Here is a 113,347-nt window from a genome sequence, read left to right as displayed (position 1 = left end):
TGGTACATGCCGCCCTGGACGATGCCGAACAGCGCCGCGGTGTTGTCGCCGTGGGCGTTCTTCGAGCGCTGGGCCCAGCGCAGCGACAGCTCCATCGAGGTGCGCGCCACGTCGTGCTCGGCCGGGTAAGGCGTGCACTCGTCGAAGATCATCACGATGTCCGAGCCCAGGTCGCGCTGCACCTGCATGGACTCTTCCGGCCCCATGAACACCTTGGAGCCGTCCACTGGCGATGCGAAGGTCACGCCTTCCTCCTTGATCTTGCGCATGGCGCCCAGGCTGAACACCTGGAAACCACCGGAATCAGTGAGGATAGGGCCTTTCCATTGCATGAAATCGTGCAGGCCGTTGTGTTTCTTGATGACCTCGGTGCCCGGGCGCAGCCACAGGTGGAAGGTGTTGCCAAGGATGATCTCGGCGCCGATGGCCTCGATGTCACGCGGCAGCATGCCCTTGACCGTGCCATAGGTGCCCACCGGCATGAAGGCCGGGGTTTCGACCGTGCCACGGGGGAAGGTCAGCCGGCCGCGACGGGCCTTGCCGTCGGTGGCCAGCAGTTCGAACGACATTCGACAGGTGCGACTCATGCTTGATCCTCTGGGCCGCGTGGCGCCGGATTGCGGGTGATGAACATGGCATCACCGTAACTGAAGAAGCGGTAACCGTTCGCGACCGCCGCCGCATAGGCGGCCATGGTCTCCGGGTAACCGGCGAAGGCCGAGACCAGCATCAGCAGCGTGGACTCCGGCAGGTGGAAGTTGGTGACCAGGCAATCGACCACATGGAACGGCCGGCCCGGGAAGATGAAGATGTCGGTGTCGCCGCTGAACGCCTTGAGCTCGCCATCGCGCGCCGCGCTCTCCAGCGAACGCACGCTGGTGGTGCCCACGGCGATCACCCGCCCGCCACGGGCGCGGCAGGCCTGCACGGCATCGACCACATCCTGGCCCACTTCGAGCCACTCTTTATGCATGGTGTGGTCTTCGATCTTGTCGACCCGCACCGGCTGGAAGGTGCCCGCCCCTACGTGCAAGGTGACGAAGGCGCGCTCGACGCCCTTGGCGGCGATCTTTTCCAGCAGCGCCTCGTCGAAGTGCAGGCCGGCGGTGGGCGCGGCCACGGCGCCGGCGCGCTGAGCGTAGACGGTCTGGTAGCGCTCGCGGTCGGCGCCCTCGTCGGGGCGGTCAATGTACGGCGGCAGCGGCATATGGCCGACGCGCTCGAGCAGCGGCAGCACCTCTTCGCTGAAACGCAGCTCGAACAGCGTGTCGTGGCGGGCGACCATCTCGGCCTCGCCACCGCCGTCGATGAGGATCTGCGCGCCTTCTTTAGGCGCCTTGCTGGCACGCACATGGGCCAGCACGCGGTGGCTGTCGAGCACGCGCTCGACCAGCACTTCCAGCTTGCCGCCGGAGGCTTTCTGGCCGAACAGCCGCGCCGGGATCACCCGGGTGTTGTTGAACACCATCAGGTCGCCGGGGCGCAGATAGTCGAGCAGATCGGTGAACTGCTTGTGGGCCAGCTCGCCGCTGGGGCCATCGAGCACCAGCAGGCGGCTGCCATGACGCTCGGCCAGTGGATGGCGGGCAATCAGGGAATCGGGGAGTTCGAAGGAAAAATCGGCGACGCGCATGATGATGTTCGGGTTCGACAGGGCCGGGAAGTTTAGCCCAATGCGTGAAAATTGACCATGAAAGCCGATTGACCGCCTTGGGCGACCTCTCTATACTGCGGCGCCACAAGCCCTGATGGCGGAATTGGTAGACGCGGCGGATTCAAAATCCGTTTTCGAAAGGAGTGGGAGTTCGAGTCTCCCTCGGGGCACCAAGATCCAGAAAAAACCGACCTTATGGTCGGTTTTTTTGTGTCTGTCGTTTTGCTGCCCGTCACACGCATGGGAGCTGGCTTGCCCCGCGCTGAAGCAAACCAGCACCTCATCCAGAAATTTCGGTTAACTCGTGCCAGGTTTCTTCAATCTGCCTTTAGGGTCATCCCTTTCAGGGGCTTTTTGGCGCGTTTTTTTGACCGACCGAGCGCCCGACGAAGGTGTCCAAAATCATTAGGCCAGTTCAAAGTGGGCCTGCCCGTTAGTAGTTGCGTTGATGTCTTTCGAGCCAAGCTGGTGACTGCACAGAAAATCACACATAGTGCAACTTACTGAATAGCCACAGCACCGTTCTACACTAAGTTTCACAAACCGTGACTTTCTGTTGATCAACCCCATGCCTGCCCAGCCGCTCCAGCGCCTCTACAGAGGCCTGCATCACCTCGCCACACCCCAGCGCTATCTGTTCACGCCAGCGGATATGCGTGCCCTGATACCTGGTTTGTCCGACGGTGCCTATCGCTCGATGCTGAGCAGGGCGTCCAGCGACAGCATCCTGATCAGGGTATGCAGGGGGCTTTATCTCTTCACTCCGGCCAAGCCCAACCCTGGGCTCGTGCTCTATCACACCGCAGCCCGCCTGCGAGCTGACAATCTCAACTACATCAGCCTCGAGTGCGCTCTCAGCGATATCGGAGTGATCTCTCAGGTACCACAGAACTGGCTGACTATCATCTCGTCAGGGCGAAGCCAGACCATAAGTTGTGCAGCCTTCGGCACGGTCGAGTTCGTCCATACCACCCGAACCGCTCTCGAACTCAACGGCCAACTCGACTACGACGACCGCTGCCGCCTATGGCGCGCTAATGCCTCCCTGGCCTTGGCCGACATGAAGCGGACCAGACGCAATCTGGAGCTGATCGACTGGAAAACGGCCAATGAACTTGTTTGATCAACTTGTCCAGCACGCCCTGGGCAACACACCCGAGCTCGCTTCACTGGAACAGCCTGCCCAACATTGACATCCCGCTATCAGTTGCACAGGGTTGGTAATTTCTTAACACCGCGGAACATCATCTATGCCACTGAGCCATCGCCCCGCCCTCCCTGCCGACATCGCCACGCTCTGCAACTTCCCTCAGAGCGCGGACGAACTCTTCTATATGTTCCCCAAAGCCAGCTACCCGCTTACCCCCGCGCAACTGAGCGAAGCCATCGCCCAGCGCAGCGGTTCGACTGTGATCGAGACTGATGGCGTGATGGTTGGCTTCGCCAATTTCTACAAAGCCGAACACGGCGGTGTCTGCGCGCTGGGTAATGTGGTGGTGGCGCCCGCTGCGCGGGGTCAGGGGGTGGCACGTTATCTGGTGCAGTGCATGATCGGCCTGGCTCGCGAAGAGTTCGCAGCGCGGGAGATCTGGGTATCGTGTTTCAATCACAACACCGCAGGGCTGCTGCTTTATCCACAGCTCGGTTTTGTGCCGTTCGGGATCGAGGAGCGGCGGGCGCCGGATGGAAGCCGGGTGGCGCTGGTGCAGATGAAGCAGGTGTTGGACTGAAGCTGCGTTGCAGCCATCGCGGGGCAAGCGCGCTCCCGCGCTGACGATGCTCGCAATTCCGCTCACCGTGCGACAGTGCAGTACAAAAGACCGGGTGTAAGGAATCTGGCTGGACTAGCCATCTGTAGTGCGCAAGCGTGCGGCCTGGACATGGGACTGGGCTCGAATGATTTCATCTGCGTCACCTTCGGCCACTACCTGTGACAGGTATCCCTGAATCGCTGCCTCTGAATCCAGTAGATCCGCAATCTTGAATGAGGTCAGTTCACTGGTCGTGCTCGACTTCCTGAAAGTGAATGGGTCATGAACCTAAACCATCGCCGCGAGGGACGTTTTACCTCTTGATGTAGGCATCTTCTTAACTGCCCACCGGAAAAACCACGTTACACCCTGCGACGAATCCCAGCGAACCTTGACCCCTCCCGCGACGTCGGAACCTGCATCCCCCCGCTTCGAGGTTCCCCCAACGTGAAAGCCCTCCTCGCCCGCAAGTACCGCCTGGTGGTCAAGACCTTCGGCTACATCGGCTGGTCGCTGTTCTGGCTGCTGATCTGGGACGTGCTGGTCACCATCGACTTCATGCTGTTCTTCAACAGCAAGTTCAGCCTGCCGCTGATCCCGCTCACCCTGCTGGGCTCGGCGCTGGTGGTGCTGGTGAGCTTTCGCAACAGCAGTGCCTACAACCGCTGGTGGGAAGCACGCACCTTGTGGGGGGCGCTGGTGAACAGTTCACGCAGTTTCGCCCGGCAGGTGCTGACGCTGGTCGACGACCCGGCTGACGGGCCGAACCCGGTGAAGGCGACCTTGCTGCGCCGGCACATCGCCTATGTGAACTGCCTGGCCGCCCACCTCAAGAACGAGAAATGCCCGGACGAGCTGATGGCCTTCATACCGCCCGGCGAGTTCGAACGGCGTAATCGCTCCAACAACTTCGCCAACGACATCCTCAGCGGCTCGGCGGCACTGCTGGCCCAGGAATACCAGGCCGGGCGGCTGGACAGCATTCGTCTGGCGCGCCTGGAGTCGACGCTGGTGGACCTGTCCAACGCCCAGGGCGGGATGGAGCGGATCGCCAATACGCCGCTGCCCTACCCTTATGTGTACTTCCCACGGCTGTTCATCACGCTGTTCTGCCTGATCGTGCCGGTGGGGCTGGTGGAATCGCTGGGCTGGTTCACGCCGCTGGCCTCGACCGTGGTCGGCTTCATGCTGCTGGCGATCGAACGGATCGGCACGGACCTGCAGAGCCCGTTCCGCATCAGCGAGCATCAGATCCCGATGGACACGATCTGCGAGACCATCGAACGCAACCTGGAGTCGATGCAGCGTGAGGCGCAGTGTACAGCCAGCGTGCCTTGAGCCCCCGGCCCCTGCCTACCCCCGCCGTGCGTACTCCCGACACCCTTCCCAACCGATCCCGCTCTGGGCCGTGTGCTGCAACAACCACTCCAGCGCCGGCTGGGCCTTGGGCAAGCCATCACGGAACTGGATCACCCCCTTGCGCCACAGCAGCATCAACGTCAGCACCCGCTGCGCCGAGGCCTCGGCGGTCAGCGGCCCGTCATCCTGGGCGTCGATGTCCCACAGAGAAACCCGCAGTTGCTGGCTGTCCAGGAACGCTTCGCCATCGGCGCGTCGCTGGCCATAGGGCGGACGGAACAACGGTACATACTGTTCGGCCAAGTCGGCCTGCACCCGCGCCTGGCTGCGCCGCAGCGAGTCCTGCCAATCCTGCCACTGGGCATGAGAGCGGTATTCCCAGCCCTGGATACCCACGCACTGGCCGGCATACAGATCGCCCAGCGGGCCGGCATCGCGGCGTTGCTGCAGGCGATTGCCGAGCACGAAGAAAATCCCGTCGAGCTTCTGCCGACGCAGGTAGTCAGCCAGCGCATCGGTGCTACCGCCCTGAGGGGCAGGGCCGCTGACGAAGGTCAGCAGGAACATCCGGTCATTGAGTTCCTCGCCATTGCGCTCACGATCGGAGAGCTTGGCCACTTCGCTGGTGGTCTGCGGGAACAGCGCGGCCTTGCGCAGTTGCTCATCCAGGTAACGGGTATGAAACTGATGACTGGGCTCAACCCACTCGGTGTAGAACGAGCCGACATCATCGGCGAAAACGGCCGCCTGCGTGCGTAGATCCGCCATGGACTCAACCGGGTAGCAGAACGAGGCATCCTGCTCGCAGCTCTGCTGCGCCTGTTGATAACTGGTCCACAGGCGCTGCCACATACGAGCACGCACGGCCCGCACGACGCTCAGGTTGACCTGGCGCAGGCCAAGGCGGCTCTTCAACGCCGGCTCGTCGAGCATCTCGCTTTCATGCAGCACGCGGGCGAACGACAGGATTTCCGCCCGCGACGCCACGTCGAACAGCGCCGGGCTGTTCAGTTGCTCGGGCCACAGGTCACGGTCGAAACTGACGAAATTCGCCGGGGCCGCCTGCGCACCCAGGCTCAGCAGCCCGGCGAACAGGGCAAACGCGATACGCACGATGTGCATTCTCCTTGAAGGCATGCCGCGCACTATAACGCGACGCCCGCCGCTTGCCTGTGGCGATGTTCGCTGACTATCGTCGCCATAGTTTGGCGTTGCGCCGGCAGCCCCGTAGAATTCGCCCGACGATTCCAGGAGCCGACCCGATGCTGACGGTGATTTCCCCCGCCAAGACCCTCGACTACGACACCCCGCCGGTGACCCAGCGCCACACCCTGCCCCAGTACCTGGACGATTCCCAGGAACTGATCGTGCAACTGCGCGAGCTGTCGCCGGCGCAGATCGCCGAGCTGATGCACCTCTCCGACAAGCTCGCCGGCCTCAACGCCGCGCGTTTCGGCAGCTGGACCCCAGACTTCACCCCGGCCAACGCCAAGCAGGCGCTGCTGGCGTTCAAGGGTGACGTCTACACCGGGCTCGATGCCGAAAGCCTGGGCGAGGACGATTTCAGCTATGCCCAGGATCACCTGCGCATGCTCTCGGGCCTGTACGGCCTGCTGCGCCCGCTGGACCTGATGCAACCCTACCGCCTGGAAATGGGTACCAAGCTGGCCAACGCCCGCGGCAAGGACCTGTATGCCTTCTGGGGCACGCGCATCAGCGAGTGGCTGAACCAGGCCCTGGCCGACCAGGGCGACGACGTGCTGCTGAACCTGGCCAGCAACGAGTACTTCAGCGCGGTGAAGAAAAGCGCCCTGAAGGCACGGGTGATCGACGTCGACTTCAAGGACCTGAAGAACGGCCAGTACAAGATCATCAGTTTCTATGCCAAGAAAGCCCGCGGGATGATGAGCCGCTTCGTGATCCAGGAGCGGGTCAACGACCCGGAGCAGCTCAAGCACTTCGATGCGCAGGGCTACTACTACAGCGCGGAGCAGTCCAAACCCGACCACCTGGTATTCCTGCGCGATCACGCTGAGGGCTGATTTTTTCAGCGCCGCTTTGCAGCTCATCGCGGGGCAAGCCCGCGATGAGCCCATCAGCCCTGCAACGGGGCACGCTGCAAAACGCCATCAGCCAAAATTCCAGCGTCAATAAATCATCAGTCACATCCTTATCGCAAAACGCCATAAGACCGTTCGTAGTTTTTTGACGATTTTTGAAAAATATTTTCGCATGCTGGCATATAACCATCCCCCTGGGATTTCGCCCTTTATATACGGGGACGAAACTGTGGCGTGCTATCAGATTGAAAGTATTTTCCTCTGAAAAAATATTTAGAAATCTTTCACCGTGGCGGAACCGCCCCAGGAACTTCTGCTACGCCCAATGGCTCATAGCACCCGTAACGAGTTTCAAGCGCTGAGCGTGAGAAATGACTTACAGATGACAAAGGGCCGCTATTCACAATCGGCCCCACAACTTCAACGGCGGTACAGGAAGTGCCTGAAGCCATTATCCATGCAGGAGAGAAGCGCCCCTAAAATTCGTCCTAGTGGTTGATTTCAAAGGATTTATCCACTTGAAAGAACAAGCACAGCAATTCGCGAATGGCGATTTGCAATAAAGACGGCTGCATTTCAGGGCACGCCTTTTAAATATTGGCCTTTGACTGCCAACTTTGAGTGCATAACTTTTTGCGCTCCGGATTTATTCATGCCTGCGTTCGGTGAAGTGTCAATTCGCCATGGAACCGTGCGCCCGAAAACTGCTGGTCAATCAACCCGGTCGGCTCTTCGCTGAAGGGCTGGCGTGATAAACACACGAGGTGAATGCGATGCGTATCAGCATCTTTGGTTTGGGTTATGTGGGTGCAGTCTGTGCCGGTTGCCTGTCGGCACGAGGCCATGACGTGATTGGGGTGGACGTGTCCAGCACCAAGATCGACCTGATCAACCAGGGCAAGTCGCCCATTGTCGAACCGGGCCTGGAAGCTCTGCTGCAGCAAGGCATCGCCAAAGGCCGCCTGCGTGGCACCACCGACTTCGCCGAAGCCATCCGCGCCAGCGATGTGTCGATGATCTGCGTCGGCACGCCGAGCAAGAAGAACGGCGACCTGGGCCTGGAGTATATCGAGTCGGTGTGCCGCGAGATCGGCTACGTGCTGCGCGACACCGACCGCCGTCACACCATCGTGGTACGCAGCACCGTGCTGCCGGGCACCGTCAAGAACGTGGTGATCCCGATCCTCGAGGACTGCTCGGGCAAGAAGGCCGGTGTCGATTTCGGCGTGGCGGTCAACCCCGAGTTCCTGCGCGAAAGCACCGCGATCAAGGACTACGACCACCCACCAATGACCGTCATCGGCGAACTGGACAGCGCCAGCGGCGATGTCCTGCAAGCCCTGTACGAAGAACTCGATGCCCCGGTGATCCGCAAGCCGATCGAAGTGGCCGAGATGATCAAGTACACCTGCAACGTCTGGCACGCGACCAAGGTCACCTTCGCCAACGAGATCGGCAATATCGCCAAGGCAGTCGGCGTCGATGGTCGCGATGTGATGGACGTGGTCTGCCAGGACAAGGTGCTCAACCTGTCGCAGTACTACATGCGCCCCGGCTTCGCCTTCGGTGGCTCGTGCCTGCCCAAGGACGTGCGCGCCCTCACCTACCGCGCCTCGAGCCTGGACGTGAAGGCGCCGCTGCTCGACTCGCTGATGCGCAGCAACGAGTCCCAGGTGCAGAACGCCTTCGACATCATCGAAAGCCACGACAAGCGCAAGGTCGCCCTGCTCGGCCTGTCGTTCAAGGCCGGTACCGACGACCTGCGCGAAAGCCCACTGGTGGAGCTGGCCGAGCGCCTGATCGGCAAGGGCTACCAGCTGGACATCTACGACCAGAACGTCGAGTACGCCCGGGTGCACGGCGCCAACAAGGAATACATCGAATCGAAGATTCCGCATGTGTCCTCCTTGCTCAACGCCAACTTCGAGCAGGTGGTGAACGACGCCGACATCATCGTGCTGGGCAACCGTGATGAGAAGTTCCGCGCCCTGGCCCAACAGGCACCGGCCGGCAAGCAAGTGATCGACCTGGTCGGCTTCATGAGCAAGCCGACCTGCACCACCAGCCGCACCGAAGGCATCTGCTGGTAAACCCGGTCGGGCGGCGCGTCCCTCCCCAGCGCGCCGCCCTCCCCACCCCGAATTCTCGACGGATGCCGAACATGCAAAGGTTCCAGACAGTGCTGTTGCAGTGCGCCGGCTGGCTGCTCTACATGAGCCTGCTCATGCTGATCGCCCTGGCCCTGCCCAGCGATATCTTCGATTCGCAGTCGAAGCACTTCATCTTCCTGGTCGGCGCTGTCGGCATCTGGCGCTACTCCATGGGCGCCACCCATTTCATCCGCGGCATGATCTTCCTCTACCTGGTCTACCCATACCTACGCCGCAAGGTGCAGAAGCTCGGCAAGGCCGCCGACCCGTCGCATGTGTACCTGATGGTCACCAGCTTTCGCATCGATGCGCTGACCACTGCCCAGGTGTACAGCTCGGTGATCCGCGAGGCGATCGACTGCGGCTTCCCCACCACGGTGGTCTGCTCGCTGGTGGAGAAGTCCGACGAGCTGCTGGTCAAGAGCCTGTGGGCCAAGTACAACCCGCCCGGACACGTCACTCTGGACATCGTGCGCATCGCCGGCACTGGCAAGCGCGATGGCCTGGCCTATGGCTTTCGCGCCATCTCGCGGATGCTCCCGGACGACAACGCCGTGGTGGCGGTGATCGACGGCGACACCGTGCTGGCCGAAGGCGTGGTACGCAAGACCGTGCCGTGGTTCAAGCTCTACCCCAACGTCGGCGGCCTGACCACCAACGAGTTCTGCGAAGTGCGCGGCGGCTACATCATGAGCGAATGGCACAAGCTGCGCTTCGCCCAGCGCCACATCAACATGTGCTCCATGGCCCTGAGCAAGCGCGTGCTGACCATGACCGGACGCATGTCGATGTTTCGCGCCAGCGTGGTGACCAACCCCGAGTTCATCGCCGACGTCGAAAGCGACTCGCTGATGCACTGGCGACTGGGCCGCTTCAAGTTCCTTACCGGCGACGACAAGTCCAGCTGGTTCAGCCTGATGCGCCTGGGCTACGACACCTTCTACGTGCCTGACGCGGCGATCAACACGGTGGAGCACCCGCCGGAGAAAAGCTTCGTCAAGGCCAGCCGCAAGCTGATGTACCGCTGGTACGGCAACAACCTGCGGCAGAACTCCCGCGCCCTGGGCCTGGGCCTCAAGCGCCTGGGGCTGTTCACCAGCATCGTCCTGCTCGACCAGCGCGTGTCGATGTGGACCAGCCTGCTGGGCCTGACCGTGGCGGTGATCGCCAGCTTCAAGTTCGGCCTGCAGTTCCTGCTGGTGTACCTGCTGTGGATCGGCATCACCCGCCTGATCCTCACCATCATGCTGCTGTGCTCGGGCCACAACGTAGGCCCCGCCTACCCGCTGATTCTCTATTACAACCAGATCGTCGGCGCGGTGATGAAGATCTACGTGTTCTTCCGCCTCGACAAGCAGTCCTGGACCCGCCAGCCCACTGCCCTCAAGCGCGACCTCGCAAGTTTTCAACAATGGTTCAACACCTGGTCCTCGCGGACCATGACCTTCTCGGCCGCGAGCATCTTCGTCGCCGTGCTGTTCATGGTCGTGTGAGCCCCCGGATCGGATAACAGGAACGAATATCGCCATGAATACCGCCGTGAACGTCAACGTCGTGCATGAATCCGAAGCGCAGCGCCAGCATGCCCGGGTGCGCATTCCCGCCAAGCTGCGCTACCTGGATGGCAACCGCGAACCGCACGAGGTGAAGGTTGACGACCTGTCCGCCGGGGGCCTGTCCTTCCATGCGCCAAAGCCCCTGGCCGAAGGCGAAGTGCTGCGCGGCCGCCTGCAGTTCGTGGTCGACAACCTCGGCCTGTCGATGGACGTCGAGCTGCTGGTACGCACCAGCAGCCGCGACACCGGCCGCACCGGCACCGAGTTCCAGAACCTGGAGCCACGCGACATCGCCACCCTGCGCCATATCATCACCAGCCACCTGTCCGGCGAGCTGATCAGCGTCGGCGACGTGCTCAGCACCCTGCAGCGCGACAACTTCACCAAGGCGCGCAAGCAGAAGGACGGAGGCTCGGGCTTGTCCGCCTTCGGCCGCCTGCGCGCGGTCACCGTCACCGCCGGGGTGTTCGTGGTCGGCCTGGTGGCCTTCGGTTTCGTCGCCAAGTCGCTGTATGGCCTGTACTTCGTCAGCCATGCCGAGGCCGGCGTGGTCGCGGTGCCCACCACCAACGTCACCATGCCCCGCGACGGCAGCGTGCAGAGCCTGGTGGAAAACGGCGCGAGCGTGGCCAAGGGCGCGCCACTGGCAACCTTCAACACCAGCATGCTCGATTTGCTCAAGGGCCACCTGGACGACTCGCAACTGGAGCCGGCCAAGGTCGAGGAGCTGTTCGGCAAGCAGCTCTCCGGCACCCTTACCAGCCCGTGCGACTGCGTAGTCTCGCGCCAGCTGGTGGATGACGGCCAGTACGCCAGCAAGGGCCAGCCGGTGTTCGCGCTGATCCCGCGTACCAGCACCCCGACCATCGAAGCGCGCTTCAGCTATCGCCAGTTCGACGAAGTGAAACCGGGCACCCGGGTCAACTTCCAGATCGCCGGCGAGGATGAAGTACGCAGCGGCCGCATCACCGGCAGCTCGAGCCTGGACACCGACAACCTGGCCTCCGATATCCGCGTGCAGATCAAGCCCGACGGCGGCCTGCCGGCCGAACTCGCCGGCCGCCCTGCCTCGGTCAACAGCGACCGTGGCCCGTCGTTGAACTGGCTGATCGACAAGGCCGTGGCCCGCGGGCTGTAAGAGGATCGGATAATGACCAGCAGACACCCCGATATCTGTGGGAGCCGGCTTGCCGGCGATCGAGTGCGCAGCACTCGCCCAGCGGATGCAGCGCCTGCACTGGCCTCTCGCCGGCAAGCCGGCTCCCACAGGGACAGCTTGCGCCTGGGGGCATGCGCCCTGGCCGCCGCCATTACCCTGGCCGGCTGCGCCGGCCTGCCCGACCAGCGCCTGGCCAACGAAGCGCTCAAGCGCGGCGACACCGCCACCGCCGAACGCAACTACAAGGCCCTCGCCGACCTTGGCTACAGCGACGCCCAGGTCGGCCTGGCGGACATCCAGGTCGGCACCCGCGACCCGGCCAAGCTCAAGCAAGCCGAAGCCACCTACCGCGCCGCCGCCGCCACCTCGCCCCGTGCCCAGGCGCGCCTCGGCCGCCTGCTGGTGGCCAAGCCCGACAGCACCCAGGCCGAGCGCGAAGAGGCCGAGACCCTGCTCAAGCTCGCGGCGCGACAAGGTGAGACGAACACCCTGATCCCGCTGGCGATGCTCTACCTGCAATACCCGCAGAGCTTCCCCAACGTCAACGCCCAGCAACAGATCGACCAGTGGCGCGCCGCCGGCAACCCCGAAGCCGGCCTGGCCCAGGTGCTGCTGTACCGCACCCAGGGCACCTACGACCAGCATCTGGGCGAGGTGGAGAAGATCTGCAAGGCCGCGCTGTCGACTACCGACATCTGCTACGTGGAACTGGCCACCGTCTACCAGAAACGCGCCCAGCCCGAGCAGCAGGCCGCCTTGCTTGAGCAGCTCAAGGCCGCCCATGCCCGCGGCGCCGTGCCCGCCACCCGGGTCGACAGCGTCGCCCGCGTGCTGGCCGACCGCAGCCTGGGCCAGACCGACGAGAAGACCGCCAAGGACCTGCTCGAGCAGGTCGCACCGGCCAACCCGGCATCCTGGGTGAACCTGGCGCAGCTGCTTTACGACTTCCCCGAACTGGGCGACACCGACCAGTTGCTGGCCTACATCGACAAGGGCCGCGAAGCCGAGCAGCCACGCGCCGAACTGCTGCTGGGCCGCCTGTACTACGAAGGCAAGACCGTGCCGGCCGATGCGGCCAAGGCACAGGAGCACCTGCAGGCTGCCGCCGACGCCGGCGAGGTCAGCGCCGACTACTACCTCGGCCAGCTGTACCGCCGTGGCTACCTGGGCCAGGTCGAACCGCAGAAAGCCGTGGACCACCTGCTCGCCGCCGCCCGCGGAGGCCAGAACAGCGCCGACTACGCCCTGGCCCAGCTGTTCAGCGAAGGCCACGGTATCCGCCCGGCCCCGACCAATGCCTGGGTGTTCGCGCAGCTCTCCCAGGCCAACCCGACCCCACAGTCGGCCGAACTGCTGCAACAGCTCGACCAGCAGCTCACGCCCGACCAGCGCAGCCAGGCGCAAACCCTGCTGGCGCAGGAAAAGCAGGCGCGCGGCAGCATGGCCCAGGGCGCCAACAGCACCCTGGCCATCGAAGCGCTGCAGGACGAGAAAGAAGAAGTAGACGCCGAGGACTCGCTATGACGCTCAACCCCTTCGTGAAAGCCGGCATCGGCCTGGGCTTCGCCTTGTTGTGGTCGATGCCGACCCTGGCCGCCGAGACCGCGCAGAAGAACTTCGGCCTCGACGTGAAGATCACCGGCCAGTCCGAGGACGACCGCGACCTGGGCACCCGCTCCGGCGGCGATGTCAACGGCCTCGGCCTTGACCTGCGTCCCTGGGTGTACGGCGAGCGCGGCAACTGGAGCGCCTTCGCCATGGGCCAGGCGGTGGCCGCCACCGACATCATCGAGACCGACACCCTGCGCCAGAACGACGACGGCACAACCAGCGACAACGGCGACGACAGCCGCAAGCCGGACAAGAGCTACCTGGCCATGCGCGAATTCTGGATCGGCTACAGCGGCCTGACCCCCTACCCCGGCGAGCAGCTGCGCTTCGGCCGCCAGCGCCTGCGCAGCGACGACGGCATGTGGCGCGACACCAATATCGAGGCGCTGAACTGGACCTTCGACACCACCCTGCTCAAGGCCGACCTCGGCGTTGCCCAGCGCTTCAGCGAATACCGCACCGACCTCACCGAGCTGGCCCCCGAAGACAAGGACCGCACCCATGTCTACGGCAACGTTGCCACGCAATGGACACCCGGCCACTGGGTTGGCCTGCGTGCCCACCACAGCCATGACGGCGGCAGCCTGAAGCGCCCCGGCGAAACCGTCGACGCCCTCGACAAGACCCGCACCGGCGACCTCACCTGGCTGGGTCTGGAAGCCAACAGCGACGCCTACAACTGGCGCAACGACCACACCGTCAACTACTGGGGCAGCGTCACCTGGCTGACCGGCGACCGCGACACCCTCAGCAGCCAGGCAGTCGGCAACGATCAGGTCGCCACTGGCAAGCAGAGCGGCGACGTCAACGCCTGGGCCACCGACCTCGGCATCCGCCTGCGCCTCGACCCGCAGTGGCAGGTCGGCGCGGCCTACGCCCGAGGCAGCGGCGGCGGTGGCAGCGACGGCTCGAACAACTTCGAGCAGACCGGCCTTGAGAGCAACCGCTCCAACTTCACCGGCACCCGCTCGCGCGTGCACCGCTTCGGCGAGGCGTTCCGCGGCGAGTTGGGCAACCTGCAGGCGGCCACCCTGTTCGCCTCCTGGCAGCTGCGCGAAGACTACGACGCCAGCTTCATCTACCACAAGTTCTGGCGCGTCGACGGCAAGCAGAACATCGGCTCCAGCGGCATCAACGCGGTGGTCGACGACGGCGGCATCAGCCGCCCGCTGGTGCAGGGCGAGAAAGACCTCGGCCAGGAAATGGACGTGGTCGTGACCAAATACTTCAAGCAGGGCCTGCTGCCGGCCTCGATCAGCCAGTCGATCGACGAACCGTCGGCCCTGGTGCGCCTGCGCGCCGGTGTGTTCAAGCCGGGCGACGCCTACGGCAAAGAAGCCGACTCGTACATGCACCGCGCCTTCGTCGACGTGATCTGGCGCTACTGAGGCCGGGAGAGGATAGCCATGAACCTGCACCCGAACCTTCGCCACAGCCTGCTCGCCAGCGCCCTGCTGCTGGCCGGCGGCCTTGCCCAGGCCGCCGAGCCCGAAATGGCCAAAGGGCTGCAACAGGCCAAGACCTATACCGTCTCCAGCGCGCCGATCGAGCCGCTGAAGATGGACCCGCCCAAGCTGCCCGACCTGTCCGGCTACACCGCACAGGCCGTGCAGCAGAAGATCGACCGCCGGCACAAGGGCAAGGTCAGCGTGCGCCGCATGCTTCAGGAGGACACCCTCAAGGAGTTCATCGGCGGCGACAACAAGGGCGCCGAATGGGTACGCCGCCAGCACGGCATTCCCCAGGCGATCTTCGTCGATGACGGCCACGTCGACCTGGTGGAGCTGAGTAAGAAGGTCCCCAGCCAGTACCTGCGTGAAACCGCACCGGGCGTGTACCTGGCGCGCCTGCCGATCGTGGTCGGGCGCAAGGGCGTGCTGGAGATCGACGGCAAGGTCAAGGAACTGCGCCTGTCCGAGGAAGGCGGTTCGTTCATCGTCAACGACGGCAAGCTGTTCGTCAGCGATACCCAGGTCACTGGATGGCGCGAGCAGGCCAATGGCCCGGCGACCTTCCGCAAGCCCGACGAATTCCGCCCATTCCTGCTCAGCTGGGGCGGCACCGAGACCTACATCGTCAACAGCAAGATGGCCAGCTTCGGCTACGCCAAATCCAAGTCCTATGGCGTGAGCATCTCGCAGTACACGCCGAACATGGCCAAGCAGATGGGCCGCCCGGAACCCACCGGCTGGATCATCGGTTCCGAGTTCAGCGACATGTGGTACGGCTTCTACTGCTATGAGACCCAGGACTTCGTGATCAAGGACTCGACCTACCGCGACAACATCGTCTACGGCATCGACCCCCACGACCGCTCGCACCGCCTGATCATCGCCGGCAACACCGTGTACGGCACCAAGAAGAAGCACGGGATCATCGTCTCCCGTGAGGTCAACGACAGCTGGATCATCAACAACAAGAGCTACGACAACAAGCTCTCGGGGGTGGTGATCGACCGTAACAGCGTCAACAACCTGATCGCCTACAACGAGATCTACCGCAACCACACCGACGGCATCACCCTGTACGAGAGCGGTGACAACCTGATCTGGGGCAACAAGCTGATCAACAACCGCCGCCACGGCATCCGCGTGCGCAACAGCGTGAACATCCGCCTGTACGAGAACGTCGCCATGGCCAACGGCCTGGTGGGCGTGTACGGCCATATCAAGGACCTCTCCGACACCGACCGCGACATTGCCCTCGACCCGTTCGACACCAAGGTGTCGCTGATCGTGGTCGGCGGCGAGCTGGCGGCCAACGGCTCGGGCCCGCTGTCGATCGATTCGCCGCTGTCGGTGGAGTTGTACAAGGTGTCGATGCTGATGCCGCGCAAGGCCAACGGCATCAGCTTCAACGGCGTGCTCGGCGAGCGCCAGGACGAAATCCTCGACCTGCTGGTGCGCCAGCAGAAGGCCGTGCTGATCGACCCGGTCGAACGCCAGACCGAAATGATCGACTAAGGAAGCCCAGACCATGACTCCACACCTGATGAAACTGCTGGGCCTGTCCGCCGCCCTCCTGGCCATCAGCCAGGGCGTGCGCGCCGAAGACGTCAAGGCACCGACCTTCAGCGCCGAACCGTGCTGCCAGCTATGCCCCGAGGCTCACGACGCCAGCCGCTACACCACGCGCTACCAGCAGAACTTCACCACCCTGGTGCAAGCCCAGGGCGACTGGCTGTTCCGTACCCGTGAGGACCTGCGCACCGAGTTCGACACCACCCCGGGCGGCTACAAGCGCCTGCAGCAAGTGCACGACGCGTTCAAGAAGCGTGGTGTCGAGCTGGTGGTGGTGTACCAGCCGACCCGCGGCCTGGTGAACCGCAACATGCTCAACCCCGAAGAGAAGGCCGCCTTCGATTACCAGAAGGCGCTGCGCAACTACCAGGCCATGCTCCAGCGCTTCGCCAGGATGGGCTACAACGTGCCCGACCTGTCGCCGCTGACCAACGAGCAACTGGCCGCCGCCGACCAGGGCAAGGACTTCTACTTCCGCGGCGACCAGCACTGGACGCCCTACGGCGCCGAGCGCGCGGCAAAGATCGTGGCCGACACGGTGCACAAGATGCCGGCCTTCGAAGGCATCCCGCGCAAGGAGTTCGAGACCAGGAAGTCCGGGCGCATGGGCAAGACCGGCACCCTGCACAACGTCGCCGGCCAGCTGTGCGGCACCAGCTATGCGGTGCAGTACATGGACCAGTTCGCCACCGAACCGAAGGGCGCCGCCGGCGGCGACGACCTGTTCGGCGATTCGGGCAACGCGCAGATCACCCTGGTGGGCACCAGCCACAGCGGCAAGAACTACAACTTCTCGGGCTTCCTCGAGCAGTACATCGGCGCCGATGTGCTCAACGTCGCCTTCCCCGGCGGCGGCCTGGAAGGCTCGATGATCCAGTACCTGGGCAGCGAGGAATTCCTGAACAACCCGCCGAAGATCCTGGTCTGGGAGTTCTCGCCGCTGTACCGCCTCGACCAGGAAACCATCTGGCGGCAGATCCTCGGCCTGCTCGACGATGGCTGTGACGATCGCCCGGCACAGATGAGCGCCAGCGCCACCCTCAAGCCCGGCAAGAACGAGCTGATGGTCAATGGCAAGAACGGCGTGATCAAGGACCTGGTCAACCGCAACCACCAGCTCGACATCAAGTTCGAGGACACCTCGGTGAAGGTGTTGCAGGCCACCCTGTGGTACCTCAACGGCCGCCACGAGGACATCAAGATCGAGAAGCCCGAGACCTCCGACACCGACGGGCGCTTCGTCTTCCAGATGCGCGAGGACGAAGACTGGGCAGGCCAGAACCTGCTCGCCCTGGAGGTACAAGGGCCAGAAAGCGGTACGCAGAAAGTCGAAGCCAAACTCTGCAAACGCAACAACTTCGCCAGCCCCGCGCAGCACACCGCGCAAGCTGGCCAGTGAGGCGACCATGACCACCATAAGCAGCAAGACCGCACCCGCCCTGCTCGCCCTCGCCCTGTTCGGCGGCGCGGCGCAGGCCGCGCTGGTGCCGCCCCAGGGTTACTACGAGGGCATCGAGAAGCTCAAGACCGGCGACGGCAATTTCCGCTGCGAAGCCGCGCCCAAGCCCTATACCGGCGCGCTGCAGTTCCGCAGCAAGTACGAAGGTTCGGACAAGGCCCGGGCGACGCTCAATGTCGCCTCGGAAAAAGCCTTCCGCAAATCCACCGAGGACATCACCACCCTCGAGAAAGGCGTGAGCAAGATGGTCGGCCAGTACATGCGCGATGGCCGCCCGGCGCAACTGGACTGCGCCTTGACCTGGCTCGACACCTGGGCACGGGCCGATGCGTTGATGTCCACCGATTACAACCATACCGGCAAGTCCATGCGCAAATGGGCTTTGGGCAGCATGAGCGGCTCGTGGCTGCGCCTGAAGTTCTCCAACTCGCAGCCACTGGCGGCGCACCGCGCCGAGGCCGAGCAGATCGAGAAATGGTTCGTGCGCCTGGCGCGGCAGACCGTGCGCGACTGGAGCGACCTGCCGCTGGAGAAGATCAACAACCACAGCTACTGGGCGGCCTGGTCAGTGATGGCCACCGCCGTGGCCACCGACCAGCAGGAGCTGTTCGACTGGGCGGTGAAGGAATACAAGGTCGGCGTCAACCAGGTCGACGAGCAGGGCTTCCTGCCCAACGAGGTCAAGCGCAAGCAACGCGCCCTGGCCTACCACAACTACGCCCTGCCGCCGCTGGCGATGATCGCCAGCTTCGCCCAGGCCAACGGCGTGGACCTGCGCAAGGAAAACAACTTCGCTCTGCAGCGTCTCGGCGAAGGCGTGCTGGCCGGTGCCCGCGACCCTGTTCATTTCAACACCCGCGCCGGCGTGAAACAGGACCTCAAGGACCTGAAGATCGATAGCAAGTACGCCTGGCTCGAACCGTGGTGCGCGCTGTACCAGTGCGTCGGCGACACCCTCGAGCGCAAACATGACATGCAGCCGTTCAACAGTTTCCGGCTGGGTGGCGATGTGACCCGGGTCTACGACCCGAGCGCGGAACAGAAAAAGTAACGCGATTCCCTCTGGGTGCCGGCAAACCGGCTGCCACAGGGAACTAGGTTGCCTTCCAGCTTTTTGTTGGGGGGTTTGGGGGGCGCTGTGCCCCAGGTGCTGTGCATAACTAGGAGAACCGGGATGGTCTTCTCGTCCAACGTGTTCCTGTTCCTGTTCCTGCCGGTTTTCCTCGGCTTGTACTACGTGAGCGGGAATCGCTATCGCAACCTGCTGCTGCTGGTTGCCAGCTACATCTTCTACGCCTGGTGGCGGGTGGACTTCCTCGCCCTGTTCGCCGGGGTCACCCTGTGGAACTACTGGATCGGCCTGAAAGTCGGCGCCGCCGGCGTGCGCACCAAGCCTGCGCAGCGCTGGCTGCTGCTCGGCGTGGGCGTCGACCTGTGCATCCTCGGCTACTTCAAGTACGCCAATTTCGGGGTCGACAGCCTCAACGCGATCATGACCTCGATGGGGCTGGAGCCGTTTATCCTCACCCACGTGCTGCTGCCGATCGGCATCTCGTTCTACATCTTCGAGTCGATCAGCTACATCATCGACGTGTACCGCGGCGACACCCCGGCCACGCGCAACCTGATCGACTTCGCGGCCTTCGTGGCGATCTTCCCGCACCTGATCGCCGGCCCCGTGCTGCGCTTCAAGGACCTGGTCGACCAGTTCAACAACCGCACCCACACCCTGGACAAGTTCTCCGAAGGCTGCACCCGCTTCATGCAGGGCTTCATCAAGAAAGTGTTCATCGCCGACACCCTGGCGGTGGTCGCCGACCACTGCTTCGCCCTGCAGAACCCCACCACCGGTGATGCCTGGCTCGGCGCCCTGGCCTACACCGCGCAGCTGTACTTCGACTTCTCCGGCTACAGCGACATGGCCATCGGCCTGGGCCTGATGATGGGCTTCCGCTTCATGGAAAACTTCAAGCAGCCCTACATCAGCCAGTCGATCACCGAATTCTGGCGGCGCTGGCACATCAGCCTGTCGACCTGGCTGCGCGACTACCTTTACATCACCCTGGGCGGCAACCGCAAAGGCACCTTCAACACCTACCGCAACCTGTTCCTGACCATGCTGCTGGGCGGGCTGTGGCACGGCGCCAACTTCACCTACATCATCTGGGGCGCCTGGCACGGCCTATGGCTGGCCATCGAGCGCGCGCTGGGGCTGGACACCAATCCACAGCGTTTCAACCCGGTGAAATGGGCCTTCACCTTCCTGCTGGTGGTGGTCGGCTGGGTGATCTTCCGCGCCGAGAACCTGCACGTGGCCGCCCGCATGTACGGCGCCATGTTCAGCTTCGGAGACTGGCAGCTGTCGGAAATCAACAGCGCCCAGCTCACCGGCCTGCAGGTCGCGACGCTGGTCGTCGCCTACCTCAGCCTGGCGTTCTTCGGCCTGCGTGATTTCTACCGCAACGCCAAGCCAACGCCAAAGGCAACGCCCGTGCAAATCAACGCCGACGGGTCGGTGGGGCTGGACTGGACGCGGATCATGACCCGCGCCCTGGTCCTGCTGCTGTTCGTCGCCTCGGTGCTCAAGCTCTCGGCGCAGAGCTACTCCCCGTTCCTGTACTTCCAGTTCTGAGGCCTGAATCATGAACCGGACACTTCGCATCACCTATTCGCTGTCGTTCATGGGCCTGCTGGTCGGGTTGGGCGCATGGTCGGTCGGCGGGCTGGAAAGCTTCAACCGCACCGGGCAGATGACCCTGCTCGACGGCAAGCTGGCCAAGGCCGCCGAAACCCACTACGACGAGCAATTCCCGATCAAGCGCGTCGGCACCAACCTGTGGGCCGCGCTGGACTTCAAGCTGTTCAACGAAGGCCGCCCCGGCGTGGTGCTGGGCCGCGACCAGTGGCTGTTCACCGACGAGGAATTCAACCCCACCGCCGGCGCGCAGCAACAGATGCAGGACAACCTGGCACTGGTGCGTGGGGTGCGTGACACACTGCAACGCCAGGGCGTGCAGCTGGTGCTGGCGATCGTCCCGGCCAAGGCCCGCCTCTATTCCGAATACATCGGCAAGGAGACGCCGGCCAGCCTGCACGACGACCTGTTCAACCAGTTCCACGCCCAGGCGCGCCAGGCCAATGTGTTCGCCCCCGACCTGCTGGCGCCGCTGGAGCAGGCCAAGGCCCGCGGCCAGGTGTTCCTGCGCACCGACACCCACTGGACGCCGATGGGCGCCGAAGTGGTTGCGCAATCGCTGGCCGAAGCCGTCGACCGCCAGCAGCTGCTCACCGGCGAGCCACAGGCGTACATCACCGAGGCCGGCGCCAGCGCGCCGTACAAGGGTGACCTGACCAACTTCCTGCCGTTGGACCCGCTGTTCAGCAACCTGCTGCCCACTCCCGACACCCTGCAACAACGCAAGACCCACCCGGTGCAGGCCGAGGGCGGCGAAGGTGGCGACGCGCTGTTCGACGACAGTCGCATCCCGGTGGCGCTGGTAGGCACCAGCTACAGCGCCAACCCGCACTGGAACTTCCTCGGCGCCCTGCAGCAGGCCCTGCGCAGCGACGTCGCCAACTACGCCGAAGACGGCCACGGGCCGTTGCTGCCAATGCTCAAGTACCTGCAAAGCGAAGCTTTCAAGAACGCCCCGCCACAGGTCGTGGTGTGGGAATTCCCCGAACGGTATCTGCCAATGAAGAACGACCTCAGCGCCTTCGATCCGCAGTGGATCGCGCAGCTGAAGAACTCCCGCAAATCCGAAGAAAACCTGGCCCTGTCGTCCAACCGGACGGACCACTGAAGATAGAGAGGAACACGCACATGACCACCAAGACTTCCATTGCCAAAGCCCTCACCCTCGCCGCCGGCCTGTCCCTGGCCTCGATGCAGGCCTTCGCCGGCGCCGATGCCGCCCTCTATGGCCCGAGCGCGCCGAAGGGCTCGACCTTCGTGCGCCTGTACAACGCCGCCAGCAACCCCACCGCCGCCAGCGTCGGCAACACCCAGATCAAGCAGGTCGGCGCCCAGGCCAGCAGCGACTTCAGCTTCCTGCCCGGCGGCGACTACACCGCCCAGGTCGGCGGCAAGAGCGTGCCGGTCAAGCTGGCCGCCGACAAGTACTACACCCTGGTCAACAACAACGGCGGCAACCCGCAGCTGATCGAGGAGCCACCGTTCAAGAACAAGCAGAAAGCCCTGGTGCGGGTGCAGAACCTCAGCGACCAGCAACTGACCCTGAAGACCGCCGACGGCAAGACCGAAGTGGTCAAGCCGGTGGCCGCCAAGGGCCGTGGCGAACGTGAAATCAACCCGGTCAAGGTCAACCTTGCCCTGTATGCAGGCGACAAGAAGGTCGGCGACGTCAAGCCCGTCGCCCTGGAGCGCGGCGAAGCGGCCGTGCTGTATGTCACCGGTTCCGGCAACAGCCTGTCGCCGGTGTGGGTAACTCGCCCCGTGGCTAGCAACTGATCCCCCTGCCTCTAAACGACTATTGGAGAAACATGATGATCCCGGTAATTCTTTCTGGTGGTAGCGGTTCGCGTCTGTGGCCTCTGTCGCGCAAGCAGTTCCCCAAGCAGTTCCTGGCCCTGACCGGCGAACACACCCTGTTCCAGCAGACCATCGAACGCCTGGTGTTCGATGGCATGGACACCCCCATCGTGGTCTGCAACAAGGACCACAAGTTCATCGTCCAGGAGCAGCTGGCCGCGCTGAAGCTGGAAACCCAGGCCATCCTCATGGAGCCGTTCGGCCGCAACACCGCGCCGGCAGTGGCCATCACCGCGATGAAGCTGGTCAATGAAGGCCGTGACGAGCTGATGCTGGTGCTCCCGGCCGACCACGTGATCGAGGACCAGAAGGCCCTGCAGCGCGCCCTGGCCCTGGCCACCGTGGCCGCCGAGCGCGGCGAGATGGTGCTGTTCGGGGTGCCGGCGACCAAGCCCGAGACCGGCTACGGCTACATCCGTTCCAGCCAGGATTCGCTGCTGCCCGAGGGCGTGGCGCGGGTCGCGCAGTTCGTCGAGAAACCCGACGAGAAACGCGCCAACGAGTTCGTCCGCGCCGGTGGCTACTTCTGGAACAGCGGCATGTTCCTGTTCCGCGCCAGCCGCTTCCTGGAAGAGCTGAAAAAGCACGATGCGGACATCTACGACACCTGCCTGCTGGCCCTGGAGCGCAGCGACGAAGACGCCGATGTGCTGAGCATCGACGAAGCCACCTTCGCCTGCTGCCCGGACAACTCCATCGACTACGCGGTGATGGAGAAGACCCAGCGCGCCTGCGTGGTGCCGCTGTCGGCCGGCTGGAGCGACGTGGGCTGCTGGTCGTCGCTGTGGGATGTGCACGAGAAGGACGACAACGGCAACGTGACGAAGGGCGACGTGGTGGTGCAGGACAGCCACAACTGCATGATTCACGGCAATGGCAAGCTGGTGTCGGTGATTGGCCTGGAGAACATCGTGGTGGTCGAAACCAAGGACGCCATGATGATCGCCCACAAGGACAAGGTCCAAGGCGTCAAGCAACTGGTCAACACCCTCGACGCCCAGGGCCGGACCGAGACCCAGAACCACCTGGAAGTCTACCGCCCCTGGGGCTCGTACGACTCGGTGGACATGGGCGGGCGGTTCCAGGTCAAGCACATCACCGTCAAGCCGGGCGCCAGCCTGTCGCTGCAGATGCACCACCACCGCGCCGAGCACTGGATCGTGGTGTCCGGCACCGCTGAGGTGACCTGCGACGAGAACGTGTTCCTGCTGACCGAGAACCAGTCCACCTATATCCCCATCGCCTCGGTGCACCGCCTGCGCAATCCAGGCAAGATCCCGCTGGAGATCATCGAGGTGCAGTCCGGCAGCTACCTGGGCGAGGATGACATCGAGCGCTTCGAGGATGTGTATGGGCGCACCTCGACGCCGGTGGAGCGTGGGGTTTCGGTGAAGACCATCGCGCAGTAACAGCTGCGAGCTGCAAGAAAAAGCGGGGGCGCGGTGAATCGAAATGCTCGATTCGTCGCGCTCCCGCTTTTTCTTGTGGCTTGCAGCTTGCAGCTTGGCGCTCCAAGATGATCAAACCCCCGCCACCAAGGCCTGCCCCACCATGATCATCGGCGCCCTGCTCATCCTCACCTGGCTGGTCCTGCTGCTGCGTTACCCGGCCAAGGCCCTGCCGATTTCCCTGGCCGCCGTGTGCGGCCTGGGCCTGGTGGCGCTAGGGGTGGTCTGGCAGGACACCCGCGAGGCCTCGCAGCTGGCGCGCCTGGACATTCGCCTGACCTACGCCCCCGACCAGTGCCCCGCCGACCGCGCCCTGCAGGTGCGCATGAAGAACGGCAACAAGGCGCCGCTGACCGAACTGCGCTGGCGCGTGGCCGCCTATGCACCCGGCGATACCGTGAACCTTGCCGAGAATACCTATGCAGCACCCCGCTATCGCGGTCCCGGCGAATTGCAGCCGGGCGTCGAGTGGAGCGACTGCCTGCCGGTGCCGCCGCTGCGCTCGGGGTATCGGCCGCAGACCCTGGAGTTTCGTGCCGAACATCTGCAAGGTACATTCGCCAATTGAGTCCGGCCTCATCGCGGGGCAAGCCCGCTCCCACGCCTGAACTTACAACGTGGGGGCTTGCCCCGCGATGAGGCCGGTAGCCATGACACCCATGTCCAACTGAACACAGGCCCGCCCCATGCCCACCGTCCTCATCACCGGTTGTTCCAGCGGCATCGGCCGCGCCCTGGCCGACGCCTTTCGCGATGCCGGCCACGAAGTCTGGGCCACCGCTCGCAAGCCCGACAACGTCGACGCCCTGCTCGCCGCCGGCTTTGCCGCACGCCAACTGGATGTGAATGACGGCGAGGCACTGACCCGCCTGGCCGACGAGCTGGAAGACCGCCACGGCGGCCTTGATATCCTCATCAACAACGCCGGTTACGGCGCCATGGGCCCGCTGCTTGACGGCGGTGTCGAGGCCATGCGCCAACAGTTCGAAACCAATGTCTTCGCCCTGGTCGGCGTGACCCGCGCGCTGTTCCCGCTGCTGCGCCGCTCGCGTGGGCTGGTGGTGAACATCGGCAGTGTCTCGGGCGTGCTGGTCACCCCGTTCGCCGGTGCGTACTGCGCGTCGAAGGCCGCCGTGCACGGGCTGACCGATGCCTTGCGCCTGGAGCTGGCGCCGTTCGGCATTCGGGTGATGGAAGTGCAGCCGGGGGCGATCGCCTCGCAGTTCGCCAGCAATGCCCAGCAACAGGCCGAGCAGGTACTGGCGAGCGATTCGCCATGGTGGCCGTTGCGCGAACAGGTACAGGCCCGGGCGCGGGCCTCGCAGGACCGACCGACTTCGGCGGCAGTGTTTGCCCAGCGCCTGCTGGCCGCCACGCGCAAGTCGCCCGTGCCGGCGCTGGTGCGTATCGGCAATGGCAGCACGGCGTTGCCGTTGATGGCCCGGGTGCTGCCGCAGAGGCTGTTGGATTGGGTGTTGCGCAAGCGTTTCGGACTTTTGCGACCGCTCTGACGACACAAGGCATCGTGGGAGCGGGCTTGCCCCGCGATGCCTTTCAAACCTGATCGAACGCCTGCCAGCCGCCGCCCAGCGCCTTGTATAGCCCGACCAACGCCTGCGACACCGCCGCCGAACTGTCGATCCACTGTTCCTCACTGGCCAGCAGCGCCGACTGCACCGTCAGCACGTTGAGAAAGTCCACCGCCCCTTCCACGTACTGGCGCTGCGCGGTCTCCAGGGCGATGCGGTTCTGCCGCACCGCCTCGGCCAGGTGATCACGGCGCAGCTGGCTGGCGTTGTACAGGCGCAGCACGTCGTCGATCTCGTGCCAGGCACCGAGCACCACCTTGCGGTAGTTCAGCGCCGCCTCCTGCTGCTGGGCCTCGCGCAGCTCCAGGGTGCCCTTGAGCCGCCCGCCCTCGAAGATCGGCAGCGACAGCTGCGGGCCGAAGGCGAACCGGCGCGAATCCCACCCGCCGAAATCGGACAGTTGCATGGCCTGGAAACCGACACTCCCGGACAAGCGGATGCTCGGGTAGAAGTCCGCCTTGGCCACGCCGATGCTGGCGGTGGCGGCATGCAGGCGGGCCTCGGCCTGGCGAATGTCCGGCCGGCGCTCGGCCAGCTCCGAAGGCACGCCGATGGCGAAGCGCTGCTGCGGCGCTGGCAGCTCGCCACCTTGCAGCAGCTCACGCTGCAGGCTGCGTGGTGGTTCGGCAGCGAGCAAGCCGAGGGCGTTGATCAGGTCGTCGCGACGGGCTTGCAGGGTCGGCAGGCGCGCCTCGATCGAAGCAACCTGGGCGCTGGCCTGGGCTACGTCGAGGCGGGTAGCGACCCCTTCAGCCTGACGACCTTCGGACAACTTCAGGCTGTGGCGGGCAACCTTGAGGTTGTCCTGGGTGATGTCCAGGGTGTGCTGCACGGCACGCAACTGGATGTAGTTGCCGGCGGTTTCCGCAAGCAAGGCCAGCAACACGCCCCGGCGGTCGTTCTCCGCCACCGCCACGCTCGCGTCGGCGGCCTCGACCTGGCGGCGCACACGCCCCCACAGGTCAAGTTCCCAGCCGGCCACCAGGTCGCCTTGCCAGAGGTTGTACGCCGACTTGCCGGACTTGCCGGACGGGTCGTTCAGGCCCTCGGCGCTGTTGCGCGCACGGCTGTACCCGGCGTTCACGTCCACTGCCGGCAGCTCGTCCGCCGCCACGCTGCTGCGCAAGGCGCGGCTTTGCAACAGGCGGGCACTGGCCATGCGCAGGTCGAGGTTGCGTTCGGTGACCTTCTGGATCAGCGCGCTCAGGCGCGGGTCATGGAAGCTGTCCCACCAGCGCAGTTCCAGCGGTTCGGCCACCGGCTGGCTGGCCGCGGCAGCGCCTTGCAGTTCGGCCCAGTCCTTGGGCGCCTCGCTGTCCGGGCGCCGGAAGTCCGGGCCGAGGGTGCAGCCGGCCAGCAGCATGGCCAGCAGCAGAGGGCTCAGGCGTCTCATCGCGCAGTCACCTCTTTGCCGGCCAGCGTGTCGCCGTGGGTATCGATGGTCGCTTCCACCGACATGCCCACGCGCAGGCGCGCCAACAGCGGCTGGCCGTCATCGAAGACGATCTTCACCGGAATGCGCTGCACCACCTTGGTGAAGTTGCCGGTGGCGTTGTCCGGCTTCACGGCGGCGAAGGTCACCCCGGTGGCCGGGGCGATACTCTCGACACGGCCGTGCAGTTGCTCGCCGGAGAAGGTATCGACGCTGATACTCACCGGTTGCCCCGGTTGCACATGGGTCAGTTGGGTCTCCTGGAAGTTGCCGACGATATAGGCGCGCTCCAACGGCACCACCGACAGCAGCCGCGCCCCCGGATTGACGTAGGCCCCGATGCGCAGGGCGCGCTCGCCGACCATACCGTCGACCGGTGCGGTGATGCGGGTGTAGGACAGGTCCAGCCGGGCTTTTTCCAGCCCGGCTTCGGCACGCTTGAGCTGGCCATCGGCGCTGGCCACCTGGGCGCTGAGGATGTCCACCTGCTTGCGCGTGGCCAGCAGCGCCGCCTGGCTGTTGGCCAACCGCGCACGGGCCTGGTCGACGCCGCTGCGCGCCTGCTGGGCATTCTGCACGGTGCCGGCGCCTTGCTCGGCCAGGCGGCTGTAGCGGGTCACCTCGTGGTCGGCGAAGGCCGCCTCGGCCTGGGCCGCCTTCACCGCCGCCTCGGCCTGGGCGATCAACGAGGCCTGGCGTTCGAGGGTGGCGCGGGCATCCAGGCTCTGCGCCCTGGCCACCAACAGCTGGGCCTGGGCGGCGTCGAGCGCGGCCTGGTAGTCGCGCGGGTCGATGGTCGCCAGCAACTGGCCGGCACTCACCTGCTGGTTGTCCTCCACCAGCACCTCCTTGATGAAGCCCGCCACCTTCGGCGCCACTACCGTGTAGTCGGCGGTCACGTAGGCGTCGTTGGTGCGCTGGCGATGATCGCTGCCGAACATCCAGGGGCCGACCAGGGCGGCGAGCACGGCCACGGCGAGTGCCGAGCCGATGAAGAGCGTCTTGCGGTTGTTGGTCATCTTTCTATCTCGAGTTCAGCCCCGGCTTCAGGCCACCGCACGCGGCGGGAAGATCCGGGTAGGCACGAAGGGGATCAGGCAGATCATGGCGACGGCGATACCCGCCATCACCAGGTAGAGGTCGGCCGAGGTCAGCACCAGGGCCTGTTCATGGATGCGCTTGGCCAGGCCAGCGGCGTTGTCGTCGATCAGCGGCGCGTTGCCCAGGCTGTCGACCAGGTGGTTGGAATGAAAATGCCGGCGCAGGGTGCCAAGGGCGTCGAGCAGGCCGCCGGCGATCACCGCGGACAATCCTTTGACCGTGTTGAACCAGGCGGAAGCGAACGGCCCTTCCTGCGGGGTCATGCCATTGGTGGAGAGCATCAGCAAGGGCAGCACCGCCATCGGCTGGCCGAACACCTGCAGCAGGTAGAAGGGGTAGAAGTCGCCGCGAATCCACTGCGAGGTCAGCAGGCTGCTACCCATACACGACGCCGCCAGCATCGCCAGGCCCACGGCCAGCACCCAACGGCAGTCCACCGCGCGGATGTTGCACAGCGCTGCGGTGAGCGGCAGGGCGAGCAACTGCGGCATGGCCACCAGCAGCATCAGCGGGCTGGTTTGCGCCGGGCGGTAGCCCTGGATCTGCGCCAGGTACGCCGAAGGAATGCTGCCCACCCCGGACAACACCACCAGCACACCGGCCAGGGTCACCAGGGCGAAGCTCAGGTTGCGCCGCGAGAGCATGCGCAACTGGAAGAACGGCAATGGCTCAGACCACTCGTTGTACATGAACAGCACCAGCAACAGCACACCGCCACCGAGCAGCCAGCAGATCAGCGGCGAGTCGAACCAGCCCCAGCGGTCGCCCAGCGACAGGCCAAGGACGATGCAACTGATCGCCGGCAGGCCAAGCAGCACCCCGCGCCAGTCCAATTGCCTGAAGCGTTCCAGGCGCAGCGGATCCTGGGGCAGGCCCCAGCCGACACAGGCGATTGCCAGCAGCGACGGCAGGATGATCTGCCAGAACGCCCACTGCCAACCGACGTACTCGGTCCACAGCCCGGCCAGCGGCGTGCCGAGGTTGGGCCCGAAGGTGGCGGTCAGGGCATAGCAGGCCAGGCCATATATCTTGATGCCCGGTGGCAGGAAGCGCAGCGCCACGCTCATCAGCATCGGCGGCAAGGCGCCCGAGGCGAAGCCCTGCAGCACACGCAGCAACATCAGGCTGTGCAGGTTGGGAGCGAAGGGTTGGATCAGGCCTAGCACGGCAAACAGGCCGACGGCGGTCATGGTGAAGCGACGCAGCGAGAAGGTGGTGGCCAGCCACGGCGCGAAGGCCATGGCCGAGACCGAAGCGGCACTGTACACCGCCAGCAGCCAGGCGCCTTCGTCGGCACCGATGCCCATGGCGCCACGGATGTCGCTCAGGGAAATCTTGGTCACCGCCTCGTTGAGCCCGGCGCACAGCACCGCCAGCAACACGCCGAACAGCCCGACCACCACCCGCAGGCCGAACGCCGTCTGCGCAGGGGCGGCCGCCAGCGCGGCGGAAGGCGCGGTCAGGGAACTCATGGATAGACATCTCCAGCAACATTTTAAGGGCTGGGGGAAGTCTAAGAAGGTCGAATGCTGACGAAAACTGACTTGTCGGCAGCTTTATGTTGCGCCAGACGCAATCCAGATTGATTTGCCGGCTATGGAACGTAAACGTTTGCCGATCAAGGATCGATGCTGCCGCAAGCCTTCAACGTCTGCCGCAACCAGCGGTGCGCCGGGTCATTGTCGAAGCGCGGATGCCAGGCCTGCATCACGTTGACCTTCTCCAGCGGCACCGGGATCTCGAACGAACGCAAGGGCAGCTTCAAGCGCTGCACGCTGTTGAGGATATTGGCCGGTATCGGCAGGATCAGGTCCGAATCCGGCAGCGAAAACATCGCCGAATGGAAGCTGGTGGTGATCAGCGCCACTCGCCGCTCCACCTTGCAGTTGGCCAGCGACACGTCGATCGGCCCGTTGGCGCGACCACGCCGGGACACGCTGATCTGCGGGTAGGCGGCAAAACGCTCGGGAGTGATCACGGCATCGAAGATCGGGTGATCCTCACGGGCCAGGCCGACGAAGTAGGTGTTGAACAGGCTCTGCACCTTGATCTCCGGCCCCAGCTCGATGGCCGAGCTGATGATCAGGTCGATCTGCCCGTTGCGCAGCACCGCATCGTCATCGCCACTGCCCTCGGGCACGAAACGCAGCACCGTGCGCGGCGCCTGGGCCAGCATCATGCGCAGCAACTGTGCGCCATACAGGGCAATGAACAGGTCGTTGGTGCGGATGTTGAAGGCGCGGTCGAGGTTGACCAGGTCGACGGCATCGCGGCTGCGAAACACCAGGCCAGCCTGCTCCACCAAGCCATGCACCTGTTCGCGCAGGGCCAACGCTCGCGGGGTCGGCACCAGGCCACGGCCGGCACGCACCAGGATCGGGTCGCCCATGGCCTCGCGGATTCGCCCGAGGGTCCGGCTCATCGCCGCCGGGCTCAGGTTCATGCGCTGGGCGGCGCCCACCACACTGCCTTCGTCGAGCAGCACATCGAGGGCGACGAGCAGGTTCATGTCCGGGAGTTGCATGGCCGTTTTCCGTGACAGCTGTGGGAAACGCGATGGTAACAGGTTGGCCGATTGCGTCTGACGCAATGGCGCCGTGCGTGGGGGACCATTTATCCGTAGAGGTTATTGAATCGACAATGGTGTGGCCTCACCGCCGGTAAGCCGCGGCGGCGAACCGCAGCGCCTACAGGCAGCGCATCTCCCTGTGGGCGCCGCGGTTCGCCGTTGCCACTTGCCGGCGATGAGCGCAGCACTGCCATCCATTCTCCAAAGGATTGCCCATGCCCCACCCGGTTCTGATCGCCATCGACGCCTCCCCGGCAGCCACCAGCCTGCTCACCCTCGCCCAGCGCTACTGCCGCCCCGGCGAGCACACCCTGCATGTGCTGCTGGCCATCGACTCGACCTTCGCCGTGCACGACAACCGCACCGCCTACACCGAGCAGGAGCTGGAGGAATACCCCGCCGCCTGCGACGAACAGCAACTGGCCGAGCACGCCGTGAACAGCGCCGTGTGCATGCTGCGCGAAGCCGGCTTCGACAGCCTGGGCTGCATGGTCGCCGGCCAGCCGGTGGAGGCGATCGTCGCCAAAGCCCGGGAGCTGGAATGCGAACTGGTCATCATCGGCCACCGCCACCTGTCACGGCTAGGCAGGCTGCTGGATCCGTCGATCAGCGCCAAGGTGATCGACCGGGTGAAGGTGCCCGTGCTGGTCGGGGCAGCCTGAGCCAGGAAAACCGTTGATCAGCCAGTACACACGAGGTAATGCAACTGCATTGACCAGGTAATGCACTCGCATTACCGTGGCCGATATTACCCCTCGCGGACTGACGACCATGGCTACTACCTTCGAAGCGGAATCGACCCTGACCGAGCGCTACCAGACAACGGTCCCCGAAACCGTTCGCCGCGCGTTGGGCCTGAAAAAGCGTGACAAGATTCACTACTCGATCCGCCCTGACGGAGCAGTGATACTCACCCGCGCAGAGACAGCCGAGGAAGACCCTGCCGTGGGGCAGTTCCTCGAATTCCTGGAACGGGATATCGCCACCAACCCGCAACGTTTGAAGGTTGTCGATGCAGAGTTTGTCGCTCGCCTGAAGGCACTGGTTGGCGATGAAGAACTCGATTTGGATCAACCTCTTTCGGCGGATGATGAATGACAGATGCTGACCTCCCCCCCCGTTTCTTCAACTGGCTGGACGGTGTTCGCACACCCCATGTTCCTCGATAAGCTGGACCAGCTGAAAAACGAACTGGAGGTCCTGAAGCGCAAGGCCCCCGATAGCTACACCAGGAAGAATGCCTGGAAACGGCTGACTGCAATTATTCGCCTGGCTTTTGATGGCATCGCGCAGGATCCAACCAAAACCGAGTATCGCCAGGGCAACACCCTGGGAGATGCCCACCGGCACTGGTTCCGGGCGAAGTTCTTCCAGCAATATCGTTTGTTTTTCCGTTATCACGCGTCGAGCAAGATAATCGTCCTGGTTTGGGTAAACGATGACGACTGCAAACGCGCTTACGAAAGCAGTGACGATGCCTACAAAGTGTTCCGTCGCATGCTGGGCACCGGATACCCGCCTGATGACTGGAATCAGCTGTTACAGGAAGCGACTGCGGCAACAGCCCGATTCAACGCCACCCTCAAGCGCTGACACCTGCCTGCCAATGCATCGATGGCGTCAGCGCGAGGACTGGATCAACCCTCGCTCGGCTTGACCACCACGGTACACGTAGTCCCCGCCGCCAGCAGGAACCCTTCCGGCACTTCATCGATATGGATCCGCACCGGCACCCGCTGCGCCAGGCGCACCCAGTTGAAGGTCGGGTTCACATCGGCGATCAGCTCGCGGCTCTGCGGGTTGTCGCGGTCGTAGATCCCCCGGGCGATGCTCTCCACATGCCCTTTGATACGCTCGCCGCTCATCATCTGCAGTTCGGCCACGTCCCCTACCTTGACGTGGGGCAGCTTGGTTTCCTCGAAGAAGCCGTACACCCAGAACGACTGCTCATCCACCACCGCCATCACTGCCTCGCCGGTGCGGGCGTAATCGCCCTTGTGGATGTTCAGGTTGGTCACATAGCCATCGACGGTGGCAACGATCTGCGTGCGCTTGAGGTTCAGTTCGGCGGCGGCCAACTGGGCCTGGGCGTGCTGGTAGTCGGCCAGGGCGGAGCTGGCGATGTTGCTGGCGTCGTCGCGGTTCTCTTTCGAGATGACCAGGTTGTCCATGTCGGCGCGGCGCCTGGCGTTGACCTTGCGCATTTCCCAGGTGGCCTTGCGCGAGGCCACCAACGCCTTGGCCTGGTCCAGCGCCAACTGATAGTGCTCGGGATCGATGCGGATCAGCACGTCGCCCTTCTTCACCCGCTGGTTATCCTTGACCGGCACATCCACCACATAGCCCGGCACGTCGGCGGCAACGTTGATGATATCGGCGCGCACCCGGCCGTCGCGGGTCCACGGCGTGGTCATGTAGTGCAGCCACAACTGGCGGCCGATCACCACGGCAGCGGTCAGCACCAGCAGGGTGGCGATCAGGCTGAAGAACTTTTTCATTGCAGGATTCTCACCAGTAGAGCGACAGCGCCAGGGCGCCGAACAGGCAGACGAACAGGCTCAGGCGCAGCAGCGCCGGGTGCCAGAAGAAGCGATAGCCATCATGGCTGGCGATGAACCGGTCCAGGCCCCAGGCCAGGCCCAGGGCGAACAGGAACATCAAGGTCATGGTGGGCATGTACACGCCATGGAAGGCGATCTCGCGGGGCATGGTTTCACGGAGCATCGTGCAGTCCTTTCGCCGGTGCCAGCGGCGACTGTGGGTCGAGCAGGGAAGAACGGATGAAATGCAGGTAGCTCTGCGCCCGGCGCAGCACCGAGGTGTCGAAGTGCCGGGCGAAGGGTTCGTCGGTGGCCTGCACGCGGCTGATGGCATGGTCCACTGCCACCAGGGCGCGTTCGTGGTTGCTGGCGCTGGGTTGCAGGAACAACCGCGCCAGGGCCCGGCCCATGACACGGATGGCCTGGCGCCACGGCTGCGACTCGGCGTAGGCCGGGTGCACCGGGGCGCGAGCCTGCTCCTTGCGCAGCTCGATAATGGCGTGGCCGATCTCCAGCACCGTGAACATCCAGCCCATCAGCTGGCTCTGCACCTGCGGCTTGCCGGCGGCCAGGCCGTAGGCCTGGTGCAGCAGGTCGCGGGTACGGCTCTCGAAAGCCGAGCCCAGCCCGCGCAGGCGCCCGCTGATGGCGAACAGCACCTGCTCGCGCAGCTCCAGCTCCAGGCGGCTCCACAACCAGCGGCTGTTGGGCGGCAGGATGATCGCCCCGGCCGCGGCGCAGACGAACATGCCGATGACCATGCCGATGTAGTCATTGATGAAGGTGTAGGGGTTGTAGATCGTCAGGTTGTTGGGCACCGAACCGATGGCAAAGAACACCAGCAGGCCCAGGCCGTAACCGGCATAGGCCGGGCGCGAGGCGAGGAACGCACCGAGCACGAACACCGGCGCCAGGACCATGCACAACAGCGCGAAGCCGTCGATCCAGGGGAACACGAAGAACGTTTCGAAGAAGCCGACGAAGGCGCCGATCGCCGTGCCGCAGGCCATCTGGAACGCCATGCGCTTGGGGTTCGGCGATGCCGCCGACAGGCCCACGGTGACCGTGGCGATCAGGGTCATCATGCCGCCACTGGGCCAATCGCTGAGCAGCCAGTAGCTGCCCAGCAGCAACAGCACCGCCGAGGCGCGCACCCCAGCGGCCAGCGATACCAGCCAGCTGGTCTGGGCCACATAGGGTTCGTCCCACTGTTCGCGTTCGTGCTTGTGCACGGCCAGCGAGGCGTGGGTCTCGGCGTAGCTGTACATCTCGTCGACGAAGCGGTACAGCAGCTCGAAGGCGGTGTGGAAGTCGAGCAGGTCGGCCTCGCTGGGGCGGGTCTGCAGATACTCGGCGCGCAGACCACGCACCTGGGCCTGCAGGCCTTCCTTGTAGGTGCCCAGCTCCAGGGCCAGGCGCAAGGCGTCGGCGTCGGTCAGTGCCCGGCCGACGTAGGGCTGCAGCAGCTCGGCCAGGGTGGCCAGCCCGGGTTCGATGGCGCCGACGATCTGCAACGGGCCACGGGCGCGCAGGCGCTCGAGCAACCGGTGCAGGGCGTTGAAACGCGTGGTGATGGCCATGAACTCGCTGTTCATGCGTACCAGCCGACCTGAGCGCCGGCGCATGTGCGGGTCTTCGAAGGCGGTGACGTTGCGCAGGCTCTCCAGGCCCACCGCCTCGGCGACAAAGCGCACGTTGCTGGTCTCGAAGCGGTCGCGCTGGCTGTCGCCGCGCAGGGCCTCGACCACCACCCCGGCGAATACACCGAAGCGCTGGTAGAGGGCGTTGCGCATGGCGGCACTGGCCGATTGCGGCAGGATCGCAGCGCTGACGAAAGTCGAAACTAGAATCCCCAGGGCAATCTCCAGCACCCGCCACACCGCCGCCATGAACGCCTGGTCGGGGTGCTGCAGCACCGGCAGGCCGATCATCGCCGCGGTGTAGCCGGCCAGCACGAAACCATAGGCGCGGAAGGTGCGATAGCGCATGGCGCCCGCCGAGCACAGGCCGACCCACAGGGCCAGGCTGGGCAGGAACAGCTCGGTGTTCTGCGGGAAGATCGCGATCAGCGCGACCATCATCGCCGAGCCGGCCAGGGTGCCGAGCACCCGGTAGAAACTCTTGGCGAACACATGGCCGCTCTGCGGCTGCATGACGATGAACACAGTGATCATCGCCGTGCGCGGCTGCGGCAGCTCCAGGCGCATGGCCAGCCACAAGGTGATGAAGGCGGCGGCCAGGACTTTGAAGATGTAGACCCAGGTGACGCCGTCGGTCCGCGCCCAGGCAAAGAAACCCCGGCGCCATTCCAGGCTCCGCAGCCAGCGCAAGGGCAAGCTCGATGTGCTCATTCGGCGTAATCCGGCGTGTCGAAGATGGCCAGGGTGGCCGGCGTTTTCGGTGCGGCCTGGCGCTCTTCGTCCGGCACGTCCTTGCCCGCCTCCAGCCCGCCGCCCAGGGCCGTGACCAGTTCGGCATGGGCCACCAAACGTGCGGCCTGTACCTGCTGCTGCACCTGCTGCTGGCGGAACAGCAAGGTCTGGGCGTTGAGCACGTTGAGGTAGTCGGTGAGCCCGCGCTGGAAGGCGACGGTGGCGATGTCGTAGGTCTTCTGCGCGGCGGCCACGGATTCGGCGGCGAAATGCGCCTGCTCCTTCATCGACTCACGGCGGATCAGTTGGTCGGAGATGTTCTTCAACGCGCCGATCACCGTCTGGTTGTAGTGCGCCACGGCCACGTCATAGCCCGCCGAGGCCACGCCCAGCTGCGAGCGTAGGCGCCCACCATCGAAGATCGGCAGGCTGATGGCCGGCCCGACGTTGTAGTTGAATTTACGCCCGGTGATAAATTCCAGCGGGCCGCCCCCGGTGGCCATGAAGCCCAGGCCGCCGACCAGGTCGACATTGGGGAAGAACCCGGCGTGGGCCACGTCGATGCCACGGGCCTGGGCCGCCACCTGCCAGCGGCTGGCAACCACGTCGGGGCGCTGGCCGACCAGCTCGGCGGGCAGGTTCGAGGGCAGTTTCAGCGGCGCGCCGAGGGTCAGGGTCGGGCGTTGCAGTGTCGCGCCCTCCCCCGGCCCCTTGCCGGCCAGGGCTGCCAGCTGGTTGCGGGTCAGGGCGATCTCTTCGTTGAGGCTGTCGATCTGGCGGTGGGTTTCCGGCAGCGGCGCCTCGGCCTGGCTGACTTCGAAATGGGTACCGATGCCACCGTCCAGGCGGCGCTTGGCCAGGGCGACGATCTGCTCCTGCTGCGCAAGCTCGGCCAGCACGATATCGCGCCGGGCGTAATGCAGGCTGAGCTGGATGTAGGCGCGCACCACGTTGTTCTCCAGCTCCAGCTGGGCCTGGCGCGCCTCGGCGACGCTCATGTGCGCCTGGTCCACGGCCTGCTCGCTGGCATTGCGCTCACGGCCCCACAGGTCCAGCGCGTAGCTCAAGCCGATGGCGGCGTTGTTGTCCCAGGTGTTGGCGCCGGACAACGCGCCAGGGCCGTAGAACTGATCCTCCGGCCAGTTATGGCGCTTGAGCGTGGCAGTGCCGTTGACCTGCAGCTTTTCCGCCGACTCGACCACGCCCGCCATGGCCTTGGCTTGGCGCACGCGTGCAGCGGCCATCGCCAGGCTCGGGCTGCCGGCCACGGCCTGGATGATCCAGGCGTCGAGTTGCGGGTCGCCATAGGCGCGCCACCATTGCTGGGCCGGCCAGTGGGCGTCACGCGCAGCCTCACGGATGGCGTCGTCAGTGGTCAGTTGGTTGGCTTGGAGTGTCTTGCTTTGCGGGGCGATGCCCCAGGTTCCGATACAGCCGCTCAAGGTGAGACAAAGGGCACAGGCACTGAGCGCGCTAAGCGCTCTGATGTTGCGACGCGGCACAGCGGCGATTTCCCGAGGAAGAGGTGGAGGGGCCGGGCAATTCTAGGGGCGGGTTTCATTGGCGATAAGCGTATATTCCTGCGAATCTTTGTTACCAAAACAGCGATAATCCGGCTTTAGTCGGAAGCGAAATAGCGTTACTTCATGTCACAATTTTGTCCTCTAAACCGAGAGTGACCCATGGACACCCTGCAAAACATGCGTGCTTTCAGTTGCGTGGCCCAGCTCGGCAGCTTCACCGCTGCCGCGGCGCAACTGGACACGACCACCGCGAACGTGTCGCGGGCGGTCTCCAACCTGGAAGCCCATCTGCAAACCCGCCTGCTCAACCGCACCACCCGGCGCATCGCGCTGACCGAGGCCGGCAAGCGCTACCTGATGCGCTGTGAACAGATTCTTACCTACGTCGAAGAAGCCGAGGCCGAGGCCAGCGATGCCCATGCCCGTCCCGCCGGGCAGCTGAAGGTGCATTCGATGACCGGTGTCGGCCAGCATTTCGTGGTCGACGCCATCGCCCGCTACCGCGAGTCGCACCCAGACGTGACCTTCGACCTGACCATGGCCAACCGCGTGCCCGACCTGCTTGATGAGGGCTACGACGTGTCGATCGTGCTGGCCAGCGAGCTGCCCGACTCGGGGTTCGTCTCCCAGCGCCTGGGCATCACCTACAGCATCGTCTGCGCCGCGCCCGACTACGTGGCGCGCCACGGGTTCGCGCACAAGCCCGCCGACCTGCTCAAGCATGCCTGCCTGCGCATGGTCAGCCCGGTGATCCCGCTGGAGAAATGGCTGTTCGACGGTCCCGAGGGACAGGAGGTGGTCAATATCACCACCTCACCGTTCCAGGTGAACTCCGCCGATGCGATGAAGACCGCGATCCGCAGCGGCATGGGCGTGGGCGTGCTGCCGATCTACACCGCCATCGATGGCCTGCGTGACGGCAGCCTGGTGCGGATCCTGCCGCAGTACCGCCTGCAGGAGCTGAACCTGTATGCGATCTACCCGTCGCGCCAGTACCTCGATGCGAAGATCAAGACCTGGGTCGAGTACCTGCGCAACTCGCTGCCGGAAATCCTCGCCGCCCACGAGGCCGACCTGAAAACCCACGAGCTGCTGATCGCCAACTGAAAAAGCCGGTGCATTCGGGCGGGGGACAATGGTAGGTTGCTAAGCAACGACACCGCCCCTACCCGCCTTGCAGAGAAGCAGCCCGATGAAAAAGACCGTCCTGGCCTTCAGCCGCATCACCCCGGCCATGGCCGAGCGCCTGCAACACGACTTCAACGTGATCGTGCCCAACCCCAAGCTGGGCGACATCGCCGCCCAGTTCAACGAAGCGCTGCCCGAGGCCCACGGCCTGATCGGCGTTGGCCGCAAGCTGGGCCGGGCGCAGCTCGAAGGCGCGGGCAAGCTGGAGGTGGTGTCCAGCGTCTCGGTCGGCTACGACAACTACGACCTGGACTACTTCAACGAGCGCGGCATCGCCCTGACCAACACCCCCGACGTGCTCACCGAAAGCACCGCCGACCTGGGCTTCGCCCTGATCATGGGTTGTGCCCGGCGCACCGCCGAGCTGGACGCCTGGACCAAGGCCGGCCACTGGCAGGCCACCGTCGGCCCGGCGCAGTTCGGCAGCGATGTGCACGGCAAGAAACTGGGCATCGTCGGCCTGGGCAACATCGGCGCGGCCATCGCCCGGCGTGGCCGTTTCGGTTTCAACATGCGGGTGATGTACACCGGCAACAGCCGCAAGGCCGCGCTGGAACAGGAGTTGGGCGCGCAATTCCGCAGCCTGGATGAGCTGTTGGCAGAAGCCGATTTCGTCTGCCTGGTGGTGCCGCTGTCCGACGCCACCCGCAAGCTGATCGGCGCCCGCGAGCTGAAGCTGATGAAACCCAGCGCGTTCCTGGTCAACATCGCCCGTGGGCCGGTGGTGGACGAAGCGGCACTGGTCGAGGCACTGCAGGAAGGGACCATTCGCGGCGCCGGCCTGGACGTGTACGAGAAAGAACCGCTCGGCGATTCGCCGCTGTTCAAGCTGCCCAACGCCCTGACCCTGCCGCACATCGGCTCGGCCACTGCCGAGACTCGCGAAGCCATGGCCAACCGGGCCATCGACAACCTGCGCTCGGCCTTGCTGGGCGAGCGGCCACAGGACCTGGTGAATCCGCAGGTGTGGAAAGGCTGAGCCGTTCCGCCCGAGCTACCGGCCCTGTCGCAGCCCGCTCCCACTGCAGACTGCGACAGGGCGCCATTACTTGACTGCCAGCTCCCCTTCCACAGGCCTGGGCTTCGGCTTGCGAAACACCAGCACATTCCCCGCCATCACCGCCACCAGCCCCAGCAACGCCGGCGCTGTCCACTGATAACCCTCGGCGAACGCCGACACATTCAACGCCACCAACGGGAACAGCACGGTGCAGTAGGCGGCCCGCTCCGGCCCCATGCGCCCGACCAGGGTGAGGTAGGCGGTAAAGCCGATCACCGAGCCCGGGATCACCAGATACAGCAGCGAGCCTATGTAACGCGTGTTCCACTCCATATCGAAGGGGATCCCCCTGAGCAGGCAATACCCCGCCAGCATCGACGCGCCATAAACCATGCCCCAGGCATTGGTGGTCATGGGTTTGAGCCCGGCCTTCTGCTGCACGCTGGAGAGCATGTTGCCTGCGGAGAAACACAACGTGCCAAGCAGCGCCAAGCCCAGGCCATAAAGGGTTTCGCGGCTGGCGGCATGATGGGAAAGCTCCGGCCAGAACAGCAGCCCCAAGCCCAGCAGCCCCATGGCCCCGCCGCCAAGCACATTGGCGGCGATCTTCTGGCCGAAGAAGATCCGTGCATTAATCGCGTTCCACAGGGTGGCGGTGGAGAACACCACGGCGATCAGGCCGCTGGCGACCCACTGGCTGGCGGTGAGGAAACACATGAAGTTGACGCAGAACAGGCACAGCCCCTGGGCCAGGCACACCAGATGGCCCCGGCGGTTCATCGGCTGCAGGCGGCGGGTGAGCAGCAGCAAGACGAACAGGATCAACCCGGCCAGGGCGAAGCGGTAGACAATCGACACCGGGATGGCGACTACCCCCAGTTGCAATTTCAGGGCGATCCAGGTGGTGCCCCAGATCAGGACGGTGAGCAGGTAGAGCGACAGGTTCATGGCGACTTCCTCGAACAGGCTTTCGGCCCATCGCGGGGCAAGCCCGCTCCCACGTTTTGGCCACCCTGGCGGGCTGGCGTGGGAGCGGGCTTGCCCCGCGATGGCCGTCACAGGCAAACAGTGTCTTCCCGAGCTTCACGCCTGCGCTTGCATAAACTTGCGCTTTTCCTCTTCGGCCAGCTGCCTTCCCGCCCGCGCCGCAGTACGATGGCCTTCAGAGGAGTCTCCCATGCCCGCACTCGACCACCTGCAAGTCTTCAACGCCATGCATGCCTCGCCCCACGCCCGGCTGGAGCTGAGCGCGCACCTGGGCGACGGGCTGGCGGCGGCGTTGTGGAGCAACCGCGACGACGCCCGCGACTACCAGGCGCCCAGCCACCACACGTTGTCGTGCTACATCGCCGACGGCACCGGTACCTTCCGCCGCCAACGCCCGGCCGACAAGGGCGCGCCGGGCAAGCTATGCATCATGCCGGCCGGCCATGAGTCCAACTGGGTGGTCAACGGCACGATCCGCCTGGCCCACCTGTACATCAGCGAACAGCAGTTCGCCCTTGGCTGCACCCGCCTGCTGGACCGCGAGCCGCGTGAAATGCAGCTGCACGAGGCGACCTTCCTCGACGACCCGCAACAGGCTGCACGCTTTCGCCAGCTGATCGGCCTGGACTGGGCCGAACCCGGCGAGCGCCTGCTGGCCAGCAGCCTGGCCCATGACATCATCGACCACGCCGTGCTCAATCAGGCCGGCCTGCGCCAGGGGCTCAAACTCAAGGGCGGCTTGGCGCCGCACCAGCGCCGGCAACTGGTGGACTATATTGAGGCCCACCTCGACCAGGCGCTGACGCTGGGCGAGCTGGCACTGCGCTGCAACCTGTCCGAATACCACTTCGCGCGGATGTTCCGCGCAAGCTTCGGTCTGCCGCCGCATCAGTACCTGCTGGCCCGACGGCTGCAAAAGGCGTGTCACCTGCTGCGCATGGGCACGCTGCCCCTGGGCGAAGTGGCACTGCTGTGCGGGTTTGCCAGTGCCAGTCACTTCAGCAACCGGTTTCGCCAGGCGTTGGGAGCGACGCCGGGGGAGTATCGGGCGGCGTTCTGCGCCTGACTGCCGGGCGCTATCGCGGGACCAGCCCACGCCGCCCATCATCGGTTGGCGTCAGAACTCGAAGGTGCTCGACAGGCTGACTTGCCGCGCATCCCCCACGGCGACGAAGTAACGGTTCACCGCCGAGCTGTAGTACACCTTGTCGAACAGGTTCTTCACGTTCAACTGCAGGCGCACCTTGTGCTCGTCCAGCTTGGTTTCGTAGCTGGCGAAGGCATCGGCCACGGTGTAGGCCGGCATGTCGAAGTCGTTTGTCGCGTTGCCCGCACGCTCACCCACGTAGCGCGCACCTGCCCCCAGGCGCAGGCGATCACCGCCGAACAGGCTGCCGTAGTCGTATACCGCCGACAGCGAACCACTGTGGCGGGCGACGTTCTGCAGGCGGTTGCCCTTGAGCTGCGGGTCCTTGGTGACCTCGGCGTCGGTGAAGGCATAGGCGCCGATCAGGCTCCAGCGCTCGCTGAGTTGGCCGGTCAGGTCCAGCTCGACACCCCGTGAGCGGACTTCGCCTGCGTTGCTGTAGAGAATGGTCCCCGGCTGGGTGTCGCCATCGGCCACCAGCACGTTGCGCTTGGTGATGTCGAACAGCGCCAGGGTACCGCTCACCGCGCCCGGCACGTCGAGCTTGGCCCCCAGCTCCCAGGACTTGCCCTCCTCCGGCGCGACGCCAGAGTCCAGGGTCAGGGTGCGACCACCGCCGATGCTCAGCGGGGCGATGGTCGAGTTGGGCTTGAACGACTCGCTGTAGCTGCCATAGAACGACAACCGCTCATCGACCTTGTACACCACGCCCGCATGGGGCACCCAGGTCTGGTCGCGGGTGTCGGTATTGACGTTGAACGGTCGGCCACGGCCGGCGTACTGGTCGTACTGCTGGAAACGCCCGCCGGCCACCAGGATCCAGTGCTCGTCCAGGTGCCAGGCGTCCTGCAGGAACAGCGAATCGGTGCGCAGCTTGTCGGTCTGGTCGCTGTCGCTGGCGCGCACGCTGGTGCCTTCCACTTCGCGGCCATAGACCGGGTTCAGGTAGCTGAAGGTCGAGCGGCTGTTCTGGCGGATCAGGTCGGCGCGGTAGACTTTGCGGTCCTCGTGATCGACACCGACCACCAGGTCGTGGCGCATGCCCGCCAGCTCGACGCTGCCGTTGAGGCTGAAGGTGGCGAACTGGTCGCGGCTCAGGGCGCCCCGGGTGCCGTCGATGCTGCGCGACAACGTGCCCTGGCTTTCATCCACGCCGGTCACGCGCACCTGGCTGGCGTCGTAGGTCTCGCGGTTGAAGCTGTAGCCGACGTGCAGCTTCCACGCATCGTCCAACTGATGATCGACCTCCAGGCGGTACAGGTCAGAGCGGCCCTCCATGTCGTTGAACGGCTCGTCCAGGCGGCGGGTGGCAGGAGTATTCAGAGGATGGCCGTCGCTGCCGAAGGCGGTACCGCGGTCGAACGGGTAGCGAAACTCGCGGTGCTCATAGGCCAGCACCACCTGGGTGTCCTCGCCGTACCAGGCCAGCGACGGCGCCACCAGCGATTCGCGGTGCACGCCGAAGTTGCGCCAGTAGTCTTCATCCTCGTGATCGACGATCAGGCGATAGGCCAGGTTGCTCTCCCCCAGCGCACCGGTGCTGTCCAGGCCGCCGCCGCTGCCGTTCTTGCCGCTGCCGTAGGTCGAGCCGCGCAGGGTCAGGGCGTTGTACTGCGCAAGTTGCGGGCGCTTGCTGACCACGTTGATCACCCCGCCCGGGTCCTGGATGCCGTACAACAGCGAGGCCGGGCCCTTGAGCACCTCGACCCGTTCGGTACTGGCATTGAGCGCGCGGCCCTGCACGATCGGCATGCCGTCGCGCATGATCGAGCCGTCACGGTTGTCGCCGAAGCCACGCTTCATCACGGTGTCGGCGGTACCGCCGAAGTTGTTGCCCTGGGTGATGCCGCTGACGTTGTACAGGGCATCGTCCAAATTGCGCGGCGCCTGGTCGCGGATCACCTGGGCCGGGACCACGTTCACGGCCTGCGGGATATCCAGGGTCGCGCCCTGGCCGCGCATGATCGAGGCGCTGGCCGGCGGCTGGTAGCTGTAGTCGTCCAGCTGCGAGTTGATGGTGGTGGCCTGCAGGTTCAGCGCGCCGGAGGTGTCGACCGGCTCCAGGGTCAGGGTGCGGGCGTCGAGGCGGCGCCAGGCCAGGCCCGAGTTGCCGAGCAACTGCTGCAGCGCCTGCTCGGCGTCGAAGGTGCCGTTCAGCGCCGGGGCCCGCAGGTCCGGTAGCGTCAGGGTATAGACCACGCTCTGCCCGGTGGTACGGCTGAAGGCGTTGAGTGCCTGGGCCAGCGGCTGGCTGGGCTGGGCGAAGGCATAGACCTGGCTCTGCTGGGCGGCCACGGCAGGGGGCACGACGGCCATGGCGGACAAGCTGCAGAGGCCGAACCAGAGCGAGACGCAACGCGGGGTGAACTTCATGGACGCGGACCTGTGGGCGGGATGATCGTATGCGAATGAATCGCACTTCCACTCACTACACGGATGCCGGCGTGGGGTACCTCATCACCTGATGGAAATATTTTGCTGTTCCGACGCTATCGCGGGGCAAGCCCGCTCCCACGCAATGGCTTATGGGAACGGACTCGTGGGAGCGGGCTTGCCCCGCAATGACGTCGGCTCAGGTCAACGCAAAATGGTCAACCGGCCCAGCAGCGTCTGCCGCTCGAACCCCATCACCTTGCCCAGCGAATCCAGCGCGGCCAGCGGTTCCGCCACCGGGAAACTGCCACTGACCTTGCGCTGCGCCAGCTCACCGTCGAGCAGCAGGATCCGCCCCGGGTAGTAACGCCCCAGGTCCTCGAGCACCTGCGCCAACGGCACCTGGTAGTAGTTCAGCCAACCCTGGCGCCAGGCCAGGCGGCTGTCGCTGTCCACCGCCTCGACTCCTCCGGCCACACCGTCGGCATAGACCAGTTGCTGGCTGGCTGTCAGTTCGCGGGCAGGCTGCCCTTCGGCCGCCGTCACCGCCACCCGTCCGCTGCGCACCGTGACCTGCGCGCCGTCACCCTGCCCGCGCACCTCGAACTGGGTCCCCAGCACCCGCACTTCGCCGCCCTGCGCATCCACCAGGAACGGTTCGCCGGTATGGGTCACCTCGAAGAATGCGGCGCCGCGCAGCAACCGCACGCGCCGCTGCCCATGGGCGAAGTCCACCGCCACGGCGGTGCCGGCATCCAGGGTCAGTTGCGAACGATCGGCCAGGGTCACCTGGCGCACCTGCGCCCCGCTGGTGTAGTCGGCACGCAGGTCCTGCAGCCAGAATTGTGGCTGCCAGCCTGCCGCGAATCCCAGCGCCAGTACCAGGCTCGCCGCCACCGCCAGGCCGCGCCACGGCCGCTTGCGCTCGGGCCGGCGCATGGCATCCAGGTACGCTTGCAGACCTTGGTGCTCCTCGGCCGCCAGCCGCGCCGCCGGCGCCTCGCTCAGGCGCCAAAGCGCCTGGGCCTCGGCATAGGCCTGGCGATGGGCGGGGCTCTCCAGTAACCAGCGCTTGAACGCCGCGCCCTCGGCCTGCGCCGGCTGCTGCTGGATGCGCCCCAGCCAACGCAGGGCGGCCTGGGACTGGGCGGCAGTGATCGGCTGTTCAACACTCATCGACGGGCGCTCCCTGGCCGGCGCAATGGGGACGCGGGTTCGGCAACACTCGCCTTGCACGCTTCGAGGGCGCGCATCATATGCTTTTCCACCGCGCTCTGGGACAGTTGCATGGCCTTGGCGATCTCGCCGTAGGTGCAACCATGGATGCGGCTGAGCAGGAAGATCTGCCGGGTGCGTTCGGGCAGGGCCCGCAGGGCCGCCTCGATGCGCTGCAGGTCGTGGTCGACCTCCAGGGCCTGCTCGGGCGCCTGGGCGCAGTGCGCTTCGTCGGGGTCGTGCAACCCCTCGGCAGCGCGGTCGCGGCTGCCCTCGCTGCGCAGGTAGTCAATGGCCAGGTTGCTGGCGCTGCGCAGCAGGTAGGTGTCGAGCGCCTCGACCTTCACCTCGGGGCGCCGCCAGAAGCGCAGGAACAAGTCCTGCACCAGGTCCGACGCCGTGGCGCGGCAGCCGACGCGCCGGCTGACCAGCGCCTCCATGCGCGCGCGCTGGGCGAGGAACACCTGGAGGAAGCGTGCCCGCCCGCCGCCGGCCTCGGAGTCGCTCAAGGGCCTAGACCGCCAGCACGGCCAGCAGCGGCCCGAGCACCAGGCTGGCGGCGGCCAGGCCGAGCAGCAGGCGCGGCACGTAGGGCAAGCCGAATACCCACAGCGTCACGCCGGCCATCAGCACGGCGATCCACTCCACCAGGCCCAAGGCCCAACCGCGCAGTTGCACGGCGAGGGCCAACGACAACAGCAGCAATGCCCAGCCCCCGACGCGCATGGCACGCTGCTGGCTGGCCGTGGGCTTGCGCCCGAGCAGGTCGTTGAAGTGCTTTTCCATGGCCAGGCACAGGCCGGCGAAACCGGCGAAGCCCATCAGCGCAACTCCCAGCATCAGCTCGCCTCCACGGTCTTGGCGGCGCGGGGCGCACGCTTGGCGGCCGGCTTGGGCGCGCGCAGCATCTTGCCGGCGGCCCAGGCCAGGAACAGGCCGGTGGCCAGGGCTGTCAGGTCGAAACCGGCCATGGCCCAGTCACCGGCGGCGATGGAGTGATCCAGCCCCTTGTCGGAGGTCAGCGCGTTGAGCAACGGCAGCAAGGCGAACGCCAGCGCGCCCAGCGTCAGTTGCTCGCCCCAGGCGCGGCGCCCGCTCCTCAGCATGGCGTGGAGCAATGACGCGCCCCAGGCCAGGAAGAAACCGTTGATTTCCCAGTCGGCCCGCCCTTCCAGCGTTGCCGGCAGCAGGCGATTGGCCCAGAAGAACGCCGCCACGCCCAGCAACAGGCCGCTCATGCTGGCGATGTTCAGCACTTCGACCAGGCGCAGCTCGCCGGGCATGCGTGCGCTCTTGGCATGCTTGAGCTGGCGCTTGCCCAGCCACATCACCAGCCCGGTGCCGATCACCGCGGTGCCGGCCACGCCGAAGGCGAAGTACAGCCAGCGCAGCCAAGGCCCGGCGAAGTTGCCCATGTGCAGGCCGACGAAGGTGAACGAGGTGGTCATCGCCGCGCTTTCCGGCGCGCCGCGGCGCAGCAGCTCACCACTGACGCCATCGAAGGTCCAGATGGCGCTGCGCTGGTAGGCGACACTGTCGGCCGAGGCGCGGGTAAAGGTGACCCGGGCGTTGCGGTCACCGGGGTTGTGCACCTGGATGTAGCCCATGCGCGCCCCGGGCGCCTGTTCCTGGACCTTGGCATACAGGTCGCTCAACGGCGCCAGCGGCGCGGCCTGGGCAACCGCCTCGGGCACCTCGTCGCGGCCGAACACATCGTTGAAGTAGCCGCTGCTGTCGCCGTAGCTGGCCAGGATGCTGGCCGGCATGACCATGTACATGAAGATCACCAGGCTGCTGTAACTGATCATCAGGTGGAACGGCAGCACCAGCACACCGATGGCGTTGTGGCCGTCGAGCCAGGACCGCTGGCCCTTGCCCGGGCGGAAGGTGAAGAACTCCTTGAAGATCTTCTTGTGGGTGATGATCCCGGTGACCAACCCCAGCAACATGATGAAGGCGCAGAAGGTCGACAGCCATCGCCCCCAGGGGTGCGGCATCTGCAGTTGGAAGTGGAAGCGGTAGAAGAACTCGCCACCACGGCTGTCGCGGGCTTCGACCGCCTCGCCGGTGCGCGCGTCGAGCTCCTTGTCGGTGAAGCCACGGCGCCCACCGCCGTTCGGGTCGCGCCAGCTGACGCTCAGCGCCGCCTCGCGCTCGCTGGGCAAACGGATGAGCCAGGTGCTGGCGTGCCCGGCATTGGTTTCGAGGTAACGCTGGGCCAGGCCGAGACTGGTTACCGGGTCGAGCGGATGGCTCTGCACCTCAGGCTGGGTCCAGTGGCTGATCTCGTCCTTGAAGTACGACAGCGTCCCGGTGAGGAAGATGGCGAACAGCAGCCAGCCGAAGATCAGGCCGGTCCAGGTGTGCAGCCAGGCCATGGCCTGGCGGAAGCCTTCTTTCATGGCAGGTTCATCCAGTAGGCCAGTGCGTTGATCAGCCCCAGCACCAGGCTCGGCAGCAGCATGCCCAGCCAGGCGCGCCAGGCGCTGCGACAGGCGAAGCACCAGATGAAGGCGATCAGGTAGAAGACGAATGACAGCATCATCCCGGTCATCGTCGCGTCGGCCTGGGTCATCGGCGCAAGCAGGGTGATGCAGACACTGGCCATCGACGCCAGCAGGTAGCCACCCAGCAGCGCGGCCAGGCTGCGTGAGGTCACGGCCAGGCGGTAGCTCAGGGGAAGGCCGGCGGCTTTGCTCTTCATGGCGAGGGTCCGGGAATTGGGGCTGCAATACTAATGATTTCAATTCTCATAAGCAAAGCATGGCGGCGCGAGCGGTCGCATGCCTTGCGTCGGCAGCGATTGCCGAACACCAGCGGCATGAATACAATGCGAACAATTCTTACTTCCAGTTGCGCTATCCGGCGCCGGAGTCGCATCGGTGCCCAGCGCCCTCTCTTCCACCGTCGAAGGCCTCTACCTCGCCCACCACAGTTGGCTGACCGGTTGGCTGCGACGGCGCCTGGGCTGCCCGCAGAGTGCCGCCGACCTGGCACAGGACACCTACGTGCGACTGCTCCAGGCCCGCGAAGCGCCGCAACTGATCGAGCCCCGTGCGTTCCTCACCACCGTGGCCAAGCGTGTGCTGTGCAACCATTTCCGCCGCCAGGAACTGGAGCGCGCCTACCTTGAGGCCCTGGCCCAGGTGCCCGAACAGGTGGCACCGAGCGAGGAAGACAAAGCCCTTATCTTCGATACCCTGCTGGCGCTCGACCGCCTGCTGGACGGCCTGCCGGCGCTGGTCAAGCGCGCCTTCCTGCTGGCCCAGGTCGATGGCCTGGGCCAGGGCGAGATCGCCCACGAGCTGGGCATTTCCCTGGCCACGGTCAAACGCTACCTGCACAAGGCAGCCCTGCGCTGCTACTTCGCCCTGTGAACGGCACGTTCTCGGCGCAGATCGCCGAACAGGCGGTGCAGTGGCTGATCGAGTCGCAGAGTGCCGATTTCGACCAGCATCAGGCCCTGCAGCATTGGCTGCAGGCAGACAGCGAGCATCAGCGCGCCTGGGCGCATATCCAGCAGGTCAACCAGCGCCTGCGCGGCGTGACCGCGCCAGTGGTCCACGCCACCCTGCAGGCACCACCCTCACCCGCCCGGCGCCGCGCCCTCAAGGTCTTGCTGCTGGCCGGCGTGGCCAGTGCCGCCGGGCTGGGCCTGCAGCAGCACAATCCGCTGCCTGGGCTGATGGCCGACTACCGCAGCCCGGTCGGCCAGCGCCGTCGCCTGACCCTCGACGACGGCAGCCAGCTGCACCTGAACACCCGCAGCGCCGCCGATGTGCGTTTCGACGGCCAGCAGCGTCGGGTGCGATTGCAGGAGGGCGAGTTGTTGCTCGAGGTGCAAAACGATCCCCGTCCACTGCGCCTGGCCACGGCCCAGGGCGAACTGCGCCTGGAAAGCGGGCGCTTCGATGTGCGCCAGTTCGACGGTTTCAGCCTGGTCTCGGTGTTCAGCGGCAGCGCCAGCGTGGCCGGCACACCGCTGCTGGCCGGCCACCAGGCGCGGTTTGCCGTGGGCGGCTGGGAGGCCATCGCGCCGCTCGACCCCAACCGCGCGGCCTGGGTAGACGGCATGCTGGTGGTGTCGCAGATGCGCCTGGGCGATTTTCTCGCCGAGCTTGGGCGTTATCGGCTCGGGCAACTGGGTTGCAGCGAAAGCGTCGCCGAGCTGCGGATTTCCGGGTCGTATCCACTGGCCGACAGTGAACGGATCCTGGAAATGCTGGAGGTGACACTCCCGGTGAAGGTGCGACGGTTCACCCGGTACTGGGTGTCGCTCGAGGCGGCGTCAACCGGCTGAGAGACAAGCGAGCGGCAACACATGGCCATCGCGGGGCAAGCCCGCTCCCACGAAGAGCGGTGCCAGCGCACATTTATTTCATATCCGTTGAGCCATTTCGCGAACCTCGCGTGACAGAGAAGGCAGAACCCCTTGTCACAGGACCTCCGTCACATGCCCCTGCGCCTCAGTCCCCTCGCCTACGCCCTGATCCTCGCCGCCCCGTTCGCCCTGGCCGGCGAGCCCCGCGACTACCATATCGCGCCCGGCACGTTGGAACAGGCCCTGAACCAGTTCGGTCGCGAAAGCGGCGCGCTGATCTCGTTCAACCCCGGCCTCACCCAAGGCCTGAAAAGCCCTGGCCTGGAAGGCCAGTACGAGGTCGGCCAGGGCTTGGACGCCCTGCTGCGCGGCAGTGGCCTGCAGGCGCGTAAGGAGGTCGACAATGCCTATAGCCTGCAACCGCTGCCGGCCACGGGCGGCAATGCACCGGTCGAACTGGGCGCCTCGACCGTGGTCGGCGATTGGCTGGCGGAGGCCCGCCAGGACAACGTCTTCGAGCACCCTGGTGCACGCGACGTGGTGCGTCGCGATGAATTCGAACGCAGCGGCGCCAGCAGTGCCCGCGAAGTGCTCAACCGCATCCCCGGCGTCAACGCCCCGGAAAACAACGGCACCGGCAGCCACGACCTGGCGCTGAACTTCGGCATCCGCGGCCTCAATCCGCGCCTGGCCTCGCGCTCCACCGTGCTGATGGACGGCATCCCGGTGCCCTTCGCCCCCTACGGCCAGCCGCAGCTGTCGCTGGCGCCGATCAGCCTGGGCAACATGGACGCCGTGGACGTGGTGCGCGGCGGCGGCGCGGTACGCTACGGGCCGCAGAACGTCGGCGGCATCGTCAACTTCGTCACCCGCGCCATTCCCGAAGAGGCCACCTTCAAGGCGGCGATGCAGAACCAGCTCAGCCCGTCGTCCAGCCAGGATGGCCTGAAGAACAGCGCCAACCTGCTGATCGGCGGCACCAACGCCAACGGCCTGGGCGGCGCCCTGCTCTACTCCGGCACCCGTGGCAGTGACTGGCGCGAGCACAGCGACACGCAGATCGACGACCTGATGCTCAAGGGCAAGCTGCAACTGGACGACGCCAACAGCCTGCACGCCATGGCCCAGTACTACGACGGCGAGGCCGAGATGCCCGGCGGCCTCAGCAGCGCCGACTTCGACGCCGACCCGTACCAGTCGACTCGCCTGAAGGACAAGTTCTGGGGCCGTCGCACCCTGTTCAACTTCGGTTACGACTACAAGCAGGACGACCGCCAGTTCAGCGTCAACAGCTTCTTCACCAAGACCCTGCGCAGCGGCTACCTGGACCAGGGCAGCTTCGTCTCGCTGTCGCCGCGCGAGTACTGGGTGCGTGGCATCGAAACGCGTTTCTCGCAGGGCCTGGCCCTGGGCGACAGCTGGCACGAGCTGGGCGTCGGCTACCGCTACGTCAACGAAGCCGGCCATGAACTGCGTTACCGCGAGCCGGTCAACGGCGCCCTGCCGACCACGGCCAGCCGCAATGACCGCGACACCCGTGGCAGCACCGAAGCCCACGCGATCTATCTGGACGACCGTATCGACATCGGCCGCTGGACCATCACCCCGGGCATCCGCTACGAGATGATCGACTCGCGGCAGAGCAACAAGCTCAACGGCCAGCAGTACCAGGGCAGCTACAACACCGCCTTGCCCGCACTGAACGTGATGTACCACCTCACCGACCACTGGAACCTGTACGCCAACACCGAAGGTTCGTTCGGCAGCGTGCAGTACAGCCAGATGCCCAACCGGGTCAGCAGTGGCGAGGTGAAACCGGAGAAGGCGCGCACCTGGGAAGTCGGCACCCGCTACGACAATGGCGACCTGCAGGCGGAGATCGGCGCGTTCCTGATCAATTTCGACAACCAGTACGAAAGCAACCAGACCAACGACTCGGTGATCGCCCGTGGCGAAACCCGCCACCAGGGCATCGAGACCAGCGTGCGCTACGCCCTCGACGGCCTGAGCCCGGCCCTGGCCGGTTTCGATGTGCATGCCGGCTACGCCTTCGTCGACGCCACCATCCGTGAAGACGGCCCGAACAAGGGCAACCAGGTGCCGTTCTCGTCGCGCCACAAGGGCACGCTGGGCATCGGCTATACCGAAGGCCCGTGGCAGTTGAACCTGGACAGCAGCTTCCAGAGCAGCCAGTACGCCGACAACGCCAACACCGCCAGCGAGAGTGCCGACGGCAGCACCGGGCGCATCCCCGGCTACATGCTGGTCAGCACCCGCGCCGGCTATGACTTCGGGCCTGCGCTTTCGAACCTGAAGGTGGCGGTGGGGGTGAAGAACCTGTTCAACCGCGAGTACTACACCCGCTCGTTCGACGACAACAACAAGGGCAAGTACGTGGGTGAACCGCGCACGCTGTACGTGCAGACGTCCGTGGCGTTCTAGGTTGCCCGGGGCTGTGTTGCCCAGCGCCGGCGGGCCGGCGCTGGGCAACCCGTGATCAGGCCAGCGCTTTCTCGATCGCCTGCACCACGGTCGGGTCGTCTGGCGCGGTACGCGGGGCGAAACGTGCCAGCACCCGGCCATCCTTGCCGACCAGGAACTTCTCGAAGTTCCAGGTGATGTCACCGGGGAACTCGGCGCCTTCGCCCGCCAGCAGGCGATACAGCGAATGACGTTGCGCGCCGTTGACCTCGAGCTTGGCCCCCAGCGGGAAGCTCACGCCGTAGTTGAGGCTGCAGAAGTCCTGGATTTCCTTGTCGCTGCCAGGCTCCTGGCCTGCGAACTGGTTGCACGGCAGGCCGAGCACGTTGAAACCCTGGCCCTTGTACTGCTGGTGCAGCTTTTCCAGCGAAGCGTATTGCGGCGTCAGGCCGCACTTGGAGGCGACATTGACCACCAGCACCACCTGGCCCTTGAACGGTGCAAGGGGCAGGTCCTCGCCGTTCAGCGCCTTCAACGTCAGGTCGTGAAATGCACTCATGATGAAATCCCCTCTCAGGTTCCGATTGCCGCAGGGGCGAATCCCGCCCACGAAAAAGGCGCGCGGCCAAACCGTCCACCCTCCCGAGGAGGGCAAGTCCGGCTTGCCCGAGCGCCTGGCGACTCTCTGAGCTTAGCGCAGAAAATCAGTGGTGATGGCCACCTTCACCGTGGATGTGACGGTGAGCGATTTCTTCTTCGCTGGCGTCACGCACGTCGACAACCTTGACCTTGAAGTTCAGGCGCTGGCCAGCCAGCGGGTGGTTGCCGTCGACGGTCACGTCGTCGCCGTCGATGTCGCGGATGGTGACGATCTGCATCTGGCCGTCCGGCGCCGAGGCGTGGAACTGCATGCCGACTTCCAGTTGGTCGACGCCTTCGAACATCTTGCTGCTCAGGGTGCTGACCAGCTCGGCGGAGTATTCGCCGTAGGCTTCTTCGGGTTCGATGGCAACGGTCAGTTCGTCACCGGCCTGCTTGCCTTCCAGGGCTTTTTCCAGGCCCGGGATGATGTTGCCGGCACCGTGCAGGTAGACCAGCGGCGCACCACCGGCGGAGCTGTCGATGACCTCACCTGCGTCGTTGGTGAGGGTATAGTCGATGGAGACAGCCTTGTTGGCGGCGATCAGCATGGGGCAAGACCTTTTGCAAAAGAATATAGAACGAGCAAGTGTAACCAACGCATCGGCCGATTGCGAACCCGGCGCGGACCAACAGCAGCCCATCAGTCGGATCACGGGCTTTCACCTCGACGAAGAGCGGCACTGGGTGGTCGAGCTGTCCTGCGGCCACACCCAGCATCTGCGCCACCAGCCGCCGTGGCAGGCCCGGCCCTGGGTGCTCGATGCCAACGAACGCGCCCGGCGCATCGGCCAGACATTCGCCTGCGGCTGGTGCGCTCGAGGTGCCGTTAGCGCTACCCTTGGCCGCTGAACTCCTTGCACCGCTTATTCCGAGAAGCACGCATGCAGACATTTTTCATCGCGCCGACCGACTTTGGTGTCGGCCTGACCTCCATCAGCCTGGGCCTGGTGCGCACCCTGGAGCGCGCCGGGCTCAAGGTCGGCTTCTTCAAGCCGATCGCCCAGCCGCACCCCGGCGACACCGGCCCGGAGCGCTCCAGCGAACTGGTCGCCCGCACCCATGGCATCAAGCCGCCGACGCCCCTGAGCCTGGGCCATGTCGAGCGCATGCTTGGTGACGGCCAGCTCGACGAACTGCTCGAACAGATCATCCGCCTGTACCAGCAGGCCTGCGTCGGCAAGGACGTGGTGGTGGTCGAGGGCATGGTGCCGACCCGTCACGCCAGCTATGCCGCACGGGTCAACCTGCACCTGGCCAAGAGCCTGGACGCCGAGGTGATCCTGGTGTCGGCGCCGGAAAACGAGGTGCTCAGCGAGCTGTCCGGCCGCGTCGAACTGCAGGCCCAGCTGTTCGGCGGCCCGCGCGACCCGAAGGTGCTGGGGGTGATCCTCAACAAGGTGCGCACCGACGAAAGCATGGCCGATTTCGCCACGCGCCTGCGCGAGCATTCGCCGCTGCTGCGCGGCAACGACTTCCGCCTGCTCGGCTGCATCCCCTACCAGGCCGAGCTCAACGCCCCGCGCACCCGCGACGTGGCCGAGCTGCTCGGCGCCCAGGTGCTCAACCCCGGCGACTATGACCAGCGGCGCATGAGCAAGATCATCATCTGCGCGCGCACCGTGGCCAACACCGTGCCGCTGCTGACCTCCGGCACCCTGGTGGTGACGCCGGGCGACCGCGACGACATCATCCTCGCCGTGTGCATGGCGGCGATCAACGGCGTGCCCCTGGCCGGCCTGCTGCTGACCAGCGACAGCAAGCCCGACCCGCGCATCCTCGAGTTGTGCCGCGGCGCCCTGCAGGCCGGCCTGCCGATCCTGTCGGTGAGCAGCGGCTCCTACGACACCGCCAACCAGCTCAACTCGCTGAACCGCGAGATCCCGGTGGACGACCGCGAGCGCGCCGAGTTCATCACCGACTTCGTCGCCAGCCACCTGGACGCCGCCTGGCTGCACCAGCGCTGCGGCACGCCACGCGAGCTGCGCCTGTCACCGGCGGTGTTCCGCTACCAGTTGATCCAGCGTGCCCAGCAGGCCAACAAGCGCATCGTTTTGCCCGAGGGCGCCGAGCCCTTGCTGGTGCAGGCCGCGGCCTTGTGCCAGGCCCGGGGCATCGCCCGTTGCGTGCTGCTGGCCAAGCCCGAGGAAGTGCAGGCCGTGGCCCGCGCCCAGGGCATCAGCCTGCCGCCGGACCTGGAGGTGCTCGACCCCGAGGTGATCCGTGGCCGCTATGTCGAACCCATGGTGAACCTGCGCAAGAGCAAGAACCTCAACGCGCCAATGGCCGAGCAGCAACTGGAAGACCCGGTGGTGATCGGCACCATGATGCTGGCGCTCGGTGAAGTCGACGGCCTGGTCTCAGGCCTGGTGCATTCCACCGCCAACACCATCCGGCCAGCCTTGCAACTGATCAAGACCGCGCCGGGCAGCAGCCTGGTGTCCTCGGTGTTCTTCATGCTGTTCCCCGACCAGGTGCTGGTGTATGGCGACTGCGTGATGAACCCGCACCCCAGCGCCGCAGAGCTGGCCGAGATCGCCCGGCAGAGCGCCGAGTCGGCCGAATCGTTCGGCATCGCGCCACGGGTGGCGATGCTCAGCTACTCCAGCGACTCGGCGGCCAGCGACGAGGAGGTGGAGAAGGTCCGCGAGGCCACGCGCCTGGCGCAGCAGGCCGAGCACGACCTGCTGATCGACGGCCCGTTGCAGTACGACGCCGCCGCCAACCCCGAGATCGCCCGACAGCTGGCGCCCGCCAGCCCGGTAGCCGGGCGCGCCACGGTGTTCGTGTTCCCCGACCTGAACACCGGCAACACCACGCACAAGGCGGTGCAGCGCAGCGCCGACTGCGTCAGCCTCGGGCCGATGCTGCAAGGGCTGCGCAAGCCGGTCAACGACCTGCCGCGCGGGGCGCAGGTGGACGACATCGTGCACACCATCGCCTTGACCGCGATCCAGGCCAGCACCGTGCGCTGAACGGCAAAGGGCCGCCATGCGGCCCCAGGCTCACGGGAGCGGCCAAACCTGGCCCTGACCGAATGAAGGCATGCCGCGACCCCGATCATTCATTTGAATTTCGGATCAATGGCAAAGAAAAACAAACTTCTCAAATAAGCCCCGGGCGCGGATGCTGTGACGATCACGCTCGTATCCTGGAGAACAACAATGAACGAAGTCGTCATCGTCGCCGCCACCCGCACTGCCATCGGCAGCTTCCAGGGGGCCCTGGCCAACGTGTCCGCCGTGGAACTGGGCGCCGCGGTGATCCGCCAGCTGTTGGCCCAGACCCAGCTGGACCCGGCCCAGGTCGACGAAGTGATCCTCGGCCAGGTGCTCACCGCCGGCGCCGGTCAGAACCCCGCCCGCCAGGCCGCCGTGAAGGCCGGCCTGCCCTACGAAGTACCTGCCCTGACCCTGAACAAGGTCTGCGGCTCGGGCCTCAAGGCCCTGCACCTGGCCGCCCAGGCCATCCGCTGCGGCGATGCCGAGGTGGTGATCGCCGGTGGCCAGGAGAGCATGAGCCTGGCGCCCTATGTGATGCCCTCGGCACGCACCGGCCAGCGCATGGGCCACGGCCAGCTGGTCGACAGCATGATCAGCGACGGCCTGTGGGATGCCTTCAACGATTACCACATGGGCATCACCGCCGAGAACCTGGTGGACAAGTACGGCCTGACCCGCGAGGAGCAGGATGCCTTCGCCGCCGAGTCGCAGCGCAAGGCCGTGGCCGCCATCGAGGCCGGCCGCTTCAAGGCCGAGATCACCCCGATCCACATCCCGCAGAAAAAAGGCGAGCCGCTGGTGTTCGACACCGACGAGCAGCCACGCCCCGGCACCACCGCCGAGTCCCTGGGCAAACTGCGCGCCGCGTTCAAGAAGGACGGTAGCGTCACCGCCGGCAACGCCTCCAGCCTCAACGACGGCGCCGCCGCCGTGCTGCTGATGAGCGCCGCCAAGGCCAAGGCCCTGGGCCTTCCGGTACTGGCCAAGGTCGCCGCCTACGCCAGCGCGGGCGTGGACCCGGCGATCATGGGCATCGGCCCGGTGTCGGCAACCCAGCGCTGCCTGGACAAGGCCGGCTGGCAGCTCGCCGACCTGGACCTGATCGAAGCCAACGAAGCCTTCGCCGCCCAGGCGCTGGCCGTGGGCAAGCAGCTGGAATGGGATGCGGCGAAGGTCAACGTCAATGGCGGCGCCATTGCCCTGGGCCACCCGATCGGCGCGTCGGGCTGCCGGGTGCTGGTGACCCTGCTGCACGAGATGATCAAGCGCGATGCGAAGAAAGGGTTGGCGACGCTATGCATCGGCGGCGGCCAAGGTGTGGCCCTGGCAATAGAGCGCTGACCTGACGGCTTTTGGGGCTGCTTTGCAGCCCATCGTCGGCAAGCCGACTCCCACCCCGTTCGCACTGCCCAATAGCCATGCGCTGTTGCGGTGGGAGCCGGCCCGCTGGCGATGGACCGCAGAAGCGGCCCCGAAGACCTGTTGCCCACCCTGAACAATCGCCATCCAGAAGCACTAGTTGTAATTAATAGTGCAGCTTTAAAGAGCTCATAAAAGAAACAAACATATTCAAATGAACACTTAACGTCTCATCAACTTAACCCCTCACGATAAGCAGCTGCGCCATTAATTCGAATACTCTCGCCAGCGCCCCCTACTTTCCGACTGCCAACAAAACAGCACTTTGACACTTTCAAGGCGCCCTCTAACCTGTGTCAGGCACTCCCTGAACTGCTTAAGTTCAAACGCAATCGACCCTATAAATAAATCTGCTAAAGGGATTTGACATGCACGCTCCAGGAGCAATTCCATCGGAAAAAGAAAGTGCCCACGCCTGGCTGACGGAAACCAAGGCGAATGCAAAATCCACCGCGCTGCGCGGCAACATTTTCGCGCAGGACTACAACCGCCAACTGCTCACGGCGACTGGCCAATCCATGCGCAGCGGCGCGGATGCCATCAACCCCTTCTTCAGCCCGGCCAAGGGCACGGCGACCGGCAGCTATGCCAAGGATGCGGACGCCAACGTCAGCCCCGGCAGCGCACCAGTGAGCATCTACGAAGGCCTGCAGACGGCCATCGACATTGCCCGCCGACGCTCCGGCTACAACCCACTGGACCAGCCGACCGACCAGAAGCCGAAGTCCGCCGGTGACCGTGAGCACTTCATCGCCTTCACCCAGCAGATCGCGGAAATCCCGTTCCTTTCCCTGCTGGCAGCGCAAGTCACGCAGATCCAGCAAAAAAGCCATGACGCCAACGCGCTGGTCGACTCATTCGTCAAAGGCTTCATCGGCCTGAAGAACCAGGATGTCGAGCAGATCAAACAGTCCCTGAGCAGCCTGGTGAATGCGGCACTGTCCTATTCCGAGCAGACCGAGCGCCAGTCGAACTTCAACCAGAACATCCTGCAAACCGGCGACAGCGGCTCGGTGAACTTCATGCTGTACGCCAGCGAATTCACCATCAAGGCGTCCAGTCACAAGGGCACCATCACCTTCCAATCGTCTTACACCTTGTCCCAGGCGATCTACCAGCTGTCGGTGGAAAGCTGGAACAACGTCAAAGACGTGTTCTCCAAACAGCAGAAGACCGATACCCAGCAATGGCTCGGCGATACCACCACGCAAGTGCGCGAAGGCTCAAAACTGCGGGCGATCTGTCTGGTCAGCTGAGACCTTCGCCCAGGCCCGACGGGTTCTCCTGTCGGGCCTTTTCAGCATCAGTGCGCGCCCTCGCAGCTCAGAAGCGCTCGTCGCGCAGCGCCGGCAAGGTGATGTCGCGCACATAGCTGGCCGACGACAGGCTCAGCATCATCCGGCACACCTGCACCACATCGTGCAGCGGGATCAGCGCGCCCTCGCCCCGCCGTTCGGCCTCGGCCAGCGGCACGTCCAGGCCATCCTCGGTGTTCAGGTAGCCCAGGTTCAGGCAACTCACCCCCAGGCCCTGTTCGCGGAAACCTTCGCGCAGGCTTTCGGCGATGCCGCGCAAGCCGAACTTGCTGGCGCCGAAGGTCACCTCCGGGCGACCACTGCCCGGCAGGCCGGAGGTGGAACCGGTGAGGATGATCCGTGGTCGGGCACTCTGCAGCAGCAGCGGCAGCAGGCGCTTGATCAGCAGCAGCGGCGCGGTGATGTTGGTGTCGACCATGCGCTCGATCTGCGCCTCGTCATCATCGAGGAAGCTGTAGCCTTCCTCGAAGGCCCGCGCCTCCCAGATGCCGACGTTGTACACCAGCACGTCCAGCCCACCGTCTGCCACCGCCTCATGGATGATCGCCGCGGCCTGGCGCGGCTGGCCGAGGTCGGCCTCGATCCACTGCGCCGCGCCCGGCAACGCCACAGGCCTGCTGCGCGACACACCGATCAGCGTATCGCCATGCCCACCCAGGCCCTGCACCAGCGCCTGGCCCAATCCCTTGCTTGCACCGACCACCAGAATTCTCATCGAATCACTCCCTATGGACTGCGCCGGATAGTACCCTGCCTGTCCCAGTAATCCAGTCGGAAATGCCAGGCCGCCCGTGGACAGAGCGCAACTCGAGCAAAACCAGATCCCCCTCTACTTCATCGCCGTAGCGCTGGCCGCCGTGCTCGGCCTGCTCGCACCCGGCGTCGCCGGCGCGCTCGAAGCGCTGGTGACCCCGGCCATCGCCGTGCTGATGTACGCGATGTTCCTGCAGATCCCGTTCCTCGACCTGCGCGCGGGGCTTGGCAATCGGCGCTTCATGGGCGCGCTGCTGCTGGCCAACTTCGTGCTGGTGCCGCTGCTGGTCTGGGCTGGAACCCGCGGGCTGGTCGAGCACCCCGCCGTGCTGGTCGGCGCCCTGCTGGTGCTGCTGACACCGTGCATCGACTATGTGGTGGTGTTCACCCACCTCGGCAAGGGCGACGCGCGCCTGACCCTGGCCGCCACGCCGGTGCTGTTGCTGGTGCAACTGGCGCTGCTGCCGCTGTACCTGGCGTTGATGCTGGGTGGCGCCGGCCATGTGGAGATTTCCGTGGCGCCATTCGTCGAAGCCTTCGTGCTGCTGATCGCGCTGCCCCTGCTGCTGGCCGTCGCCACCAGCGCCGGGGCGCGGCGCTCTGCGCTGATTTCGAAGTGGAACGATGCCTGGGCCTGGCTGCCGGTGCCGGCCATGGCCCTGGTGCTGATCGCGGTGATCGGCTCGCAGATCGGCGTGGTCGCCAGCCGGCTGGACGACCTGCTGCCGGTGGTGCCGGTGTATGTCGGCTTCGCTTTGCTGGCGCCGCTGCTTGGGTGGTTTGCGGCGCGGCTGTTCAAGTTGTCCACAGGCGAGGCCCGGGCGGTGACCTTCAGCGCCGCCACGCGTAATTCGCTGGTGGTGCTGCCGCTGGCGTTGGCGCTGCCTGAGTCGATCCGGGCGTTGGCGGCAGCGGCGGTGATTACCCAGACGCTGGTGGAGTTGGTCAGCGAGTTGGCCTACGTTCGTGTTGTGCCGAGTTTGGTACGAGCCGATCATTCAAGCTGATGTCGTCGGGGCCGCTTCGCGCCCCTTTCGCCGGCAAGCCGGCTCCCACCCCGACCGCTCTGCTCTCACGCCAAGTGCCATCCCTGTGGGAGCCGGCTTGCCGGCGAATGGGGCGCGGAGCGGCCCCACAATGCTCAGCCCAGTCGCACCCGCCACTGACCGTAATGGCTGAAACGCACATTGGCCAGGGGCTGCACATCTATGCGGTGGAAGGATTGCAGAGGCGCGCCCAGCGCATGCAGCATTGCGGCGCGGATGACGAAGGGGTGGGTGACGGCGGTCCATTCGCCCTCGCCCAGGGCGCTGTCCATCCAACGGGCAACACGCTCGCACAGGGCGGCCAGCGATTCGCCACCGTGAGGCGTGGCATGGGGGTCACTCAGCCACGCCTGCAACGCGGCCTCATCCAGATGCTTGAGCGGCTGACCTTTCCAGGTGCCCAAGTCGCAGTCGCGCAGCCCCTCATCAACCGTCGCCCTCAGGCCCTCGGCCGTCTGCCGGGCGCGCAGCTCCGGTGCGCTGAGGTAGCGCACCGCCGGTTCAGGCACAAGCGAGGGCAACTCCAGCAACGGCTCACTATCCAGAGCGAAACGCCCCACCCTTTGCGCCGCGGTGCGGGCGTGGCAGATCAGGGTGAGGTGGATGGGCTTCATGGCAGGGCTTCGGCAGGGATGTCCGGGCACTCTAGCCGAAGTCCGGGGAACATGCGCGGGCCCCGCGATGGGATCAGGCCGAAGCGCGCAACTCGCGGGCAGCGGCGACCATGTTCACCAAAGCTGCCTCGGTCTCCGGCCAGCCACGGGTCTTCAAGCCGCAATCCGGGTTCACCCACAACCGGTCAGCCGGGATCCGCTGGGCGGCCTTGCGCAGCAGCTTGACCATCTCCTCCTTGCTCGGCACCCGCGGCGAGTGGATGTCGTACACCCCCGGGCCGATCTCGTTCGGGTAGGCGAAACGCTCGAACGCCTCCAGCAACTCCATGTCGGAGCGCGAGGTTTCGATGGTGATCACATCCGCATCCATCGCCGCGATCGACTCGATCACATCGTTGAACTCGCTGTAGCACATATGGGTGTGGATCTGCGTCTCGTCCCGCACGCCCGAGGCACACAGGCGGAACGCCTCGGTGGCCCATTCCAGGTAGCTCGGCCAGGCGCTGCGACGCAGCGGCAGGCCCTCGCGGAAAGCGGCTTCGTCGATCTGCACGATCTTGATGCCGGCGGCTTCCAGATCAACCACTTCGTCACGAATGACCAGCGCCAGCTGGCGTGCCTGCACCTCGCGGCTCACGTCCTCGCGCGGGAACGACCACATCAGCATGGTCACCGGGCCCGTCAGCATGCCCTTCATCACCTTGCGGGTCAGGCCCTGGGCGTAGGTGATCCAGGCCAAGGTCATCGCCTTCGGGCGGCTCAGGTCACCGAAGATCACCGCTGGCTTCACGCAGCGCGAACCGTAGCTCTGCACCCAGCCGAACCGGGTGAACGCGTAGCCGTCCAGCTGTTCGGCGAAGTACTCGACCATGTCGTTGCGCTCGGCCTCGCCGTGCACCAGTACGTCCAGGCCGAGGTTCTCCTGGATCTGCACCGCATGACGGATCTCGCTGTGCATGGCCTCGATGTAGTCGGCCTCGGTCAGCTTGCCCTGCTTGAACGCCTGGCGCGCCAGGCGGATGGCCGCGGTCTGCGGGAACGACCCGATGGTGGTGGTCGGAAACGCCGGCAGGTTGAGCCCGGCGCGCTGCTTGGCGATGCGCTGCTCGAAAGCGCTGGCGCGCTGGCTGTCGGTTGGCTTGATCGCGGCGACACGGGCCTGCACCGCCGGCTTGTGAATCCGTGGCGAGGTGGCGCGGCTGTGCTGCACGGCGCGGCTCTGCGCCAGCGCCGCCAGCACCGCGTCGGCCTCGGGCTGGTTCAGTGCCTTGGCCAGCACCGCCACTTCCTGGCACTTCTGTACGGCGAACGCCAGCCAGCTTTTCAGTTCGTCATCGAGCTGGTCTTCACGGGCCAGGTCCACCGGGCTGTGCAGCAGCGAGCACGACGGCGCCACCCACAGGCGGTCGCCCAGGCGCTCATGGGCATGGCACAGCACCTCCAGCGCCTTGTCCAGGTCGCAGCGCCAGACGTTGCGGCCGTTGACCACGCCCAGCGACAGCACCTTGTAGGCCGGCAGGCGGTCGAGGATGGTCGGGTACTGGTCCGGGGCACGCACCAGGTCGATGTGCAGGCCATCGACCGGCAGGTTGGCGGCCAGGCCGAGGTTGTCTTCGAGGCCGCCGAAGTAGGTGGCGATCAGTTTTTTCAGCGGCGCGCGCTGGAGGATGTTGTAGACCCGCTCGTAGGCGTTCTTCCAGTCCTGCGGCAGGTCGAGGGCGAGGATCGGCTCGTCGATCTGCACCCACTCCACGCCCTGCACCGCCAGGCGGTTGAAGATCTGGTCATACAGCGGCAGCAGGCGGTCGAGCAGGTCGAGCTTGTCGAAGTCGGCGCCCTTGGCCTTGCCCAGCCACAGGTAGGTCAGCGGGCCGATCACCACCGGCTTGACCGCATGGCCCAGGGCCCTGGCCTCCTCGACCTCCTCGAACAGCTGCTCCCAGCTCAGGGCGAATTGCTGGTCGGCGCTGAACTCGGGGACCAGGTAGTGGTAGTTGGTGTCGAACCACTTGGTCATCTCCTGGGCGTGGGCACCACCGCAGCAGCTATCGCTTCGGTCCGTCGCCACGGCGCCTCGGGCCATGGCGAACAGGGTCTGCAGGGTCGGCTTGGCAGCGTCCTTGGCACGGAAGCGCTCGGGGATCACGCCAAAGGTCAGCGAGTGGGTCAGCACCTGGTCGTACCAGGCGAAGTCACCGACCGGCAGCAGGTCGATGCCGGCGTCCTTCTGCACCTGCCAGTGAGTGGCACGCAGCTCACGGCCCACGGCGCGCAAGCCGGCTTCGTTCAGCTCGCCCTTCCAGAACGCTTCCTGGGCTTTCTTCAACTCACGGTCGCGGCCGATACGTGGGAAACCCAGGTTGTGTGCCAGTGCCATGTCGTGGTCCCTCGATCTTTTTAAAATGAATGAGGGCAATTCTGGGCTGCGGTTTAATGTGAGACAAACTCATTAAATTTGAGATGAACTCAAGATTTGTTCATAGTGCCTTAGCCATGCCGTCGGCCCAGGCATCCCAAATGTCTCAATCAACATACTCCCCCGCGCAATCAGACATGCCCCAGCCGCCCACCTGTCGCACACTGCCACCCTGCCCCAACCCGGTAGCCCGCACCCCATGAGCCTGCTGAAAACGACCCTGGACGCCAACGCCTTCGCCTGTATCCTGGAGTTCGTGCCCAAGCCCGGCGCCGAGCGTTTCGCCACCCTCGACACCCTCATGGCCCGCACCCAGCTGTGCGGCTGGCCGCTGACCGTGGCCATCGGCGACCGCGTCTGCAGCGCCCTGGACATGTCGCCGCTGGACGCCTTCAATAGCCTGGCCGAGCCCGTGCCCGCGCTGCTGCACTTTTCAGGCAAGGACCGCGAACGCCGCGACCTGCTCGCCCAATTGCAACGCATGGACGCCGCCGGCCTCGACCAACTCCTGCTGCTCACCGGCGACCGCCTGCCCGGCCACATCCCGGGCGAGCGCCCGGTGCGCTACCTCGAATCCGTCGCCGCCCTGCAGATCGTTCGCCAGGCCCGCCCGCACTGGCTGCTGGCCGCCGCGCTCAACCCGTTCAAGTACCAGGAGGCCGAAGGCGGCGCGCAGTACTGCAAGGCCGAAAAGAAACTCGCCGCCGGGGCCGACCTGTTCATCCTGCAGCTGGGTTTCGATATCGACAAACACCAGGAAGCCTTCGACTGGATGCAGCGCCAGCCCCGCCCCAAGCCGCTGATGGCCTGCATCATGGCGCTGACCGAAGGCCGTGCCGGGATGCTCGAGCATGTCGCCGGGGTGACCGTCACGCCATCGATGCGCGCACTGCTGGCCGCCGAGGCTGCGGTTTCCAAGACCTACGCCAAGCAGCGCGCCAACCAGCGCCTGGCCTTGCAGGTGATCGGCCTGAAATTGATGGGTTATGCCGGCGTGCACTTGTCCGGCATCCATGAAGTGGCGCAGTTCGAAGCGCTGGAGCAGGCCATCAGCGCGCTGCAACCGCAGTTCACCTCACTGGAAGACTGGACCCCGGCCTGGGAAGCGGCCTGGCAGGAAGCGGACCTTGAGCCGGTCACCTTCCATCCACCCGGGCACGCCTGGCGCCTTGGGCAGCGGCAGATCACCGCCTCCAACAAGGAAAAGGTTCGCTATCACCTGCTGTCGGCGATGCACCACCAGCTGTTCAGCCGCACCACCGCCTTGAGCAAGGCCTTCGGCTGGGCCGTGACCCGGCCACTGTGGGCCAACCCCACGGCGGCGCAGTGGCTGCATCAGCTGGAGCGGCGTATCAAACGGCCGATGGTGGGCTGCGATACCTGTGGCAGTTGCCGGCTGGAGGACACGCTGTATATCTGCCCCGAGACCTGCCCCAAGGGGCTGGCCAACGGGCCGTGCGGCGGCACCCGCCTGGACCGTTGCGAGTTTGGCGATCGGGAATGCGTGCACAGCGCCAAGTACCGGCTGGCGGTGAGCGTGGGCAGGACCGAGGTGCTGCGTGAGCGGCTGATTCCCTGTGTGCAGGTGGAGAACCGGCAGCGCAGTTCGTGGCCGGTGTGGTTCGAAGCGGCCACCTCGAAATCGCCCTCCCGGCAGCCCGACGTCGCTGCGGAGTTCAACGAGTAATACGCCTATAGCCATGCGCATTGTCCGTCGGAAAAATCACTGACCGAGCAGCAAACGAAGTACTGGCATTCCTCGCCCGCTCCCGGCTCGAACCCTGCGTTTTACCCAAGGTATACTCCCGGCCCGTCGCGCCCAGAGTGGCGCGTAGCCTTCATGCGCAGGATGCCTTATGTCAGTTCAGCAACACGTTACCGCCGCCGATACCCTCCTTACCGCCACACCCGAGCCGCTCAGCCGCGCCCTTGAACAGGTGCGGCAGGCCGAGGCCAGCCTGCACCAGCGCCGGCGCCAGGTCACCCTGGCATTCATGGGCGTGCAAGCCGCCTACTGCGCCTATCTGATGCTCAAGTGGATCTGGCAGGGCCATTACATCGGCGGGCCGATCTATGCCGTGTTGCTCTGGTGCCTGTTGTGGCTGCTGTACTACCCGGTGTCGGTACTGTGGTACCCCCGCCAACGCGCGCTGGACAAGGCCTGGCGCACACTCGATGCGGCGCGCATGGAGCATGGCAAGGCATTCCTGGCCAGCCAGGCCCTGGGGCCATACCGCTGGGTGTGCCGCGGCGGGCGCATGCTGGCGGTGTTCCCCGACAGCCACGCGCTGTATGTGCTGGCCCCGGAAACCGGCGAGTGCCACGCATTGATGGATGCGCCACGGGTGGTCAAGCAAGTGCGCGTGGACGAACAGGCTGTCACCCGCAGCACTACCAAGACCACCACCAAGCACGGCTGGCGCAACGTCTACGCGTTCAACAACCATTTCGGCATGATCGGCGGCGGCAAGTCCCGCTCCACTTCGACCACCACCCACAACACCGTGCGCACCTTCACCCTGCACGTGCAGTTGCAGAGCGCTGGCCAGCATCCCTACTGGCTTCAGCTGCCCTTTGCCGCCGACTGGCAAGAGGCGCGCAACTGGCAGTTGCTCATCGAGCAAGCGACCGGGCGCTGAGCGTGCCTATGCCGCCCCACCTGCCGGGGCGGCCTTGTGCCGCGCCTGATGGCATTGGCAGAGCGTCATGCCCGGCTGCCGCGCCAACACCACGATGACCGTCAGCCGACGCAGCGATGATGAACCGCCGCTCAAAGGCCACGGCAGATCGATGCCGTTGAAACCTTTTAACAATCATTAGCAAGGTTCATAAAGTTGGCCAACTGCCGCGATTGCTACGGTGCGCACCCATTCGAAGCTCCGCCACTTGGGCCTCCCGCCCCAAGCGGACGCACCTTGGAGACACCCTGCAGCCGAGCAGCCACTTTCGCGGCATGGTCGCATCTGTCGGGGTGATATAGAACGGCTACCTGAGCGTCGCGTATGAAGAGTATTGCTCCTGTAGGCTTTTCACTGCAGGGCAGAGCAAAAGCTCGGCATCGTGTGATCGCCCGCTGATTCATCTGCATCTCAAAAGAATGTATAAAGCGTCAGCGCCCTGCGACCCCGACGTCCGCACAAGGAAAACCCCTCCATGCTTCGGCTCACCCTGCCGGCCCTGCTCCTGGCTGTAGCCGGCTGTGCCACCAAGCCTCCCGCCAACCCCGACAACCTCTGCGAGATCTTCCGCGAGAAGCCGAAATGGCACGAGGCGGCGTTGAAGATGCAGGCGCGCTGGGGCGCCCCGGTGCAGGTGCCGATGGCGATGATGTACCAGGAGTCCTCGTTCAAGCACGACGCCCTGCCGCCGCGCTATTACTTCCTCGGCTTCATCCCCTGGGGCCGGGTGAGCACCGCCTACGGCTACGCCCAGGCCAAGGACGAGACCTGGGCCGACTACAAGCGCGAAGCCGGCGGCTGGGGCGCCGCCCGCGACGACTTCGCCGACGCCCTCGACTTCATGGGCTGGTACATGCAGAAGAGCCAGCGGGTGAATGGCGTGTCCAAGTGGGACGCCTATGGCCAGTACCTGAATTACCACGAAGGCTGGGGCGGCTACCGCAACCGCAGCTACGACGCCAAGCCGTGGCTGAAGAACGTGTCGCAGAAGGTTCAGGCGCGAGCTTCGGTGTTTGGGGCGCAGTATCGGAGTTGTGAGCAGGAACTGGCTCGGGGTGGGTGGTTCTGGTAGGCGCTGGTTCGGGGGTGATGGAACACCGGGCGAGCAATGCGTTGCCGACCGGGCACGCTCTTGCAAGACGCGATGGTTCAAGTGGAGTCCGCGCAGGACACGCCCCGCAATAGGGCCGCAAAGCGGCCCCGATGATGCGCAGCATCAGCCTGTAGAACCACCCTCTTCTTTCATCACCTCCAGCTTGCCGAACTGCTCGCTGGCCAAGCGGCTGATGATCCGGATCGCCTGGTGAATACCCGCCGTGTTGCGAAAGCTCAGTTGCGGGTTGTGCTCGCACTCGAGCACCTCGTCATGCTGGACCAGCGCCTCGCCTAGCAGTTCTAGGGTCCAGACGTAGCTTTGCAGGGTAGACATGCGGTCACGGTCAGTCATGGGACACCTCGCGGTTGGCGCGGTCGGCGAGGGACTGGCTGTCGATTGGGTAGAAGGTTGGGGATGGGGTGGCCGCACGGGTGGGGCGGCGGAGAGCGGATGCGAGGATCCTGTACAGATTTGCGATGAGCATGCATGAGGTCCTTTTCGGTTAAAGCACCACACCATCGTCGCCAAACGAATAGGGTGGCAGCTGTACGCAGGTTGGCGAACCGAGGAAAAGGAACCCGGCAGACCCGAAGGTCTCCCACGCACAGCCGCCATTACACGGACAGCGGACACAAAAAAAGCGCCTGCAATCGTGATCGGGGCGCCGTTGCGCCTTTTTCGGTCGGGTCGCCAAACCCGGTCGCGGAATTGGCCGCGACGGAGGGAATTTATTCCTTGGGGACTGCTAATGCAAGCTTAGGACGACTGGGAAAAGGCAATGGATGCTGCGGGAAATTGCCTACATCGTAGAGAATGGGCAGTGGGCCTGTCACGAGGCAGGTCCAGCCTCACCATATGAAGCTGAATTGGACAGAGGTGAACAGTGCGGAGACAGGAATCGAATGATGGCTGCTTGGCCCTGTATTTACTGGAAAAAGCCGCCATCAATGCCAGCGCGTATCCCTAAACGTATCCCAAAAAAGAAAAGTACCCAAACTAGTCGTTTGTTGGATACGTGATTGTGGCCAGCAGCCCACAAATCAAACGATGATCGTCCACATGGAAAACTGAAGGGTCTTCTTCGTCCTGGCGCCCGAGGAAGAAAACGTAGGGCCGATCCTTGCTACCGCTTTTCTTGGCATCTATGCCCTCTTGGCGAACGACATCCAGTTCGGTAGTGACCGTGGTGCGCTTTGCCTTGGACCAAGCTGCCCAAGACACTTGGACCGTGTATGGGCGCACGTACTTGTTAGCCTCCTTCCCCCACTCCCCCGCAGAGAGAGTAATCAGAAGGTTGTCCTCGTTAGCTTCAGCCCGACCCCAGCTGAGTTCCCCATAGAAGATTCTCAGGGATGGCATTACCTCTATCCCCTTCCCTCGGAGCTTTTTGAACACGAGCTGGTAAGTCGTGACATCGACTCCCGGTACCTCCAGGGAAAGCGCCCGGTCGTACGGAAAGTTGATGAAAGCACGGCAGATGCGTCGGATGCTTTGCGCGGATCTACGCCCTTGAGGCCGGGCCTCTCCGTTTCCTGAAGAGCCAGGCCGTGCGGTTCGGGTCCCCCCTGATGGTGAAGGTTCGGCCGTGGGGTCAACAATGGGCCGTTCATTCCGAAGTACCAACCTCGCGGGCGACAAACCAGGACTTGTCTGTAGCTCGTTCCGAACAGAGCCTTTTCTCCCACTCGCGACAGTTTTTTCCTCACCCTCGATGTCGCAGCCCTGCAGATGCTGCTGGCCGCGAGGTGTTCGAAAATGTGGGCGCTGCAAATTCGACTTTAGATAGGACGCCGGATACACCGTCAGATCGCATCCCCGACAGATGTAGCCGTGCTTATCGACCTCCACCAAAAGCCACAGATCTTCAGCATCTACGGGCTCCAACGTCACCCTATCCCTCGCAGACTCCATTACCTCTCCTTGCAATCATTTTCCGATCAACGCCCAGGCATCCCGCGACACCTGTGGTAGCTAGACGAAAATGAACACATCAATGCCCGATACGTCCAGTGTCCAAGATGATGCACAGTTCACTCGTGTTCACCTGGTTCACCAGTTCACTAAGCTGGCGACGCAGCCGCTAACAAAAAGCCGCGGGTTTCCTGCCCCGTATCCAGTCTAAATCGCCAGGGTCCCTGGCCAACCCTGACGATTGAGAATATGTGCATAGGCTACATAGCCGGCACTCAATCAGCGCCTACAATGAATCAGGCCGTCGTAAAAAAAGACAGCGCTCGGGTATCCTTTAAGCGTAAACCCTAAAGCACTTAATCGACAAAGCATGCGGCTTTTGGGCGGACTTGTACCCAGACACTAAGTCGTCTCAACCCAGGTCGGATCGCTGGAGGCTCCACTCAGGCCGGGGCCGGGGTTTGAGAGTGTTTCAGGTGTAACAGTGTCACAAACAAAGCAACTGATTGTTTTTAAAGGGAATTTACTAAAACCGGTAGGTCTAGTAGCAGATGAAACTACGTTTGCTGATCGTGTAACGGTGTTACCAGACCGCTGTACTCAATGTTGGCCGCTGCGTCAGTGTTCGGCGAACTCACCTTCCGAACTCCAGCATTAAGGAGATAGCTGGCCGGCGAGATCGATGAACATGTCCACGCCTTCCTTATTCGCCCTCTGGAAGGCGACTGGCCTTACCGGTGGATCGACGCCACTTACGTCAAGGTGCGGGAAGCCGGGCGCATCGTCTCGGTCGCCGTGATAATTGCCGTGGCCGTGAACACTAACGGCGGGCGCGACGTATTGGGTATGCGGGTTGTACCTTCCGAAGCTGAGCCGTTCTGGACAGACTTCCTGCGAAGCCTTACTCGACGCAGCCTGCGTGGCGTGAAGCTGGTCATGTCTGACGCCCACGAAGGGCTCAAGGCCGCTGTTTCCAAGGTCTTCAACGCGACCTGGCAGCGCTGCCGCGTCCACTTGATGCGCAACGCCATGGCCTACGTCGGCAAAGGTCAGCGCACCATGGTGGCTGCGCTGCTGCGCACAGGATAGCCGTGCCGAATGCCATCAACAATGGCGCTTAGTTGCTGACCAACTGCGCGAAAAGTACCCCAAGATCGCAACGCTTATGGACGGCTGCGAGGATGAAGTGTTGGCACAGATGGCGTTTCCCAAAGCGCATCGACAGCATTTGCACAGCACCAATCCACTGGAGCGGCTCAACACGGAGATCAAACGCCGCACCAACGTCGTGGGCATCTTTCCCAACGATCCTGCAATCACACGGCTGGTAGGGGCGATGCTGCTGGAGCAGAACGACGAGCCTGCAAAGACGCTACATGCAATTGGAGGCTTTCGGGGCGGTCAGCGATAATCCTCAAGCCAAGCTGTCGGCCGTGATCAACTAAACGGCGAACTCAGTGGCCAGAACCATGATGAGTTACACCACTTCCCGGGAAACGATCGGCAACCGCGCCGGGGTGGCAATTGCTCGCTCGTCCTTGGTCCAGTAGGTCGGTCAAACCGGCGTGCAACTGCGGCCGCTGGTCGATGCAGTGCGGGATTTGGTGTTAAACCAAGGCGTGACTCACGCCGATGAAACACCGGAGCAGATGCTTGCGCCAGGCGAGAAGAAAAACCACCGTGCCTATGTCTGGGCCTAAATGGACAGCTGCGATTACGAGCCTGATCCAATCGGCGCGCATGAATGGAAATGATCCGTACGCCTATCTCAAAGATGTGCTAACGCGCATGCCGACGCAACGGGCCAGTGAGAATGAGCAACTGCTGCCGCATCAGTGCGTGCCGGTCCGACTTACGGAAGGTGAGTTCGCCGGACGCGTACGCTGCTTCGCCACGCTTCCACGCAGGCCCTACACAGCCTTGCCGAGCCTTGCTAGGCCCCCCCGAAGTGACGAGGCTCTTCTCGCCATTAGCAAGCCCTAAGATGATGGACAAATGCCATCATAAGGAGATAGCGTCGATACCGAGATGATCGCTCCGCATGCCATCAGCCCAGCTCCCATGAGGGAGAGATGGTATAAAAGACAATCTAAAATGCCAATTGAGCTCTGCGACCAAGGACTGCACTGATGGACGAGTTGACATTACGCGAATATCTGAGTTACGGCGAAAGAGACTGGCTTGATTTCAAAAGAGATGCTTATGGCGATTTGAAGTCAGCCCAATCTAGAAATGAATTAATCAAAGATATATTGGCGATGGCCAACACTCCGCGAGATCGCAGCGCAGTTCTGATACTTGGCGTTTCCTGGACGGCAGAAAACGGAAGTGAAATAATTGGGCTTGAACGCCACTTAGATGATCAACAGTTCCAAACATCCTTCGGCACCGACAGAGCTCAGCCTATTCCGCGCTTCACCTACACCCCATTTAATTTAGATGGCAAAAATATCGGAGCCATTGAGATACTGCTGGACGACAGAGGACCGTTCACCCCTATCAAAGACTTTGATGGACTTCAAGCTGGCGCTATTTATTTTAGGCGCGGAACTACTAGCGAACGCGCTGTAGGCGATGAGATCTCAATGATAGTCAGATGGTTTCAGAATGGTGAAAATCATATGTCGCCATCCTTACCGACTGATAACTGGAGGCCATTCCTAGAGGCAGTTAGAAATTTCTCACCGACCACTGCATATATATTAATAACCGACAGGACCGATGAAAAACTTGCAGGAATTGCACACGCTATAGGTGCCGCACCATGGCGCGCAGTTATTGACTTTGATCCACTCAGCGATATTGATGGGCTCTTGAAAATATGCTCTGGAGTTCTTGAAAAGAACAGAACAGTACATCGGGCCGTCCGGGGAGACTACGTAATAAGACCTGAGCCCGGATTACATTGGTTTTTTGCAAGAGGCATTCAAGGCAGGAATGAAACAATTTCCAACGCCGATCACAGAGGTTGGTTAAAGCAGTACAAAACGGAGATAAGTAGACAACTGCAAAGTATTGCTTCTGCAGTGTCACCCACCCCGGTAATTGCAGTAGTCATTTGGGAGGATACTGAGCTCAAGAAGCACCTACGCACGATTCTCGAGGACATGAGCGGTGCTTTCGGGGAGTTTCTTGAAACGGTATTTGTCTCGAATGATAAAGCAGGCTTGGAGAGCATAAGTGACGATGCAGGAGCGACCTTCATCAAAATGAGTAGGAGGAGCCTTTCGTCCAGTTTAGCAGTTCACTTTGCAGACAAAGAAAACTCTCAAAATGATGAAAGGTTTGTGCTCGACACACCAAGCGGGGCGTTAATTGAACTAAGTTTGCCTGATCAACTTTGGCTGTGCGAAGATCTTGAAATCCTTCATCGCAATACAGGTATGTCAGGTGAAGACGAACCTGAAAACTTTCGTCGTGGCGCAGATGTTTCTTGGAGAGATTTGAACCTCCACCACGATTGTGATCGCGATTGTTTGCCGCAGATCAGGGCTCAAGTCGAAGACGATCTACGTCGGAGACAGACGGTGCGAATAAATCTCTACCACGCACCAGGTGGAGGAGGCTCTACGATAGGTCGCCGAATCGCCTGGGATCTTCATCGCATCTATCCCACATGCATCCTTAAAACTTCAGCCGCCCGTGAAACCTCAGAAAAAATAGCCAAACTATCAGCTCTTACTGAATGCACCATATTGGTAGTAATTGACGGCGGCCAACACTCGGAGAGGGACATAGACGAGTTGTACGGCTATCTCAAGGCTTCGCAAACCCCTGCGGTTTTACTGCAAGTGCTACGACGTTTCAACTCGCAGCAACCTGCAAAGCGCCGTTTTTGGCTAAATGATCAGCTGAGCAACCAAGAGTCAGACCGCTTCAAGTCAGCGTACATCAGGGCTGCCCCAACAAGATCGACTGAAATCCAAAGGCTAGCATCAAGCAGAAATGAGCGAGAAAGAACAGCATTCTTCTTTGGCCTAACAGCTTTCGAAAAAGACTTTAGAGGATTGACCCCGTACGTTTCTATTCGCATAGAGCATCTCAATCCAGAGCAAAGCAAGATACTAGGATTTTTGGCAATAGCTAACTATTACGGGCAACAAGCAGTACCTGCCCATGCATTCGCAAAATCACTCGGGCTACCACAATCAAAGCCCGTCGATATCAGAAGCATATTCACCGGTGAGAATCAGAAAACACTAGACTTGCTAATCGAAGCACAACCAGGCCACTGGAGAACAAGCCACCCGCTTATATCACTTGAGGTTATGAGGCTAATGCTATCGCCCCCTCAGGGTGGAACTCAAGAAGGCATATGGCGCCAAAATCTATCCAAATGGAGTAAAGACCTAGCGGACTTATGCAGTGGTGACGGCGACACCCCCAGCGATATTTTGTTGGAATTGGCTAGAAGAGTGTTCATTTATCGAGACAACGTCGAAGTGTTAGGCACAGAGCGCTCAGGATCTAGGGGCTTCTCGCAACTCATAGATGACATCCCATCGGATGCCGGTCGAGTGGAGGTCCTTCGTCATCTCACTGAATGCTTCCCCATGGAAGCACATATGCACGCTCACTTAGGACGTTTCCTTGGGGCTAAAGGTGATTTTGACCAATCCATTCATGAAATCGACTATGCCATTTCGCTGCAAAATGATGATCATGTTCTCCATCACATGCGTGGCATGGTTCTGAGACAAAAAATGAAGAGCTTCGCAGAGCGCGGAGCATCTATAGATGAGTTAGTAGAGTTATCAATAGACTCCAGTTCGTCATTTGAACGCACCAGAGATATTGCCCCAGAACTGGAGCACGGATACATAGGCGAGATCCAGCTTCTTCTTGAGTTAGTTGACAGAGCAAAAATATCAAGCATAACAAGCGCATCAAGCCACCCATATCTTAGAGAGGCGCTTGATCGAGCTGAGGACATCCTTGATAGACTCCAGTATTTATATGCCGGCGAAGAACCAAGCAGATATGCATTAGACTGCCAAGCTAAGCTATCAAGGCTGCATGGCGACTTCAGTAAATCCCTGCAAGGTTGGGACAACTTATTATCTAGACCTGAAATATCAAAGCCTCCAGTTCGCCGACAGATCGTATGGACCATATTGCGAAAATATCAAGGAAGATGGGAAAACCTATCATCCAAAGAGATTAACCGAGTCAAGACCTTACTCGAAGAAAACCTTGAGGAAAACTCCAACGACTCGACTAGTCTTCGCCTTTGGCTGAGGGCTGTCCGCTACTCAGCGAGCCCGCCTTCACTGGACGCGCTTACTGAAAAAGTAGGATATTGGAAGGTAAACACCGGCACACTAGACTCAGCGTTCTACTTATATACGATACATTTCTTACGGATTTTGCAAGGTTCTTCTCAAGCCGTAATCGATACGGAAAGAGCATTAGAGGAATGTCGATCTTTAACTAGGTTCAGGCGTGATCGCACACGGAGCTTTGAGTGGATCGGAGAAAAAAATGGCATCCAGGGTCTTATTCATCAGAGCCAACTTGGTGATTGGAAAGGAGAATTCTTCGAATCAACTGACTTACTGAGACGAGTTTCAGGCCGAATTAAAACCATTGACGGACCACAAAAAGGACTCATCGAAATTAGCGGTGGGATAGAAGCATTTTTTGTTCCCGCAAAATCTGACATACACGCAGGAAAAGATGAAAACGCGCTGGTCACATTCTATTTAGGATTGAGCTACGACGGTCCTAGAGCATGGGATGTAACACTCGGCTAAATAGATGATTTCGGGCGCGGCCAAAGTCTTAGCGTAACTGGCAGCGCCCTCTTTATAACTAAAAAGTTGAAATTATCAGCCTATAAAACGGATGGAATTAGCTCCACTTTAGTCCAAAGCAGGAACATCAATAACTTGCGCGATGGAATATTGATAGCTCATCACCGCCAAATCGCTGTCGCTCCAGTGAGTGTGGCTTTCCAATTGGCTACTTACATGGAATCGATGAAATGCCATCCCCTCGCGTCCCATATAGCGTTTCGCTGCGTAAAGCCTTGCCCCGAGATCAAGAAGCTCTTTCAGCGATGCATCCCACTGCTCTTCCAAACGCTCAAGAGCCACTACCACTGCAAAGCGTTCCGCCTTAAGAATTTCCTCAGCCGCTTCCTCGATGTGCGTGTCGATAGTTTCAATTTCTTGCACCATGGCAGCGATCATCAAGCCTTGCCGGCGCTGATTTTCCATCGCCGAGTTCAAAGCCTTCGCCGCTTTCTGTGCGCCATCGGCAGCTTTTTTCTCGCCGTCTACATCGCTCCAAGCAACCGCTTGGGCGTAGGCCCGCGCGGCCTCCTCCTCAGCCTGGCGAGCATCAGCAACCATCTTCTCGGACTGGCTCTTGGTTTCTGCTAACCGCGCGCTCAGCACTTTGCGCTTGCCTTCCAGGTCGGCCTTATCAGCTGCCCAGTTGTTCATGGTTTCTTTGTACTCTGCCATCAGCTCAGAGCTTTTAGTCTTTCGGTTCCACCATGCAATGTCCCGATCAATCATGGAGACTTTGTGCTCGACGGTTCCGACTTTCGATCTCAATTCACGAAGGCGGATCTGAAGCTCGTTACCTGCTGGCGTTTCAGGATAGTTTGGATCAATCAGGTGCTCTTCGTATTGGGCGATCTGCCCATTGAGTTCCTCGAGCTCAGCTTGGTGCTGGGTGCGTTCGATGTTCAATTGTTCAAGGCTTCGCATTGCTTCGTCATCCATAGGAGGGAGTTGATAGTTGAGTGGCTGGCGAGGCCGAACGCGCCGGCGTATGCCTCATGTGGACTGGCTACCTTTAGGCCGCCACAACTTCAGCCAGCGGCGCCTCGGTATTGGGTTCGCTCAGCACCACGTAACAGCGCTGCATGCCCATGCCGGGCAGGCGTACTGTGCTCGACGCTTTTCCGTCCTTGCCGCTCTGTAGAACGCCTCGCTCTATCAACTCACGGTTCACGGCGGTGATGTTCATTCCACGGAACACCTCCGATCGCCATGCTTCCGGGAGTACGTAGTAGGTGATGGTGGTGTGCATGGTGTCACCCATGCCGTGCTCCATGGTTTTGCGGAACCCCAATCGATCAATCGTGCGTGGGCCATGTTCATCGATCTTCGCGGCGGTGGACTCCCACCGCGTGAATCGGCTTTCACCAAAGCGCTCAATGACCTGGCGCAAGCGCGCCATGATGGCTTCCCCCTCCATATTTCCTGCACCGCCGCGCTCAGCCAGCCAGGCATGCAGACAGACGCGAGCTGCCGTGAGCGCAGCGCCGTCAGGCCAGCCGGTCACGCCCAAGGCAGTGGCGAGCTCGCCCGCTGCGCCGACCAGGCCAAAGCGCAGAGCAGCACGCTGGACCTGCCCACTTGCTGACGCTGGGAGATTCTTTGCGATGAACTGCTCGACAGTACGACGCATGATGGTCACCAGACCGGGAAGCTTGCCGGGAGCGCACAAGGCGTCTAGGAACGCCGTGAGCGGCGTACCGTAGAACTTGCTTACCCGCAGCTTGAGCGCATCTGAGAGCGATGCGGCATCTTCAAATCCACACAGGGCGTCGAACATCCCTAACCCTTTGCTGGCGTTCGCCGGTACCGCCAGCATACGAACCTCCATGCCAGCCTTGAGCTCTTTGTTGGCTTCAGCCATATGCTGCGCCAGCGTCTTTTCACCGGTCGAAAGAAACAGCAGGCGCCATTCCTGTACGGTACGGCCTGCTTGTCCTCGATCATTCGCCCGGGCTTTGCCGGTGCCGTTGCCGAGCATGTAGACGGTCTCGCCGATAATGCGGGCGTCGCACATGCCGATTTCATCCAAGATCAACAGTCCATCAGAGTGCGCCGCAGCGATTGACTCAAGCGCGTTGTCGGTCGACCGCCATGACCGCACCAAACGTGGTCCGCCGTACACTGAGGCGGCTACCTGCAAGTGCGTGGTCTTCCCGCCGGAACTGTCACCGTAAAGGTGAAAACCGCCGGACTCGTGTCCCAGCAAATGAAGCATAGGGCCGGCAAAAGCCGTGCTGACCACAAACGCCAAGCGGTGATTACCGACACAAAGAGCGCCGATCTGGCTCTGCCACTGCTTTAGGGTGCCAGCCTCGTTGATTGGCGGGAGCTGGGCTCCAGCATCGTAGAAATGCAGGTGTTCGCCATGCTGACCAATCTGACGATCAGGCAGCAGGAATGCGTTGTTGTGCCAGCCCAAACGGGTTACTAGTCGTGCGCGCTGAGAGCTATCAAAACCCTGCAGGTAGCTCTGCAGGTCGTTACGCGCATGCCTGCCTGACCTAGAGCCGGCCAGGCGTAGTCCCATGTCGACCAGTGGACCCAATACGTCTTTGCCGAAATCGCCGGTCATCGTCCGCGCCGGAATGTTCCAACGTTTCTTTTCACCGTCGGGATCATCGAACTCGACCAGCAGCCCCCAGTTGTGACCCTTCTCGTCGCGAGTACGCGCGAGAATTTCAAGGGACGAACATACGGGGCGTGCCTCACCATCTTCGGTGGCGTAGAACACGCCTTCTTCTGTCAGGCGGAAGCCAGTCGGTAGTAGATCCCGACTGGGGCGAGCCTTCCCTTTCTCCGCCTTGCTTGGCTTCGCATCAACCACCTCAACAACCGATGGAGCGCTCTGGTTCGAGCTTCCACACAGCTCACCGGTGCCAGCTAGCAACGCGAAATGCGCAGCAGTCCACCCTTTCTCCAGCGCATCGGCGGCGTCATCACCATCGCTCCAACGTCCGCCTTTGGTAAAGCTCGGTATTTCGCCCTTGTGCACAGGCTTGCGATTGAACACTGCTAGCTCGATGGTTTGAACTGCACAACCAATTTCCGCCAGTTTGGAGGCTATCGCCTGCATGCACTTGGCGCCGCTGTCGTCGTTATCGGGCCACAAGAGCACCTCACGTCCCTGCAACGGGGTGAAGTCCGCCTTGTGCCAAGAGTTTGAGCCGTTTGGCCAGCAGGTGGCCACGTGACTTGGCAGAAGCACCTGCGCTGCATCAGCGGCCTTCTCGCCCTCGCAAAGAATCACTGGAGCGTCTGGCTTCTTATCCAGCTCGTCCAGGCGTAACAATGGTCGTGGCTCAGCTAGCCCCTGCCAGCGCCATTGAGCCGGACCCTGCGCGCCACGCATGCACCACGTCAGCGGCGCAAATACCTTCTTGGCGGGTTCGTCCGGACTACCGGCGACATCGAATCGATAGAGAACCATCAAGGGCTCGCCTTGGGCATTGCGGTAACACCAAACTTTCGACGGAGCCCCATGCTGTCGGTGCTTGCTTGGGCATTTGGTCATCGCCTCAGCGGGGATCGGTAATACCGCCTGCCATTCAGTAGTTGCTGGCTTTTTAGCCGGCTGAGCCTGGATCGCGGTACGAGGATCAATACGCAGAAACTCAACCAGCTTCTGGCATGCATCAACGTCAGACGAGCTACCGAGATAGCGCACCAGGTCGATCAGATCGCCGCCTTTTTCACCCGTTGCAAAGTCAGCCCACGTGCCCTTGGTCAGGCTGATCTTCAGAGAGCCGGCGTGCTTGTCATTTCGGGTAGGGTTTGGTGCGGTGTATTCCTTGCCACCGTCTACACGCTTTCCGTTCGGCAGCCAGTGAGAGAGCACCCGATCAATCTGACACAGCGCCTCAGCTTTGACCTGCGCAAAGGTGGGGCGACGGCTGTTGACTTTGGTTCCGCTCATGCGCCACCGCCTTGGGCAACTTGAAGCCCTGTGGCGACGTCATCAATGAGGGCTTTAGCCATTTCCCCGAGGTAATGAGCTGCCCAAACTACGGTTCCATTCTCATTTTCCATCCCGCCCCGCAGAGTGAGCTTATTGATGCAGTCCATCAGAAGCGAAGCTTGCTCAAGCGCTTCCTCACAAGAAATGCCGGCATTAACACGGAACAGCGGTGAACCCTGCGAGTTGTAATTGGCAAAGGTGGCGCCGCCGGCGGTGTTTATCACCAAAGAGGCCTTCATTGCGCACCTCCAGATACCGAGCGACGGCTAGATTCGTCAGCATGAATCACCAGCGTGCGAATCAGCCCCAGCGTCCCGCGTACGTCCCACAGAGCAGCGGCGATCACGCGGTTCGCCAAGCGAGGGGTATCACACTCGAACTGATCTTCTAGCAGGAGGAGAACAGCGTTCGCACGCTCTACTGCGCAAGTGATGGCATCGACTGGAATACCGGCATCGGTGTGTTTAGGAACAGCGAGGATATCTTCGGGAAGGGCCATATTCAGAGAAGTGATCATTGCGCACCCCCTGTATTTTCCAGGGCGCGGGCTTTGGCCATATGGTCGTTGTAACGGGCAAGGCGAGTACGAAGGCTGGAGTCGGCGTGGAGAGCGGCGAGAGCCAATGCCCGATGGGCAGCGGCACGAATTTTGGACGGAAGGCGGGCGTGCATTGGGTGTTGCTCCTTGAGTTGAGGAGCCATCACCGCTTGCGGCCAAGCAAGGAATGGTGACGGCTGTACGCGGGTTGGCCGACCGGGACTCAAGGCACCCGGCACACCCGAAGGTGTCCCACGCACAGCCGCCATAACACGAAACTGCGGGCACAAAAAAAGCGCCTGCAATCGTATGGTGGGCGCTTGTGCGCCTTGAGTTGTTCGACCGGCCAAGGTCGGTCACTGAATTTGCAGCGACGATCACAGAGTAATCGCGAGCGAGCAGAAGCGCAACAGGTGCGCATACTTGCACAAGCAATAATGGAGGTTTAGATTGAGCAGGCATGAAGAATTACCTCAACGCCCTCGGTAGCCGCCGGGGGCGTTTTCGTTTGAGCAGTGCGGGTCGGTGCTGTCAGTTGCCAGAGGTCGGTGGGTGCGCTTCGCCTTTCAACCAGGCAAATATCCTCGCGTCTTCCCTGCACCGGCGGCGGTACTCCTCAGCGAGCCACTCTTCACGTTTTGCAACGCTCTCAGCCACGAAGGTATCCAGGTCTGTTTGATCTCGTCCAAACGCATGACTCTGTTCGCTGGTGGCCTGCTCTTCCTCCAGATCGTTCGCTACCCAGCTAGCCCAAACCTCAGCGTCATTCGAAAAGAGATAACTCTCATCGGTGAACCAGTAGGTTACCCATTCAGCCAATTGAATTGCTGTGAGGCCCAAACGCCGCTGTTTGTCCATTGCGAACGGCCCTTCTCCCACGATGGTAGAGAACTCGCGGCGGATTCCATGCTTCCGCATGAACGCGGGCATTTCCCACGGGTTTGCGCGGAGTGGAATGGCTAGGCCATCTGGGTTGAAAAAGAATGCCTCTTGGGACTGGCCGTTCCAACTCACCCCTGCAATGATCCTGTGTCGCCAGTTGATATCCCCAGACTTGTAGAGGCAGAACGCTGCGCCATAGGGATCATGGAATGGGCCAGTGAAGTGATAGCGACGCACGCTCATGCCGCCACCCGGTCACGAGCCTGAATGCGGCTACGCGTCCATGCTTGAACCTCGGAAAGAACCCAGGCTACCGGGGCGCCCCGGGCGGTACTGTTGCTCAGCTTCACGGGCAGCGGGAAGCCACTCTCGGCCTGCTGCATCAGCTTGTAGATCGTGGGACGGGCCAACCCTACGATAGCCATCACTTCAGTGATGCGTATCAGAGTGGTCTGAGGGTCGCGCCCAGAGTGGAGGGTGGTTGCTGCGGAGAAAGTGGTCATAGTCATGCCTGTATCTAAAGAGACAGGCACAGACTAAAAACTCAATAACGAATCAACACGGTCCGCTCGTTTTTCTTTTTTTTCTAGGGCCGTACTCTCCCAGCTCTCTGAGATTTTCCCTAATCGTGTCCCGTGTTCCGATTCCCTCTACACCGACCAGCCTGGACAGCAGTGCCTTAGGTTCAATTTCAGGATAGGACCTCTTGATACGCTCAACGGCGGCCCGGGTGAGCTCCCGCTTCTTCACCTTTCCATCTTGAGTAGCGGTACCTGGCCGACTGTTCCCCTTGCCTGCCCAGCGAGCCCTCTCGGAGCTTTTCACGGTGTAGATTTTGTCGATCATCGTCGGAAAAAAACTACCTGGCTGAAGCGTCCCAGAGCTCAACGCGACTTCAGACTGGCGATAAAGGTCAGCAAGCATCAACACCTTTTCCGACTCAGCCACCCACTGAGCAAAGGTCTCTCTCACCTCAGCTTCCCTGCCCGGTTGGGTACGACGTTGGCGCTCAACCATGGTGTGAAAAAACTCGGGATCATTCAGCCTTAGGAATTCGGCTAAGTCAGGGTTGATGTCGTACACATTGAGCTCAACATTCCCCAACCAGTCAGCCAGCACCTGAACAGCGTCCAGCGCTTGCGCGAAGGCGTAGCTCGCCGCCATTCGAGAGCTAGAAATAGCTTCAACTTGACCTAGCACCTGACGCACTACATCCGGCAGCGAAAACGACTGGGCATAGCACAATCGCTCGTAAATGAGATCTCGCTGCCTGAACGTCTCATGGATTACCCGCCTTGCTTGACTGGAATACCCCAACCCTTCCTCGAGCCAATAAGAAGCTGCCTCGTTTATCACATCAAATGCCTGGCGAAAGTGCTCACGGAACTCAGGGAAAAGTGCAACTTCCGCTACAGCATCCTCCATCATCTGGATCTCATCGAGCAGGCTACTGATGTCAGTATTCGCAAGCTCGAACGTGAATTGCTCCACCTCATTTTCGGACCAGATCACACCCCACGCCCCCTTGATCGAAAAATGAGCCTGCGCGATAGATGATCGCTAAGCTGCCGACAGGGCCGACAGGCAACAGTGGTGCGAAACACCATATAGCGTTGATACACCTGCTTGTCCGCGTGGGCCAGCGATGCGTTACCAGTCCGGAGGCTAGGATTTTCAACGGTTCCACCTGCCCCGAAACACGAGTTGCACATGAAACACCCCAATTGGTGGCTACGATCCACGAGCATTGACGACCGTAACGTATCGCTAGCTCTCGATGCCTCATGCGTTGCTTGAAATCTCAAATGTCGCTCGCGACAGCATCTCGGTGGGCAAAGTCGTACGGGGTGATCGCTTCCATTCGATTGGCGTCTAAATAATCTGCCCACCACTGCACCATGAGCCTTCGCTCCTGAATGTGTTCTGCTTTGTGGATATACGCTGCGCGCACCGTGTTTCGCTCCTGATGGCTCATCTGTCGTTCGACAGCGTCTTTACTCCACAACCCAGACTCAACTAGTGCTGAACAAGCCATTGTCCTGAAACCGTGGCCGCACACCTCTGACTTCGTGTCATACCCCATGCGTCGAAGGGCCTTGTTGACGGTGTTTTCGCTCATGGGTTTCCAGTGATGGTGATCACCTACAAATACCAAGTCGAATCGGCCGGTGAGATCGCGGATTCGCTCCAAGACACTAACTGACTGGCGACTGAGCGGAACCAAGTGTGGTGTGCTCATCTTCGAGCCGCGATGGGAGTTCTTTACGCCCTCGATAGGCGCTCGCTCACCAGGGATTTCCCACATCAACTTTCCCATGTCGATCTCACCCCAGCGAGCGAATCGGAGCTCACTAGAGCGGATAAACACCAGCAAGGTCAGTTGCACCGCGAGCTTGGTCAGGCCGCGCCCGCTGTCGGCATCTATCCGCTGGAGGAGCTCAGGTAAGCGCTCAAATGGCAAAGCAGGCCGGTGCGCTGTTTTGCGGGTAGCCGTGGCGCCTTGCAGATCTATCGCAGGGTTGAAATCCAGATGGCCATGCTGAACCGCCATGCGGAGGATGCCTGTCATGTACTGCCGTAGGCGTGCAGCCGTATCCAAGGTATCCCGCTTTTCCGCCGCCTTCAGTGGAACCAGCAGATCCCGTGTTTTGAGTTCCGCGACCGGGCGATCACCGAGAGTGGGCAACAAGTGGGATTCAATGCGTCTCCACACGGTGGAGGCATGACCAGGTGTCCACTTACGAGCGCAGGCCGCGTGCCATTCCTGAGCAAGCAAACGGAATGTATTCGCCCGGGCGTTAGCCGCTTCCTGTTTGTCCAAGCGCGCCTGCTCGATGGGGTCTTTCCCAGCAGCAAGGAGTTCAAGCGCCTGGGCGCGTCGCTCCCTGGCCGCTTTCAAGCCGAGCGCCGGATAGTTGCCAAACGTTGCTAAACCATCACGGCCATCAGGTTTGGTGTACTTCATACGCCAAGTCTTGACGCCTGACGGCTTCACCAGCAGGTAGAGGCCTTTGCCATCGAACAGCTTGTAGTCCTTCTCCCGAGGCTTGGCCGCATCACATTTGGGATCGGTGAGAGGAACCACTGTGCGCGCCATAAGGATACGTTTCCTTGCCGAACCGAAATATCCCTAACCATATCCCTAAATCGCGTAGATGCCCAGAGACAAAACGAGACAGGCAGAAACAACAAAGCCCGCGCTAGGCGGGCTTTGTTGGGTGTTTCGTAGACAGTCATAGACTTCTGGAAACTGGTCTCTGGTGCCGGAGACAGGAATCGAACCTGCGACCTTCGCGTTACGAGTGCGCTGCTCTACCGACTGAGCTACACCGGCGTGTTGCGCAACGTACCACTGCCGTGTCGGTTACGCAAACCCCTGTTTCACCTCACTTTCACTGCGCCTTGCAGCCGTTGGGCGCGAGGTCTTCCTCCACCGTGGTCACGCAGGTCCAGCCTGCCTGGGTACGCGCCAGGGTCACGGTCTTGCCCAGCACATTGGCCGGTGCGTCGGCCAGGGTGCAGGCGATGCTGGCGGTGCCGTCGGCGGCCTTGCCACTGGCGGTGATCGCGCAATGGGCGGTGGCGGGCTGGCCGCCGAGGCTGGCGACGTCTGGTACGTCCTTGCCGTCGTTCAGGCGCACGTCCATCGGTGTCTTCAGCGCGGAGATTTCCAGCAACGCGGCGGTAGCCTTGGCGTGGGCCTGGTGGTTGGTGTACAGGGGGATGGCGATGGTCGCCAGGATGCCGATGATCGCGACGACGATCATCAGTTCGATCAGGGTGATACCTCGTTGCCCTTTCATGAACGGTCTTCCTTCGTGATACGTGGAGGCGCGGCGGGCGCTTTCATCGTGGCGCGCCCCGGCCGGCAGGCGCGCAGTAGGCCTGAACCGACACCTTTTGTCACCCCTGCGCGGCGGGGCGTCATCTTCGCTGGACTACTCTAGTGAGCCACAGGGAAACGCGCCCGGCAGCAGGCCGGGCAAGCTGTTACCGGGCTTTTCGCCCCAGCGCAAAAGGACTCTCGCCATGCCTGCTTCCACCCGTCTATACGCCTGGGAAGGCGTCGATGCCAGCGGCGCGCCGCAACAGGGCCAGCACACTGGGCGCAGCCCGGCGTTCGTGCAGGCGTGGTTGCGCCAGCAGGGGATTCGCGCGACGCGGGTGCGGCTGGCGGGTGGGCTGCGCTGGCGCTGGCCGCAACGGGCGGGCAAGGTGGATGCGCCGGGGTTCAGCCGGCAGCTGGCGACCTTGCTCACGGCGGGGGTGCCGCTGTTACAGGCGTTCGAGGTGATGGCGCGCAGCACGGTGAACAGCGCCATGGCGGCGCTGCTGGTGCGGTTGCAACAGGATGTGGCGGCGGGGTTGGGCTTGGCGGATGCCTTGCAGCGCCATCCGGGGTGGTTCGATGCGCTGTACTGCAACCTGGTGCGGGTGGGCGAGCAGTCGGGCACGCTGGACCGGCAGCTGGAGCAGATGGCGACCATGCTGGAGAAGCGCCAGGCGCTGCGGCAGAAGGTGCGCAAGGCGATGCTGTATCCGGCGCTGTTGCTGCTGACGGGGCTGGGGGTGGCGGCGTTGTTGCTGCTGGAGGTGGTGCCGCGGTTCCAGGGGTTGTTCGCCAGTTTCGACAAGGCACTGCCGGCGTTCACCCAGTGGGTGATCGATTTATCCACAGGGCTGGGCAATCACGTCGGGTGGTTGGTGCTGTTGATAACTGCACTGGGGTTTGGGGTGCAGGCGTTGTATCGGCGGCATCTGCCGGCGCGCCTGTGGATATTGCGCGGGGTGTTGCGGGTGCCGGTGGTGGGCACCTTGCTCGGGCAGGCGGCGTTGGCGCGCTTTGCCCGTAGCCTGGCGACCTCGTATGCCGCCGGGGTGGCGTTGCTGGATGCGCTGGCCACGGTGGCGCCGGTGAGTGGCGATAGCCTGCACGAGCGGGCGATCCTCAAGTTGCGCCAGGACGTGGCCGGCGGCATGGGGCTGCAGCAGGCAATGGAGGCGGATGCGCTGTTCCCGCCGCTGTTGCGCCAGCTGGTGGCGGTGGGCGAAGCCAGCGGTACCCTCGACCGGATGCTGGACAGGGCCGCGCTGCATTACGAAGAACAGGTGAGCCAGGCGCTGGAGCAGTTGACCACGCTGCTTGAGCCGGCCATCGTGCTGATCCTCGGGCTGCTGGTGGGGGGCCTCGTCGTGGCGATGTATTTGCCGATCTTCCAGTTGGGTAGCCTGATCTGAACATGAATGCCTGGACCGTAATCGTCGATCATCCGCCGTTTTTCTACGCCCTGGCCGCGGTGCTGGGGTTGCTGGTGGGCAGTTTTCTCAATGTGCTGGCGTACAGGCTGCCGATCATGCTCGAGCGCCAGTGGCAGCGGGAGGCGCAGGAGGTGCTGGGGCTGCCGCAGGCCGAGCATGAGCGTTTCGACCTGTGCCTGCCGGCTTCGCGCTGCCCGCACTGCCAGCGCCAGATCCGCGCGTGGGAAAACATTCCTGTGCTGAGTTACCTGGCCTTGCGTGGGCGTTGCTCGGGGTGCAAGGCACGGATCAGTGCGCGTTATCCACTCGTGGAGCTGGCCACCGCGCTGCTGTCGCTGTTGGTCGCTTGGCATTTCGGGCCAGGCGTGGAGGCGCTGGCAGTGATGCTGCTGACCTGGGGATTGATCGCCTTGAGCCTGATCGATGCCGAGCACCAGTTGCTGCCGGATGTGCTGGTGCTGCCGCTGTTGTGGCTGGGGTTGATCGGCAACGCCTTCGGGCTGCTGGTGCCGCTGAGCGATGCGCTGTGGGGCGCGGTGGCGGGTTACCTGAGTTTGTGGTCGGTGTACTGGGTGTTCAAGGTGGTGACCGGCAAGGAGGGCATGGGCTTCGGTGACTTCAAGCTGCTGGCCATGCTCGGTGCCTGGGGCGGTTGGCAGATCCTGCCGCTGACCTTGATGCTGGCGTCCTTGGTAGGGGCGCTGATCGGGCTGACGCTGGTGCGTTTCAAGCGCACGCAAATGGGCGCGGCATTGCCTTTCGGGCCTTATCTGGCCATTGCGGGGTGGATCGCATTGCTCTGGGGTGATGAAATAGTCGCCTCATACCTGCAACTGCTTGGAACCTGATGAGCACAGCGCCCTTCACACCCTGGATTCTTGGCCTTACCGGCGGCATCGGCAGCGGCAAGAGCGCCGCCGCCGAACGTTTCGTCGAACTGGGCGTGCACCTGGTCGATGCCGACCAGGCTGCGCGCTGGGTCGTCGAGCCGGGGCGCCCTGCCCTGGCCAGCATCGTCGAGCGCTTTGGCGCCGGCGTGCTGCAGGCGGACGGCCAGCTCGACCGTGGCGCCCTGCGCCAACTCATCTTCGCCGACCCGAGCCAACGGCAATGGTTGGAACAACTGCTGCACCCGCTGATCGGCCAGGAGATCTTCAGCTACCTGGCCAAGGCCGAGACGCCCTATGCGGTGTACGTTTCGCCGCTGTTGATCGAGTCGGGGCAGCACCAGAAGACCCAGCGCATCCTGGTGATCGATGCGCCGACCGAGTTGCAGGTGCAACGCACCTTGGCCCGCGACAACACCAGCGCGGAACAGGTGCAGGCGATTCTCAAGGCCCAGCTGGCCCGGGAAGAGCGCCTGCGCCATGCCGATGACGTGGTGGTCAACGATCGTGACCTGCAATCGCTGCACGACGAGATCGACCGCCTGCACCACTTTTACCTGACTTTACGAGGAGGCCAGCCATGAGCCAGCCGATGACCGTTGATTGCCCGACCTGCGGGGCACCCGTGGAATGGGGCGAGCAGAGCCCGTTCCGGCCGTTCTGCTCGGACCGCTGCAAGTTGATCGACCTGGGCGCCTGGGCGGCCGAGGAGCACAAGATCGCCGGGGCGGAGGAGTCCGAGGATGAGTTGTATTCGGGGGATCTGGAGCCGCGGCACTAAACGGATCGCGCAGCCTTAACAACAGCTGCTGCTTGAATCCTGGGGCCGCGTTGCGGCCCATCGCTGGCAAGCCAGCTCCCACAGGGACGGCGCTTGGCTTTAGGTTTACGCGGTCGGTGTGGGAGCCGGCTTGCCGGCGAGAGGCCGGTACAGGCCACTCGATAACGCTTTAGCGCTCGTCATCCTTCCACGGCGCTTGCAGATAGCGGCTGCGGTTGAAGGTCTCCAGCCACTCCGGGCAGAACACCACCAGCGCACTGATCACCGTGCCATTGATGAACGCCTCGGGGAACATCATCAGCCATAGGTAGCCAACAAAATCGCTTAGCCATTCCGGCATGGCGAAACGCTCGTCCATCCACAGCACCCCCAACCCCGCCGCCAGGCACAGCAACACCGTCAACGCTGCCGGGAAAAACCCGCAACAGAAGATATAAACGAACAGGTTACGCGGCTGGGCGCGCTCGACCAGGATCGCGCACACCTCGGTGACCAGCACCGGCAGGCCGACGATCAGCAGGCCGTTGACGCCGATGGCGGCAAGGTCCTGGCGGCCCATCAGCAACAGGCCAAGCTGGGCGAGAAAGCCGCCGAGCACGGCCAATGGCCAGTCCAGCAGCAGGGTGACGGCGGTCATGCCGATAAAGTGGTACGACACCCCGGTATCGAAGTCGCGGCGCACCAGCCAGAGTATGAACAGGCAGAACACCGTGCCGAACAGCAGGTGCTGGCGGCGGGTGTCAGTGAACAGCTCGACCCAGCGGGTGCGGCTGGCGGCCCAGATCAGCAGGGGCACGTAACCTATCCAGCCAAGGGTAAGGCTGGTGCTGGACAAGACTTGTGCGCTGATCACCTGAACAATATCCCTGTCGGCCATGTGGACAAGCCTGAGTCTACACCCATTCTCCCTTTCAGCCGGTTGCTATAGGCTGGCACCTCATTTCGATGCAGGACGCGTCCGCCATGCCTGAAGGACTTAACCTGCCGCTGCTGCTCGGCGCGGCGTTCAGCGCCATCGCCGGCGTGCTGCACCTGGCGGTGATCGCCGTTGGCCCGCGTTGGTACCGCTTGTTCGGCGCTGGCGAGCGCATGGCCAGGGCGGCGGAGCAAGGGCGCGTCTACCCGGCCCTGGTCACTGCGGCGATCGCGGCGGTGCTGCTCGTCTGGTCGGCCTATGCCTTGTCAGCGGCTGGGCTGATGCGCCCGTTGCCCTTGCTGTTGCCGGTGATCTGCCTGATCACCCTGGTGTACCTGGCGCGGGGCCTGCTGGGGCCGCTGGTGCTGGCCGGCACCGGGCGAAGCCGGCGGTTTATCGCGGTCAGTTCGGCCATTTGCCTGGGCGGCGGGCTGCTGCATCTGCTGGGGGTGGTGCAGCAGTGGCTGGTGCTGGGCTGATTCCTACGCACAAACAGCATCTTACCGTCATCAATTAGCGACTAAGCTTGTCCCCATGGATGACTCAGACTACCTGCGCCTGCTTACCATCCAGGCCGAGCAAGCCAATGCGTTCCTGTCCAATGCCCGCAAATGGGAGCGCGAGCGTTGGGTCTGCCAGCGCCTGCTGCAAGGGCTGAACATCCCCTACCGCAGCGAGGATTTCACCCCGGCCGGGCAAGAGCCACCGGACGTGCTGTTCCGCGACGCGGCGTTCGAGGTGTTCTTCGTGCTCGACGAGGGCCGCCGGCTCAACGATGAATGGCGCGAGGAGCTGCAACGGCGGCGCAGCGCCTTCTCCCTGGCCCAGCTGGTGCGCCGCGAGCAGCGGCCCCGGCGCATCAGCGCCCAGGAGCTGCTGGCGCGCCTGGCGCCGACCCTGCGCAAGAAGTCGCACAACTACCGCGAGCGCGGGCTGGACCTGAGCGAGCTGGACATCATCGCCTTCGCCAGCCTCAAGCGCGAAGTGCTCGACCTCAATAGCCATTTCCCGCCGCCCACCGAGTACCTGCGCCAGGGCTGGCGGTCGCTGTCGCTGGTGGGGCCGACTTTCGCCCGGGTGCTGTTCGCCCACCCGGACGCGCCGGATTTCCTGCGCGGCAACCTGGGGCGCAGCATCGTGTTCGACGTAGGCATCAGTCTTTGATCCAGTGCCGGGTGTCTTTGCGATCACGTACACTCGGCGCCAGGGATAGAAAGCATTATCATTCGACCCATGCGTTTGCGTGAGCGCTGTGGCGTGCACGCAGTCACGAACGTCTATCTGACGAGGCCCACCATGACCAGCCGCCTGAATCCTGAAGATCAGCGTCGCGTCGATGAGTATCTGAGCGCCCCCCAGCATCAAGTCGAGCGCCGGCCCTTCCGGCCGTGGCTGCTCCTGCTGCTGGTGGTGGCCGTGACCATCGGTCTGGGCCTGTTGAGCCGCCTGCTGAGTGGACTGGTGCTATGAGCTGCCTCGCGCTCGCCCGCCTCTCATGCCGGATGCGGCCGGACCTTGTGTCCACGAATTCCGTAAAACTTGTGAGATATCCCCATGACTCATCGCATCGTGATTGTCGGCGGCGGCGCCGGCGGCCTGGAACTGGCGACCCGCCTGGGTAAAAGCCTGGGCAAGCGCAAACAGGCCGAGATCACCCTGGTTGATGCCAACCTGACGCACATCTGGAAGCCACTGCTGCACGAAGTGGCGGCCGGCTCGCTGAACTCCTCGGAAGACGAACTGAACTACGTGGCCCAGGCCAAGTGGAACCACTTCAACTTCCAGATGGGGCGCATGAGCGGCCTGGACCGCGAAAGTAAACTGATCCAGCTGGCCGCGACCCTCGACGACGAGGGCCGTGAGCTGCTGCCTGCGCGCACCATCGGCTACGACACCCTGGTGATCGCCGTGGGCAGCAACACCAACGACTTCGGCACCCTGGGCGCGGCGCAGCACTGCCTGTTCCTCGACAGCCGCAAGCAGGCCGAGCGCTTCCACCAGCAACTGCTCAACCACTACCTGCGCGCCCACGCGGGTGATGTGGCCAGCGAGCAGATCAGCGTGGCCATCGTCGGCGCCGGTGCCACCGGCGTGGAGCTGGCGGCCGAGCTGCACAACGCCGCCCACGAGCTGGCAGCCTATGGCCTGGACAAGATCCAGCCCAAAGACATGCACATCACCCTCATCGAAGCGGGCCCACGGGTGTTGCCGGCGCTGCCGGAGCGCATCAGCGTGCCGGTGCACAAGACCCTGGAAAAACTCGGGGTGACGGTGATGACCAATGCCGCGGTCAGCGAAGTGACCGAGGATGGCCTGAAGACAGCGGCCGGCGAAGTGATCCAGGCCAGCTTGAAGGTCTGGGCGGCGGGCATTCGCGCGCCGGGCTTCCTCAAGGACATCGACGGCCTGGAGACCAACCGCATCAACCAACTGGTGGTGCGCCCGACCCTGCAGACCACCCTGGACGACAACATCTTCGCCTTCGGCGACTGCGCCGCCTGCCCGCAGCCGGGCACCGACCGCAACGTGCCGCCACGGGCCCAGGCCGCGCACCAGCAGGCCTCGCTGCTGGCCAAGAGCCTCAAGCTGCGCCTGGAGAACAAACCGCTGCCGACCTACGAGTACAAGGACTACGGCTCGCTGGTATCGCTGTCGCGCTTCTCGGCGGTGGGTAACTTGATGGGTAACCTGATGGGCAGCGTGAAGCTGGAGGGCTGGTTGGCGCGAATGTTCTATGTGTCGCTGTACCGGATGCACCAGATGGCGCTGTACGGGATGTTCCGCACCTTGATGCTGATGCTGGGCAGCAAGATTGGGCGCGGGACTGAGCCGCGCCTGAAGCTGCACTGATAGCCGGTCGCCTGCTCTCCCGGTGGGAGCGGCGATGCAGCGACCCGACTTGCCCCGCGATGGCGTTGGCCGCCACAACCTGGCTGCCTGTGCAGACGCCATCGCGGGGCAAGCCCGCTCCCACGGTTCAACGCACTATGCGATACGTGCTCTGCACGAACCCACTCTCGTAACTGGTCGTCTTCATGTGCTGCAACAGCACATCCTTCGCCAACTCGCCGAACAACGGTATCCCCTGCCCCAGCAGCACGGGGATGCGGGTGATGGTCAGCTCATCCACCAGCCCCTCGCGCAAGAACCCTTGAATCAGCTTGCCGCCATCCAGGTAGAGGCTCTTTGCGCCCGTGGCCTGCAGGTGCTCGAGCAACGCCGGGATCGGCCCAGGATGCAACTCGACGCGCCCTGACACACCCCTGGGCAGTGCCTCGAGCGTACTGCTGACCACCACCACTCGCGTATCAGGGTACGGCCACTCACCAAAGGTCATGACCTTGTCGAAGGTGCCGCGCCCCATTACCAACGTATCGACGCCCGCCATGAAACCGGCATAGCCATGGTCGTCGCTGGACTGAGTCGCCCCCATCAACCAATCGAGGCCGCCGTCTTCGCGGGCGATAAAGCCATCCAGGCTGGAGGCAATGAAAACACTGGCTTTGAGTGGCATGCGCGGGCGCTCCTGCGGGCGAAGGCCACAGGGTAGCAAAGGGCGGGGATATAAATCGCGGACAAAAGAAAAAGGGCATCTCATTCGAGATGCCCTTTTTACATGGTGGGTCGTGTAGGATTCGAACCTACGACCAATTGGTTAAAAGCCAACTGCTCTACCAACTGAGCTAACGACCCGGAAAATGGTCGGGGTGAGGGGATTCGAACTCCTGACATCCTGCTCCCAAAGCAGGCGCGCTACCGGACTGCGCTACACCCCGAGATTGGCTCCGCGACCTGGACTCGAACCAGGGACCCAATGATTAACAGTCATTTGCTCTACCGACTGAGCTATCGCGGAACTGAACTTCGGTACATCTTTACTGCTTCGAAGCCTGTGTTAGCTTCGATCTCTTTGGCTATCCGCTTTCGCGTTGTCGCTGCTGAGGCCGGCTATTCTACATTCTTCGTTTTGCTTGTCAACCACTTTTTTTCGTTCAACTTACTGATTTGTAAGTTGTTTTCAGATCGTCGGTGTTGCTGGCGATCTGCTCAGTGCCTGACAGCGGGGCGAATATTAGGGGCACTCTGTTTTTTGTGCAAGCACTTTTTTCAAAATTTTCAGCAAGTTAGCTGGGAAGCCGGAAAATCAGGGGTTTGCGCTGCCTGCACTGGCCTTATCGCGGGGCATGCCCGCTCCCACGCATTGGGTATCTTCTGGCACAGATCGGCGTGGGAGCAGGGGCTTGCCCCGCGATAAGGCCGGACAGCACACATAAAAAAGCCCCGCTGACGCGGGGCTCTTCGTTTACTGCGGGTCAGCCAAAGACGATCTCGTCGCCCTCCACCTTCGCGGTGATCGCCGCACCCGGCAGGAACTCGCCCGCCAGGATCAGCTGCGCCAGCGGGTTCTCGATCCAGCGCTGGATCGCACGCTTCAATGGCCGTGCGCCATACACCGGGTCGTAACCGACGGCGATCAGCTTGTCCAACGCCTCCGGGCTCAGGCTCAGCGACAGCTCGCGCTCGGCCAGGCGACCACGCAGGCGGCCAAGCTGGATCTCGGTGATACCGGCGATCTGCTCGCGGCCCAGCGGTTCGAACACCACCACTTCGTCGATGCGGTTGATGAACTCCGGGCGGAAGTGCGCGCCCACCGCGTCCATCACTGCCGCACGCTGCGCTTCGCGGTCACCGGCCAGTTCCTGGATCTGCGCCGAGCCCAGGTTGGAGGTCATCACGATCACGGTGTTGCGGAAGTCCACGGTACGGCCGTGGCTGTCGGTCAGGCGACCATCCTCCAGCACCTGCAGCAGCACGTTGAACACATCCGGGTGGGCTTTCTCCACCTCGTCGAGCAGCACCACCGAGTACGGCTTGCGGCGCACGGCTTCGGTCAGGTAACCGCCCTCTTCATAGCCCACATACCCTGGCGGGGCACCGATCAACCGCGCCACGGAGTGTTTCTCCATGAACTCGGACATGTCGATGCGCACCATGGCCTCTTCGGTGTCGAAGAGGAACTCGGCCAGCGCCTTGCACAGCTCGGTCTTGCCCACCCCGGTGGGCCCAAGGAACAGGAACGAACCACTCGGGCGGTTGGGGTCGGACAGCCCGGCGCGGGAACGGCGCACGGCGTTGGCCACGGCGGTCACCGCCTCGTCCTGGCCGATCACCCGTTCGTGCAGCAGGCTTTCCATCTTCAGCAGCTTCTCGCGCTCGCCTTCGAGCATCTTCGCCACCGGGATGCCGGTCCACTTGGACACCACTTCGGCAATCTCTTCCTCGGTGACCTTGTTGCGCAGCAGCTGGTTGTCGGTCTTGCCGTGCTGGTCGACCATCTGCAGGCTGCGCTCCAGGTCCGGGATCACCCCGTACTGCAGCTCGGCCATGCGGCTGAGGTCGCCCTTGCGGCGGGCGGCTTCCAGTTCCTGGCGGGCCTGCTCGATCTTCTGCTGGATCTGCGCCGAACCTTGCACCTCGGCCTTTTCCGAGGCCCAGATTTCTTCGAGGTCGGAATACTCGCGCTCCAGACGCTCGATTTCCTCGGTCAGTTTTTCCAGGCGTTTCTTCGCCGCTTCGTCTTCTTCCTTCTTCAGCGCCTGGGATTCCACCTTCAGCTGGATCAGGCGACGGTCGAGGCGGTCGAGCACCTCCGGCTTGGAGTCGATCTCCATGCGGATGCGGCTGGCGGCTTCGTCGATCAGGTCGATGGCCTTGTCCGGCAGCTGACGGTCGGTGATGTAGCGGTGGCTGAGCTTGGCCGCGGCAATGATTGCGCCGTCGGTGATGGCCACCTTGTGGTGCACTTCATAGCGCTCTTTCAGGCCGCGCAGGATGGCGATGGTGTCTTCCTCGCTCGGCTCTTCGACCAGCACCTTCTGGAAACGGCGCTCGAGGGCTGCGTCCTTCTCGATGAACTGGCGGTACTCGTTGAGCGTGGTGGCGCCTACGCAGTGCAGTTCGCCACGGGCCAGGGCCGGCTTGAGCATGTTGCCGGCGTCCATGGCGCCCTCGCCTTTACCAGCGCCGACCATGGTGTGCAGCTCGTCGATAAACAGGATGATCTGGCCTTCCTGCTTGCTCAGTTCGTTGAGCAGGCCTTTGAGGCGCTCTTCGAACTCGCCGCGGTACTTGGCGCCGGCGATCAGCGCGCCCATGTCCAGCGCCAGCAGGCGCTTGCCCTTGAGGCCATCGGGCACTTCGCCGTTGATGATGCGCTGGGCCAGGCCTTCGGCGATGGCGGTCTTGCCCACACCGGGCTCACCGATCAACACCGGGTTGTTCTTGGTACGGCGTTGCAGCACCTGGATGGTGCGGCGGATCTCGTCGTCACGGCCGATTACCGGGTCGAGCTTGCCTTCCTCGGCGCGCTTGGTCAGGTCGACGGTGTACTTGTCCAGGGCCTGGCGCGATTCCTCGGCGTTGGCGTCGTTCACTGCCGCGCCGCCGCGCAGGTTGTTGATGGCGTTTTCCAGGGCCTTCTTGCTCACGCCCTGGCCGAGCAGCAACTTGCCGACCTTGCTGTTCTCGTCCATGGCGGCGAGCAGCACCAGCTCGCTGGAGATGAACTGGTCACCCTTCTGCTGGGCCAGGCGGTCCGCCTGGTTGAGCAGGCGCGCCAGGTCCTGGGACATGTTCACGTCGCCGGTGGGGTTCTGGATTTTCGGCAGCTGGTCGAGCTCTTTGGTCAGCGCCTTGCGCAGGCTGTTGACGTCGAAGCCGACCTGCATCAGCAGCGGCTTGATCGAGCCGCCCTGCTGGTCGATCAGCGCCTGCAGCAGGTGCAGGGGCTCGATGGCCGGGTGGTCCATGCCCACGGCCAGGGATTGGGAATCGGATAACGCGAGTTGCAGCTTGCTGGTCAGTCGGTCTATTCGCATGGGGGATACCTTCCTTTAAAGGGCAGGCGGAGCGATGGACAGCACCTGTAATGATGAACCTGCCTGAGATGACCAATAGATAAGGGTGATTCTGGAAGATTCAAGCGTAGCGGGGTTGACGGAGGTCAGCAGGGTGGTGGTGGGATTGATATTGCCGGGGCTGCTGCGCAGCCCAATCGCCGGCAAGCCGGCTCCCACAGGGGCAGTACAGACTTTGGCATGTGGGAGCTGGCTTGCCAGCGATTGGGCCGCGAAGCGGCCCCAGGCTCAGCGAGGGCTGAGCCACACCAGTGAAGCAAACCGCCCCCCCTGAGGGGTGCGGCGGTAGGAGAAAAAGCGCGGATCACTGACAGTGCAGAACCCACCGCCATACACGGCAGTAACACCGCATGCCGCCAGGCGAATTCGCGCCAGCTGGTAGATATCGGCCATCAGCTTGCCCGGCCGCTCGCCGTCGACGAACGCCACGGCTGCCTCTGGATGCACGGCGGTAAAGGCATCGCGCACCTCCATGCCCACCTCGAACGCCTGCGGTCCGATGGCCGGGCCCAGCCACACCAGCACCTCTTCAGGTGGCAGGGCCAGGCGGTCGAGGGTGGCTTCCAGCACGCCACCGGCCAACCCGCGCCAGCCGGCATGGGCGGCGGCCACGCGGGTGCCGGCGCGGTCGCAGAACAGGGCCGGCAGGCAATCGGCGGTCATCACGGTGCAGGCGATGCCCGGCTGGTCGCTCCAGCTGGCGTCGGCCTCGGCGACCACGGCGGGATCGGCATCGGCCACCACCAGCCCGTGCACCTGCTTGAGCCAGGCGGGCTGGATGGCGAATTCGTCGCTCAGGCGACGACGGTTCTCGGCAACCGCAGCGGGGTCATCGCCCACATGATCGCCAAGATTGAAGGATTCATAGGGCGGCAGGCTGACGCCGCCCTCGCGGGTGGTGACACAGGCGCGTACCGAGGCCGGGGCCGGCCAGTCGGGAATGATCAGCGCCTGCGTCAGGCCACTCATCCGATGAAGCTCTCGCGGTCGTCGTTGAGCAGCGACAGCAGCCAGAGGAAGTCGTCCGGCAGCGGCGAGGCCCATTCCATGCGCTCACCGGTGGTCGGGTGATCCAGGGCCAGGAAGCGGGCGTGCAGGGCCTGGCGCGGGAAGTTCTTCACCGCCTCGACCATGGCCACGCTGGCGGCCGGCGGAATGCGGAAGCGCACGCCGTAGGTCTGGTCGCCGACCAGCGGATAGCCCACATGCGCCATGTGCACACGGATCTGGTGGGTACGGCCGGTCTCCAGCTTGACCCGCACATGGGTGTGTGAGCGGAAGCGCTTGAGCACGCGGTAGTGGCTGACGGCTGGCTTGCCGCCATCGGTGACCGCCATGCGCTGGCGCTCGCCGCCGTGGCGGCCGATCGGGGCGTCGATCTTGCCACCGGCGATCACCACGCCGACCACGATGCACTCGTAGATGCGGCTGACCGAGCGCTTCTGCAGCTGGTCGACCAGGTTGGTCTGCGCCTGCAGGGTCTTGGCCACCACCATCAGGCCCGTGGTGTCCTTGTCCAGGCGGTGCACGATACCGGCGCGCGGTACGTTGACGATGTCCGGCACATGGTGCAGCAGGGCATTGAGCAGGGTGCCATCGGGGTGCCCCGCCGCCGGGTGGACCACCAGCCCGGCCGGCTTGTTGATCACCAGGATCTGGTCATCTTCATAGACGATGTCCAGCTCGATGTCCTGAGCCACCCATTCGCCCTGGGCCTCCTGCTCGGCCTCGAGGGCCAGGATGGAGCCGGTGTGGACGGTGTCGCGCGGCCGCAGCACCGCGCCATCGACGGTCAGGCGGCCATCTTTGATCCACGAGGACAGGCGCGAACGCGAGTACTCGGCGAACAATTGGGCGGCGACCTGGTCGAGGCGTTGGCCGCCCAGTTCGGACGGGACCTCTGCGCTAAGTTGAATGATCTCGGACATGCTCGAATCGACGGGCGTTCAGCCTTTGGTTTCGGCTGCGCGCTTGTGGTTAAATACGGCTTCTTTTGCCCCGGGGTTTGGCCGGGGGCGCTCATCATAACAGGACGGCACCGCCCAAGACAGCGGCCGTCAAAGGGACGCAAGCCGCCATGCAAGTGAAACACCTGCTGCTGATCGCCATCCTCGGGCTCACCGCTGCCTGTTCCTCGAACAAGGAAGTCATTGACGAGAACCTCAGCGAGGCCGAGCTGTACCAGCAGGCGCAGGCCGACCTGGACAACTCCAGCTATACCAGCGCCGTGAACAAGCTCAAGGCCCTGGAGTCGCGCTACCCGTTCGGCCGCTACGCCGACCAGGCCCAGCTCGAGCTGATCTACGCCAACTACAAGAACTCCGAGCCCGAGGCCGCCAAGTCCGCCGCCGAGCGCTTCATCCGCCTGCACCCGCAGCACCCGAACGTCGACTACGCCTACTACCTCAAGGGCCTGACCTCGTTCGACCAGGACCGCGGCCTGCTGGCGCGCTTCCTGCCGCTGGACATGACCAAGCGTGACCCGGGCGCCGCCCGCGACTCGTACAACGAATTCGCCCAGCTGACCAGCCGCTTCCCCAACAGCCGCTACGCCCCGGACGCCAAGCAGCGCATGATCTACCTGCGCAACCTGCTGGCCTCCTACGAAATCCACGTGGCCAACTACTACCTGAGCCGCGAGGCCTATGTGGCCGCCGCCAACCGTGGCCGCTATGTGGTGGAGAACTTCCAGGAAACCCCGTCGGTGGGTGACGGCCTGGCGGTGATGGTCGAGTCGTACCAGCGCATGCACCTGGACGAACTGGCCGCCACCAGCCTCGAGACCCTCAAGCTCAACTACCCGGACCACCCGAGCCTGGTCGATGGCCAGTTCGTCACCAAGGTCGACGAAAACGGCAACCGCTCGTGGCTGTCCAAGGCCACCCTGGGCCTGATCGAGACCAAAACCCCGCTGCCGCCGGGCGAGACCCGCGCCAACCAGGACGTGGTCAAGCAGTTCCAGGACGCCCGCTCCGAGATGCCCGAGGAGCTGCTGCCCAAGGACGAGAACGGCGACCCGATCCTGCCGGAAGGTCCGAAGGAAGCCGAGAAGGACCGCAGCTGGTTCAGCTACATGACCTTCGGTCTGTTCGACTGATACGTCGCATGCGAAGAAAGGGAGGCCCGAGGCCTCCCTTTTTTATTGGCCGCGTCCTAGACTGTCGCCTTCTTCATTCGACAAGCTGGACACCATGGTTCGCCTACTTTTCTGGATCGCCCTGATCGCCGCCGCGTTCTGGCTGTGGCGCAAGTTCAAGACCAGTCAGCAATCGCCTGCCGAACCGCGCCTGCAGGACCCGCTGCAGATGGTGCGTTGCGCCCATTGCGGCGTGCACCTGCCCAATGACCGGGCGTTGCAGTTGGGCAAGGAGTGGTATTGCAGCCAGCAACATCTGGAGCAAGGGCCGGGGCAACAGCGCTAAGCAAGGCGGCAGGGCGGGCACGACGAACTTACCCCAGCCGCCCTTTAGGCGCATACGGCGCCGGATCGATGATCGGCGCACGCCCCAGCAGCAGGTCGCTGAACAGTTGGCACGACGCCGGCGCCAGCACCAGCCCGTTGCGGTAATGCCCGCAGTTCAGCCATAGCCCCTCATGCCCCGGCACCGCGCCAATGTAAGGGATGCCTTCCGGCGACCCAGGGCGCAGGCCAGCCCAGTGCCCCACCAACTCGGCATCTGCCAGCGCCGGCAGCAGCTCCACCGCAGAAGCCTTCAGACTCTCAAGTGCATCCGCGGTCGGGGTCTTGTCGTAACCGGCATGCTCCAGGGTGCTGCCGACCAGGATATGCCCGTCGCGACGCGGGATCGCGTAGCGGCCCTTGGCCAGGACCATGCTCGGCAGAAAGTCCTCGGCGCACTTGAACAGGATCATCTGCCCTTTCACCGGCTCCACCGGCAGGCTCAGGCCCAAAGTCTGCAGCAGATCGCCGCTCCAGGCACCGGCACTGAGCACCACCTCGTCGGCAGCCAGCACACCCTGCTCGGTACGTACCCCGGCGACACGCCCGCCTTCATGGACAAAACCGCTGATCTGGCAATGCTCGCGCAGGGTCACGTTGGGCAGCGCCAGCAGCGCCGCCTTGAGCGACTTCACCAGCCGCGGGTTGCGCACGTTGGCCACACCCGCCATGTACACGGCGCGGCGGTAGCCCGCTCCCAGCACGGGCACCGCGTCATAAGCAGCCGAGATATCCACGGCGCTGAGCGGCCGTTGCTCACGCGCCGCCCAGGCCAGCGCCTCGGCTTCGTCGTCCAGGTCCAGCCAGTACAGCCCGGTGGTGTGGACCTCCGGGTCGATGCCGGTGCTGGCGAACAGACGCTCGCCCAGCTGTGGATAAAAATCCTGCGACCAATGCGCCAGCGCCGTCACCGCCGGGCTATAACGCCAGGGGTACAACGGCGAGACGATGCCGCCACCGGCCCAGGACGACTCACGCCCTACTTCGCCCTGGTCGCACACCACCACCCGGTCGACATCCGCCGCCAGGTTCAACGCCGTCAGCAGGCCGATGACGCCACCGCCGACAATCACTACTTGCTTGCTCATCGTTCGATCCAACACCTGAAGTAATTCCACGGTGCGCGGGCACCTTTTGATCTTCAGCTTCCCCAGCATGTCTGCTCGTCTTCGCTGCCGCCTGGGTTGTCACGCACGCCAGCGTGATCGAGGCGGAAGTCGCCACAGCGGTCGCCTGCCATGAACGTCTCCGTCACACGGCGGGCAAGCAAAGTGAAAGCGTCTTCGTCGCGCTGAGCCTGCAGGCGGTAGTAGCGGCTGCCAGCCGACAACACCGTGACGAGTTGCTCGGTGTCGGCGTAGCCGCCGACATACGCGCGATGCTGTTCCAGGCGCAGCGCCGCTTCCTGCAGCAGCCCGACCACCTCGCCGCGCGCGGCACGCCGTAGCTGGTCGCTGTAACTGGGGTAGGCAATGGCTGCCAGCATGCCGATCAGCGCCACGACAATCAATAATTCGATCAGACCAAGGCCCCGTTGCATGTCAGCCCTCCTCCAGGCGCTGCCGCCAGCTGATGCGTCCGATACTGCCCTGCCCGTCCACGGCATAGACCGCTTCCAGGAATTGTCGGCCACGCACCTGGCGGCTCAGCGCCGTGATCCGTACCAGGTCGACCCGCTCGTCCTGTGGCAGGCCGACAGCACGGAGTGTTTGCCCCAGGTGCTGGAGCAGCACGTAGCCACTGTCGGTGGTTCGCCACGGCGCGACAGGCGATGCCCTCGGCAGCTCAGGCGGCAGGCAGTCAAGACACAACGCAGGCAACCCGCCTTGCAGCAACGCGGCCCCTTCCACCAGGCTGGCTTCGGCCTGTTCGAAGGCCTGCGCCCTGCGCCATTGTTCGCCGACCTGCCGCGCCTGCAGCAAGGCCTCGCGCATGCCCAGCGCGGTCAGCAGGCCAAGCAGCAGGCTGAGGCTCAGGGCCAGCAAGAGCACCACGCCACGCTGGCGAATCATGCGCCAGCCCCAGGATTGCGCACGGCCACACTCAGGAAATGGCGCTGCTCCAGCCGGTGATCACGGTCCTGCATGAGCAACTCGATGTCGACGCGACCGTCGCCCTGACGCACCCGCAGGGCCCGGACATTATCGACCAGGCTGGCGTGCTGGGCGTTGCTGGTGAACAACAGGCTGCCATTGCGCACCCGGTAGGTAACCCGGCGCACCGGCAAGGCCAGCTGGGCATCGCCAGGTACATGCTGCCCACGCTGGACCCGCGCCCAACTGCGACAGTCGGTAAGCACGGTCCAGTCCCGCGCGCCGAGCAATCCCGGCAGCTCGGCGCCTACCAGCGTGAGGCTGTCAGCGTTGACCTCGATCGGCCTGGCGAACGCTAGCGCAGCCTGCGGATCGGCGAAGTCCGCCGCCTCAAGGCGCAGGCAGCCGAACATGCCCGCCATGCGGATATCCTCGGCCAGGCGCTGCAGGACCAGGCGCGCATCGTCCTGCAGCCTCGCCACCGCGCCTTGCAGCCGCCAGGCCTGATAGGCCTGGCCGAACAACTGGCCCGCCGCCACCAGCAACAATGACCCCAGGGCCACGGCCAGCAACACCTCGACCAGCCCGGCGCCCGCTTGCCCGCGTTTCATGGCAGTACCTTGCCCTGCAACTGCAAGGCCGGGCGGCCCTCTGCCTGGGCCGGCCAGTTCACCTGCAGCTCCAACATGCCGGCGTGGCGCCTGATCCGCCCCTGTGCCGAGGCGCCAAGCACCTGGGTGACCCGCGAGCGCCAGGCACTCTCCTCCCCCGCTTCGAGCGTGCCGCTGGCCCTCACCCGCTCGAGCATGCCCTGAGCCAGTTGCAACGCCTGACCGTCGCGCCGGGCGCTCTCGGCCGCCTGCATGCCACGCACCTGCATGGCCGCTGCGGCGAACACCCCAAGCGCCAGCACCGTCATCGCCAGCAGCACCTCCAGCAGCGTCATCCCGCCGTCCTTCGCTCGCATCGTCGCCCTCCTGGGATCTTTCCTCGCCGTCTGCCCGAACCGGCTGACTGGCGCCTCGCGTGGCCAGGCCGGAAGCTACAGCGAAGCACTTCCAGGGAGGAATGCACGGTGAAGCAACAAGGCGTAACACTGCTACAAATGATGTGCGCATTGACGATTGGCAGCCTACTGACACACCTGGGGGCAACGTCCTACGCCAGGCTCGGCGAAACCCTGCAACTGGCCGCCGTCGCCCGGGAACTGGCGCAGGCACTGCGCGCTGCGCGCAACCAAGCCGCGCTGCAACAACTGGCGCTGAAGATTCATCCATTGGAAGGTGACTGGGGCAAGGGTTGGCGTGTGTCGCAGGAGCACGACGGCCAGGTGTTGCGCGAACATCGCCTGGCCAAGCCGGTAAAGGTAGTAGCCAGTTCTGCGCGGGAGGTGCGCTTCAGCAGGCGGGGCGCACCGATAGGGGAAGGCTTTGTCGGCATCACGCTGGACATCTGCCAGCGCAGCGGGCCTGGCAGCCAGCATCAGGTGGTGCTGAGCCCCAGTGGCCGGGTCAGCCTGCGCAGCGACGAGGACCGCCGCTGTGCAGGTGACTAAGTCAGATCAGCGAGCGAACCCGCAGTTCCTTGGGCATCGAGAAGGTGATGTTCTCTTCGCGGCCGTCGAGCTCTTCGGCGCCGGTGGCGCCCCAGGCCTTGAGCTGCTCGATCACGCCACGCACCAGCACTTCGGGCGCAGAGGCACCGGCGGTGATGCCGATGCGCTGGACACCGTCGAACCAGCTGCGTTGCAGGTCCTCGGCACCGTCGATCAGGTAGGCCGGGGTGCTCATGCGCTCGGCCAACTCGCGCAGGCGGTTGGAGTTGGAGCTGTTGGGGCTGCCGACCACCAGCACCACGTCACACTCGTCGGCCAGTTGCTTGACGGCGTCCTGGCGGTTTTGCGTGGCGTAGCAGATGTCGTCCTTGCGCGGGCCACCGATGTTCGGGAAGCGTGCGCGCAGGGCGTCGATCACCCGGCTGGTGTCGTCCATCGACAACGTGGTCTGGGTGACGAAGGCCAGGTGGTCGGGGTCGTTCACCTGCAGCCTGGCAACATCGTCCTCATCCTCGACGAGGTAGATGGCACCGCCGTTGCTGGCGTCGTACTGGCCCATGGTGCCTTCGACTTCCGGGTGCCCTTCGTGGCCGATGAGAATGGTCTCACGGCCATCACGGCTGTACTTGGCCACCTCGATATGCACCTTGGTCACCAGCGGGCAGGTGGCATCGAACACCTTCAGGCCACGGCCCGCGGCTTCCTGGCGCACGGCCTGGGAAACACCATGGGCGCTGAAGATGACGATGACGTCGTCCGGCACCTGGTCCAGCTCTTCGACGAACACCGCGCCACGGTTACGCAGGTCTTCGACCACGAACTTGTTGTGCACCACTTCGTGGCGCACGTAGATCGGCGGGCCGAAGACTTCCAGGGCGCGGTTGACGATCTCGATCGCCCGGTCGACCCCCGCACAGAAGCCGCGCGGGTTGGCGAGTTTGATTTGCATGCTCGGCTCCAGGCTCACACGGCCTTCACGTCGAGGATCTGCACCTCGAAGTTCAGGGTCTTGCCAGCCAGTGGATGGTTGAAATCGATGGTCACCTGGTTATCGTCGAACGCTTTTACCACACCTGGCAGTTCGGTGTTGGCGGCATCGTTGAAGATCACCAGCAGCCCTTCGGACAGCTCCATGCCTTCGAACTGCGAGCGCGGCATCACCTGCACGTTCTGCGGGTTGTGCTGGCCGAAGGCGTTCTCCGGGGCGATGCTCAGCTTGCGCTGGTCACCGGCCTTGAAGCCGAACAGGGCGTTCTCGAAGCCCGGCAGCAGGTTGCCGTCGCCGACCTTGAACGTGGCCGGGGCCTTGTCGAAGGTGCTGTCGACGGTGTCGCCGTTTTCCAGGTGCAGCGCGAAGTGCAGGGTGACTTCGGTGTTCTGGCCGATACGGGTCTCAGTCATGGACGGCTTCCTCGGACTTCTTGCTCTTGAACATATCCAGCGCCAGCATCACCGCGCCCACGGTAATGGCGCTGTCGGCCAGGTTGAAGGCCGGGAAATAGTGGCGGTTCTGCCAGTGCACCAGGATGAAGTCGACCACATGGCCGAGCACCACGCGGTCGTACAGGTTGCCCAATGCACCGCCCAGCACCAGGGCCAGGGCCACGGCCAGCCAGGTCTCGTTACGCCCCAGACGCTTGAGCCAGACCACCAGCACGGCGCTGACCACCACGGCGATCACGGCGAACAGCCAGCGCTGCCAGCCGGAGCTGTCGGCCAGGAAGCTGAACGCCGCGCCGGTGTTGTAGGCCAGTGTCCAGCTGAAGTAGTCAGGGATGACCACAATCTGCTGGTACAGGCTCAGCGCGCCCTCGAAGTAGACCTTGGTGGCCTGGTCGAGGACCAGCACCACCAGGCTCAGCCAGAGCCAGGCAAGGCGCCCGAAACGCCCCGCGGACGCATTAGGCATAGTGGCGCACCTCGCCCGAACCGCTCAGGTTGTCGACGCAACGGGCGCAGATTTCCGGATGCTCCGGGTGGCTGCCCACATCGGCGCGGAAGTGCCAGCAACGGCCGCATTTGACATGGCCGGACTTGACCACCTTCAGCTTGAGACCTTCCACTTCGGTTGCCACGGCATCGGCCGGGGCCTGGACGAACGGCACCACGCTGGCGGCCGAGGTGATCAGCACGAAGCGCAGCTCGTCGCCGAGCTTGTTCAGGTCGGCGGTCAGGCCCTCTTCGGCGAACAGGGTGACTTCGGCCTGCAGGTTGCCACCGATGACCTTGGCGGTGCGCTGGTTCTCCAGCTCCTTGTTGACCGCGGCCTTGACCGCCATCACGCGGTCCCAGTAGGCGCGGTCCAGCTCGGCGTCGGCCGGCAGTTCCGTCAGGCCCTGGTACCAGGTGTTGAGCATCACCGACTCGTTGCGCTCGCCCGGCAGGTACTGCCAGATCTCGTCGGCGGTGAACGCCAGGATCGGCGCGATCCAGCGCACCAGCGCCTCGCTGATGTGGTACAGCGCGGTCTGGCAGGAGCGGCGGGCGACACTGTTGGCGCCGGTGGTGTACTGGCGGTCCTTGATGATGTCGAGATAGAAGCCACCGAGCTCCTGCACGCAGAAGTTGTGGATCTTCGAGTAGACGTTCCAGAAACGGTACTCGCCGTAGTGCTCTTCCAGCTCGCGCTGCAGCAGCAGGGTGCGGTCGACCGCCCAACGATCCAGGGCCAGCATGTCCTCGGCCGGCAGCAGGTCGCGGGCCGGGTCGAAGCCGGACAGGTTGGAGAGCAGGAAGCGCGCGGTGTTGCGGATGCGGCGGTAGGCGTCGGCGCTGCGCTGCAGGATCTGCTCGGAAACGGCCATCTCACCGGAGTAGTCGGTGGCGGAGACCCACAGGCGCAGGATGTCGGCACCCAGGGTGTTGTTGACCTTTTCCGGCTCGATGGTGTTGCCCAGCGACTTGGACATCTTGCGGCCGTTCTCGTCCACGGTGAAGCCGTGGGTCAGCAGCTCGCGGTACGGCGCGTGGCCGTCGATGGCACAGCCGGTCAGCAAGGAAGAGTGGAACCAGCCGCGGTGCTGGTCGGAGCCTTCCAGGTACAGGTCGGCGCGCGGGCCGGTGGCGTGGCCGATATCGTGGGAGCCGCGCAGCACGTGCCAGTGGGTGGTGCCGGAGTCGAACCAGACGTCGAGGGTGTCGGAAATCTTGTCGTACTCGCCGGCTTCATCGCCCAGCAGTTCGGCGGCATCCAGCTTGAACCAGGCCTCGATGCCTTGCTGCTCGACGCGCTTGGCCACTTCTTCCATCAGCTCGACGGTACGTGGGTGCAGTTCACCGGTCTGCTTGTCCAGGAAGAACGGGATCGGCACGCCCCAGTTGCGCTGACGCGAGATGCACCAGTCCGGACGGTTGGCGATCATCGAGTGCAGGCGCGCCTGGCCCCAGGCCGGAACGAACTTGGTCTCTTCGATGGCCTTGAGCGAGCGCTCGCGCAGGTTGTCGCCGCTGGTGGGCTGCTTGTCCATGCCGACGAACCACTGCGCGGTGGCGCGGTAGATCAGCGGGGTCTTGTGGCGCCAGCAGTGCATGTAGCTGTGGCTGATGGTTTCGGTGTGCATCAACGCGCCGACTTCGCTGAGCTTGTCGACGATGGCCGGGTTGGCCTTCCAGATGAACTGGCCGCCGAAGAACGGCAGCGACTCGACGTACACGCCGTTGCTCTGCACCGGGGTGAGGATGTCGTCGTTGACCATGCCGTAGCGCTTGCAGGTGACGAAGTCATCTTCACCGTAGGCGGGCGAGGAATGCACCACGCCGGTACCGGCGCCCAGCTCGACGTATTCGGCCAGGTAGATCGGCGACAGGCGGTCGTAGAACGGGTGACGGAAGTTGATCAGCTCGAGGGCCGAACCCGGGGCGGTGGCGATGACCGAACCTTCCAGGGCATAGCGCTTGAGGCACGACTCGACCAGCTCTTCGGCCAGCACCAGCAGGCGCTCGCCGGTATCGACCAGGGCGTAGGTGAAGTCCGGGTGGATGTTCAGCGCCTGGTTGGCCGGGATGGTCCACGGGGTGGTGGTCCAGATCACGATGGCGGCGGGCTTGGCCAGCGCGGCCAGGCCGAAGGCAGCGGCCAGCTTGGCCTCGTCGGCGACCGGGAAGGCGACGTCAATGGTCTGGGATTTCTTGTCGGCGTACTCGACTTCGGCTTCGGCCAGGGCCGAACCGCAATCGAAGCACCAGTTCACAGGCTTCAGGCCTTTGAACACGAAGCCTTGCTTGACCATCTCGGCCAGGGCGCGGATCTCCCCGGCCTCGTTGGCGAAGTTCATGGTCTTGTACGGGTTGTCCCAGTCACCCAGCACGCCCAGGCGGATGAACTCGGTCTTCTGCCCTTCGATCTGCTCGGCTGCGTACTCGCGGCACAGCTCGCGGGTGCGGTCGGCGGAGAGGTGCTTGCCGTGAGTGACCTCGACCTTGTGTTCGATCGGCAGGCCGTGGCAGTCCCAGCCCGGTACGTACGGGGCGTCGAAGCCCGACAGGGTCTTGGAGCGGACGATCATGTCCTTGAGAATCTTGTTCAGCGCATGACCGATATGGATCTTGCCGTTGGCATAGGGCGGGCCGTCGTGCAGGACGAACTTCGGACGATCCTTGCCAATTTCGCGCAGCTTCTGGTACAGGCCAATGCTGTCCCAGCGCTGCAGGATCTGCGGTTCGCGCTGAGGCAGGCCGGCCTTCATGGGGAAGGCGGTGTCCGGAAGGTTAAGCGTGGCTTTGTAGTCGGTCATTTCAGGCTCTTCGTTAGCGGTTGAGCGTGCCAGTGGGCACGTGCGGCGGCGATGTCCGCGTCGATCGCCGACTTCAGCGCCTCCAGGGAGGCGAAACGCTGCTCTTCACGCAGCTTGTGGTGGAATTCCACCGTCAGGCGCCGGCCATAGAGGTCACCGGCGTAGTCCAGGAGATGAATCTCCAGGTGAGGACGCCCGTCACCGGCAACGGTGGGGCGTACTCCGATATTACCGACACCCGGCCACTGCTGGCCGTCGATTTCGATGCTGGCCAGGTAGACCCCGGACAGCGGCACGCGACGGCGCTTGAGCTGGATGTTGGCGGTAGGGGTGCCGAGCTGGCGGGCCAGCTTCTGGCCATGCAACACGCGGCCGGTAATGCGGTACGGGCGGCCCAGCAGGTATTCGGCCAGCTCGAAGTTGCCATCGGCCAGGGCCTTGCGCACTTCGGTGCTGCTGACCCGCAGGCCGTCCTGGATGACTGTGTTGGCTGCCTCGACGCTGAAGCCATGGCGCTTGCCGGCTTCGGTGAGGAAGGCGAAATCACCGGCGCGGTCGCAGCCGAAGCGGAAGTCGTCGCCCACTTCGAGGTGGCGCACGCCCAGGCCATCGACCAGCACCGCCTTGACGAACTGCTCGGCGCTGAGCTGGCTCAGGCGCTGGTTGAACGACAGGCACAGCACCCGGTCGATGCCCTCGCCGGCCAGCAGCTCGACCTTGTCACGCAGGCGCGCCAGGCGGGCCGGCGCGGTATCCGGGGCAAAATACTCGCGAGGCTGTGGCTCGAAGATCACCACGCAGGTGGGCAGGCCGAGTTCCTGGCCACGTTCGCGCAGGCGCGCGAGGATCGCCTGGTGGCCGCGGTGGACCCCGTCGAAGTTGCCAATGGTGGCGACACAGCCCCGGTGCTCGGGGCGCAGGTTGTGAAGACCTCGAACCAGCTGCATAACGCGCTTCTTGCTCATAAAGTGGCCGATTATAACCACACCCGGGCGCTGGTGACAGGCAGCAGCGCCACCACGGGGTATGGAATGCGAAAAACCGACGCCTGACCCTTTTCGCGCCTCAGTGCAGCGCCTTGCGGGCGAAATGCCGCGGGCGGAAACCACACAGGTACAGGCAACCGAAATAGGTCACCACACCGGCGACGATCAGACCGCTCAGGCGCACGAAGCGCTCGAGCATGTTGCCCTGCTCCCAGGCCGGCATGTAGTGCATGCCCAGCAACAGCACGCCCGACATCAACGCCACTGCCAGCACCAGCTTGAGCAGGAACATCGCCCAGCCCGGTTGCGGCTGGAACAGTTGCTGGCTGCGCAGCTTCCAGTACAGCAGGCCGGCGTTCAGGCAGGCGCCCAGGCTGATCGCCAGGGCCAGCCCGGCATGGGCCAGCGGGCCGACAAGGGCCAGGTTGAGCAACTGCGTGCACACCAGCGTGAACACGGCGATCTTCACCGGTGTGCGGATATTCTGCTGCGCATAGAAGCCAGGTGCCAGCACCTTGACCAGGATGATCGCCATCAGCCCCACCGAATATGCGACCAGCGCCCGCTGGGTCATGGCTGCGTCGAAGGCGGTGAACTTGCCGTACTGGAACAACGCCACGGTCAGCGGTTCGGCGAGAATGCCCAGGGCCAGGGTGCAGGGCAGCACCAGCAGGAAGCACAGGCGCAGGCCCCAGTCGAGGATCCTTGAATACTCCTCACGGTCCTGGTTGGCGTAGGTCTTGGCCAGGGTCGGCAGCAAGATGGTGCCCAGGGCCACGCCCAGCACGCCGGAGGGCAGCTCCATGAGGCGGTCGGCGTAGTACATCCAGGACACCGAGCCGGCCACCAGGAAGGAGGCGAAGATGGTGTTGATGATCAGCGAGATCTGGCTCACCGACACCCCGAGTATGGCCGGCAGCATCTGCTTGAGCACGCGCCACACGCCGGTATCGCGCAGGTTCAGGCGCGGCAGCACGAGCATGCCGATCTTCTTCAGCGCCGGCAGCTGGTACAGCAGTTGCGCCAGGCCACCGGCCAGCACGCCCCAGGCCAGGGCCATGATCGGTGGGTCGAAGTAGGGGGTGAGCAGCACGGCGAAGGCAATCATCGCCACGTTGAGCAGCGTGGGGGTGAACGCCGGCACGCTGAAGCGGTTCCAGGTGTTGAGGATCGCACCGACCAGCGACGACAGCGAGATCAGCAATATATAAGGAAAGGTCACCCGCAGCAGCGCGGTGGTCAGCTCGTACTTCTCGGTGCTGTCGACAAACCCAGGTGCCGTGACCCAGACCACCCAGGGCGCGGCGAGGATGCCGATGACGGTGACCACGGCCAGGATCAGGGTCAGCAGGCCACTGACATAGGCGACGAAGGTACGGGTGGCCTCCTCGCCCTGCTGGGTCTTGTACTCGGCAAGGATCGGCACGAAGGCCTGGGAGAACGCGCCTTCGGCGAAGATCCGCCGCAGCAGGTTGGGCAATTTGAAGGCGATGAAGAAGGCATCGGTAGCGATGCCGGCGCCGAACACCCGCGCCAGGATGGTATCGCGCACGAAGCCGAGCACCCGGGAAATCATGGTGATGGAGCTGACCGCGGCCAGGGATTTGAGCAGGTTCATCGAAAAGTTTCACGCCAGGGGCAGAGGACGCTGCCAGACAGCGTCCGAATGTGCGATACTCCCGCGCCTTCGCAGGGGAGCCAAAAATTCCCGAGTTTACAGGTCGTGCGACAGAAAGGAATATTTCCCTCCTGTTGGCTCACCACTCGGCGGAACCTTGCAGGTGGCCTTGACATCCGATCGACTCATCGGCATGATTCGCGGCCTATTTTGTTTGCTATTTACCTAAAGTCTTTCGAGGAGCTCGACGGTGGCCAACTCACCTTCCGCCAAGAAACGTGCAAAACAGGCTGAGAAGCGTCGCAGCCACAACGCCAGCCTGCGTTCCATGGTCCGTACCTACATCAAGAATGTAGTCAAGGCCATCGACGCAAAAGACGCCGAAAAAGCGCAAGCCGCTTACGTTCTGGCTGTACCTGTAATCGACCGTATGGCCGACAAGGGTATCATCCACAAGAACAAAGCTGCTCGCCACAAAGGCCGTCTGAATGGCCACATCAAGGCACTGAAAGAAGCTGCAGCTGCCTAAGCGACGTTCTTGTCGAAAAAGCCGACCCTAGGGTCGGTTTTTTTATGCCTGTGATTTTTCTCGTTACTCGCCAAAACTGCATTAGCGTCGATGCCTTCGAGGCAACCTGCAAGCCGGCTGCCACAGAATATCGAATGGCCCAAGGCCAACGCGGTCGGCGTGGGAGCCGGCTTGTCGTGACGAAGAACCGCGGCGAAAGGGCCGCATAGCGGCCCATCCCATCATTACTTGCCGATCTGGATCTTCGGCGCCCACTGCATCCACTCATCCTCCGGCTTGTCGAACAGCGCAAAGGTCTGCTGCGGTCGCGCCGGGTTGCCCATCTGCTCGCCATCGGGCGTGGCGAAGGCAATCCCACCCTCGATCAAGGTCTCCACCGACTCGGTACGTACCGTGGCGCCCTTGAACAGCCCCCAATCGAAGCCGAACCCGCTGCTGTTCCAGAAGCGGCTGCCGCCACGCACCAATCCGGCGTAGCGAGGCTCGATAAGGATGTGGATAAGTACCCGGTCGGCGGTCTGGCCCAGTTCGAAGCCGGTGACCTTACCCACTGCGATCTCACGGTAGGTGACCGGCACGCCCGGCTTGATCGAGCCACGACGCGCCGCGCTCAAGGTCAGCGGCAGGCCGACCTCCTCGCCTTTCACCTCGGGGGCATCGCCCAGGGCGATGAAGTCACGCTGCGGCCCTTTATCCTTGAGCGCTGGCAGCACCTCCAGGTATTGGCCGCCGATCAGCGTGTCGAGATTCTGGGTACGCACCAGCCCCAAGGCAGGCTTGACCACCCAGAACTGCGTACCCACGCGGGCGATACGCTCAGCCGCCTGAGTAATCCGCGCACGGAGCAGGACCGCCTGCAGGTCGCCGGTCAGGTCGACGCTCTCTACGCTGCCCACGTCCAACCCGCGGAAGCGGATCGGCGTGCCCGGCTTCAGGCCATCGGCGCGGTCCACGCGAATGGTGATCAGGGTACCGGCACGGTTGGCCGCGTCCTGGCTTTCATGCAGGCGGAAACGCGGGATATGCCGTTTGAGTGGTACATCCGGTTTCGGCGTGTCGAAGGCGATACCGCCGGCCATGAGCGTCTGCAGCGACTCGCTCTTGACCTGGATACCCGACAGGCCACCGGTCAGGGTGATGCCACTGGCATTCCAGAAGCGCGTGGAACCGTTGACCAGGTTGGCGTATTCCTTCTCGATGTGCACGCCAATCAGGATGCGCTTGCTGTTGCGAGCGAACTGGTAGCTCTGCACGCTGCCCACGCGCACCTGGCGGTACATCACCGGGCTGCCCACTTCCAGCGAGCCCAGGGTGTCGGCGAACAGCACCATGTGCAGGCCGGGCGCCTTCAGGTCCAGTGGTGGCGCCTTGGCACGCGCCTCGAACTCGCGCAGGGGCTTGGCGCCTGGCTCGCCCGGGCGGACCGCAATGTAGTTACCCTTCACCAATGCCTCGAGGCCGGTGATACCGGCAAGCGAGATCGACGGCTTGACCACCCAGAACTGCGTGCCTTCGACCAGGTAGTCCTCGGCCAGTGGGTCGAGGGTCAGCTCGGCCGTTGCACTGGCAAGGTCATTTTCGACCTTGAGATCCTTGAGCGTGCCCACCTGGATGCCCTTGTACAGCACCGGTGTACGCCCCTTCTGCAAACCTTCGAAATCACTGAGCTTGACCTTGACGCGGATGCCGGCCTGGGCTGCGTCGAAGTCCTCGTACAAGCGGAACGGCAGGCTTGGATCGGTGGGCGGGCTGTCCTTGCGGTTCTCCGGCGTTGCAAAGGCGATGCCCCCGGCCACTATGCTCGACAGCGATTCAGTGCGCACCTTTACCCCGGACAGGTCGGCATCGATGCTGACCCCGCTGGCGTTCCAGAAACGTGTGTGCTTGCGCACCAGGCTGGCATAGGCTGGCGCGATGAACACCTTGATCTCTACCGTGCCCTGATCTTCAGACAGCCGATAGCTCTTCACCCGACCGACCTGGATTTGCTTGTAGAAGATCGGACTGTCGCGGTTGAGCGAGCCCAGTCGCTCGGCCTTGAGGGTCAGGTGCAAGCCAGGCTCGGCATCGGACAGTGGCGGAGCTTCCTTGAGCGCGGTGAAGCGCTTGGTAGGCTCCCCCTCCCCCGGATCGACGGCAATGTAGTTACCTGAAACCAGTGTCTCCAGGCCCGAGATACCTGCCAGGCTGACGCTCGGCTTGACCAGCCAGAAGCGCGTGCCCTTGGTCAGGTGCGGGCCTGCCTCCTTGCGCATCTCGACGGTGGCGACGACGCCACGGCTGTCCCCTTTGTCATCCAGCACCAGGGCGACCACCTTGCCCACCGACATGCCTTTATAGATGACCTCGGTCTTGTTGGCGACGATGCCCTCGCCACTCTCGAAGCGCACCTGGATCTCGATGCCGGCATCCTTGTAGGCTTGCCATGCCAGCCAGCCGCCGATCGCCAAGGCAATCAGCGGCAGGATCCAGATGGCCGACCAGTTCGAAGCTGGGCGGGTTTTAGCCGTAGGCAAGTCACTCATGGTCGTCATCCGACTCCGTGTTGTCCCAGATCAGTCGGGGATCGAAAGTTAAAGCGGCGAGCATCGTCAGGATCACCACAGTGGCGAAGGCGACAGCGCCCAGGTTGGCTTCGACACTGGCGATGCGGCCGAAATTCACCACGGCCACGAGAATGGCGATGACGAAGATGTCCAGCATCGACCAGCGGCCGATGAATTCGATGAAGCGGTACATCAGGATGCGCTGCCGTGCGGACAGGGGCTGGTGGCGTTGCACCGAATAGAGCAGCAGGGCGATACCCACCAGCTTGAAGGTGGGCACCAGGATGCTTGCGATGAACACCACGGCGGCGATCGGCAACATGCCGTGCTTCATCAGCGTGATGACGCCAGACATGATGGTGTCCGGGCTGCCCTGCCCCAGGGCACTGACGGTCATGATCGGCAGCACGTTGGCCGGGATATAGAGAATCATCGCCGTGACCAGCAGCGCCCAGGTACGCACGATACTGTTGGGCCGCCGAGCGTGCACCACCGCCCCGCAACGGGTGCAGGCCTGCGAGGTGCTGCCAGGCTCATGGCGGTTCAGCTCATGGCATTCATTGCAGACCAGGATGCCTGCATCAATCGCCCGCATGGACATCCTCCCCCGACAAGGCCACCCAGATCTGGTGCGGCGACATGACCACCTCGAGCCAGACCTGCACCAGCAGCAGGCTGATGAAGCAGAACAGGCCCAGGCCGATGCTCAGCTCGGCCAGGTCGACCAGCTTGACGATGGCCACCAGCACGCCCATGAAGTAGACCTCGAGCATCCCCCACTCACGCAGGTGGTGGTAGATACGATAGATCAGCAGGCCATAGCTGCGACCGAAGTCGAAACGGATGCTCAACAGCACCGCCAGCTGGCACAGCAGCTTCAGCAGCGGGATGGCCATGCTGCACAGGAACACCACCACGGCGATGCCGCGCATCTCTGAGTTGTACAGGCCGAGCACGCCACTCCAGACCGTATCGTCGGAGGTCTGACCGAGCAGGTGTAGTTGCATGATCGGCAGGAAGTTGGCCGGCACGTACAACAGCAGGGCCGTCAGCACCAGGGCGAGGCTTCGGTTGACCAGGTTGTGGCGATGGGCATAGAGCTCATAGCCGCAGCGTGGGCACAGGGCCTTCTCGTCATGCTGCAGGGTTGGCTTGCGCATCAGCAGGTCGCACTCGTGGCAGGCCACCAGTTCATCCAGCCGCAGCTGCGCGAGCGCTTCGGGTTCGACAGGGTTAGGCATAAAGGGGTTCTGAATGGATGCGTCGGCTCTATTCTAGTGTTCCGACTCGAATTGTGGGAGATGGCCATATGAGGAACTGTATCGGTGTTCGAGTCACACTTTCCATGAGCGTGGGCCCAGGGAGCGGCTGACGCGGCGCATCGCCGGCGAGCCGGCTCCTACAGTTTTTCCAGGCACAAAGACAAAACCCCTACCTGCTCGCGCAGATAGGGGTTTTGCGAAATGAATCTTGACGATGACCTACTCTCACATGGGGAAACCCCACACTACCA

At 63.6% G+C, this 113,347-nt stretch carries 102 protein-coding genes, 5 tRNA genes and 3 pseudogenes (1 of these 110 cut by a window edge); 52 read left to right on the top strand and 58 right to left on the bottom strand.

Annotated elements, in window-relative coordinates; translation table 11 throughout:
* A protein-coding gene (gene tgt / locus DFS21_RS07685) for a tRNA guanosine(34) transglycosylase Tgt (protein WP_023629281.1) crosses the window boundary here: on the bottom strand, positions 1–569 show its 5' portion. It extends 547 nt beyond the left edge of the window; 569 of the gene's 1,116 nt are visible here — the first part of the coding sequence; it begins with the start codon at positions 567–569; its stop codon lies off the left edge, out of view.
* Between the two features lie 14 nt (positions 570–583).
* Complete coding sequence (queA, locus tag DFS21_RS07680) at positions 584–1,633, bottom strand: tRNA preQ1(34) S-adenosylmethionine ribosyltransferase-isomerase QueA (protein ID WP_102682086.1); 1,050 nt, start codon at positions 1,631–1,633, stop codon at positions 584–586.
* A gap of 109 nt (positions 1,634–1,742) precedes the next feature.
* On the opposite strand from queA, the gene DFS21_RS07675 reads away from it, so the two are divergent.
* The 3 genes from DFS21_RS07675 (at position 1,743) to DFS21_RS07665 (ending at position 3,384) form a co-directional block, all read left to right on the top strand.
* Positions 1,743–1,827 (top strand) — tRNA-Leu (locus DFS21_RS07675).
* 395 nt (positions 1,828–2,222) lie between these two features.
* Positions 2,223–2,777 carry a type IV toxin-antitoxin system AbiEi family antitoxin gene (abiEi, locus tag DFS21_RS07670; protein WP_111532088.1) on the top strand — a complete coding sequence of 185 codons (555 nt, stop codon included), beginning with the start codon at positions 2,223–2,225 and terminating at the stop codon, positions 2,775–2,777.
* A 127-nt stretch (positions 2,778–2,904) separates the two neighbouring features.
* On the top strand, positions 2,905–3,384 hold the full coding sequence (locus DFS21_RS07665) for an N-acetyltransferase (RefSeq protein ID WP_111532087.1): 480 nt from the start codon (positions 2,905–2,907) through the stop codon (positions 3,382–3,384).
* Between the two features lie 114 nt (positions 3,385–3,498).
* On the opposite strand, the gene DFS21_RS27225 is transcribed toward DFS21_RS07665, so the two are convergent.
* Positions 3,499–3,648, bottom strand: coding sequence for a hypothetical protein (locus DFS21_RS27225; protein ID WP_371926803.1), 150 nt, complete (start codon positions 3,646–3,648; stop codon positions 3,499–3,501).
* Between the two features lie 204 nt (positions 3,649–3,852).
* Between DFS21_RS27225 and DFS21_RS07660 the strand changes: the two genes are divergently transcribed.
* Positions 3,853–4,743 carry a bestrophin family protein gene (locus tag DFS21_RS07660; RefSeq protein WP_111532086.1) on the top strand — a complete coding sequence of 297 codons (891 nt, stop codon included), beginning with the start codon at positions 3,853–3,855 and terminating at the stop codon, positions 4,741–4,743.
* 15 nt (positions 4,744–4,758) lie between these two features.
* Here DFS21_RS07660 and DFS21_RS07655 read toward each other — a convergent pair whose 3' ends face one another.
* Complete coding sequence (locus DFS21_RS07655; RefSeq protein ID WP_111532167.1) at positions 4,759–5,877, bottom strand: polysaccharide deacetylase family protein; 1,119 nt, start codon at positions 5,875–5,877, stop codon at positions 4,759–4,761.
* A gap of 149 nt (positions 5,878–6,026) precedes the next feature.
* On the opposite strand from DFS21_RS07655, the gene yaaA reads away from it, so the two are divergent.
* The 15 genes from yaaA (at position 6,027) to DFS21_RS07580 (ending at position 25,290) form a co-directional block, all read left to right on the top strand.
* Positions 6,027–6,806, top strand: a complete 780-nt coding sequence (gene yaaA, locus DFS21_RS07650) for a peroxide stress protein YaaA (protein WP_110699963.1) — start codon at positions 6,027–6,029, stop codon at positions 6,804–6,806.
* A 791-nt stretch (positions 6,807–7,597) separates the two neighbouring features.
* Positions 7,598–8,914: a nucleotide sugar dehydrogenase gene (locus DFS21_RS07645; protein ID WP_102682091.1), complete on the top strand. Its 1,317-nt coding sequence runs from the start codon at positions 7,598–7,600 to the stop codon at positions 8,912–8,914.
* Positions 8,915–8,985: 71 nt separating this feature from the next.
* Positions 8,986–10,467: a glycosyltransferase family 2 protein gene (locus tag DFS21_RS07640; protein ID WP_173862416.1), complete on the top strand. Its 1,482-nt coding sequence runs from the start codon at positions 8,986–8,988 to the stop codon at positions 10,465–10,467.
* Between the two features lie 34 nt (positions 10,468–10,501).
* Positions 10,502–11,668: an alginate biosynthesis protein Alg44 gene (locus DFS21_RS07635; RefSeq protein WP_110699968.1), complete on the top strand. Its 1,167-nt coding sequence runs from the start codon at positions 10,502–10,504 to the stop codon at positions 11,666–11,668.
* 12 nt (positions 11,669–11,680) lie between these two features.
* Complete coding sequence (gene algK / locus DFS21_RS07630) at positions 11,681–13,213, top strand: alginate biosynthesis TPR repeat lipoprotein AlgK (RefSeq protein ID WP_256591268.1); 1,533 nt, start codon at positions 11,681–11,683, stop codon at positions 13,211–13,213.
* Positions 13,210–14,688, top strand: a complete 1,479-nt coding sequence (locus DFS21_RS07625; RefSeq protein WP_110699972.1) for an alginate export family protein — start codon at positions 13,210–13,212, stop codon at positions 14,686–14,688. Before algK ends, DFS21_RS07625 begins: the two co-directional genes overlap by 4 nt.
* Before the next feature lie 18 nt (positions 14,689–14,706).
* Positions 14,707–16,263 carry a mannuronan 5-epimerase AlgG gene (algG, locus tag DFS21_RS07620; protein WP_110699974.1) on the top strand — a complete coding sequence of 519 codons (1,557 nt, stop codon included), beginning with the start codon at positions 14,707–14,709 and terminating at the stop codon, positions 16,261–16,263.
* 13 nt (positions 16,264–16,276) lie between these two features.
* Positions 16,277–17,719 (top strand): alginate O-acetyltransferase, encoded by a 1,443-nt coding sequence (locus DFS21_RS07615; protein ID WP_111532084.1) that lies wholly within the window; start codon positions 16,277–16,279, stop codon positions 17,717–17,719.
* 7 nt (positions 17,720–17,726) lie between these two features.
* Positions 17,727–18,830, top strand: coding sequence for a mannuronate-specific alginate lyase (locus tag DFS21_RS07610; protein WP_111532083.1), 1,104 nt, complete (start codon positions 17,727–17,729; stop codon positions 18,828–18,830).
* A gap of 123 nt (positions 18,831–18,953) precedes the next feature.
* Positions 18,954–20,411, top strand: a complete 1,458-nt coding sequence (locus tag DFS21_RS07605; protein ID WP_102682099.1) for an MBOAT family protein — start codon at positions 18,954–18,956, stop codon at positions 20,409–20,411.
* 10 nt (positions 20,412–20,421) lie between these two features.
* Positions 20,422–21,582 carry an alginate O-acetyltransferase gene (locus DFS21_RS07600; RefSeq protein WP_111532082.1) on the top strand — a complete coding sequence of 387 codons (1,161 nt, stop codon included), beginning with the start codon at positions 20,422–20,424 and terminating at the stop codon, positions 21,580–21,582.
* 20 nt (positions 21,583–21,602) lie between these two features.
* Positions 21,603–22,250, top strand: coding sequence for an alginate O-acetyltransferase AlgF (locus DFS21_RS07595; protein ID WP_111532081.1), 648 nt, complete (start codon positions 21,603–21,605; stop codon positions 22,248–22,250).
* Positions 22,251–22,285: 35 nt separating this feature from the next.
* Complete coding sequence (locus tag DFS21_RS07590) at positions 22,286–23,740, top strand: mannose-1-phosphate guanylyltransferase/mannose-6-phosphate isomerase (RefSeq protein ID WP_111532080.1); 1,455 nt, start codon at positions 22,286–22,288, stop codon at positions 23,738–23,740.
* A gap of 142 nt (positions 23,741–23,882) precedes the next feature.
* Positions 23,883–24,347: a multidrug transporter gene (locus DFS21_RS07585; RefSeq protein WP_102682166.1), complete on the top strand. Its 465-nt coding sequence runs from the start codon at positions 23,883–23,885 to the stop codon at positions 24,345–24,347.
* Between the two features lie 118 nt (positions 24,348–24,465).
* Positions 24,466–25,290 carry an SDR family oxidoreductase gene (locus DFS21_RS07580; protein ID WP_111532079.1) on the top strand — a complete coding sequence of 275 codons (825 nt, stop codon included), beginning with the start codon at positions 24,466–24,468 and terminating at the stop codon, positions 25,288–25,290.
* A 43-nt stretch (positions 25,291–25,333) separates the two neighbouring features.
* Here the strand turns inward: DFS21_RS07580 and DFS21_RS07575 are convergent, their stop codons facing one another.
* From DFS21_RS07575 to DFS21_RS07560, 4 genes are all read right to left on the bottom strand, one after another.
* Positions 25,334–26,761: an efflux transporter outer membrane subunit gene (locus DFS21_RS07575; protein WP_110699984.1), complete on the bottom strand. Its 1,428-nt coding sequence runs from the start codon at positions 26,759–26,761 to the stop codon at positions 25,334–25,336.
* Positions 26,758–27,819 carry an HlyD family secretion protein gene (locus DFS21_RS07570; protein WP_102682104.1) on the bottom strand — a complete coding sequence of 354 codons (1,062 nt, stop codon included), beginning with the start codon at positions 27,817–27,819 and terminating at the stop codon, positions 26,758–26,760. Before DFS21_RS07570 ends, DFS21_RS07575 begins: the two co-directional genes overlap by 4 nt.
* Positions 27,820–27,846: 27 nt before the next feature.
* Positions 27,847–29,373 carry an MFS transporter gene (locus DFS21_RS07565; RefSeq protein WP_111532078.1) on the bottom strand — a complete coding sequence of 509 codons (1,527 nt, stop codon included), beginning with the start codon at positions 29,371–29,373 and terminating at the stop codon, positions 27,847–27,849.
* A 146-nt stretch (positions 29,374–29,519) separates the two neighbouring features.
* Positions 29,520–30,425: a LysR family transcriptional regulator gene (locus DFS21_RS07560; protein WP_102682106.1), complete on the bottom strand. Its 906-nt coding sequence runs from the start codon at positions 30,423–30,425 to the stop codon at positions 29,520–29,522.
* A gap of 260 nt (positions 30,426–30,685) precedes the next feature.
* Between DFS21_RS07560 and DFS21_RS07555 the strand changes: the two genes are divergently transcribed.
* The 3 genes from DFS21_RS07555 to DFS21_RS07545 all read left to right on the top strand — a co-directional run bounded on the left by DFS21_RS07555 (position 30,686) and on the right by DFS21_RS07545 (position 32,063).
* Positions 30,686–31,132: a universal stress protein gene (locus tag DFS21_RS07555; RefSeq protein ID WP_111532077.1), complete on the top strand. Its 447-nt coding sequence runs from the start codon at positions 30,686–30,688 to the stop codon at positions 31,130–31,132.
* Positions 31,133–31,241: 109 nt separating this feature from the next.
* A complete protein-coding gene (locus tag DFS21_RS07550) occupies positions 31,242–31,568 on the top strand; it encodes a type II toxin-antitoxin system PrlF family antitoxin (protein ID WP_102682108.1) in 327 nt (108 codons plus the stop codon).
* 3 nt (positions 31,569–31,571) lie between these two features.
* Positions 31,572–32,063 carry a type II toxin-antitoxin system YhaV family toxin gene (locus DFS21_RS07545; protein ID WP_111532076.1) on the top strand — a complete coding sequence of 164 codons (492 nt, stop codon included), beginning with the start codon at positions 31,572–31,574 and terminating at the stop codon, positions 32,061–32,063.
* Positions 32,064–32,107: 44 nt separating this feature from the next.
* Here DFS21_RS07545 and DFS21_RS07540 read toward each other — a convergent pair whose 3' ends face one another.
* From DFS21_RS07540 to DFS21_RS07525, 4 genes are read right to left on the bottom strand one after another with little or no spacing between them, the layout of a single operon-like run.
* Positions 32,108–32,968 carry an HlyD family secretion protein gene (locus DFS21_RS07540; RefSeq protein WP_102682110.1) on the bottom strand — a complete coding sequence of 287 codons (861 nt, stop codon included), beginning with the start codon at positions 32,966–32,968 and terminating at the stop codon, positions 32,108–32,110.
* Between the two features lie 10 nt (positions 32,969–32,978).
* The gene (locus tag DFS21_RS07535; RefSeq protein ID WP_008097766.1) at positions 32,979–33,179 is read right to left on the bottom strand and encodes a DUF1656 domain-containing protein; all 201 of its coding nucleotides are present in this window, start codon (positions 33,177–33,179) and stop codon (positions 32,979–32,981) included.
* 4 nt (positions 33,180–33,183) lie between these two features.
* Positions 33,184–35,361, bottom strand: coding sequence for an FUSC family protein (locus DFS21_RS07530; protein ID WP_111532075.1), 2,178 nt, complete (start codon positions 35,359–35,361; stop codon positions 33,184–33,186).
* Complete coding sequence (locus tag DFS21_RS07525) at positions 35,358–36,884, bottom strand: efflux transporter outer membrane subunit (protein ID WP_102682112.1); 1,527 nt, start codon at positions 36,882–36,884, stop codon at positions 35,358–35,360. The genes DFS21_RS07530 and DFS21_RS07525 overlap by 4 nt, the downstream gene beginning before the upstream one ends.
* Positions 36,885–37,064: 180 nt before the next feature.
* Between DFS21_RS07525 and DFS21_RS07520 the strand changes: the two genes are divergently transcribed.
* Complete coding sequence (locus tag DFS21_RS07520) at positions 37,065–38,012, top strand: LysR family transcriptional regulator (protein ID WP_046854215.1); 948 nt, start codon at positions 37,065–37,067, stop codon at positions 38,010–38,012.
* Positions 38,013–38,097: 85 nt separating this feature from the next.
* The gene (locus tag DFS21_RS07515; protein WP_111532074.1) at positions 38,098–39,072 is read left to right on the top strand and encodes a D-glycerate dehydrogenase; all 975 of its coding nucleotides are present in this window, start codon (positions 38,098–38,100) and stop codon (positions 39,070–39,072) included.
* Positions 39,073–39,138: 66 nt separating this feature from the next.
* On the opposite strand, the gene DFS21_RS07510 is transcribed toward DFS21_RS07515, so the two are convergent.
* Positions 39,139–40,041: a DMT family transporter gene (locus tag DFS21_RS07510; protein WP_111532073.1), complete on the bottom strand. Its 903-nt coding sequence runs from the start codon at positions 40,039–40,041 to the stop codon at positions 39,139–39,141.
* Between the two features lie 229 nt (positions 40,042–40,270).
* Between DFS21_RS07510 and DFS21_RS07505 the strand changes: the two genes are divergently transcribed.
* Positions 40,271–41,146: a helix-turn-helix domain-containing protein gene (locus DFS21_RS07505; protein ID WP_102682118.1), complete on the top strand. Its 876-nt coding sequence runs from the start codon at positions 40,271–40,273 to the stop codon at positions 41,144–41,146.
* Positions 41,147–41,197: 51 nt separating this feature from the next.
* Here DFS21_RS07505 and DFS21_RS07500 read toward each other — a convergent pair whose 3' ends face one another.
* The 6 genes from DFS21_RS07500 to DFS21_RS07475 all read right to left on the bottom strand — a co-directional run bounded on the left by DFS21_RS07500 (position 41,198) and on the right by DFS21_RS07475 (position 47,519).
* Positions 41,198–43,600 (bottom strand): TonB-dependent receptor, encoded by a 2,403-nt coding sequence (locus DFS21_RS07500; protein WP_111532072.1) that lies wholly within the window; start codon positions 43,598–43,600, stop codon positions 41,198–41,200.
* 204 nt (positions 43,601–43,804) lie between these two features.
* Entirely contained in the window at positions 43,805–44,776 is a 972-nt protein-coding gene (locus tag DFS21_RS07495; protein ID WP_111532071.1) for a FecR family protein, read from the bottom strand.
* A complete protein-coding gene (locus tag DFS21_RS07490) occupies positions 44,773–45,324 on the bottom strand; it encodes an RNA polymerase sigma factor (RefSeq protein ID WP_250888375.1) in 552 nt (183 codons plus the stop codon). The genes DFS21_RS07495 and DFS21_RS07490 overlap by 4 nt, the downstream gene beginning before the upstream one ends.
* Before the next feature lie 4 nt (positions 45,325–45,328).
* Positions 45,329–45,655: a DUF3325 domain-containing protein gene (locus DFS21_RS07485; RefSeq protein ID WP_110700007.1), complete on the bottom strand. Its 327-nt coding sequence runs from the start codon at positions 45,653–45,655 to the stop codon at positions 45,329–45,331.
* The gene (locus DFS21_RS07480) at positions 45,655–47,217 is read right to left on the bottom strand and encodes a PepSY domain-containing protein (RefSeq protein ID WP_111532070.1); all 1,563 of its coding nucleotides are present in this window, start codon (positions 47,215–47,217) and stop codon (positions 45,655–45,657) included. Before DFS21_RS07480 ends, DFS21_RS07485 begins: the two co-directional genes overlap by 1 nt.
* Positions 47,214–47,519 carry a DUF3649 domain-containing protein gene (locus tag DFS21_RS07475; protein WP_094011745.1) on the bottom strand — a complete coding sequence of 102 codons (306 nt, stop codon included), beginning with the start codon at positions 47,517–47,519 and terminating at the stop codon, positions 47,214–47,216. The genes DFS21_RS07480 and DFS21_RS07475 overlap by 4 nt, the downstream gene beginning before the upstream one ends.
* 178 nt (positions 47,520–47,697) lie before the next feature.
* Between DFS21_RS07475 and DFS21_RS07470 the strand changes: the two genes are divergently transcribed.
* The 3 genes from DFS21_RS07470 to fecA all read left to right on the top strand — a co-directional run bounded on the left by DFS21_RS07470 (position 47,698) and on the right by fecA (position 51,578).
* Positions 47,698–48,192 (top strand): sigma-70 family RNA polymerase sigma factor, encoded by a 495-nt coding sequence (locus DFS21_RS07470; protein WP_111532069.1) that lies wholly within the window; start codon positions 47,698–47,700, stop codon positions 48,190–48,192.
* Positions 48,189–49,115: a FecR domain-containing protein gene (locus tag DFS21_RS07465; RefSeq protein ID WP_111532068.1), complete on the top strand. Its 927-nt coding sequence runs from the start codon at positions 48,189–48,191 to the stop codon at positions 49,113–49,115. The genes DFS21_RS07470 and DFS21_RS07465 overlap by 4 nt, the downstream gene beginning before the upstream one ends.
* A 153-nt stretch (positions 49,116–49,268) precedes the next feature.
* Entirely contained in the window at positions 49,269–51,578 is a 2,310-nt protein-coding gene (fecA, locus tag DFS21_RS07460) for a TonB-dependent Fe(3+) dicitrate receptor FecA (protein WP_111532067.1), read from the top strand.
* A gap of 55 nt (positions 51,579–51,633) precedes the next feature.
* Here the strand turns inward: fecA and DFS21_RS07455 are convergent, their stop codons facing one another.
* Positions 51,634–52,116, bottom strand: a complete 483-nt coding sequence (locus tag DFS21_RS07455; RefSeq protein WP_102682126.1) for a glutathione peroxidase — start codon at positions 52,114–52,116, stop codon at positions 51,634–51,636.
* A 145-nt stretch (positions 52,117–52,261) separates the two neighbouring features.
* Complete coding sequence (locus tag DFS21_RS07450) at positions 52,262–52,747, bottom strand: peptidylprolyl isomerase (RefSeq protein ID WP_023630340.1); 486 nt, start codon at positions 52,745–52,747, stop codon at positions 52,262–52,264.
* On the opposite strand from DFS21_RS07450, the gene DFS21_RS07445 reads away from it, so the two are divergent.
* From DFS21_RS07445 to DFS21_RS07430, 4 genes are all read left to right on the top strand, one after another.
* The gene (locus DFS21_RS07445; RefSeq protein WP_111532066.1) at positions 52,746–53,048 is read left to right on the top strand and encodes a DUF3565 domain-containing protein; all 303 of its coding nucleotides are present in this window, start codon (positions 52,746–52,748) and stop codon (positions 53,046–53,048) included. The genes DFS21_RS07450 and DFS21_RS07445 overlap by 2 nt on opposite strands.
* A gap of 32 nt (positions 53,049–53,080) precedes the next feature.
* On the top strand, positions 53,081–55,171 hold the full coding sequence (gene pta / locus DFS21_RS07440) for a phosphate acetyltransferase (protein WP_110700017.1): 2,091 nt from the start codon (positions 53,081–53,083) through the stop codon (positions 55,169–55,171).
* 189 nt (positions 55,172–55,360) lie between these two features.
* Complete coding sequence (locus DFS21_RS07435) at positions 55,361–56,539, top strand: acetyl-CoA C-acetyltransferase (protein ID WP_111532065.1); 1,179 nt, start codon at positions 55,361–55,363, stop codon at positions 56,537–56,539.
* Between the two features lie 446 nt (positions 56,540–56,985).
* Positions 56,986–57,873, top strand: a complete 888-nt coding sequence (locus DFS21_RS07430) for a hypothetical protein (protein WP_023631032.1) — start codon at positions 56,986–56,988, stop codon at positions 57,871–57,873.
* A 67-nt stretch (positions 57,874–57,940) separates the two neighbouring features.
* On the opposite strand, the gene DFS21_RS07425 is transcribed toward DFS21_RS07430, so the two are convergent.
* Complete coding sequence (locus DFS21_RS07425; RefSeq protein ID WP_111532064.1) at positions 57,941–58,648, bottom strand: SDR family oxidoreductase; 708 nt, start codon at positions 58,646–58,648, stop codon at positions 57,941–57,943.
* 76 nt (positions 58,649–58,724) lie between these two features.
* On the opposite strand from DFS21_RS07425, the gene DFS21_RS07420 reads away from it, so the two are divergent.
* On the top strand, positions 58,725–59,693 hold the full coding sequence (locus tag DFS21_RS07420; RefSeq protein ID WP_111532063.1) for a bile acid:sodium symporter: 969 nt from the start codon (positions 58,725–58,727) through the stop codon (positions 59,691–59,693).
* A 134-nt stretch (positions 59,694–59,827) separates the two neighbouring features.
* On the opposite strand, the gene DFS21_RS07415 is transcribed toward DFS21_RS07420, so the two are convergent.
* The gene (locus DFS21_RS07415) at positions 59,828–60,346 is read right to left on the bottom strand and encodes a histidine phosphatase family protein (protein WP_111532062.1); all 519 of its coding nucleotides are present in this window, start codon (positions 60,344–60,346) and stop codon (positions 59,828–59,830) included.
* A gap of 73 nt (positions 60,347–60,419) precedes the next feature.
* Positions 60,420–62,723, bottom strand: coding sequence for a 5-methyltetrahydropteroyltriglutamate--homocysteine S-methyltransferase (gene metE / locus DFS21_RS07410; protein ID WP_111532061.1), 2,304 nt, complete (start codon positions 62,721–62,723; stop codon positions 60,420–60,422).
* Between the two features lie 238 nt (positions 62,724–62,961).
* On the opposite strand from metE, the gene DFS21_RS07405 reads away from it, so the two are divergent.
* The 3 genes from DFS21_RS07405 (at position 62,962) to DFS21_RS07395 (ending at position 66,512) form a co-directional block, all read left to right on the top strand.
* Positions 62,962–64,449, top strand: coding sequence for a methylenetetrahydrofolate reductase C-terminal domain-containing protein (locus DFS21_RS07405; protein WP_111532060.1), 1,488 nt, complete (start codon positions 62,962–62,964; stop codon positions 64,447–64,449).
* 169 nt (positions 64,450–64,618) lie between these two features.
* Positions 64,619–65,401 (top strand): hypothetical protein, encoded by a 783-nt coding sequence (locus DFS21_RS07400; protein WP_111532059.1) that lies wholly within the window; start codon positions 64,619–64,621, stop codon positions 65,399–65,401.
* Between the two features lie 514 nt (positions 65,402–65,915).
* The gene (locus tag DFS21_RS07395) at positions 65,916–66,512 is read left to right on the top strand and encodes a hypothetical protein (protein ID WP_111532058.1); all 597 of its coding nucleotides are present in this window, start codon (positions 65,916–65,918) and stop codon (positions 66,510–66,512) included.
* Between the two features lie 144 nt (positions 66,513–66,656).
* Here DFS21_RS07395 and DFS21_RS07390 read toward each other — a convergent pair whose 3' ends face one another.
* Complete coding sequence (locus DFS21_RS07390; protein ID WP_111532057.1) at positions 66,657–66,887, bottom strand: hypothetical protein; 231 nt, start codon at positions 66,885–66,887, stop codon at positions 66,657–66,659.
* A complete protein-coding gene (locus DFS21_RS26610) occupies positions 66,880–67,020 on the bottom strand; it encodes a hypothetical protein (protein ID WP_158539546.1) in 141 nt (46 codons plus the stop codon). Before DFS21_RS26610 ends, DFS21_RS07390 begins: the two co-directional genes overlap by 8 nt.
* 2,093 nt (positions 67,021–69,113) lie before the next feature.
* On the opposite strand from DFS21_RS26610, the pseudogene DFS21_RS07380 reads away from it, so the two are divergent.
* From DFS21_RS07380 to DFS21_RS07370, 4 genes and pseudogenes are all read left to right on the top strand, one after another.
* Positions 69,114–69,892, top strand: a pseudogene (locus tag DFS21_RS07380) (IS256 family transposase); the annotation flags it as partial.
* Between the two features lie 45 nt (positions 69,893–69,937).
* Positions 69,938–70,144 (top strand): annotated as a pseudogene (locus DFS21_RS27220) (transposase); the annotation flags it as partial.
* Position 70,145: 1 nt separating this feature from the next.
* Positions 70,146–70,295 (top strand): annotated as a pseudogene (locus tag DFS21_RS27215) (transposase domain-containing protein); the annotation flags it as partial.
* Positions 70,296–70,576: 281 nt separating this feature from the next.
* Positions 70,577–74,200, top strand: coding sequence for an ATP-binding protein (locus DFS21_RS07370; RefSeq protein WP_111532055.1), 3,624 nt, complete (start codon positions 70,577–70,579; stop codon positions 74,198–74,200).
* Between the two features lie 108 nt (positions 74,201–74,308).
* On the opposite strand, the gene DFS21_RS07365 is transcribed toward DFS21_RS07370, so the two are convergent.
* The 10 genes from DFS21_RS07365 to DFS21_RS07320 form a co-directional block, all read right to left on the bottom strand.
* Positions 74,309–75,163: a hypothetical protein gene (locus DFS21_RS07365; protein ID WP_111532054.1), complete on the bottom strand. Its 855-nt coding sequence runs from the start codon at positions 75,161–75,163 to the stop codon at positions 74,309–74,311.
* 88 nt (positions 75,164–75,251) lie between these two features.
* The gene (locus tag DFS21_RS07360; RefSeq protein WP_111532053.1) at positions 75,252–78,152 is read right to left on the bottom strand and encodes a DUF927 domain-containing protein; all 2,901 of its coding nucleotides are present in this window, start codon (positions 78,150–78,152) and stop codon (positions 75,252–75,254) included.
* A complete protein-coding gene (locus DFS21_RS07355) occupies positions 78,149–78,433 on the bottom strand; it encodes a DUF3077 domain-containing protein (RefSeq protein WP_111532052.1) in 285 nt (94 codons plus the stop codon). Before DFS21_RS07355 ends, DFS21_RS07360 begins: the two co-directional genes overlap by 4 nt.
* Positions 78,430–78,711, bottom strand: coding sequence for a hypothetical protein (locus tag DFS21_RS07350; RefSeq protein WP_256591262.1), 282 nt, complete (start codon positions 78,709–78,711; stop codon positions 78,430–78,432). Before DFS21_RS07350 ends, DFS21_RS07355 begins: the two co-directional genes overlap by 4 nt.
* A gap of 552 nt (positions 78,712–79,263) precedes the next feature.
* Entirely contained in the window at positions 79,264–79,857 is a 594-nt protein-coding gene (locus DFS21_RS07345; protein ID WP_111532051.1) for a hypothetical protein, read from the bottom strand.
* The gene (locus DFS21_RS07340) at positions 79,854–80,123 is read right to left on the bottom strand and encodes a helix-turn-helix transcriptional regulator (RefSeq protein WP_371926790.1); all 270 of its coding nucleotides are present in this window, start codon (positions 80,121–80,123) and stop codon (positions 79,854–79,856) included. The genes DFS21_RS07345 and DFS21_RS07340 overlap by 4 nt, the downstream gene beginning before the upstream one ends.
* 46 nt (positions 80,124–80,169) lie before the next feature.
* Positions 80,170–81,126, bottom strand: coding sequence for a hypothetical protein (locus DFS21_RS07335; RefSeq protein WP_111532050.1), 957 nt, complete (start codon positions 81,124–81,126; stop codon positions 80,170–80,172).
* Positions 81,127–81,415: 289 nt separating this feature from the next.
* Complete coding sequence (locus DFS21_RS07330; protein WP_111532049.1) at positions 81,416–82,711, bottom strand: integrase arm-type DNA-binding domain-containing protein; 1,296 nt, start codon at positions 82,709–82,711, stop codon at positions 81,416–81,418.
* Between the two features lie 161 nt (positions 82,712–82,872).
* A tRNA-Thr gene (locus DFS21_RS07325) sits at positions 82,873–82,948 on the bottom strand.
* A 58-nt stretch (positions 82,949–83,006) separates the two neighbouring features.
* On the bottom strand, positions 83,007–83,417 hold the full coding sequence (locus DFS21_RS07320; protein ID WP_111532048.1) for a pilin: 411 nt from the start codon (positions 83,415–83,417) through the stop codon (positions 83,007–83,009).
* 226 nt (positions 83,418–83,643) lie between these two features.
* Between DFS21_RS07320 and DFS21_RS07315 the strand changes: the two genes are divergently transcribed.
* Genes DFS21_RS07315 through yacG form a run of 4 tightly spaced genes read left to right on the top strand, consistent with a single transcriptional unit; the run spans position 83,644 to position 86,541 of the window.
* A complete protein-coding gene (locus tag DFS21_RS07315) occupies positions 83,644–84,852 on the top strand; it encodes a type II secretion system F family protein (protein ID WP_111532047.1) in 1,209 nt (402 codons plus the stop codon).
* Between the two features lie 2 nt (positions 84,853–84,854).
* A complete protein-coding gene (locus tag DFS21_RS07310) occupies positions 84,855–85,721 on the top strand; it encodes an A24 family peptidase (protein WP_111532046.1) in 867 nt (288 codons plus the stop codon).
* Positions 85,721–86,344: a dephospho-CoA kinase gene (coaE, locus tag DFS21_RS07305; RefSeq protein WP_038706809.1), complete on the top strand. Its 624-nt coding sequence runs from the start codon at positions 85,721–85,723 to the stop codon at positions 86,342–86,344. The genes DFS21_RS07310 and coaE overlap by 1 nt, the downstream gene beginning before the upstream one ends.
* On the top strand, positions 86,341–86,541 hold the full coding sequence (gene yacG / locus DFS21_RS07300) for a DNA gyrase inhibitor YacG (RefSeq protein ID WP_046854173.1): 201 nt from the start codon (positions 86,341–86,343) through the stop codon (positions 86,539–86,541). The genes coaE and yacG overlap by 4 nt, the downstream gene beginning before the upstream one ends.
* 169 nt (positions 86,542–86,710) lie before the next feature.
* Here yacG and DFS21_RS07295 read toward each other — a convergent pair whose 3' ends face one another.
* Positions 86,711–87,418 (bottom strand): energy-coupling factor ABC transporter permease, encoded by a 708-nt coding sequence (locus DFS21_RS07295; RefSeq protein WP_110700050.1) that lies wholly within the window; start codon positions 87,416–87,418, stop codon positions 86,711–86,713.
* Between the two features lie 86 nt (positions 87,419–87,504).
* Between DFS21_RS07295 and DFS21_RS07290 the strand changes: the two genes are divergently transcribed.
* From DFS21_RS07290 to DFS21_RS07275, 4 genes are all read left to right on the top strand, one after another.
* Positions 87,505–87,936 (top strand): hypothetical protein, encoded by a 432-nt coding sequence (locus DFS21_RS07290; protein ID WP_111532045.1) that lies wholly within the window; start codon positions 87,505–87,507, stop codon positions 87,934–87,936.
* Positions 87,937–87,991: 55 nt separating this feature from the next.
* Positions 87,992–88,621 (top strand): DUF1780 domain-containing protein, encoded by a 630-nt coding sequence (locus DFS21_RS07285; RefSeq protein ID WP_038706811.1) that lies wholly within the window; start codon positions 87,992–87,994, stop codon positions 88,619–88,621.
* Positions 88,622–88,753: 132 nt separating this feature from the next.
* Positions 88,754–88,927 (top strand): DUF3094 family protein, encoded by a 174-nt coding sequence (locus tag DFS21_RS07280; RefSeq protein ID WP_023631877.1) that lies wholly within the window; start codon positions 88,754–88,756, stop codon positions 88,925–88,927.
* An 84-nt stretch (positions 88,928–89,011) separates the two neighbouring features.
* Positions 89,012–90,307: an NAD(P)/FAD-dependent oxidoreductase gene (locus tag DFS21_RS07275; protein ID WP_111532044.1), complete on the top strand. Its 1,296-nt coding sequence runs from the start codon at positions 89,012–89,014 to the stop codon at positions 90,305–90,307.
* 127 nt (positions 90,308–90,434) lie between these two features.
* On the opposite strand, the gene DFS21_RS07270 is transcribed toward DFS21_RS07275, so the two are convergent.
* From DFS21_RS07270 to rluD, 7 genes are all read right to left on the bottom strand, one after another.
* A complete protein-coding gene (locus DFS21_RS07270; protein WP_110700056.1) occupies positions 90,435–90,971 on the bottom strand; it encodes a dihydrofolate reductase family protein in 537 nt (178 codons plus the stop codon).
* A 103-nt stretch (positions 90,972–91,074) separates the two neighbouring features.
* Positions 91,075–91,150 (bottom strand) — tRNA-Lys (locus DFS21_RS07265).
* A 6-nt stretch (positions 91,151–91,156) separates the two neighbouring features.
* A tRNA-Pro gene (locus DFS21_RS07260) sits at positions 91,157–91,233 on the bottom strand.
* Positions 91,234–91,237: 4 nt separating this feature from the next.
* A tRNA-Asn gene (locus DFS21_RS07255) sits at positions 91,238–91,313 on the bottom strand.
* Positions 91,314–91,770: 457 nt separating this feature from the next.
* A complete protein-coding gene (gene clpB, locus DFS21_RS07250) occupies positions 91,771–94,335 on the bottom strand; it encodes an ATP-dependent chaperone ClpB (protein WP_023631670.1) in 2,565 nt (854 codons plus the stop codon).
* A 267-nt stretch (positions 94,336–94,602) separates the two neighbouring features.
* A complete protein-coding gene (gene pgeF / locus DFS21_RS07245; RefSeq protein WP_111532043.1) occupies positions 94,603–95,343 on the bottom strand; it encodes a peptidoglycan editing factor PgeF in 741 nt (246 codons plus the stop codon).
* Positions 95,340–96,302 carry a 23S rRNA pseudouridine(1911/1915/1917) synthase RluD gene (gene rluD / locus DFS21_RS07240; RefSeq protein ID WP_110604838.1) on the bottom strand — a complete coding sequence of 321 codons (963 nt, stop codon included), beginning with the start codon at positions 96,300–96,302 and terminating at the stop codon, positions 95,340–95,342. The genes pgeF and rluD overlap by 4 nt, the downstream gene beginning before the upstream one ends.
* Positions 96,303–96,451: 149 nt before the next feature.
* Between rluD and DFS21_RS07235 the strand changes: the two genes are divergently transcribed.
* Together DFS21_RS07235 and DFS21_RS07230 are read left to right on the top strand one after the other, a co-directional pair.
* Positions 96,452–97,471 (top strand): outer membrane protein assembly factor BamD, encoded by a 1,020-nt coding sequence (locus DFS21_RS07235; RefSeq protein ID WP_046854166.1) that lies wholly within the window; start codon positions 96,452–96,454, stop codon positions 97,469–97,471.
* A 94-nt stretch (positions 97,472–97,565) separates the two neighbouring features.
* Complete coding sequence (locus DFS21_RS07230; RefSeq protein ID WP_023632576.1) at positions 97,566–97,796, top strand: PP0621 family protein; 231 nt, start codon at positions 97,566–97,568, stop codon at positions 97,794–97,796.
* A 28-nt stretch (positions 97,797–97,824) separates the two neighbouring features.
* Here the strand turns inward: DFS21_RS07230 and thiO are convergent, their stop codons facing one another.
* The 5 genes from thiO to pilV are packed head-to-tail and all read right to left on the bottom strand — an operon-like array spanning position 97,825 to position 100,834.
* The gene (gene thiO, locus DFS21_RS07225) at positions 97,825–98,922 is read right to left on the bottom strand and encodes a glycine oxidase ThiO (protein WP_111532042.1); all 1,098 of its coding nucleotides are present in this window, start codon (positions 98,920–98,922) and stop codon (positions 97,825–97,827) included.
* A gap of 53 nt (positions 98,923–98,975) precedes the next feature.
* Positions 98,976–99,374: a type IV pilin protein gene (locus DFS21_RS07220; RefSeq protein ID WP_111532041.1), complete on the bottom strand. Its 399-nt coding sequence runs from the start codon at positions 99,372–99,374 to the stop codon at positions 98,976–98,978.
* Position 99,375: 1 nt separating this feature from the next.
* Positions 99,376–99,846, bottom strand: coding sequence for a hypothetical protein (locus tag DFS21_RS07215; RefSeq protein ID WP_111532040.1), 471 nt, complete (start codon positions 99,844–99,846; stop codon positions 99,376–99,378).
* Positions 99,843–100,478 carry a pilus assembly protein PilW gene (locus DFS21_RS07210; protein WP_111532039.1) on the bottom strand — a complete coding sequence of 212 codons (636 nt, stop codon included), beginning with the start codon at positions 100,476–100,478 and terminating at the stop codon, positions 99,843–99,845. The genes DFS21_RS07215 and DFS21_RS07210 overlap by 4 nt, the downstream gene beginning before the upstream one ends.
* On the bottom strand, positions 100,475–100,834 hold the full coding sequence (pilV, locus tag DFS21_RS07205; RefSeq protein WP_110700069.1) for a type IV pilus modification protein PilV: 360 nt from the start codon (positions 100,832–100,834) through the stop codon (positions 100,475–100,477). The genes DFS21_RS07210 and pilV overlap by 4 nt, the downstream gene beginning before the upstream one ends.
* Positions 100,835–100,975: 141 nt before the next feature.
* Here pilV and DFS21_RS07200 point away from each other — a divergent pair, with 141 nt between their 5' ends.
* A complete protein-coding gene (locus tag DFS21_RS07200; protein WP_250888470.1) occupies positions 100,976–101,422 on the top strand; it encodes a GspH/FimT family protein in 447 nt (148 codons plus the stop codon).
* Position 101,423: 1 nt separating this feature from the next.
* Here DFS21_RS07200 and ispH read toward each other — a convergent pair whose 3' ends face one another.
* The 6 genes from ispH to murJ form a co-directional block, all read right to left on the bottom strand.
* Positions 101,424–102,371 (bottom strand): 4-hydroxy-3-methylbut-2-enyl diphosphate reductase, encoded by a 948-nt coding sequence (gene ispH, locus DFS21_RS07195; RefSeq protein WP_102682157.1) that lies wholly within the window; start codon positions 102,369–102,371, stop codon positions 101,424–101,426.
* Positions 102,372–102,385: 14 nt separating this feature from the next.
* Positions 102,386–102,823 carry a peptidylprolyl isomerase gene (locus DFS21_RS07190; protein WP_023629753.1) on the bottom strand — a complete coding sequence of 146 codons (438 nt, stop codon included), beginning with the start codon at positions 102,821–102,823 and terminating at the stop codon, positions 102,386–102,388.
* Positions 102,816–103,331 carry a signal peptidase II gene (lspA, locus tag DFS21_RS07185; protein ID WP_102682158.1) on the bottom strand — a complete coding sequence of 172 codons (516 nt, stop codon included), beginning with the start codon at positions 103,329–103,331 and terminating at the stop codon, positions 102,816–102,818. Before lspA ends, DFS21_RS07190 begins: the two co-directional genes overlap by 8 nt.
* Complete coding sequence (ileS, locus tag DFS21_RS07180; protein WP_111532038.1) at positions 103,324–106,155, bottom strand: isoleucine--tRNA ligase; 2,832 nt, start codon at positions 106,153–106,155, stop codon at positions 103,324–103,326. The genes lspA and ileS overlap by 8 nt, the downstream gene beginning before the upstream one ends.
* Positions 106,152–107,102 carry a bifunctional riboflavin kinase/FAD synthetase gene (gene ribF, locus DFS21_RS07175; RefSeq protein WP_111532037.1) on the bottom strand — a complete coding sequence of 317 codons (951 nt, stop codon included), beginning with the start codon at positions 107,100–107,102 and terminating at the stop codon, positions 106,152–106,154. The genes ileS and ribF overlap by 4 nt, the downstream gene beginning before the upstream one ends.
* 118 nt (positions 107,103–107,220) lie before the next feature.
* On the bottom strand, positions 107,221–108,759 hold the full coding sequence (murJ, locus tag DFS21_RS07170; protein WP_102682161.1) for a murein biosynthesis integral membrane protein MurJ: 1,539 nt from the start codon (positions 108,757–108,759) through the stop codon (positions 107,221–107,223).
* A gap of 250 nt (positions 108,760–109,009) precedes the next feature.
* Between murJ and rpsT the strand changes: the two genes are divergently transcribed.
* Entirely contained in the window at positions 109,010–109,288 is a 279-nt protein-coding gene (rpsT, locus tag DFS21_RS07165; RefSeq protein ID WP_023533220.1) for a 30S ribosomal protein S20, read from the top strand.
* 224 nt (positions 109,289–109,512) lie between these two features.
* Here rpsT and DFS21_RS07160 read toward each other — a convergent pair whose 3' ends face one another.
* The 3 genes from DFS21_RS07160 to DFS21_RS07150 are packed head-to-tail and all read right to left on the bottom strand — an operon-like array spanning position 109,513 to position 113,075.
* Positions 109,513–111,813 carry a PqiB family protein gene (locus tag DFS21_RS07160; protein WP_110700077.1) on the bottom strand — a complete coding sequence of 767 codons (2,301 nt, stop codon included), beginning with the start codon at positions 111,811–111,813 and terminating at the stop codon, positions 109,513–109,515.
* Entirely contained in the window at positions 111,806–112,429 is a 624-nt protein-coding gene (locus DFS21_RS07155; protein ID WP_102682163.1) for a paraquat-inducible protein A, read from the bottom strand. Before DFS21_RS07155 ends, DFS21_RS07160 begins: the two co-directional genes overlap by 8 nt.
* Complete coding sequence (locus tag DFS21_RS07150) at positions 112,416–113,075, bottom strand: paraquat-inducible protein A (RefSeq protein WP_102682164.1); 660 nt, start codon at positions 113,073–113,075, stop codon at positions 112,416–112,418. The genes DFS21_RS07155 and DFS21_RS07150 overlap by 14 nt, the downstream gene beginning before the upstream one ends.
* Positions 113,076–113,347: the final 272 nt, after the last annotated feature.

Source organism: Pseudomonas sp. 2848, from assembly GCF_003253945.1.
In the GTDB taxonomy this organism is placed as follows: Bacteria; Pseudomonadota; Gammaproteobacteria; order Pseudomonadales; family Pseudomonadaceae; genus Aquipseudomonas.
The sequence above is the reverse complement of the archived record's forward strand: the minus strand, read 5'-3'. Positions and strand labels throughout refer to the sequence as shown.

What these genes read in the sequence shown, in the direction of transcription:
- coaE (WP_038706809.1), top strand. Translation starts at nt 85,721, where the DNA reads ATGAGCACAGCGCCCTTCACACCCTGGATTCTTGGCCTTACCGGCGGC.
- DFS21_RS07220 (WP_111532041.1), bottom strand. Translation starts at nt 99,374, where the DNA reads ATGCAACGGGGCCTTGGTCTGATCGAATTATTGATTGTCGTGGCGCTG.
- fecA (WP_111532067.1), top strand. Translation starts at nt 49,269, where the DNA reads ATGCCCCTGCGCCTCAGTCCCCTCGCCTACGCCCTGATCCTCGCCGCC.
- DFS21_RS07275 (WP_111532044.1), top strand. Translation starts at nt 89,012, where the DNA reads ATGACTCATCGCATCGTGATTGTCGGCGGCGGCGCCGGCGGCCTGGAA.
- DFS21_RS07445 (WP_111532066.1), top strand. Translation starts at nt 52,746, where the DNA reads ATGGGGCAAGACCTTTTGCAAAAGAATATAGAACGAGCAAGTGTAACC.
- pilV (WP_110700069.1), bottom strand. Translation starts at nt 100,834, where the DNA reads ATGCGAGCGAAGGACGGCGGGATGACGCTGCTGGAGGTGCTGCTGGCG.
- DFS21_RS07390 (WP_111532057.1), bottom strand. Translation starts at nt 66,887, where the DNA reads ATGACTGACCGTGACCGCATGTCTACCCTGCAAAGCTACGTCTGGACC.
- DFS21_RS07500 (WP_111532072.1), bottom strand. Translation starts at nt 43,600, where the DNA reads ATGAAGTTCACCCCGCGTTGCGTCTCGCTCTGGTTCGGCCTCTGCAGC.
- algK (WP_256591268.1), top strand. Translation starts at nt 11,681, where the DNA reads ATGACCAGCAGACACCCCGATATCTGTGGGAGCCGGCTTGCCGGCGAT.
- DFS21_RS07615 (WP_111532084.1), top strand. Translation starts at nt 16,277, where the DNA reads ATGACTCCACACCTGATGAAACTGCTGGGCCTGTCCGCCGCCCTCCTG.
- yacG (WP_046854173.1), top strand. Translation starts at nt 86,341, where the DNA reads ATGAGCCAGCCGATGACCGTTGATTGCCCGACCTGCGGGGCACCCGTG.
- clpB (WP_023631670.1), bottom strand. Translation starts at nt 94,335, where the DNA reads ATGCGAATAGACCGACTGACCAGCAAGCTGCAACTCGCGTTATCCGAT.
- DFS21_RS07360 (WP_111532053.1), bottom strand. Translation starts at nt 78,152, where the DNA reads ATGAGCGGAACCAAAGTCAACAGCCGTCGCCCCACCTTTGCGCAGGTC.
- DFS21_RS07290 (WP_111532045.1), top strand. Translation starts at nt 87,505, where the DNA reads ATGCCTGAAGGACTTAACCTGCCGCTGCTGCTCGGCGCGGCGTTCAGC.
- DFS21_RS07210 (WP_111532039.1), bottom strand. Translation starts at nt 100,478, where the DNA reads ATGAAACGCGGGCAAGCGGGCGCCGGGCTGGTCGAGGTGTTGCTGGCC.
- DFS21_RS07310 (WP_111532046.1), top strand. Translation starts at nt 84,855, where the DNA reads ATGAATGCCTGGACCGTAATCGTCGATCATCCGCCGTTTTTCTACGCC.
- ribF (WP_111532037.1), bottom strand. Translation starts at nt 107,102, where the DNA reads ATGCAGCTGGTTCGAGGTCTTCACAACCTGCGCCCCGAGCACCGGGGC.
- DFS21_RS07285 (WP_038706811.1), top strand. Translation starts at nt 87,992, where the DNA reads ATGGATGACTCAGACTACCTGCGCCTGCTTACCATCCAGGCCGAGCAA.
- DFS21_RS07605 (WP_102682099.1), top strand. Translation starts at nt 18,954, where the DNA reads ATGGTCTTCTCGTCCAACGTGTTCCTGTTCCTGTTCCTGCCGGTTTTC.
- DFS21_RS07355 (WP_111532052.1), bottom strand. Translation starts at nt 78,433, where the DNA reads ATGAAGGCCTCTTTGGTGATAAACACCGCCGGCGGCGCCACCTTTGCC.
- DFS21_RS07295 (WP_110700050.1), bottom strand. Translation starts at nt 87,418, where the DNA reads ATGGCCGACAGGGATATTGTTCAGGTGATCAGCGCACAAGTCTTGTCC.
- lspA (WP_102682158.1), bottom strand. Translation starts at nt 103,331, where the DNA reads ATGCCTAATGCGTCCGCGGGGCGTTTCGGGCGCCTTGCCTGGCTCTGG.
- DFS21_RS07480 (WP_111532070.1), bottom strand. Translation starts at nt 47,217, where the DNA reads ATGAAAGAAGGCTTCCGCCAGGCCATGGCCTGGCTGCACACCTGGACC.
- abiEi (WP_111532088.1), top strand. Translation starts at nt 2,223, where the DNA reads ATGCCTGCCCAGCCGCTCCAGCGCCTCTACAGAGGCCTGCATCACCTC.
- DFS21_RS07595 (WP_111532081.1), top strand. Translation starts at nt 21,603, where the DNA reads ATGACCACCAAGACTTCCATTGCCAAAGCCCTCACCCTCGCCGCCGGC.
- ileS (WP_111532038.1), bottom strand. Translation starts at nt 106,155, where the DNA reads ATGACCGACTACAAAGCCACGCTTAACCTTCCGGACACCGCCTTCCCC.
- DFS21_RS07330 (WP_111532049.1), bottom strand. Translation starts at nt 82,711, where the DNA reads ATGGCGCGCACAGTGGTTCCTCTCACCGATCCCAAATGTGATGCGGCC.
- DFS21_RS07395 (WP_111532058.1), top strand. Translation starts at nt 65,916, where the DNA reads ATGCTTCGGCTCACCCTGCCGGCCCTGCTCCTGGCTGTAGCCGGCTGT.
- DFS21_RS07315 (WP_111532047.1), top strand. Translation starts at nt 83,644, where the DNA reads ATGCCTGCTTCCACCCGTCTATACGCCTGGGAAGGCGTCGATGCCAGC.
- DFS21_RS07535 (WP_008097766.1), bottom strand. Translation starts at nt 33,179, where the DNA reads ATGCCCCGCGAGATCGCCTTCCATGGCGTGTACATGCCCACCATGACC.
- metE (WP_111532061.1), bottom strand. Translation starts at nt 62,723, where the DNA reads ATGGCACTGGCACACAACCTGGGTTTCCCACGTATCGGCCGCGACCGT.
- DFS21_RS07590 (WP_111532080.1), top strand. Translation starts at nt 22,286, where the DNA reads ATGATCCCGGTAATTCTTTCTGGTGGTAGCGGTTCGCGTCTGTGGCCT.
- DFS21_RS07350 (WP_256591262.1), bottom strand. Translation starts at nt 78,711, where the DNA reads ATGATCACTTCTCTGAATATGGCCCTTCCCGAAGATATCCTCGCTGTT.
- DFS21_RS07515 (WP_111532074.1), top strand. Translation starts at nt 38,098, where the DNA reads ATGAAAAAGACCGTCCTGGCCTTCAGCCGCATCACCCCGGCCATGGCC.
- DFS21_RS07530 (WP_111532075.1), bottom strand. Translation starts at nt 35,361, where the DNA reads ATGAGCACATCGAGCTTGCCCTTGCGCTGGCTGCGGAGCCTGGAATGG.
- DFS21_RS07280 (WP_023631877.1), top strand. Translation starts at nt 88,754, where the DNA reads ATGACCAGCCGCCTGAATCCTGAAGATCAGCGTCGCGTCGATGAGTAT.
- DFS21_RS07570 (WP_102682104.1), bottom strand. Translation starts at nt 27,819, where the DNA reads ATGACCAACAACCGCAAGACGCTCTTCATCGGCTCGGCACTCGCCGTG.
- DFS21_RS07645 (WP_102682091.1), top strand. Translation starts at nt 7,598, where the DNA reads ATGCGTATCAGCATCTTTGGTTTGGGTTATGTGGGTGCAGTCTGTGCC.
- DFS21_RS07495 (WP_111532071.1), bottom strand. Translation starts at nt 44,776, where the DNA reads ATGAGTGTTGAACAGCCGATCACTGCCGCCCAGTCCCAGGCCGCCCTG.
- DFS21_RS07600 (WP_111532082.1), top strand. Translation starts at nt 20,422, where the DNA reads ATGAACCGGACACTTCGCATCACCTATTCGCTGTCGTTCATGGGCCTG.
- thiO (WP_111532042.1), bottom strand. Translation starts at nt 98,922, where the DNA reads ATGAGCAAGCAAGTAGTGATTGTCGGCGGTGGCGTCATCGGCCTGCTG.
- DFS21_RS07455 (WP_102682126.1), bottom strand. Translation starts at nt 52,116, where the DNA reads ATGAGTGCATTTCACGACCTGACGTTGAAGGCGCTGAACGGCGAGGAC.
- algG (WP_110699974.1), top strand. Translation starts at nt 14,707, where the DNA reads ATGAACCTGCACCCGAACCTTCGCCACAGCCTGCTCGCCAGCGCCCTG.
- DFS21_RS07475 (WP_094011745.1), bottom strand. Translation starts at nt 47,519, where the DNA reads ATGAAGAGCAAAGCCGCCGGCCTTCCCCTGAGCTACCGCCTGGCCGTG.
- DFS21_RS07215 (WP_111532040.1), bottom strand. Translation starts at nt 99,846, where the DNA reads ATGATTCGCCAGCGTGGCGTGGTGCTCTTGCTGGCCCTGAGCCTCAGC.
- DFS21_RS07270 (WP_110700056.1), bottom strand. Translation starts at nt 90,971, where the DNA reads ATGCCACTCAAAGCCAGTGTTTTCATTGCCTCCAGCCTGGATGGCTTT.
- DFS21_RS07345 (WP_111532051.1), bottom strand. Translation starts at nt 79,857, where the DNA reads ATGAGCGTGCGTCGCTATCACTTCACTGGCCCATTCCATGATCCCTAT.
- DFS21_RS07540 (WP_102682110.1), bottom strand. Translation starts at nt 32,968, where the DNA reads ATGAAAAAGTTCTTCAGCCTGATCGCCACCCTGCTGGTGCTGACCGCT.
- DFS21_RS07150 (WP_102682164.1), bottom strand. Translation starts at nt 113,075, where the DNA reads ATGCCTAACCCTGTCGAACCCGAAGCGCTCGCGCAGCTGCGGCTGGAT.
- DFS21_RS07320 (WP_111532048.1), bottom strand. Translation starts at nt 83,417, where the DNA reads ATGAAAGGGCAACGAGGTATCACCCTGATCGAACTGATGATCGTCGTC.
- yaaA (WP_110699963.1), top strand. Translation starts at nt 6,027, where the DNA reads ATGCTGACGGTGATTTCCCCCGCCAAGACCCTCGACTACGACACCCCG.
- pta (WP_110700017.1), top strand. Translation starts at nt 53,081, where the DNA reads ATGCAGACATTTTTCATCGCGCCGACCGACTTTGGTGTCGGCCTGACC.
- DFS21_RS07550 (WP_102682108.1), top strand. Translation starts at nt 31,242, where the DNA reads ATGGCTACTACCTTCGAAGCGGAATCGACCCTGACCGAGCGCTACCAG.
- DFS21_RS07580 (WP_111532079.1), top strand. Translation starts at nt 24,466, where the DNA reads ATGCCCACCGTCCTCATCACCGGTTGTTCCAGCGGCATCGGCCGCGCC.
- DFS21_RS07560 (WP_102682106.1), bottom strand. Translation starts at nt 30,425, where the DNA reads ATGCAACTCCCGGACATGAACCTGCTCGTCGCCCTCGATGTGCTGCTC.
- DFS21_RS07485 (WP_110700007.1), bottom strand. Translation starts at nt 45,655, where the DNA reads ATGCTGGGAGTTGCGCTGATGGGCTTCGCCGGTTTCGCCGGCCTGTGC.
- DFS21_RS07430 (WP_023631032.1), top strand. Translation starts at nt 56,986, where the DNA reads ATGCACGCTCCAGGAGCAATTCCATCGGAAAAAGAAAGTGCCCACGCC.
- DFS21_RS07665 (WP_111532087.1), top strand. Translation starts at nt 2,905, where the DNA reads ATGCCACTGAGCCATCGCCCCGCCCTCCCTGCCGACATCGCCACGCTC.
- murJ (WP_102682161.1), bottom strand. Translation starts at nt 108,759, where the DNA reads ATGAACCTGCTCAAATCCCTGGCCGCGGTCAGCTCCATCACCATGATT.
- DFS21_RS07640 (WP_173862416.1), top strand. Translation starts at nt 8,986, where the DNA reads ATGCAAAGGTTCCAGACAGTGCTGTTGCAGTGCGCCGGCTGGCTGCTC.
- DFS21_RS07520 (WP_046854215.1), top strand. Translation starts at nt 37,065, where the DNA reads ATGGACACCCTGCAAAACATGCGTGCTTTCAGTTGCGTGGCCCAGCTC.
- DFS21_RS07545 (WP_111532076.1), top strand. Translation starts at nt 31,572, where the DNA reads ATGCTGACCTCCCCCCCCGTTTCTTCAACTGGCTGGACGGTGTTCGCA.
- DFS21_RS07400 (WP_111532059.1), top strand. Translation starts at nt 64,619, where the DNA reads ATGTCAGTTCAGCAACACGTTACCGCCGCCGATACCCTCCTTACCGCC.
- ispH (WP_102682157.1), bottom strand. Translation starts at nt 102,371, where the DNA reads ATGCAAATCAAACTCGCCAACCCGCGCGGCTTCTGTGCGGGGGTCGAC.
- DFS21_RS07200 (WP_250888470.1), top strand. Translation starts at nt 100,976, where the DNA reads ATGTGCGCATTGACGATTGGCAGCCTACTGACACACCTGGGGGCAACG.
- DFS21_RS07415 (WP_111532062.1), bottom strand. Translation starts at nt 60,346, where the DNA reads ATGAAGCCCATCCACCTCACCCTGATCTGCCACGCCCGCACCGCGGCG.
- rluD (WP_110604838.1), bottom strand. Translation starts at nt 96,302, where the DNA reads ATGTCCGAGATCATTCAACTTAGCGCAGAGGTCCCGTCCGAACTGGGC.
- DFS21_RS07575 (WP_110699984.1), bottom strand. Translation starts at nt 26,761, where the DNA reads ATGAGACGCCTGAGCCCTCTGCTGCTGGCCATGCTGCTGGCCGGCTGC.
- DFS21_RS07365 (WP_111532054.1), bottom strand. Translation starts at nt 75,163, where the DNA reads ATGCGAAGCCTTGAACAATTGAACATCGAACGCACCCAGCACCAAGCT.
- DFS21_RS07160 (WP_110700077.1), bottom strand. Translation starts at nt 111,813, where the DNA reads ATGAGTGACTTGCCTACGGCTAAAACCCGCCCAGCTTCGAACTGGTCG.
- DFS21_RS07565 (WP_111532078.1), bottom strand. Translation starts at nt 29,373, where the DNA reads ATGAGTTCCCTGACCGCGCCTTCCGCCGCGCTGGCGGCCGCCCCTGCG.
- DFS21_RS07450 (WP_023630340.1), bottom strand. Translation starts at nt 52,747, where the DNA reads ATGCTGATCGCCGCCAACAAGGCTGTCTCCATCGACTATACCCTCACC.
- DFS21_RS07370 (WP_111532055.1), top strand. Translation starts at nt 70,577, where the DNA reads ATGGACGAGTTGACATTACGCGAATATCTGAGTTACGGCGAAAGAGAC.
- DFS21_RS07435 (WP_111532065.1), top strand. Translation starts at nt 55,361, where the DNA reads ATGAACGAAGTCGTCATCGTCGCCGCCACCCGCACTGCCATCGGCAGC.
- DFS21_RS07235 (WP_046854166.1), top strand. Translation starts at nt 96,452, where the DNA reads ATGCAAGTGAAACACCTGCTGCTGATCGCCATCCTCGGGCTCACCGCT.
- DFS21_RS07190 (WP_023629753.1), bottom strand. Translation starts at nt 102,823, where the DNA reads ATGACTGAGACCCGTATCGGCCAGAACACCGAAGTCACCCTGCACTTC.
- DFS21_RS07585 (WP_102682166.1), top strand. Translation starts at nt 23,883, where the DNA reads ATGATCATCGGCGCCCTGCTCATCCTCACCTGGCTGGTCCTGCTGCTG.
- queA (WP_102682086.1), bottom strand. Translation starts at nt 1,633, where the DNA reads ATGCGCGTCGCCGATTTTTCCTTCGAACTCCCCGATTCCCTGATTGCC.
- DFS21_RS07405 (WP_111532060.1), top strand. Translation starts at nt 62,962, where the DNA reads ATGAGCCTGCTGAAAACGACCCTGGACGCCAACGCCTTCGCCTGTATC.
- DFS21_RS07510 (WP_111532073.1), bottom strand. Translation starts at nt 40,041, where the DNA reads ATGAACCTGTCGCTCTACCTGCTCACCGTCCTGATCTGGGGCACCACC.
- DFS21_RS07635 (WP_110699968.1), top strand. Translation starts at nt 10,502, where the DNA reads ATGAATACCGCCGTGAACGTCAACGTCGTGCATGAATCCGAAGCGCAG.
- DFS21_RS07555 (WP_111532077.1), top strand. Translation starts at nt 30,686, where the DNA reads ATGCCCCACCCGGTTCTGATCGCCATCGACGCCTCCCCGGCAGCCACC.
- DFS21_RS07230 (WP_023632576.1), top strand. Translation starts at nt 97,566, where the DNA reads ATGGTTCGCCTACTTTTCTGGATCGCCCTGATCGCCGCCGCGTTCTGG.
- DFS21_RS07505 (WP_102682118.1), top strand. Translation starts at nt 40,271, where the DNA reads ATGCCCGCACTCGACCACCTGCAAGTCTTCAACGCCATGCATGCCTCG.
- DFS21_RS26610 (WP_158539546.1), bottom strand. Translation starts at nt 67,020, where the DNA reads ATGCTCATCGCAAATCTGTACAGGATCCTCGCATCCGCTCTCCGCCGC.
- DFS21_RS07155 (WP_102682163.1), bottom strand. Translation starts at nt 112,429, where the DNA reads ATGCGGGCGATTGATGCAGGCATCCTGGTCTGCAATGAATGCCATGAG.
- DFS21_RS07625 (WP_110699972.1), top strand. Translation starts at nt 13,210, where the DNA reads ATGACGCTCAACCCCTTCGTGAAAGCCGGCATCGGCCTGGGCTTCGCC.
- DFS21_RS07340 (WP_371926790.1), bottom strand. Translation starts at nt 80,123, where the DNA reads ATGACTATGACCACTTTCTCCGCAGCAACCACCCTCCACTCTGGGCGC.
- DFS21_RS07425 (WP_111532064.1), bottom strand. Translation starts at nt 58,648, where the DNA reads ATGAGAATTCTGGTGGTCGGTGCAAGCAAGGGATTGGGCCAGGCGCTG.
- pgeF (WP_111532043.1), bottom strand. Translation starts at nt 95,343, where the DNA reads ATGAGTGGCCTGACGCAGGCGCTGATCATTCCCGACTGGCCGGCCCCG.
- DFS21_RS07610 (WP_111532083.1), top strand. Translation starts at nt 17,727, where the DNA reads ATGACCACCATAAGCAGCAAGACCGCACCCGCCCTGCTCGCCCTCGCC.